The sequence below is a fragment of the Aestuariirhabdus haliotis genome, assembly GCF_023509475.1.
GTDB lineage: Bacteria > Pseudomonadota > Gammaproteobacteria > Pseudomonadales > Aestuariirhabdaceae > Aestuariirhabdus > Aestuariirhabdus haliotis.
The window spans coordinates 57253-151921 of sequence record NZ_JAKSDZ010000005.1 but is presented as its reverse complement, the minus strand read 5'-3'; the positions used below and the strand labels follow the sequence as shown (position 1 = coordinate 151921).

The 94669-nt window shown below is 53.3% G+C and carries 90 protein-coding genes and 2 tRNA genes (1 of these 92 cut by a window edge); 57 read left to right on the top strand and 35 right to left on the bottom strand.

Going from position 1 to position 94669, the window contains the following annotated elements; translation table 11 throughout:
- Nucleotides 1-93 precede the first annotated feature (93 nt).
- From MIB40_RS06430 to MIB40_RS06400, 7 genes are all read right to left on the bottom strand, one after another.
- On the bottom strand, nucleotides 94-1239 hold the full coding sequence (locus MIB40_RS06430; protein ID WP_249692135.1) for an iron-containing alcohol dehydrogenase: 1146 nt from the start codon (nucleotides 1237-1239) through the stop codon (nucleotides 94-96).
- Nucleotides 1239-2633 carry an aldehyde dehydrogenase family protein gene (locus MIB40_RS06425; protein ID WP_249692134.1) on the bottom strand — a complete coding sequence of 465 codons (1395 nt, stop codon included), beginning with the start codon at nucleotides 2631-2633 and terminating at the stop codon, nucleotides 1239-1241. Before MIB40_RS06425 ends, MIB40_RS06430 begins: the two co-directional genes overlap by 1 nt.
- A 16-nt stretch (nucleotides 2634-2649) precedes the next feature.
- Entirely contained in the window at nucleotides 2650-4020 is a 1371-nt protein-coding gene (locus MIB40_RS06420; protein ID WP_249692133.1) for a glutamine synthetase family protein, read from the bottom strand.
- Between the two features lie 129 nt (nucleotides 4021-4149).
- Entirely contained in the window at nucleotides 4150-5241 is a 1092-nt protein-coding gene (locus MIB40_RS06415; RefSeq protein WP_249692132.1) for a TRAP transporter substrate-binding protein, read from the bottom strand.
- Between the two features lie 158 nt (nucleotides 5242-5399).
- Nucleotides 5400-6722 (bottom strand): TRAP transporter large permease, encoded by a 1323-nt coding sequence (locus tag MIB40_RS06410; RefSeq protein WP_249692130.1) that lies wholly within the window; start codon nucleotides 6720-6722, stop codon nucleotides 5400-5402.
- Nucleotides 6719-7228: a TRAP transporter small permease subunit gene (locus tag MIB40_RS06405; protein ID WP_249692128.1), complete on the bottom strand. Its 510-nt coding sequence runs from the start codon at nucleotides 7226-7228 to the stop codon at nucleotides 6719-6721. Before MIB40_RS06405 ends, MIB40_RS06410 begins: the two co-directional genes overlap by 4 nt.
- Before the next feature lie 8 nt (nucleotides 7229-7236).
- Entirely contained in the window at nucleotides 7237-8028 is a 792-nt protein-coding gene (locus tag MIB40_RS06400; RefSeq protein WP_249692125.1) for an N-formylglutamate amidohydrolase, read from the bottom strand.
- A gap of 187 nt (nucleotides 8029-8215) precedes the next feature.
- Between MIB40_RS06400 and MIB40_RS06395 the strand changes: the two genes are divergently transcribed.
- Nucleotides 8216-9100: a MurR/RpiR family transcriptional regulator gene (locus tag MIB40_RS06395; RefSeq protein WP_249692123.1), complete on the top strand. Its 885-nt coding sequence runs from the start codon at nucleotides 8216-8218 to the stop codon at nucleotides 9098-9100.
- 54 nt (nucleotides 9101-9154) lie between these two features.
- Here MIB40_RS06395 and MIB40_RS06390 read toward each other — a convergent pair whose 3' ends face one another.
- Nucleotides 9155-10366, bottom strand: coding sequence for a patatin-like phospholipase family protein (locus MIB40_RS06390; RefSeq protein WP_249692120.1), 1212 nt, complete (start codon nucleotides 10364-10366; stop codon nucleotides 9155-9157).
- Between the two features lie 323 nt (nucleotides 10367-10689).
- Between MIB40_RS06390 and MIB40_RS06385 the strand changes: the two genes are divergently transcribed.
- Nucleotides 10690-13167: an acyl-CoA dehydrogenase gene (locus tag MIB40_RS06385; RefSeq protein WP_249692118.1), complete on the top strand. Its 2478-nt coding sequence runs from the start codon at nucleotides 10690-10692 to the stop codon at nucleotides 13165-13167.
- A gap of 137 nt (nucleotides 13168-13304) precedes the next feature.
- Here MIB40_RS06385 and MIB40_RS06380 read toward each other — a convergent pair whose 3' ends face one another.
- Nucleotides 13305-13787 carry an outer membrane protein assembly factor BamE gene (locus MIB40_RS06380; RefSeq protein WP_249692116.1) on the bottom strand — a complete coding sequence of 161 codons (483 nt, stop codon included), beginning with the start codon at nucleotides 13785-13787 and terminating at the stop codon, nucleotides 13305-13307.
- A gap of 131 nt (nucleotides 13788-13918) precedes the next feature.
- On the opposite strand from MIB40_RS06380, the gene fur reads away from it, so the two are divergent.
- Entirely contained in the window at nucleotides 13919-14320 is a 402-nt protein-coding gene (fur, locus tag MIB40_RS06375) for a ferric iron uptake transcriptional regulator (RefSeq protein ID WP_249692114.1), read from the top strand.
- Between the two features lie 21 nt (nucleotides 14321-14341).
- Here fur and recN read toward each other — a convergent pair whose 3' ends face one another.
- Nucleotides 14342-16012, bottom strand: coding sequence for a DNA repair protein RecN (recN, locus tag MIB40_RS06370; protein ID WP_249692105.1), 1671 nt, complete (start codon nucleotides 16010-16012; stop codon nucleotides 14342-14344).
- 201 nt (nucleotides 16013-16213) lie between these two features.
- Here recN and grpE point away from each other — a divergent pair, with 201 nt between their 5' ends.
- From grpE to greA, 7 genes are all read left to right on the top strand, one after another.
- Entirely contained in the window at nucleotides 16214-16822 is a 609-nt protein-coding gene (gene grpE / locus MIB40_RS06365) for a nucleotide exchange factor GrpE (RefSeq protein WP_249692103.1), read from the top strand.
- A 160-nt stretch (nucleotides 16823-16982) separates the two neighbouring features.
- Nucleotides 16983-18902, top strand: coding sequence for a molecular chaperone DnaK (dnaK, locus tag MIB40_RS06360; protein ID WP_249692100.1), 1920 nt, complete (start codon nucleotides 16983-16985; stop codon nucleotides 18900-18902).
- Between the two features lie 126 nt (nucleotides 18903-19028).
- Nucleotides 19029-20171: a molecular chaperone DnaJ gene (gene dnaJ, locus MIB40_RS06355; protein ID WP_249692098.1), complete on the top strand. Its 1143-nt coding sequence runs from the start codon at nucleotides 19029-19031 to the stop codon at nucleotides 20169-20171.
- A 16-nt stretch (nucleotides 20172-20187) separates the two neighbouring features.
- Nucleotides 20188-20991 (top strand): 4-hydroxy-tetrahydrodipicolinate reductase, encoded by an 804-nt coding sequence (dapB, locus tag MIB40_RS06350; RefSeq protein WP_249692097.1) that lies wholly within the window; start codon nucleotides 20188-20190, stop codon nucleotides 20989-20991.
- Between the two features lie 195 nt (nucleotides 20992-21186).
- Nucleotides 21187-22317 carry a glutamine-hydrolyzing carbamoyl-phosphate synthase small subunit gene (carA, locus tag MIB40_RS06345; protein WP_249692095.1) on the top strand — a complete coding sequence of 377 codons (1131 nt, stop codon included), beginning with the start codon at nucleotides 21187-21189 and terminating at the stop codon, nucleotides 22315-22317.
- A 68-nt stretch (nucleotides 22318-22385) separates the two neighbouring features.
- Nucleotides 22386-25610, top strand: coding sequence for a carbamoyl-phosphate synthase large subunit (gene carB, locus MIB40_RS06340; RefSeq protein ID WP_249692092.1), 3225 nt, complete (start codon nucleotides 22386-22388; stop codon nucleotides 25608-25610).
- Nucleotides 25603-26088: a transcription elongation factor GreA gene (greA, locus tag MIB40_RS06335; RefSeq protein ID WP_249692090.1), complete on the top strand. Its 486-nt coding sequence runs from the start codon at nucleotides 25603-25605 to the stop codon at nucleotides 26086-26088. The genes carB and greA overlap by 8 nt, the downstream gene beginning before the upstream one ends.
- A 66-nt stretch (nucleotides 26089-26154) precedes the next feature.
- Here the strand turns inward: greA and MIB40_RS06330 are convergent, their stop codons facing one another.
- Nucleotides 26155-26463 carry a YhbY family RNA-binding protein gene (locus MIB40_RS06330; protein ID WP_249692088.1) on the bottom strand — a complete coding sequence of 103 codons (309 nt, stop codon included), beginning with the start codon at nucleotides 26461-26463 and terminating at the stop codon, nucleotides 26155-26157.
- 144 nt (nucleotides 26464-26607) lie between these two features.
- Here MIB40_RS06330 and rlmE point away from each other — a divergent pair, with 144 nt between their 5' ends.
- The 15 genes from rlmE (at nucleotide 26608) to pnp (ending at nucleotide 41894) form a co-directional block, all read left to right on the top strand.
- Complete coding sequence (gene rlmE / locus MIB40_RS06325; RefSeq protein ID WP_249692086.1) at nucleotides 26608-27231, top strand: 23S rRNA (uridine(2552)-2'-O)-methyltransferase RlmE; 624 nt, start codon at nucleotides 26608-26610, stop codon at nucleotides 27229-27231.
- Between the two features lie 169 nt (nucleotides 27232-27400).
- Nucleotides 27401-29323, top strand: coding sequence for an ATP-dependent zinc metalloprotease FtsH (ftsH, locus tag MIB40_RS06320; RefSeq protein WP_249692084.1), 1923 nt, complete (start codon nucleotides 27401-27403; stop codon nucleotides 29321-29323).
- Between the two features lie 63 nt (nucleotides 29324-29386).
- Nucleotides 29387-30217 carry a dihydropteroate synthase gene (folP, locus tag MIB40_RS06315; protein WP_249692082.1) on the top strand — a complete coding sequence of 277 codons (831 nt, stop codon included), beginning with the start codon at nucleotides 29387-29389 and terminating at the stop codon, nucleotides 30215-30217.
- Nucleotides 30218-30230: 13 nt separating this feature from the next.
- On the top strand, nucleotides 30231-31571 hold the full coding sequence (glmM, locus tag MIB40_RS06310; RefSeq protein ID WP_249692080.1) for a phosphoglucosamine mutase: 1341 nt from the start codon (nucleotides 30231-30233) through the stop codon (nucleotides 31569-31571).
- Nucleotides 31572-31650: 79 nt separating this feature from the next.
- Nucleotides 31651-32397, top strand: coding sequence for a triose-phosphate isomerase (gene tpiA / locus MIB40_RS06305; protein WP_249692078.1), 747 nt, complete (start codon nucleotides 31651-31653; stop codon nucleotides 32395-32397).
- Nucleotides 32398-32401: 4 nt separating this feature from the next.
- Entirely contained in the window at nucleotides 32402-32773 is a 372-nt protein-coding gene (secG, locus tag MIB40_RS06300) for a preprotein translocase subunit SecG (protein ID WP_249692076.1), read from the top strand.
- 15 nt (nucleotides 32774-32788) lie between these two features.
- Nucleotides 32789-32875, top strand: a tRNA-Leu gene (locus MIB40_RS06295).
- Nucleotides 32876-32997: 122 nt separating this feature from the next.
- Nucleotides 32998-33074: transfer RNA gene (locus MIB40_RS06290), tRNA-Met, on the top strand.
- Between the two features lie 149 nt (nucleotides 33075-33223).
- Nucleotides 33224-33679: a ribosome maturation factor RimP gene (gene rimP / locus MIB40_RS06285; RefSeq protein WP_249692074.1), complete on the top strand. Its 456-nt coding sequence runs from the start codon at nucleotides 33224-33226 to the stop codon at nucleotides 33677-33679.
- A gap of 59 nt (nucleotides 33680-33738) precedes the next feature.
- A complete protein-coding gene (gene nusA / locus MIB40_RS06280; protein WP_249692072.1) occupies nucleotides 33739-35241 on the top strand; it encodes a transcription termination factor NusA in 1503 nt (500 codons plus the stop codon).
- 24 nt (nucleotides 35242-35265) lie between these two features.
- Nucleotides 35266-37773, top strand: a complete 2508-nt coding sequence (gene infB, locus MIB40_RS06275; protein WP_249692070.1) for a translation initiation factor IF-2 — start codon at nucleotides 35266-35268, stop codon at nucleotides 37771-37773.
- A gap of 6 nt (nucleotides 37774-37779) precedes the next feature.
- Entirely contained in the window at nucleotides 37780-38175 is a 396-nt protein-coding gene (gene rbfA / locus MIB40_RS06270; RefSeq protein ID WP_249692068.1) for a 30S ribosome-binding factor RbfA, read from the top strand.
- 6 nt (nucleotides 38176-38181) lie between these two features.
- Nucleotides 38182-39108, top strand: coding sequence for a tRNA pseudouridine(55) synthase TruB (gene truB / locus MIB40_RS06265; protein WP_249692066.1), 927 nt, complete (start codon nucleotides 38182-38184; stop codon nucleotides 39106-39108).
- Nucleotides 39109-39249: 141 nt separating this feature from the next.
- On the top strand, nucleotides 39250-39519 hold the full coding sequence (rpsO, locus tag MIB40_RS06260; protein ID WP_249692146.1) for a 30S ribosomal protein S15: 270 nt from the start codon (nucleotides 39250-39252) through the stop codon (nucleotides 39517-39519).
- A 266-nt stretch (nucleotides 39520-39785) separates the two neighbouring features.
- Nucleotides 39786-41894 carry a polyribonucleotide nucleotidyltransferase gene (pnp, locus tag MIB40_RS06255; protein ID WP_249692064.1) on the top strand — a complete coding sequence of 703 codons (2109 nt, stop codon included), beginning with the start codon at nucleotides 39786-39788 and terminating at the stop codon, nucleotides 41892-41894.
- A 118-nt stretch (nucleotides 41895-42012) separates the two neighbouring features.
- Here pnp and MIB40_RS06250 read toward each other — a convergent pair whose 3' ends face one another.
- Nucleotides 42013-43194, bottom strand: a complete 1182-nt coding sequence (locus MIB40_RS06250) for an acetyl-CoA C-acetyltransferase (protein ID WP_249692062.1) — start codon at nucleotides 43192-43194, stop codon at nucleotides 42013-42015.
- A gap of 137 nt (nucleotides 43195-43331) precedes the next feature.
- Between MIB40_RS06250 and miaA the strand changes: the two genes are divergently transcribed.
- Nucleotides 43332-44246 (top strand): tRNA (adenosine(37)-N6)-dimethylallyltransferase MiaA, encoded by a 915-nt coding sequence (gene miaA, locus MIB40_RS06245; protein ID WP_249692060.1) that lies wholly within the window; start codon nucleotides 43332-43334, stop codon nucleotides 44244-44246.
- Nucleotides 44247-44290: 44 nt separating this feature from the next.
- On the opposite strand, the gene rpoD is transcribed toward miaA, so the two are convergent.
- From rpoD to rpsU, 4 genes are all read right to left on the bottom strand, one after another.
- Nucleotides 44291-46090 (bottom strand): RNA polymerase sigma factor RpoD, encoded by a 1800-nt coding sequence (gene rpoD, locus MIB40_RS06240; protein WP_249692058.1) that lies wholly within the window; start codon nucleotides 46088-46090, stop codon nucleotides 44291-44293.
- A gap of 184 nt (nucleotides 46091-46274) precedes the next feature.
- Nucleotides 46275-48125: a DNA primase gene (gene dnaG, locus MIB40_RS06235; RefSeq protein ID WP_249692056.1), complete on the bottom strand. Its 1851-nt coding sequence runs from the start codon at nucleotides 48123-48125 to the stop codon at nucleotides 46275-46277.
- A 63-nt stretch (nucleotides 48126-48188) separates the two neighbouring features.
- Nucleotides 48189-48638: a GatB/YqeY domain-containing protein gene (locus tag MIB40_RS06230; RefSeq protein ID WP_249692054.1), complete on the bottom strand. Its 450-nt coding sequence runs from the start codon at nucleotides 48636-48638 to the stop codon at nucleotides 48189-48191.
- Between the two features lie 28 nt (nucleotides 48639-48666).
- On the bottom strand, nucleotides 48667-48882 hold the full coding sequence (gene rpsU / locus MIB40_RS06225; protein WP_249692052.1) for a 30S ribosomal protein S21: 216 nt from the start codon (nucleotides 48880-48882) through the stop codon (nucleotides 48667-48669).
- Between the two features lie 227 nt (nucleotides 48883-49109).
- On the opposite strand from rpsU, the gene tsaD reads away from it, so the two are divergent.
- Genes tsaD through MIB40_RS06210 form a run of 3 tightly spaced genes read left to right on the top strand, consistent with a single transcriptional unit; the run spans nucleotide 49110 to nucleotide 51059 of the window.
- Entirely contained in the window at nucleotides 49110-50168 is a 1059-nt protein-coding gene (gene tsaD, locus MIB40_RS06220; RefSeq protein ID WP_249692050.1) for a tRNA (adenosine(37)-N6)-threonylcarbamoyltransferase complex transferase subunit TsaD, read from the top strand.
- An 11-nt stretch (nucleotides 50169-50179) separates the two neighbouring features.
- The gene (gene folB, locus MIB40_RS06215) at nucleotides 50180-50539 is read left to right on the top strand and encodes a dihydroneopterin aldolase (RefSeq protein WP_249692048.1); all 360 of its coding nucleotides are present in this window, start codon (nucleotides 50180-50182) and stop codon (nucleotides 50537-50539) included.
- The gene (locus MIB40_RS06210; RefSeq protein ID WP_249692046.1) at nucleotides 50526-51059 is read left to right on the top strand and encodes a 2-amino-4-hydroxy-6-hydroxymethyldihydropteridine diphosphokinase; all 534 of its coding nucleotides are present in this window, start codon (nucleotides 50526-50528) and stop codon (nucleotides 51057-51059) included. Before folB ends, MIB40_RS06210 begins: the two co-directional genes overlap by 14 nt.
- Here the strand turns inward: MIB40_RS06210 and MIB40_RS06205 are convergent.
- Nucleotides 50988-51707 carry an SDR family oxidoreductase gene (locus MIB40_RS06205; RefSeq protein ID WP_249692043.1) on the bottom strand — a complete coding sequence of 240 codons (720 nt, stop codon included), beginning with the start codon at nucleotides 51705-51707 and terminating at the stop codon, nucleotides 50988-50990. The genes MIB40_RS06210 and MIB40_RS06205 overlap by 72 nt on opposite strands.
- On the bottom strand, nucleotides 51700-52857 hold the full coding sequence (locus MIB40_RS06200; protein ID WP_249692041.1) for a polynucleotide adenylyltransferase: 1158 nt from the start codon (nucleotides 52855-52857) through the stop codon (nucleotides 51700-51702). Before MIB40_RS06200 ends, MIB40_RS06205 begins: the two co-directional genes overlap by 8 nt.
- A gap of 463 nt (nucleotides 52858-53320) precedes the next feature.
- Between MIB40_RS06200 and MIB40_RS06195 the strand changes: the two genes are divergently transcribed.
- On the top strand, nucleotides 53321-54238 hold the full coding sequence (locus tag MIB40_RS06195; RefSeq protein ID WP_249692039.1) for a DMT family transporter: 918 nt from the start codon (nucleotides 53321-53323) through the stop codon (nucleotides 54236-54238).
- Here the strand turns inward: MIB40_RS06195 and MIB40_RS06190 are convergent.
- The 5 genes from MIB40_RS06190 to MIB40_RS06170 are packed head-to-tail and all read right to left on the bottom strand — an operon-like array spanning nucleotide 54200 to nucleotide 60923.
- On the bottom strand, nucleotides 54200-55024 hold the full coding sequence (locus MIB40_RS06190; protein ID WP_249692037.1) for a symmetrical bis(5'-nucleosyl)-tetraphosphatase: 825 nt from the start codon (nucleotides 55022-55024) through the stop codon (nucleotides 54200-54202). The genes MIB40_RS06195 and MIB40_RS06190 overlap by 39 nt on opposite strands.
- Before the next feature lie 6 nt (nucleotides 55025-55030).
- The gene (gene rsmA / locus MIB40_RS06185) at nucleotides 55031-55843 is read right to left on the bottom strand and encodes a 16S rRNA (adenine(1518)-N(6)/adenine(1519)-N(6))-dimethyltransferase RsmA (protein ID WP_249692034.1); all 813 of its coding nucleotides are present in this window, start codon (nucleotides 55841-55843) and stop codon (nucleotides 55031-55033) included.
- Between the two features lie 8 nt (nucleotides 55844-55851).
- On the bottom strand, nucleotides 55852-56862 hold the full coding sequence (gene pdxA / locus MIB40_RS06180; protein WP_249692031.1) for a 4-hydroxythreonine-4-phosphate dehydrogenase PdxA: 1011 nt from the start codon (nucleotides 56860-56862) through the stop codon (nucleotides 55852-55854).
- A gap of 15 nt (nucleotides 56863-56877) precedes the next feature.
- Nucleotides 56878-58152, bottom strand: coding sequence for a peptidylprolyl isomerase (locus MIB40_RS06175; protein ID WP_249692029.1), 1275 nt, complete (start codon nucleotides 58150-58152; stop codon nucleotides 56878-56880).
- 5 nt (nucleotides 58153-58157) lie between these two features.
- Entirely contained in the window at nucleotides 58158-60923 is a 2766-nt protein-coding gene (locus MIB40_RS06170) for an LPS-assembly protein LptD (RefSeq protein ID WP_249692027.1), read from the bottom strand.
- Between the two features lie 279 nt (nucleotides 60924-61202).
- Here MIB40_RS06170 and murU point away from each other — a divergent pair, with 279 nt between their 5' ends.
- The gene (gene murU, locus MIB40_RS06165; protein WP_249692025.1) at nucleotides 61203-61883 is read left to right on the top strand and encodes an N-acetylmuramate alpha-1-phosphate uridylyltransferase MurU; all 681 of its coding nucleotides are present in this window, start codon (nucleotides 61203-61205) and stop codon (nucleotides 61881-61883) included.
- Nucleotides 61884-61885: 2 nt separating this feature from the next.
- Nucleotides 61886-62713, top strand: a complete 828-nt coding sequence (gene djlA, locus MIB40_RS06160) for a co-chaperone DjlA (protein ID WP_249692023.1) — start codon at nucleotides 61886-61888, stop codon at nucleotides 62711-62713.
- A gap of 26 nt (nucleotides 62714-62739) precedes the next feature.
- On the opposite strand, the gene MIB40_RS06155 is transcribed toward djlA, so the two are convergent.
- On the bottom strand, nucleotides 62740-63615 hold the full coding sequence (locus MIB40_RS06155; protein ID WP_249692021.1) for a DUF3530 family protein: 876 nt from the start codon (nucleotides 63613-63615) through the stop codon (nucleotides 62740-62742).
- A gap of 107 nt (nucleotides 63616-63722) precedes the next feature.
- Between MIB40_RS06155 and rpe the strand changes: the two genes are divergently transcribed.
- The 10 genes from rpe to MIB40_RS06105 all read left to right on the top strand — a co-directional run bounded on the left by rpe (nucleotide 63723) and on the right by MIB40_RS06105 (nucleotide 72605).
- The gene (gene rpe, locus MIB40_RS06150) at nucleotides 63723-64406 is read left to right on the top strand and encodes a ribulose-phosphate 3-epimerase (protein ID WP_249692019.1); all 684 of its coding nucleotides are present in this window, start codon (nucleotides 63723-63725) and stop codon (nucleotides 64404-64406) included.
- A 126-nt stretch (nucleotides 64407-64532) separates the two neighbouring features.
- A complete protein-coding gene (locus MIB40_RS06145) occupies nucleotides 64533-65990 on the top strand; it encodes an NAD-dependent succinate-semialdehyde dehydrogenase (protein ID WP_249692017.1) in 1458 nt (485 codons plus the stop codon).
- A 44-nt stretch (nucleotides 65991-66034) separates the two neighbouring features.
- Nucleotides 66035-66703: a phosphoglycolate phosphatase gene (locus MIB40_RS06140; RefSeq protein ID WP_249692015.1), complete on the top strand. Its 669-nt coding sequence runs from the start codon at nucleotides 66035-66037 to the stop codon at nucleotides 66701-66703.
- Between the two features lie 204 nt (nucleotides 66704-66907).
- Nucleotides 66908-68386 (top strand): anthranilate synthase component I, encoded by a 1479-nt coding sequence (trpE, locus tag MIB40_RS06135; RefSeq protein ID WP_249692013.1) that lies wholly within the window; start codon nucleotides 66908-66910, stop codon nucleotides 68384-68386.
- Nucleotides 68387-68407: 21 nt separating this feature from the next.
- On the top strand, nucleotides 68408-68992 hold the full coding sequence (locus MIB40_RS06130; RefSeq protein WP_249692012.1) for an anthranilate synthase component II: 585 nt from the start codon (nucleotides 68408-68410) through the stop codon (nucleotides 68990-68992).
- 71 nt (nucleotides 68993-69063) lie between these two features.
- On the top strand, nucleotides 69064-70107 hold the full coding sequence (gene trpD, locus MIB40_RS06125) for an anthranilate phosphoribosyltransferase (RefSeq protein WP_249692010.1): 1044 nt from the start codon (nucleotides 69064-69066) through the stop codon (nucleotides 70105-70107).
- An 8-nt stretch (nucleotides 70108-70115) separates the two neighbouring features.
- Nucleotides 70116-70919, top strand: coding sequence for an indole-3-glycerol phosphate synthase TrpC (gene trpC, locus MIB40_RS06120; RefSeq protein WP_249692008.1), 804 nt, complete (start codon nucleotides 70116-70118; stop codon nucleotides 70917-70919).
- Nucleotides 70920-71255: 336 nt separating this feature from the next.
- Nucleotides 71256-71621 carry a DUF6172 family protein gene (locus tag MIB40_RS06115; RefSeq protein WP_249692007.1) on the top strand — a complete coding sequence of 122 codons (366 nt, stop codon included), beginning with the start codon at nucleotides 71256-71258 and terminating at the stop codon, nucleotides 71619-71621.
- A 50-nt stretch (nucleotides 71622-71671) separates the two neighbouring features.
- A complete protein-coding gene (locus MIB40_RS06110) occupies nucleotides 71672-72163 on the top strand; it encodes a GNAT family N-acetyltransferase (protein WP_249692005.1) in 492 nt (163 codons plus the stop codon).
- A gap of 52 nt (nucleotides 72164-72215) precedes the next feature.
- A complete protein-coding gene (locus tag MIB40_RS06105) occupies nucleotides 72216-72605 on the top strand; it encodes a hypothetical protein (RefSeq protein ID WP_249692003.1) in 390 nt (129 codons plus the stop codon).
- A 172-nt stretch (nucleotides 72606-72777) separates the two neighbouring features.
- Here the strand turns inward: MIB40_RS06105 and MIB40_RS06100 are convergent, their stop codons facing one another.
- Entirely contained in the window at nucleotides 72778-73821 is a 1044-nt protein-coding gene (locus MIB40_RS06100) for an NADP-dependent oxidoreductase (protein WP_249692000.1), read from the bottom strand.
- Nucleotides 73822-74074: 253 nt separating this feature from the next.
- On the opposite strand from MIB40_RS06100, the gene MIB40_RS06095 reads away from it, so the two are divergent.
- Complete coding sequence (locus MIB40_RS06095; RefSeq protein WP_249691999.1) at nucleotides 74075-74377, top strand: cupin domain-containing protein; 303 nt, start codon at nucleotides 74075-74077, stop codon at nucleotides 74375-74377.
- 246 nt (nucleotides 74378-74623) lie between these two features.
- Here MIB40_RS06095 and MIB40_RS06090 read toward each other — a convergent pair whose 3' ends face one another.
- Nucleotides 74624-76525 carry a methyl-accepting chemotaxis protein gene (locus MIB40_RS06090; RefSeq protein ID WP_249691997.1) on the bottom strand — a complete coding sequence of 634 codons (1902 nt, stop codon included), beginning with the start codon at nucleotides 76523-76525 and terminating at the stop codon, nucleotides 74624-74626.
- A 601-nt stretch (nucleotides 76526-77126) separates the two neighbouring features.
- Here MIB40_RS06090 and MIB40_RS06085 point away from each other — a divergent pair.
- Nucleotides 77127-77552: a GFA family protein gene (locus tag MIB40_RS06085; RefSeq protein ID WP_249691995.1), complete on the top strand. Its 426-nt coding sequence runs from the start codon at nucleotides 77127-77129 to the stop codon at nucleotides 77550-77552.
- 169 nt (nucleotides 77553-77721) lie between these two features.
- Here the strand turns inward: MIB40_RS06085 and MIB40_RS06080 are convergent, their stop codons facing one another.
- Both MIB40_RS06080 and MIB40_RS06075 read right to left on the bottom strand, forming a co-directional pair.
- Entirely contained in the window at nucleotides 77722-78909 is a 1188-nt protein-coding gene (locus MIB40_RS06080) for an NnrS family protein (RefSeq protein ID WP_249691994.1), read from the bottom strand.
- 90 nt (nucleotides 78910-78999) lie between these two features.
- Nucleotides 79000-79683 (bottom strand): Crp/Fnr family transcriptional regulator, encoded by a 684-nt coding sequence (locus MIB40_RS06075; protein WP_249691991.1) that lies wholly within the window; start codon nucleotides 79681-79683, stop codon nucleotides 79000-79002.
- Nucleotides 79684-79922: 239 nt separating this feature from the next.
- Here MIB40_RS06075 and moaA point away from each other — a divergent pair, with 239 nt between their 5' ends.
- A complete protein-coding gene (gene moaA / locus MIB40_RS06070) occupies nucleotides 79923-80918 on the top strand; it encodes a GTP 3',8-cyclase MoaA (protein WP_249691989.1) in 996 nt (331 codons plus the stop codon).
- A gap of 41 nt (nucleotides 80919-80959) precedes the next feature.
- Here moaA and MIB40_RS06065 read toward each other — a convergent pair whose 3' ends face one another.
- Nucleotides 80960-81175, bottom strand: coding sequence for a DUF6316 family protein (locus tag MIB40_RS06065; RefSeq protein ID WP_249691987.1), 216 nt, complete (start codon nucleotides 81173-81175; stop codon nucleotides 80960-80962).
- A gap of 131 nt (nucleotides 81176-81306) precedes the next feature.
- Nucleotides 81307-81816 carry a ubiquinone anaerobic biosynthesis accessory factor UbiT gene (gene ubiT, locus MIB40_RS06060; protein ID WP_249691985.1) on the bottom strand — a complete coding sequence of 170 codons (510 nt, stop codon included), beginning with the start codon at nucleotides 81814-81816 and terminating at the stop codon, nucleotides 81307-81309.
- Between the two features lie 145 nt (nucleotides 81817-81961).
- Here ubiT and MIB40_RS06055 point away from each other — a divergent pair, with 145 nt between their 5' ends.
- The 4 genes from MIB40_RS06055 (at nucleotide 81962) to MIB40_RS06040 (ending at nucleotide 85410) form a co-directional block, all read left to right on the top strand.
- Nucleotides 81962-82954, top strand: coding sequence for a TIGR01212 family radical SAM protein (locus MIB40_RS06055; protein WP_249691984.1), 993 nt, complete (start codon nucleotides 81962-81964; stop codon nucleotides 82952-82954).
- Entirely contained in the window at nucleotides 82954-83949 is a 996-nt protein-coding gene (gene ubiU, locus MIB40_RS06050; protein ID WP_249692143.1) for a ubiquinone anaerobic biosynthesis protein UbiU, read from the top strand. The genes MIB40_RS06055 and ubiU overlap by 1 nt, the downstream gene beginning before the upstream one ends.
- Nucleotides 83950-83989: 40 nt before the next feature.
- Entirely contained in the window at nucleotides 83990-84871 is an 882-nt protein-coding gene (locus tag MIB40_RS06045) for a U32 family peptidase (protein WP_249691982.1), read from the top strand.
- 179 nt (nucleotides 84872-85050) lie between these two features.
- Entirely contained in the window at nucleotides 85051-85410 is a 360-nt protein-coding gene (locus MIB40_RS06040) for a hypothetical protein (RefSeq protein ID WP_249691980.1), read from the top strand.
- A gap of 51 nt (nucleotides 85411-85461) precedes the next feature.
- On the opposite strand, the gene MIB40_RS06035 is transcribed toward MIB40_RS06040, so the two are convergent.
- Nucleotides 85462-86031 carry a YceI family protein gene (locus MIB40_RS06035; RefSeq protein ID WP_249691978.1) on the bottom strand — a complete coding sequence of 190 codons (570 nt, stop codon included), beginning with the start codon at nucleotides 86029-86031 and terminating at the stop codon, nucleotides 85462-85464.
- Between the two features lie 10 nt (nucleotides 86032-86041).
- On the bottom strand, nucleotides 86042-86605 hold the full coding sequence (locus MIB40_RS06030; protein ID WP_249691975.1) for a cytochrome b: 564 nt from the start codon (nucleotides 86603-86605) through the stop codon (nucleotides 86042-86044).
- A 176-nt stretch (nucleotides 86606-86781) separates the two neighbouring features.
- Between MIB40_RS06030 and MIB40_RS06025 the strand changes: the two genes are divergently transcribed.
- Both MIB40_RS06025 and MIB40_RS06020 read left to right on the top strand, forming a co-directional pair.
- The gene (locus MIB40_RS06025; protein WP_249691966.1) at nucleotides 86782-87369 is read left to right on the top strand and encodes a uracil-DNA glycosylase family protein; all 588 of its coding nucleotides are present in this window, start codon (nucleotides 86782-86784) and stop codon (nucleotides 87367-87369) included.
- On the top strand, nucleotides 87354-87935 hold the full coding sequence (locus MIB40_RS06020; RefSeq protein WP_249691963.1) for a hypothetical protein: 582 nt from the start codon (nucleotides 87354-87356) through the stop codon (nucleotides 87933-87935). The genes MIB40_RS06025 and MIB40_RS06020 overlap by 16 nt, the downstream gene beginning before the upstream one ends.
- Here the strand turns inward: MIB40_RS06020 and MIB40_RS06015 are convergent.
- From MIB40_RS06015 to MIB40_RS06005, 3 genes are all read right to left on the bottom strand, one after another.
- On the bottom strand, nucleotides 87923-88687 hold the full coding sequence (locus tag MIB40_RS06015) for a lipopolysaccharide kinase InaA family protein (RefSeq protein ID WP_249691960.1): 765 nt from the start codon (nucleotides 88685-88687) through the stop codon (nucleotides 87923-87925). The two genes, MIB40_RS06020 and MIB40_RS06015, sit on opposite strands and share 13 nt — an antisense overlap.
- Nucleotides 88688-88788: 101 nt before the next feature.
- On the bottom strand, nucleotides 88789-89418 hold the full coding sequence (locus MIB40_RS06010; protein WP_406566437.1) for a pseudouridine synthase: 630 nt from the start codon (nucleotides 89416-89418) through the stop codon (nucleotides 88789-88791).
- 62 nt (nucleotides 89419-89480) lie between these two features.
- The gene (locus tag MIB40_RS06005; RefSeq protein ID WP_249691957.1) at nucleotides 89481-90293 is read right to left on the bottom strand and encodes an inositol monophosphatase family protein; all 813 of its coding nucleotides are present in this window, start codon (nucleotides 90291-90293) and stop codon (nucleotides 89481-89483) included.
- Between the two features lie 178 nt (nucleotides 90294-90471).
- Between MIB40_RS06005 and trmJ the strand changes: the two genes are divergently transcribed.
- The 6 genes from trmJ to iscA form a co-directional block, all read left to right on the top strand.
- Nucleotides 90472-91224 (top strand): tRNA (cytosine(32)/uridine(32)-2'-O)-methyltransferase TrmJ, encoded by a 753-nt coding sequence (gene trmJ, locus MIB40_RS06000; protein ID WP_249691956.1) that lies wholly within the window; start codon nucleotides 90472-90474, stop codon nucleotides 91222-91224.
- A 3-nt stretch (nucleotides 91225-91227) separates the two neighbouring features.
- On the top strand, nucleotides 91228-92028 hold the full coding sequence (cysE, locus tag MIB40_RS05995) for a serine O-acetyltransferase (protein WP_249691954.1): 801 nt from the start codon (nucleotides 91228-91230) through the stop codon (nucleotides 92026-92028).
- 154 nt (nucleotides 92029-92182) lie between these two features.
- Nucleotides 92183-92665 (top strand): Fe-S cluster assembly transcriptional regulator IscR, encoded by a 483-nt coding sequence (gene iscR / locus MIB40_RS05990; protein WP_249691952.1) that lies wholly within the window; start codon nucleotides 92183-92185, stop codon nucleotides 92663-92665.
- 39 nt (nucleotides 92666-92704) lie between these two features.
- Nucleotides 92705-93919, top strand: coding sequence for an IscS subfamily cysteine desulfurase (locus MIB40_RS05985; RefSeq protein WP_249691950.1), 1215 nt, complete (start codon nucleotides 92705-92707; stop codon nucleotides 93917-93919).
- A 71-nt stretch (nucleotides 93920-93990) separates the two neighbouring features.
- Nucleotides 93991-94377, top strand: a complete 387-nt coding sequence (iscU, locus tag MIB40_RS05980) for a Fe-S cluster assembly scaffold IscU (protein WP_249691948.1) — start codon at nucleotides 93991-93993, stop codon at nucleotides 94375-94377.
- Between the two features lie 32 nt (nucleotides 94378-94409).
- Nucleotides 94410-94669 carry the 5' portion of an iron-sulfur cluster assembly protein IscA gene (iscA, locus tag MIB40_RS05975; RefSeq protein WP_249691946.1) on the top strand. Its footprint extends 64 nt past the window's final position, so 260 of the gene's 324 nt are visible here — the first part of the coding sequence; it begins with the start codon at nucleotides 94410-94412; the stop codon falls past the right edge of the window.

The following is a 94669-nucleotide window of genomic DNA, read 5'->3' as shown; positions in this document are numbered from 1 at the left end:
CTTGTCCAGGTCTCGACATGAACGGCGAGCTTCGCCTTGATAAAAACCATTTTTAGGATCCGCAGAGATCTATCTGAATTAATCAGAGGTGCCCTAGATGATCTCCTCATAGAGTGCACGGGTAGCGTTGATATCCAGTGCTATGGGGTTACCGCCAGCACTTGGATCATCGACCGCCATCTGCGCTAACAGATCGATCTTTTCCCGATCGACGCCCAGCTCGGACAGCTTTTGGGGTACGTTGAGTTGCGCCGAAAAATCATCTATCCAACGGGTAAAACCGTCGAACCCACCCTCAATGCCCAGATACGCCGCCAGAGGTTCGATGCGAGACTCAATCGCTGAGCGATTAAAGCGCACCACGGCGGGTAACACGATCGCATTGGTCATTCCGTGGGCTGTGTTGTAAACCGCACCCACCGGATGCGATAGCGCGTGAACGGCGCCCAGGCCTTTCTGGAAGGCGGTAGCACCCATGGAGGCAGCACTCATCATATGGCTGCGGGCTTCGATGTCGGTACCGTCGGCAAAGGCACGAGGCAGGTATTCTTTCACCAGGCGCATGCCCTCGATGGCAATGCCTTGGGACATGGGGTGATAGAAAGGTGAACAGTAGGCTTCGAAGTTATGAATAAAGGCGTCGAGTCCTGTACCGGCGGTGATCACCGGTGGCATACCCACCGTCAGTTCCGGATCGCAGATAACGACAGAGGGCAGGATCTTGGGATGAAAGATAATCTTTTTAACATGAGTCTCCGAGTTGGTCAGCACCGAAGCGCGACCCACCTCTGAACCGGTTCCTGCGGTGGTGGGGACGGCAATAATCGGGGCGATGGCGTCAGCGTCGGCTCGGGTCCACCAGTCGTCAATATCTTCAAAATCCCACACGGGCCGAGTTTGCCCGGCCATAAACGCCAGCATTTTGGCCAGATCGATACCCGAACCGCCACCGAAGGCGATGACACCATCGTGGTTACCCCGGCGATAGACTTCCAGCCCTGCTTCCAGCGCCACGTCGTCCGGATTGGGCTGCACTTCGCAGAACATGGCCCGACCCAGCCCGGCCTGTTCCATCAAGTCGAGGGTCGAGGTGGTAATGGGCAGCGTCGCGAGTCCACTGTCGGTCACCAGTAATGGACGTTGCATGCCCAGTTGCTGGCAGGCATCGGCCAGCTCCTTAATGCGTCCGGCACCAAAGCGTATGGCGGTGGGGTAGCTCCAGTTGGCGGTTAGAGACATCAGGTCGTCCTCTTGAAGTGATAGGATTTCGGGCGAGTCAGGTTGTGGAAACCGATCGCTGACAATGCGCCACCGCGGCCGGTATTTTTGCAGCCGGTCCAGCACAGGGCCGGATCGAGATAGTCGGCACGATTCATAAAGACGGTCCCGGTTTCCAGCTGGGCAGCGATATCGGCAGCGCGACTGGAATCCTGGGTCCAGAGCGAGGCGGTTAAACCGAATTCGCAATCGTTCATCAAAGCGATTGCTTCTTCGTCGCTGTTGACCTTCATAATGCCAACCACGGGGCCAAAGCTTTCATCGCGCATAACGCGCATGCTGTGGTTCACGTCGGTCAATACCTGGGGGGCCAGATAGGCACCCCCATCATCTTCCGGGAATAGTGCAGGATCGATCATGGCGGTAGCGCCATCGGCAAGGGCCTCGTTGATCTGGGCACGCACCTCGGCGGCAAAGCGCTTGTTGGCCATCGGGCCCAGAGTGGTCTCCTCACTGAGCGGGTTGCCCAGCTTGTAACCGGACACCAGCTTTACGGCCTGTTCAACAAAGGCATCGTACTGGCTGGCGTGAACATAGATGCGTTCGATACCGCAGCAGCATTGGCCCGAGTTAAACATGGCGCCATCGATCAGGGTGTTTACGGCGGCCTCGACATCGGCATCTTCCATGACATAGCCGGGATCTTTACCTCCCAGCTCCAGACCCAGGCCGGTGAAGGTGCCCGCCGCAGCGCGTTCGATCGCCTGCCCACCACCGACCGAACCGGTGAAATTGACAAAGTCGAACTGGCGCTGGGCTATCAGTTGCTCCATGGTGCCGTGATCGGCAAACAGATTGATAAACAGGTCAGCGGGCAGCCCGGCGGCGACAAATGCCTCTACCATGCGCTCCCCTACCACCAGGGTTTGGGTGGAATGTTTGAGTACCACAGCATTGCCGGCAATCAGGGCGGGAGCTACCGTGTTGATCGCCGTCATATATGGATAATTCCAGGGCGCGATGACCAGTACCACACCATGGGGTTCGCGCAGGATTCGGCGTTCGAACAGGTCAGAGGCTTCTACGGTGATGGGTGCCAGGGCTTCGGTGGCAATATCGGCCATATAGCTGGCTCGCTCGTTAACGCCGCCAAACTCGCCACCATAACGAACCGGCCGCCCCATCATGCGTGCCAGTTCGGGCACGATGTCATCGTTCATAGTGCCGAGCTTTTCTACCCCGGCCCTGACTAGCGCAATTCGCTCACTCAGCGAACGTGATGACCATTCATGTTGAGCGTCTCGTGCGGCGGAAATTTTTTGCTGGGCATCGGTAAGCGAACTGATTTCGCGTTCGGCATGCACCGAACCATCAATGGGACTGATGCATTTCAACGTATTGGTGGATTGACTCATGGCTAATATCTCTTGGTCAGGATCGTTCAAAGCCGCGCTGGACTTCCCAGTCGGTCACTCGGCGGTCGTATTCGGATTGTTCCCAGCGTGCGGCGTGCACATAGTGCTCGATCACCTCTTCGCCAAAGGCATCACGCAGCATCCTGGATTCGTCGAGCGCCTGAGTGGCTTCGCGCAAGGTGGTTGGGATCTCTTCAACGTTGCTGTCGCTCTCGTAGGCGTCACCCACAAATTCGGGTTCCAGTTCAAGCTTGTTGTTGATGCCATCGATACCCGCAGCGATCTGGGCGGCGATTGCCAGATAGGGGTTCAGGTCGGCACCGCCCACTCGGCATTCGACCCGGACGGATTTACTGCCTTCGCCACAGACGCGATAGCCGGCCGTGCGGTTGTCCATGCTCCAGATGGTTTTGGTCGGGGCAAATGTGCCTTTGACGAAACGCTTGTAGGAGTTAATGTTGGGCGCCAGAAAATAGGTTACGTCACGGGCATGTTTCAATAAACCGGCCATGTAATTTTTCATCAATTCCGACATGCCGTGTTTGGCGTCGGGATCATAAAACAGCGGTTCGCCATCGAGTGACCAGAGTGACTGGTGAATATGAGAAGAGTTGCCCGCGGACTGGTCGTTCCATTTGGCCATAAAGCTGACCGCTTGCCCCTGTTGCCAGGCGATCTCTTTGCAAGCGTTTTTAATGATGCTGTGGTTGTCGGCCATGGTCACGGCTTCGGCGTAGAGGACGTTGATCTCTTCTTGCCCGGCGTCCGCTTCACCCTTGGAATTTTCGACGGTGATATTGGCACCTTGCAAGCCATTGCGAATGGCGCGCATGACATTCTCTTCCTTGGTAGTCTGGAAGATGTGATAGTCCTCGTTGTACTCGCTGACCAGGTTCAGGTTTTTATAACCCTTGCGGCTGGCTTCTTCAAAACTGTCTTTGAACAGGAAGAACTCCAGCTCGGTGCCCATAAAGCCCTTCATGCCCATTTTTTCCAGCCGGGCGATCTGCTTTTTCAATATGGCGCGGGGCGAGTGAGCTATCTCTTTATGGGTCAGGTGGTCGACCAGATCGCAGAGTACCAGTGCGGTGCCTTCCAGCCAGGGAATTCTCCGTAATGTGTTCATGTCGGGAACCATGGTGTAATCCCCATAGCCCGTTTGCCAGCTGGTGGATTTATAACCGGGGACGGTTTCCATTTCGATATCGGTGGCTTGCAGGTAATTACAGCTGTGAGTTTCCTGCCACGCCTGGTCGACAAAGAACTCGCCTTGAAAACGTTTACCCATAAGGCGGCCTTGCATATCGATCTGGCATACCAGAACAGTATCAATTTCACCGCTGGATACGGCTTCTCTCAGTTCATCCAGTGTTAATTTTCCAGCCATAGCGGACAGTCTCGTAAGTTGTTGGTGTTATGGTTGCCCTGCCGGGCGTTTATTATAAATGTGCTTGGCCTTCCCCGAGTTACTGCGTCGGGGCAGGCCAATAGTCGGCATTACTAGCAGTTAAGCTGACTATGAATAGCGGTAGGGTTTACCCGCTTTTGACATTACCTCGGAGTACTCCTTGAGTATCTTCACCACGCGCGCGTTGCGGTCGCTCTTGGCGGCAATCTCATCCCAGAATTTGTGCGCTTCCGCTTCTACGGTAGCCCACTCTTCATCCGGAATGGTGGTGAGTTTCATCTTGGTGCCCTGGGTACGCAGTTTGGCTTCGCCGCCCCAGTACCAGTACTGACGGTAGTAGTGCGAGCTGTCCATGGTCAGTTTAAACAGGGTTTGCAGATGCTCGGGCAGGGCATCCCAGCGTTCGGAGTTGGCGAAATAGGAACCCGCCCAGGCACCCGAGATATTGTTGGTCAGGAAGTAGTTGGTCACGTCGGCCCAACCTACGGTGTAATCCTCGGTTATACCTGACCAGGCAATACCATCAAGCTCACCGGTTTGCACCGCGACTTCGATATCTTCCCAGGGCAGAGTCACAGGAACCACACCGAAACGGGACAGGAATTTACCGGCGGTCGGGAAGGTGAAGACGCGTTTGCCTTTCAGGTCGGCAAGGCTATTGATGGGATCGACGGTGGCGAAATGGCAGGGATCCCAGGCACCGGCGCCGAGCCAGGTGACACCTTCGACTTCGTTGTAGGCTTCTTCCCAGATCTCTTTCAGTCCGTACTGATTAAACAGCACCGGAACGTCGAGGCTGTAACGGGTGCCAAAGGGGAAGTAACCGCCAAATACGGACACGTCAACAGGCGCCGCGATGGAGTCATCGTCACTTTGTACCGCATCGATGGTACCGCGTTGCATGGCGCGGAACAGTTCACCGGTGGGTACCAGCTGGTCGGCGTAGTACAGCTCGATCTCCATCTCACCATTGGCGACCTTATTAAAGGCATCAATCGATGGCTTGATGACGTGCTCGGCCAGAGCGGGTCCGGCGTAGGTCTGCAGACGCCATTTGATTTTCTTATTGCTGGCGGCATGGACTGCAGGTGCCCCCAGCACTGATGTTCCGACTACAGCGGCGGAGGCCGCACCGGCTTTCTTGAGAAAATCGCGGCGAGTATTGGTCTCGCTTATATCCTTATCTTTCTTATCGGTCATTGCTTTTCTCCTACTCATGGATCGTTGGTACAGGGATCATCAGATACAAATGGCTACTGTTGGTTAATACGACCACCTCCGTTGCGGTTCTGTTATTGCCAGCGGGTTATCTGGCTCGTTGATAAAGGGTTGTGCTGGCGTCAAAACGATAGCCATCCTTATTTGCCGTAATAGGTTTCTGGTAGCCACAGGGCGATCTGTGGGAATACCGTGATCAACACCAGAGCAAAGGTCATGATGATGACGAAAGGAATAATGGAACGATAAATATCCCCCAGCGACACCTCGGGTGGTGCCATGGCTCGCATCAGGAACAGGTTGTAGCCGAAGGGCGGCGTCATATAGGCAATCTGACAGGTGATGGTATAAAGAATGCCGTACCACACGAGGTCGAATCCCAGGGCGCCGACCAGCGGAATAAACAGCGGGGCCACAATTACCAGCATGGCGGTGTCATCCAGGAACATGCCCATGACAATATAGGACAGCTGCATCATGATCAGGATCTGCCAGGGCCCCAGACCGAGCTGATCGACGAAAAAGCCTTCGATGGTGCGCACGGCACCGAGTCCATCAAACACCGCACCAAAGCAGAGAGCGGCCAGGATGATCCACATAAACATGCAGCTGATGACCAGAGTTTTCTTCAGGGTTTCATCCAGCACCTTGCGAGTCAGGCGTTTCTTTATCAGTGCGGCCAGAGTGGCGGCCAGAGCACCGTAGGCCGCACTTTCTACCAGACTGGCGTAGCCAGACAGAAAGGCACCGGTCATGGAGAAGAAAATGAGCAGCGGTAAAATACCGGCCCGCAACAAAGAGAACTTTTCTGACCAGGGAACCTTACGCTCTTCCTGGGTCAGGGCCGGGCCCATTTCTGGTTGCAGGCGACAGCGCACCACAATATAGATGACAAACAGAGCCGCCATTAACAGGCCGGGCATGACCCCGGCCATCCAGAGTTTACTGACCGGCTGACGTGCGATCATACTGTAGAGCACCATCACCACGCTGGGGGGCACGAGTATGCCGAGTGAGCTACCCGCCTGGATCACCCCGGTGACCATAATCTTATCGTAGCCTCGTCGCAGCAGCTCGGGCATGGCAATGCTGGCGCCGATTGCCATGCCTGCGACACTGAGCCCGTTCATCGCCGAGACCACTACCATCAAACCAATGGTGCCGATGGCGAGGCCACCGTTAAGCGGACCCATCCAGACATGAAACATCTTGTAGAGATCTTCGGCGATGCCCGATTCTGACAGCATGTAACCCATATAAATAAATAACGGCAAGGTCAGCAGCGGGTACCATTTCATCAGTTTCATGGCTGCGCTGAAGCCCATCTCCGAGCCGCCATTACCCCACATCAGGAAGGCCGAGATCACGGCGACGAAACCGATCGCAGCAAACACCCGTTGACCGGTCATCAGCATGACCATCATCGAGGCGAACATCAGCAGCGCTATCATTTCGTAACTCATGCGATCGACTCTCCCTTGAGCTTGGCAATATCCTTGAACAGGCAGGAGATCGCTTGCAGTAACATCAGGAAGATGCCGATCACCATCAGAATTTTTATCGGGGCCATCGCGGGTGCCCAGGCGGAATAACTTTCTTCAGAATATTTCAAGGCGTACTGGGTGCTGAAAATCCCGCCGTACAGCAAGAAGCCCAGATAGGTAATCAGGAAGAGAATGGTGATGGAGTCGATCAGGGTTTTGGTCTTGTCGGTCCATTGGCTATAAAACAGATCCATGCGTACATGGCCATCCTCCTGCATGGAATAAGCGCCGCCGATCAGGTAGTAGGCCACCATCACAAACTGGGCCATCTCCAGGGTCCAGAGTGAGGGTATAAGAAAGGTTTTCATAAAGGAGGAATACAGCAGTATCCCCATCATGACGAAGATAAGATACATCGCACAGCGACCGATCACCCGGTTCACCTTGTCGACGTAATGAACGTACAGCCTGATCGCTTTCGGCATTCCCTGACTCACTCTGGACTGGATGTAGAGGGCGTGTTGTCGGGCGCCCTGGATGATGGGTGAAGCTGTTGGCGGACACGCTGCAGTTGCTCGATCAGGATGTCGGCGATCTGTTGTTGTCCCTGGCTATCGACCAGCAGGTCGTTACGAATCTCGATCATGACGTTGGCCAGGCCATTGGCGAGACCATGCTCTTTCAATGTGTGGGTGACACCATCGACAGGGCCGTAGGGTTCATTGCGACGAAAACGCAGTCCATTATGGGGAGCCTCGGGGTCCAGCATCAGGTCGGCAATTCGAGTATCACTGTCGTGCAGAATGCCGATCTCCACTTCACGCCCCACGCCTTTGTAAACCGGTACGAAAGAGTGAATGGTTACCAATAAGGGGCGGTGGTTGTCTGCGGTTGTGGCGCTTGCCAGTTTGGCTACAGCTTGTTGAAAAGGCCGATAGACCTGGTCGATTCTGGACTGTCGAGCCTTGGCGCTGAGGTTCAGGTTGCCGGGGATTGTATCTCGCTCACTCAGGCTGCAGATGGCGTCGGGAGATTCCGGAGGGCGGTTGCAGTCGTAGACGAGGCGGGAAATGCAGGCGCTGACCAGAGGTGAGTCAAGTGCCGAAGACAGGCGCTTGGCCACGTCCAGAGCGCCCGGGTCCCAGGCGATATGGCTGGCAATCTGTTTATCGTTTAGCCCCAGCCCATCGAGTTCGGCGGGAACCTGATTGCTGGCATGCTCGCACACTAGCAGAAAGCCGCCGGTGCCGTGCTCGTTGATGGTATCGACTGCTTTATGAACCAACAGCGACATATCCTTTTGCGCGTTGTGTTTCACTTTATTGTCTCAATATGTGAGGATTTAACAAGTATTTCAGAAATAAAATGAACAGGCAAATTTATTTCTGAAACAAATGCTACAAACTGGTGCGCACTGGATGTATGCTGGTGCCATGGTATGGTGCATGCCGCCGGACAAAGGGGAATCTATAGTGAGCAAGGCGTCTTTTACTGTTGCAGAACGGATCAGAAATCAGTTTGAAAATTTGACTCGCACTGAGCGACAGCTGGCTAATGCGATGTTGGAGAATTACCCGGTGTCCTGTCTGGGCAGTATTACGGCGGTGGCTGCTACCGCTGAGGTGTCGACCCCCACGGTGGTGCGGATGGTGAAAAAGCTGGGCTTTGGGGGGTTTCCGGATTTTCAGCTGTCGTTGCACACCGAGCTCGAAGAAACCATTAGTAATCCGATCACCAAATTTAACCGTTGGAGTGATAGCGCACCCGACGAACATATCCTGAACCGCTTTGCCGACGTCACCATGAATAACCTGCATCAATCGTTGAAGCAGGTCGATCCTGCCACCTTTGACGCGGTAACCGGCCTGTTATCGGATACCGATCATGCATTGCATGTGGTCGGCGGTCGGATCACCCATTCCCTGGCAGATTATTTCTTTACCCATATGCAGGTGATGCGCAAGCGAGTTACCCGGGTCACGTCGAACTCCGGAAACTGGCCACATTATCTACTGAATATGGAGCAGGGGGATCTTCTGATTGCCTTTGATATCAGGCGCTATGAGCACAATATCAATCACTTCGCCAAGATGGCCCAGGCTCGAGGCGTAAGGGTGGTGTTGTTTACCGATCAGTGGGGCTCGCCGGCGGCGCAATACGCCGAGCATGTGTTCAATCTGCGCATCGAGGCGCCCTCTGCCTGGGATTCCTCGGTGGTTATTCTGTTTTTTGTCGAAGCCCTTATCGCCTCGGTGCAAAGCAAAATCTGGGATGAAAGCAAGGAACGTATGGGGGAGCTGGAAGGGTTGTTTGATGAAACCCGGCTGTTCAAGAAATTCAATCAGGGCTCTTCTTGAGCTGTTTGCTGAGACTGGATTCAGCGGTGCCCAAACAAGCGTACCAAAGGTCTGTCAGGCCTTTTGTACGCTTGCGGGTTGGTTGAGGTCCTGGTCAAAAAAAGCTTCGATTGATTCCCGTTCCCACATTGCATCCTTGTAGCCCATGTCGATCAGGGCGCCGCAAAAATCTGGCGTGAACAACAGATAGCTGGCAGCAGTCGCGCCACCGCCTTTCTTGGTTGCCCCTACGGTGCGTAGAGCCCAACGAAGGCTGCTGGAGAGCGAACGGATTTTACGGCCCGCGATAATGTCGATCTCCTCGGAGGGGGATATGATCAGGCTGTCCACACCTCGCAAGGGCAGCCCCTCGGCGCGCCTGACCTCTTCCGGGATGTATTCGAGCAGCTTGTTGATACGTTCCAGGTGCTCAATGTCGCTTTCCATAGCATCGATAAAGGCGCTATTCAGCATCTGTCCCATAATTTGAGCCATGGAGGGTGTGTGCCGAACCGCTTTGCGCTTGCCCCAGTGTACGGGGTTGCGGTTGCCGCTGACACCAATGACCAGTACATGATCGGCCCCCAAATGCAGGGCTGGGCTGATCGGGGCCATCTGACGCAGGGCGCCGTCACCGAAGTATTCCCGGTTAATTCTTACCGCTGGAAAAATGGTGGGTATGGCGGAAGACGCTAACAGGTGTTGGTGGGTGAGCTCGCAGGGCGAGCCGACGCGCTGAAAGCGTTGCCAGGGCTGTAATTCTGGGTGGCCTTGGAAAAAGCTGACAGATTGGCCGGTACTGTAACCCATCGCGGTGACGCACAGCGCTTCCAGTGCACCGCTGCCAATCGCGTCATCCAGCTGGTCAAAGTCGATCACCTTTTTGAGCAACTCTTCCAGTGGCTGATTATCTAATAATGAGAGTGGCTTGCGTTCTGTGGCACCCTGATTAAAAAGCGACATGCCGAGTCGAAACAGGCTACCCAGTAGCGCGCCTGGGGTGGTTCGATACACCTGTTCCGGAGTCAGGTTGCGCCACAGGTTCTCGAGGTTGCCCACCGACTCCCTGAGGGTTCCGGGGTGGCTGGCCAGTGCCGCCGCGTTAATGGCTCCGGCCGAGGTGCCGCAGACTATGGCGAAGGGATTATGGGCGCTGGCGGGTAATATTTCGGTGATCGCCTTGAGTACGCCTACTTGATAAGCGGCTCGTGCGCCACCTCCGGAAAGTACCAGGGCGCGCTTGTCCTTGATGGGAGCAGGCGTTACCTGTTTCTTGTTAAACCTCATTGCCTGGGTAGGTTCCCTTTGCTGCGAATAGGGGGATTCTACCTGTTTTATCGGCAGAATGGGCAGGGAGCTCTGTGCAGGTTGATACAATTGAGCGTTGGTGCTCTTTATCTGGGGCGAAGGGCCGCCAATGTCAGTTGAAGCTGAACTTTTCAGGGTGCTATTTGGTCTGCATTATAAGTGCCGATGGCTCTACGGTTGAGATGTTGCAGGTCATGGCTAGTGAGGAGGCAAGCCCCTATACTGGTGTCAGTTGGTTCGCCTGAATCGGCAATACGGGCCGAGGGCTAGCGTCTATTTCAAAAAGGAAACAGAGAAGACTTATGAATCATTTATTGCTGATAATCCTTGTTGTCGCCGTCTTGATGCAGCTGCTCAAGCGGGAATCTGGAGCCCTGGTGATATCCCTTGGGTTGGTTGCGTTGGCAGTTGTTGGTCGCATGATGGGTTCACCCTTGCTGGCGTTTATTCTCTTTGTGTCGGCCGTTGCCGTTGTTCTCTGTGGTCTGCCGGCGATTCGTCAGCAATGGTTGAGTCCTCGTTTGCTGGCAATGTTCAAATCGGTTTCTCCCAAGGTTTCAGAAACCGAACAGGTTGCCCTGGAGGCCGGCACTGTTGGCTGGGATGGAGAGTTGTTCTCTGGCAAACCAGACTGGGATAATTTGCTCTCTAATCCCGATAACGGCTTGAGTGCCGAAGAGCGGGATTTTCTAAAGAAGCAATGCAGCGTTGCCGCGGGTATGTGTGATGGTTGGGAGGTTGCAGTCGAACGAGCGGATCTGCCTGGGAACCTGTGGAAATACCTGAAGAAAGAAAAGTTCTTCGGCATGATTATTCCCAAAGAGTATGGTGGCCTGGGCTTTTCCGCGAAAGCCCAGTCGGCTGTCCTGCAAAAGTTGTCATCCAACGAAACGCTGATGGTGGCCGTGGGTGTTCCTAACTCCTTGGGCCCGGGTGAGTTGTTGCTGAAATACGGAACTCAGGAGCAGAAGGACCATTATCTGCCTCGATTGGCCGACGGGCGTGACATTCCCTGTTTTGGTTTGACGGCGCCCCGTGCGGGTTCCGATGCGACCTCGATTCCGGATGTCGGCATAGTCTGCAAAGGTGAAGTCGATGGTAAGGAAGTGCTGGGCGTTAAGCTCACGTTTGAGAAGCGCTGGATCACCCTGGCGCCTATTGCCACCGTGGTTGGTTTGGCCTTTCGCATGTTTGATCCCGACGGATTACTGGGGGACAAAGAGGATATCGGTATAACCTGCGCCCTGGTGCCACGGGAGACCGAAGGTCTGGAGATTGGTCGTCGTCACTTTCCGATTGGTAGCCCCTTTATGAATGGACCTTTGCGGGGCAAGGATATGTTTATTCCCCTGGACTGGTTAATTGGTGGTCCGGAAATGGCCGGGCAAGGCTGGCGTATGCTGGTTGAATGTTTGTCGGTGGGTCGTTGTATCACCTTGCCTTCCGGCGCCAGTGGCAGTGGTCGCTACGTTACCGGGCTCACAGGCGGTTTCGCCCGAATCCGCCGCCAGTTCAATATGCCCATTGCCGATATGGAAGGGGTGCAGGCGCCGTTGGCGCGAATCGCTGCCATGGCTTACATTGCCCGAGCAACCGTTCGACATACTGCGAATATGATCGATGCGGGTGAAAAACCGGCGGTGCCTTCGGCGATTCTCAAGAGCCAGTTGACCGAGTTCCAGCGTCAAATGCTGATTGATGCCATGGATATTCATGGCGGCAAGACCGTTACGCTGGGGCCTCGTAATTACCTCGGGTTAGGGTACGCCGCGACCGCCGTGTCGATCACGGTCGAGGGCGCTAATATTATGACTCGAAGCCTGATGATCTTTGGCCAGGGGGCGATTCGTTGTCATCCCTATGTTTTGCCGGAACTGGAAGCTGCCGAGAAGAACGATCTGCAAGCTTTTGATAAAGCGATCTTTGGTCATATTGGTATGGTGGCGGGAAATGCTGCCCGTGCATTGAGTGCAGGTCTCAAACTGCCTATGGACGAAACGCCTTTACCTGGAGAAGCTCAGGTCTATGGCTGGGCGGTCAACCGTTACAGTGCGGCCTTTTCCCTGTTGGCCGATGTGGCAATGGCCAGCCTGGGGGCATCGCTTAAACAGCGTGAGCTGCTTTCGGCTCGACTCGGTGACATGCTGTCCAATTTGTACATGACAACCATGGTGCTCAAGCACTGGCATGAAACCCGGGCTGTACACAATGAAGAAGCCCTGTTCCAGTACAGTTGTGAATGGCTACTGTATCGGACCGAGCAAGCGATGATCGAATTGCTCGATAATCTGCCCAATCGCTGGGCGGCTCGTGCGGTTCGTGTACTGGTCATGCCCTTTGGTCGCAGCCGAAAGATGCCGGCAGATTCTCTGGTCAATACCATCGCTCGCTCGGTATCAACGGACTCCTCGCTGCGCTCTTTTATGCTTGAAGATACCTGGTTGGAGCAGGCGGAGGGGCAGGAAAATAATCCGTTGGCGCGTTATAACGCTTTGCTGGAAGGTAACAATAAAGCCACGGATATCTACCGCCTGGTTGAAAAAGCATATGCCAAGGGTGAGTTGCCCAATACGGCGCTGCATCCGGAGCAACGTTTCGACGCCGCAGCCCAGGCTGGCTTGATCAGTAAAGAGGACCTTGAATTTATGCAGCAGTACGAGGCAGAAGTGCTGGAGATGTTAACCGTAGATGACTTTGCGTTTAATGAGTTGGCACGAAACAAGAGCAAAGTAATCTGGCACAACGGTAAGCCCGATAAGCAGCCTGCCCCCATTCACTGATCCTTTCTGATAGAGCAAACCCCGAACAATCATCATTGTTCGGGGTTTGTTATTTTGGGGGATGGTTAAGGCCCGAGAGCAGATGATCTGATGCAGGGGCGAATGTCGATTCAACCAGCTGAAATCCGGTAGTAGCTCTACTGAGGGGCTCCAATGCCGGGCCGGCCCAGCTCGCGGGGCTGCTGGCTAGCAGCGTTGGGATCGACGCCCTCGGCTTTTTGCTCTTCCTGAATGTCTTGCAGGAGCTGTTCAGTACGTTCTTGCTGAACCGATTCGGTTCGGCTAACACCGGAATTGGGGCGGAAGTCACCGGACAGTTGGTAAAGTTCGCCGTCCCTGAAGATGATACTCAGGGTTTCCTTGGCGGGTTTGGCGCCACCTCGTTGAATGCTATAAAGGTAGTTCCAGTGGTTGGGGTCGAAGGTGCTGACCATCAAGGGGGTGCCCATAACAAAGCGAACCTGTCGTTCGGTCATGCCTGGGCGGAGTTGGTCGACCATCTCCTGAGTGATAACGTTGCCCTGGTGGACATCGATCTTGTGTACCCCTGGAAAACCGGAGCATCCTGCAGCGGTGGCTAGCGTGAGAACTAGCAAGCCTTTCTTGGTAAGGTTATACATCGTGGTAGCTGTTGTTCTTCGTGATGGTGAGGCATCCTGAGTGCAGATGCTTTCACATGATTGTCTGATAATGTGATAATACCCGATATTATTCGATCTGCTAAGAGTCAATCGACGGTAAAGGAGAGGTTGTGGAAGAGCAAGACATTAAAAATGCTGGCCTGAAGGTCACTGTGCCAAGGGTTAAGATTCTGCAGCTGCTCGAATCGGCACCAAACAGTCATATGAGTGCTGAGGATGTTTATAAGGCACTGATGGCTGGGGGCGAGGATGTTGGCCTGGCGACAGTGTATCGAGTGCTTACCCAGTTTGAAGAGAAGGGTTTATTGGTCCGTCATAATTTTAATGATGGCCGCTCCGTTTTCGAAATCGCTAAAGATGAACACCACGATCATATGGTGTGTATGGATACCGGCGAAATTGTCGAGTTTTATAGTGATGATATCGAACGTTTACAGGCGGAAATTGCCGAGAAGCACGGTTATGACCTGGTCGATCACAAGCTGGTGTTGTACGTAAAGAAACGATCTTGAGTCTTTGATCATGCCCTTACATCAGGCACCGGCCCGTTCCAGCATTTCCCTTGCGTGGGCTAGTGTCTGATCCGTCATCTCCATTCCCCCTAGCATACGCGCGACCTCTTCGATTCGGCTATTGCCTTCGAGTGACTCGATTCGAGTATGGGTGTGATTGCGTTTGCTCTGTTTTTGCACCTGAAGGTGGTGATGCCCCTGGGAGGCGACCTGGGGTTGGTGGGTTACACAGATAACCTGACCGCCGGCTTCACCCAGCTGTCTCAGTCGTAGCCCTACCACTTCGGCAATTCCGCCGCCAATACCGACATCCACCTCATCAAAAACCAGAGTGGGAATCGTGCTGGTTTGGGCATTGATGACCTGAATGGCCAGGCTGATGCGCGACAATTCACCGCCGGAAGCCACCTGGCGAAGCGGGCGGGCGGGTTGCCCGGGGTTGGCGCTTACCAGAAATTCTATTGCTTCCAGGCCATTGGCGTTGCCCTCTGTCAGAGGTTTCAGGTCAACGCTGAACTGCCCTTGGGGCATGCCGAGCTGACGAATCTGCTCGCTTACCGCTTTCGCCAGTCGAGGTGCGGCGCGTTCCCGCTCTCGATGCAGCTTCTTCGCTTGTGTCTGGTAATGCCGCTGTTGTGACTGGACCTCTTTTTCCAGTTGCTCTAGCTGTTCATCAGTGCATTGCAGTTGCCCCAATTCGTCGTTGAGCCGCTCGCTCAACCCGGGTAGGTCATTAGGGCTGATTCGGTGTTTGCGAGCAATGCTGTTAAAACTGTTCAAGCGTTCTTCCAGTTCGAACAAGCGCTCCGGGTCGGCTTCAAAATGGTCCAGGTAATGATTGAGGGTGCCGCTGGCTTCTTCAATTTGTATGCGGGCACTGGTCAGCAGATCGATACTCTCCTGCAGTTGCGCGTGGTTGTTGGCCAGTTCTTGCAGCAGGTGCAGGCTGTTATTGAGCTGTTGCAATGCGTTACCACTATCGGATTCAGCGCAGAGTTGCACTACCTGCTGGCAGCTTTGTACGCATTGGCCGGCATTGGCTTGTTGCCGGTATTCGCTTTCCAGCTCTTCGTATTCGCCTTCCTGAGGGTCCAGTGCATTGAGTTCACTGAGCTGATAGCTCAGTAATTGTGCTCGAGCGTTTTCCTCCTCGCTGGCACTGCTCAGGCGTTCTAGCTGTTGTTGCTGGCGCTGCCATTGTTGCCAGATCTGTCGAGTCTGGCTGGCCAGTTCCTGACAGTCGGCCCAGTTGTCGAGCAGGGATTGGTGGGTTTCTTTTTTTAGCAGTGACTGGTGTTCGTGTTGATTGTGGATATCGATCAGCATTTCGCCCAGCTCGCGCAAGTCGGATAGAGGCGAGGCGCTGCCGTTGATATAGCCGCGAGAGCGGCCTTCGCGCGTGATGACCCGGCGTAGAATACACTCCTGTTCCTGAACCAGGTCCCGCTCATCCAGCCATTTGCGAGCTTGCGGGCAATGGCTCAGGTCGAAGCTGGCCATGATTTCCGCCCGTTCATCCTGCTGGCCCACGCTGGCTGAGTCGGATCGGTCACCCAATGCTAATCCCAGTGCGTCTAGCATAATGGACTTGCCAGCACCGGTTTCACCGCTGACCACCGTCATGCCGGATTTCAAGTCCAGTTCCAGGTGGTCGACAATGGCGAAATTGCGAATGGATAGGTGGGTCAGCATGGGTAGCCTCCGAGATATAGGCGATTATGCTGTTCATATATACAGTATTTTGTCGGGGTGGTGCAACGGTTTTTCGTGGGCTGTTGTTAATTAAGCGATATAGCCCTTGAAACCTTGTGGAGTAACCCCATATAAGTGCACTGACTGAGAGTTGCGGAGGGCGTTATCTTCCGCGTAGACCGAGTAGCGAGAGAAGGCCGGATGAGCGAGCAAAAATCAAATCCTGAACAAAATGAAGAGATGCAGCCTGAGCAATCGGCGGCAGAAGAGATCGTGGCAGAAGAGGGGGCCTCTGTTGAGTCTTCCGATCAGCAGATAAATAGCCTTAAGGCTGAGCTTGAAGCGGCGCAGGAAGAAGTTGCCAAAGTTTCTGAGCAGGCATTGCGTGCTCAGGCTGATGCGCAGAACGTAAAACGACGAGCCGAGCAGGATGTAGAAAAAGCCCACAAGTTCGCCCTGGAAAAGTTCTCCGCTGATCTGTTGCCGGTTATCGATAGCCTTGAGCGAGCTGTGGACAGCGCCAACGCTGAAGATGAAGCGCAAAAAGCCATGGTTGAGGGTATGCAGATGACCCTCAAGATGTTTCAGGATGCGCTGGGCAAATACAATCTGGTTGCACTAGACCCTGTTGGCGAGCCTTTCGATCCCCAGTTCCATGAAGCGATGAGCATGCAGGAAAATGCCGATGTAGAGCCCGGCACCGTGATTGCGGCTTTTCAGAAGGGTTACACCCTCAATGGACGTTTGGTGCGTCCGGCCATGGTTGTGGTGTCCAAGGCATCGCAGTCAAAAGTTGACGAACAGGCTTGAAAATCTGGGGCGCGCACACATATAGAAAGACAGTAGCCGATTGAATGAAAGCAAGGCCGATCTGTTGATCAGCGACGCCCACAATCGCAGTAGCCCCTTAAAACCGAATTTTAGATAACGAAATGACGCCCCCAGCGGGGCGGGATTGGAGAGAAAAAAGATGGGAAAGATTATTGGAATTGACCTGGGTACCACCAACTCCTGTGTGGCAATCCTGGATGGCGATAAAGCCAAAGTATTGGAAAACGCTGAGGGCGATCGTACTACGCCTTCTATCATCGCGTTCACCGACGACGGTGAAACCCTGGTGGGTCAGCCTGCCAAACGTCAGGCGGTGACCAATCCTGATAACACGCTGTTCGCCATCAAGCGTCTTATCGGTCGTCGTTTTGAAGATGCTGAAGTACAGAAAGATATCTCCATGGTGCCTTACAAGATCATCAAGGCCGAAAACGGAGATGCCTGGGTTGAAGCCAAGGGTGACAAGAAAGCGCCACCGCAGGTTTCTGCCGAAGTCCTCAAGAAGATGAAGAAAACCGCCGAAGACTACCTTGGCGAAGCGGTTACTGAAGCCGTTATTACGGTGCCGGCTTACTTTAACGATTCCCAGCGTCAGGCGACCAAAGACGCCGGTAAGATCGCGGGTCTGGAAGTAAAACGTATCATCAACGAGCCAACGGCTGCGGCGCTGGCCTACGGCATGGACAAGAAGGCCGGGGACAAGACCGTTGCGGTTTATGACCTGGGTGGCGGTACTTTCGACATCTCCATCATCGAAATTGCCGATGTTGACGGTGAGCACCAGTTTGAAGTGTTGGCCACCAACGGTGACACCTTCCTGGGTGGTGAAGATTTCGATATGCGTGTTATCGACTATCTGGCCGAAGCTTTCAAGAAAGAGAGTGGTATCGACCTGAAAGGTGATCCGCTGGCCATGCAGCGTCTGAAAGAAGCTGGCGAGAAAGCCAAGATCGAATTGTCTTCCGCGCAGCAAACCGACGTTAACCTGCCCTACGTGACTGCCGATGCGACTGGCCCCAAGCACCTTAACGTCAAGCTGACCCGCGCCAAGCTGGAATCTTTGGTAGAGGACCTGGTGGAGAATTCGATCGCCCCATGCCGTACTGCGCTAAAAGATGCAGACCTCGATATCTCCGATATTGATGAGGTGATCCTGGTTGGTGGTCAGACCCGTATGCCGCTGGTGCAGTCCAAGGTAAAAGAGTTCTTTGGTCGCGATCCGCGTAAAGACGTTAACCCTGATGAGTCGGTTGCCATGGGTGCCGCTATCCAGGCTGGCGTACTGTCCGGTGACAAGACTGACGTGCTGTTGCTGGATGTTAGCCCCTTGACTCTGGGTATCGAGACCATGGGTGGTGTTATGACGCCGCTGATCGAAAAGAACACCACAATTCCTACCAAGAAATCTCAGGTGTTCTCGACCGCCGATGATAATCAGCCTGCGGTAACCATTCATGTTTGCCAGGGTGAGCGTAAGCAAGCCACGCAGAACAAATCTTTGGGTCGCTTCGATCTGAGTGATATTCCTCCGGCGCCTCGCGGCATGCCGCAAATCGAGGTCAGCTTCGACATCGACGCCAACGGTATCCTTAATGTCTCTGCCAAAGATAAAGGCACTGGCAAAGAGCAGTCTATCGTGATCAAGGCATCCAGCGGTTTGTCCGATGACGAGATTGATAAGATGGTAGCGGACGCCGAAGCTAACGCTGAGGAAGATCGCAAGTTTGAAGAGATGGTTGGTGTGCGTAATACGGCTGATGGTCTCATTCACGCAACCCGCAAAACCATTGAGGAAGCCGGCGACAAGGCAACTGAAGAGGAAAAGACAGCGATCGAAGCCGCGATCAAAGACCTCGAAGAAGCCCTCAAGGGTGATGACAAGGCGGACATTGAAGCCAAGACTACCGCTCTGACTGAGGCTTCCTCATCTTTGGCTCAGAAGCTTTATGCCGAGCAGGCAGCCGAAGCCGGTGAAGGCGAAGCCCAGCCTGAAGCGGAAGCTGCTGCCGATGATGCGGTTGACGCTGAGTTTGAAGAAGTAAAAGACGACAAGAAATAAGTTCGTCTTGCCCGCCTTGCGGGTTTGTGTTAATGCAGCGCGGGAGGCACTCTCCCGCGTTGTTGTATGAAGAGATTGTGAATTATCAACGGTTGCCATACGGGCAATGTTGTCAGGAAAACGGATATGTCGAAACGAGATTACTATGAGGTGCTTGGGGTCTCCCGCGAAGTGTCGGAGAAAGACCTGAAGAAAGCCTATCGCAGCAAGGCGATGAAGTATCACCCGGATCGAAATCCCGATGATCATAGCGCGGAAGAGAAGTTCAAGGAGGTCAATGAGGCCTACGAAGTGCTCTCGGATGAAGCCAAGCGTGAAGCCTATGACCGTTACGGTCATGCCGGGGTTGATCCCAGTCAGGGTGGTGGCGGTTTCGGTGGTGGCGCCGGAGCGGGCAACTTTAGTGATATCTTTGGCGATGTATTTGGTGACATCTTTGGTGGTGGCGGTGGAGGTCAGCGCAGCTCGGTGCAGCGTGGGTCGGATCTGCGTTACCCGCTGGAGTTATCGCTGGAAGAGGCGGTAAAAGGCGTTACCCAGAAAATTCGTATTCCGACTCAGGTGGAATGTACGACCTGTACCGGTACTGGCGCTGCTAAGGGTTCCAAGGCGGAAACCTGTACCACCTGTGGTGGTGTTGGTCAGGTGCGTATGCAGCAGGGCTTTTTCTCTGTACAGCAAACCTGCCCGAACTGTCACGGCAGTGGCAAGCAGATCAAGGATCCGTGTCGTAGTTGTCATGGTGAGGGTCGTGTGCAGGAATACAAAACCCTCTCCGTTAAGGTTCCGCCTGGTGTGGATACCGGAGATCGCATTCGTCTGGCTGGTGAAGGTGAGGCGGGTGTTAATGGTGGGCCTTCCGGTGACCTTTATGTGCAGGTGTCGGTCAAGGAGCACTCGATTTTCCATCGTGATGGTAAGCATCTGTATTGCGAGGTGCCGATTACTTTTGTCGACGCAGCGCTGGGTGGCGAGTTGGAAGTGCCGACCCTCGATGGTCGCGTCAAATTAAAGGTGCCAGCTGAAACTCAGACCGGTAAGCTCTTCCGCCTGCGTGGCAAGGGTGTGACTCCGGTACGAGGTGGCAGTCAGGGCGACCTGATGTGCCGAGTGATTGTCGAGACACCGGTGAGCATGACCAAGGAACAGAAAGAACTGCTGGAAGCTTTGCAGCGCTCCTTCGAGGAAGAGGGCACGGGTAAGCAGTCTCCCCGTAAAACCTCCTGGTTTGAGGGTGTGAAAAGCTTTTTTGAAGAGATGAAGTCCTGATTGGGAATTGATGACGATGGTACGTGTAGCAATAGTCGGTGCAGCAGGTCGTATGGGTCGTGTCCTGATTGAGGCACTGCAAGCCAGTAAAGAGGCGAAGCTGAAAGCCGCCATTGATCGGCCTGACAGTAGCTTGATTGGCTCCGATGTTGGTGAACTGGCGGGTATTGGCAAGATCGGGGTTGAGCTTAGCGGTTCTCTGGCGGATAAACTTGATGCCTTTGATGTCGTGATTGATTTCACGCGCCCGGATTTTACCCTGGCGAACGTCGAACTCTGTCGCCAGCATGGTAAGGCGATTGTGATTGGTACGACGGGGCTCAGTGGCGAGCAGAAGCATCAGCTGAAGCGTGCAGCGGAGGACATTCCGATACTGTTTGCGCCGAATATGAGTGTCGGCGTTAACCTGTGTCTGCAGCTGTTGGCGATGGCGGCCAAATCTCTGGGTGATGATTACGATGTTGAGATTATAGAGGCGCATCACCGTCATAAGGTGGATGCTCCTTCCGGTACGGCCTTGCGTATGGGGGAGGTTGTAGCCGAAGCGCTCGATCGTGATCTGGCAGAATGTGCGGTTTACGGTCGAGAAGGCGTGACCGGCGAGCGGGATCCTAAAACCATCGGTTTCGAAACCATTCGTGCGGGAGATGTGGTCGGCGATCATACCGTATTATTTGCCACCGAAGGTGAGCGGATCGAGATCACTCACAAAGCCTCCAGTCGTATGACCTTTGCCAAAGGTGCCCTGCGCGGGGCTGTCTGGCTGCAGCATAAAGGTACGGGTTTGTACGATATGCAGGATGTGCTGGCGTTGGATTGAAGCGAGTAGTAATTGTTCATGGACAGGCGGAGCATAATTCCGTAAAATCCCGCCAATTTTGTGTCCGAAAATGGGCGAGCGCTTTGCGACAAGTAAACATATAAAAACGAGATGTGGCATTTGGTGCTCATCTCGTTTTTTTTTGAAAGTTTGGTTTTTGACTAGCGGTATCTTGGATTACAGGGGGAGGAATCTTTGACCCAATCAGCCATTTTGGTTCTCGAAGACGGGAGCGTGTTTAAAGGGGTTTCTATCGGCGCCGCCGGAGAAACTAGCGGAGAAGTTGTTTTTAATACGGCGATGACGGGTTATCAGGAGATTCTTACCGATCCCTCCTATGCGCGTCAGATGGTCACCTTGACCTATCCGCATATTGGCAACACGGGCACGACGCCGGAAGATGAGGAGTCGACTCAAGTTTGGGCGGCAGGCCTTATCATCCGTGATTTGCCTTTGTTGGCCAGCAACTGGAGAAATCAGCAATCGCTGGATGACTACCTGAAAGAGCGTAATGTGGTAGCGATCGCAGATATCGATACTCGTCGTCTGACCCGTATTCTGCGGGAAAAAGGCGCTCAGAACGGTTGTATTGTGGCCGGTGACAGCGTCGATGAAGCGCGTGCGCTGGAGCTGGCCAAGGCATTTCCCGGGTTGAAGGGGATGGATCTGGCCAAAGAGGTCACTACTGACCAGCAGTACCAATGGACCAACGGTGTCTGGGAACTGGAAACCGACTCTCACCCCGAGGTTAGCGAATTGCCCTACCATGTGGTGGCTTACGATTTCGGTGTCAAGCGCAATATCCTGCGCATGTTAGCAGCCCGTGGTTGTCGTTTGACCGTCGTGCCGGCTCAGACTCCTGCAGCTGAGGTGTTGGCCATGAACCCCGATGGTATCTTCCTCTCCAACGGCCCCGGTGACCCTGAGCCTTGTGATTACGCCATAGCGGCGATCAAAGAAATTCTGGAGACCGATATACCGGTGTTTGGTATCTGTCTGGGTCATCAGTTGATGGCTTTGGCCAGCGGCGCGAGTACCGAGAAGATGAAATTTGGCCACCACGGGGCCAACCATCCGGTTCAGGATCTGGCGTCGAAGGTGGTTATGATCACCAGCCAGAACCATGGCTTTGCGGTCAGTGAAAGCTCCTTGCCCGATTGTCTGAAGGCGACCCATAAATCCCTGTTCGACGGTTCCTTGCAGGGTATTGCCCGTACTGACAAACCGGCCTTCAGCTTTCAGGGGCACCCGGAAGCGAGTCCCGGCCCCCATGACGTAGCGCCACTGTTTGACCGCTTTATCGAACTGATTCGAGAGCGTCGTTAAACCGCATCCTACTTTTGCCCGAGGGCCGCTCAGGCGGCCATGAGACCAGCAGCCAGAAGATTTACATCATGCCAAAGCGTACAGACATACAAAGTATCCTGATCCTCGGTGCAGGCCCGATTGTTATCGGCCAAGCCTGCGAGTTCGATTACTCCGGCGCACAGGCCTGTAAGGCACTGCGTGAAGAGGGTTACCGGGTTATCCTGGTCAACTCTAATCCGGCCACCATTATGACCGACCCGGCCATGGCCGATGCCACCTATATCGAGCCCATTCGTTGGCAGACCGTTGAGCGCATTATCGAGAAAGAGCGTCCCGACGTCCTGCTACCCACCATGGGTGGGCAGACGGCGCTCAACTGTGCCCTCGATCTTGAGCACCATGGGGTGCTGGAAAAGTACGGCGTAGAGATGGTCGGAGCCAATGCCGATACCATCGATAAGGCGGAAGATCGCTCTCGCTTCGATGTCGCGATGAAAGCTATCGGGCTCGAGACGCCCAAGGCTGGCATCGCCCATAATATGGACGAAGCCCATGCCGTGCAGGCCGAGGTTGGTTTTCCCTGCATTATTCGCCCCTCCTTTACCATGGGTGGCACCGGTGGTGGTATCGCCTATAACCGGGAAGAGTTTGTTGAGATCTGTGAGCGCGGACTGGATCTGTCTCCGACCAATGAGTTGTTGATCGATGAATCCCTGATCGGTTGGAAAGAGTATGAGATGGAGGTGGTGCGCGATCGTAACGATAATTGCATCATTGTCTGCTCCATCGAGAACTTCGATGCAATGGGAGTGCACACCGGTGATTCCATTACCGTTGCCCCGGCCCAGACCCTGACCGACAAGGAATACCAGATCATGCGTAACGCCTCTTTGGCGGTATTGCGTGAGATCGGCGTCGAGACCGGGGGCTCCAACGTCCAGTTCGGTCTTAATCCTAAAGATGGCCGTATGGTGGTGATCGAGATGAACCCTCGAGTGTCGCGTTCGTCAGCGTTGGCGTCCAAGGCGACCGGTTTCCCGATTGCCAAAATTGCCGCCAAATTGGCGATTGGATATACCCTGGATGAACTCAGTAACGACATCACTGGTGGTGTGACCCCGGCTTCTTTTGAGCCGGCGATCGATTATGTGGTCACCAAGGTGCCGCGCTTTGCCTTCGAAAAGTTTCCCAAGGCGAACGATCGACTGACTACTCAGATGAAATCCGTCGGTGAGGTGATGGCGATCGGTCGTAATTTCCAGGAATCCCTGCAGAAAGCCCTGCGCGGTCTGGAAGTTGGAGTTCATGGTCTCGATCCGTTCGTTGATCTGAAGGAAGACAACGCCCAGGCCAAGCTGGTGCGTGAACTGAGTACTCCGGGTGCTGATCGCATCTGGTACATCGCCGATGCCTTCCGTGCCGGCATGACAATGGAAGAGGTTTTTGCTCAGACTCATGTTGACCCCTGGTTCCTGGTACAGCTGGAAGACCTGATTGCGGATGAGAAAAAAGCCTCCTCGATGGGGCTCCACGATTGTGACCAGGAGCTAACCTATCGCCTCAAGCGGAAAGGTTTCTCCGATGCTCGTCTGGCTGAGTTGCTGGGTGTGACCGAGAAGAGTTTCCGTGAGCATCGTCAGAAATTGGGTGTGCATCCGGTGTATAAGCGGGTTGATACCTGTGCTGCGGAGTTTGCCTCTGCTACGGCTTATATGTACTCCTCCTACGATGAAGAGTGCGAATCGGCGCCGTCGTCTCGTGACAAAATTATGGTGCTCGGTGGCGGCCCGAACCGTATTGGTCAGGGTATTGAATTCGATTATTGCTGTGTTCACGCGGCGTTGGCGATGCGAGAAGATGGTTATGAAACCATCATGGTGAACTGCAACCCGGAAACGGTCTCGACCGATTATGACACCTCTGACCGCCTCTACTTCGAGCCGGTGACACTGGAAGATGTGCTGGCAATCGTTGATATTGAGAAGCCCAAGGGAGTGATTGTTCAGTATGGCGGCCAGACACCGCTGAAGCTGGCGCGGGACCTGGAGGCTGCGGGTGTGCCAATCATCGGTACCAGTCCGGAGGCGATCGACCGCGCCGAAGATCGTGAGCGGTTCCAGCAGATGATTCAGCGTTTACAATTACTCCAGCCAGAAAACTCAACGGTCCGCAGTACCGAAGAAGCGATTGCCCGCGCAGCCGATATTGGCTACCCGCTGGTGGTGCGTCCTTCATATGTGCTGGGCGGTCGGGCGATGGAGATTGTTGGTAATGTCGATGAGCTCAAGCGCTATATGAGTGAAGCGGTACAGGTGTCGAATGACAGTCCGGTATTGCTCGATTATTTCCTCAATCGCGCGGTAGAAGTCGATGTTGATGCGGTGTGCGATGGTGAGCAGGTGGTGATTGGCGCCATCATGCAGCACATCGAGCAAGCCGGCATTCACTCCGGTGATTCGGCTTGTTCTCTGCCACCCTACAGCATCAGTGATGAGCATCAGGAGCGCATTCGTGATCAGGTGACGCGCATGGCGCTGGAGCTTGAGGTGGTGGGCTTGATGAACGTGCAGTTGGCGATTCAGGACGACCAGATCTACGTGATTGAGGTGAACCCTCGTGCGTCACGTACCGTGCCTTTTGTGTCCAAGTGCATCGGCGATTCGCTGGCCAAGATTGCTGCTCGTGTGATGGCGGGTAAGAGCCTGGCTGAGCTGGGCTTCACTGAAGAGGTGGTGCCTGAGTACTTTAGTGTTAAGGAAGCGGTATTCCCCTTTAACAAGTTCCCTGGTGTTGACCCGATTCTTGGTCCCGAAATGAAGTCCACCGGCGAAGTGATGGGTGTAGGCAAGAGCTTTGCCGAAGCGTTTGCGAAGGCTCACATGGCGGCTGGAGAGCATTTGCCGGAAAGCGGTAAGGTGGTCATCAGCGTCCGTGATGAAGACAAATACCGCGTGGTCGGTGTGGCGCGTAAGCTGGTTGAACAAGGCTTTGAACTTTATGCCACCGGCGGGACCTGTGCGGCTATTGCTGAGGCGGGAATCCCTGTTGAGCGCGTTAATAAGGTGATCGAGGCTCGTCCGGATCTGGTCGATATGATCAAAAATGACGAGACGGCGTTGGTAATCAATACCACCGAGGGTCGCCAGGCGATTGTAGATTCCTATACAATTCGTCGTTCATCGCTCCAGCATAAGGTTCCTTATACGACCACGATCGCTGGAGCCGAAGCGATTGCCGAGGCAATTGAATTTGGGCCCGAGCGTCAGGTTCGGCGCCTTCAGGATCTACATAAGGGTGTTCTGGATGACTAAGATTCCAATGACCGTGGAGGGCGAAAAAGCCCTCCGCGAGGAACTCAATCAGCTTAAAACGGTTGATCGCCCGCGCATCATTGCGGCGATTGCCGAGGCGCGAGAGCACGGTGATCTCAAGGAAAACGCGGAATACCATGCTGCTCGCGAGCAGCAGGGCTTTGCCGAGGGACGTATCAGTGAAATTGAAGGCAAGCTGTCCAATGCCCAGGTAATTGACATTACGGCAATTGCTCATACGGGTAAGGTGATCTTTGGTGTTACGGTAACCATTGTTAATATCGATACCGACGAGGAGGTCACCTATCGCATTGTGGGCGATGACGAAGCCGATATTAAAGCCGGTAAATTGTCAGTGAACTCACCGATTGCTCGAGCCCTGATTGGTAAGGAAGAGGGTGAAGAGGTGGTGGTGAAAACTCCGGGTGGTGATGTCGAGTATGAGATTGATCAGGTTCAGCATCTTGGAGGTGCCTAGCAGGCAGCTTCGGTAGCCCATTAAAAAGCCGGCAATAGCCGGCTTTTTTGCTACTGCAAACGCACGTTAAAGAGTGCGTGTCAGGTTTGACAGGTGGGCCTTGGGTTTGTCAGCGTGCTTGAGAATGAGCGCGATATTGCCAATGGTTTGCACCAGCTCGGCGCCACAGCGGTCACAAAGTTGCGGAATCAGCTGGTTCTTGGCGTCACGGTCACCTACGGAGAACTTTACTTTGATCAGTTCGTGATCCTCCAGTGCCCTTAGAGTTTCTTCGATCACGCCGTCATACAAGCCTTTGCCGGCAACGGTCACAACGGGATTGAGTTTGTGTCCGATCGCTCGGTAGTGCTTTTTTTGTTGCGCTGTCAGGGGCATCGTTTGTTTATCTCCGCATAAGCCTTAAAATAGGTTCAATTATGGCGCCGCCTGGCTTGAGTTGCGGCGCAATCGCCCATTTTACACCACTCCCCGTGACGGGCACAGCTTTGGCTGTATCGGAGCGGTTTCCAAGAGGTATTCATGGCAAGGTCGAAGAGTAGCGGTCGCTGGTTAAAAGAACATTTTGACGATCAGTATGTCAAACAGTCCCAGAAGGATGGCTATCGCTCCCGTGCCAGCTATAAACTGCTGGAAATTCAGGAGAAAGATCGCATTTTGCGCCCGGGGATGTCTCTGGTTGACCTGGGGGCTGCGCCCGGCGGTTGGTGCCAGGTGGCCGCTAAAATTGTGGGCGAGAAGGGGCGTATTGTGGCCTCAGACATTCTCGACATGGACCCTATCGCCGATGTGGCGTTTGTTAAAGGGGATTTCACCGAGGAAACTGTACTGGAGCAAATACTGCAAGAAATTGGCTCGGAGCAAGTTGACCTTGTAATTTCGGATATGGCCCCCAATATGAGTGGTATGACGGCAGTTGATCAGCCCAAGGCAATGTATCTGGCCGAATTGGCCCTGGATATGGCGCGCCAGGTACTCAAGCCGGGGGGAGCCTTTCTGACCAAGGTCTTCCAGGGTGAGGGGTTTGATGAATATTTCCGGGATATGCGGGGTAGCTTTGATCGCTTGCAGAGCCGGAAACCCCAGTCATCCAGGCCCCGTTCGCGAGAGATTTATCTGCTGGCGAGAGGGTTTAAAGGCCAGTAATGGGTGGTGGGTCGTTAAAATAACGTGCTGGACGGCTAAACTTGGTAGACTGTCCAGTAAGGCTACGATGTAATAGTAGCGAACTGGTGGGGCAAGTAGCTCCGCCCTCAGGAACGGTTAGGTGTGGTGCCTGCCGGGTTAAGCATACGAGGATAACCTGTTGAACGATATGGCTAAAAACTTGGTCTTGTGGCTGATTATTGCGTTGGTATTGCTGACCGTATTCAAAAATTTCGGCACCATGCAACCCACCTCTTCGGAGTTGAGTTATTCAGAATTTATTACCCAGGTCGAGAATGACCGGGTCAGTCGTGTCACGATCGACGGTTACCGTCTTACGGGTGACCTGAAAAATAACGAGCGCTTCTCGACCAACTTGCCGCCTACCGTACGCGATGACAAGTTGATGGATGAGCTTCTGCGCAATAACGTGAATGTGGTGGCCAAGCCAATCGAGAAGCAGAGCATATGGACCCAGCTGCTGGTAGCCAGTTTCCCCATTCTGGTGATTATTGCTGTTTTCATGTTTTTTATGCGCCAGATGCAGGGCGGCGGCGGTGGTCGTGGCGGTCCGATGAGCTTTGGTAAAAGCAAGGCGCGCCTGCTTAGTGAAGATCAAATCAAGACAACCTTTGCTGATGTGGCGGGGGTAGAAGAAGCCAAGGAAGACGTGAAGGAATTGGTCGAATTTCTCCGTGATCCCGGCAAATTCCAGCGCCTCGGAGGCCGAATCCCTCGCGGTGTATTGATGGTTGGTCAACCCGGTACCGGTAAGACCTTGCTGGCGAAAGCCATTGCTGGTGAAGCCAAGGTGCCGTTCTTTACCATTTCCGGCTCTGACTTTGTCGAGATGTTTGTTGGTGTTGGTGCCTCCCGGGTTCGGGACATGTTTGAGCAAGCCAAGAAGCAATCCCCTTGTATTATCTTTATCGACGAAATCGATGCGGTTGGCCGTCATCGTGGCGCCGGCCTGGGTGGCGGACATGATGAGCGTGAGCAGACCCTCAACCAGCTCTTGGTCGAGATGGATGGTTTTGAGGGTAACGAGGGTGTGATTGTCATTGCCGCAACCAACCGTCCTGATGTGCTCGATCCTGCCTTGTTGCGCCCCGGTCGTTTTGACCGCCAGGTCGTGGTGGGTCTGCCTGATATCCGTGGTCGTGAACAGATACTCAAAGTGCATATGCGTAAAGTACCGGTTCATGATGGCGTCAAGCCGGCATTGATAGCCCGTGGAACGCCCGGATTTTCCGGTGCTGACCTGGCTAACCTGGTTAACGAAGCGGCCCTGTTTGCGGCACGTTCCAGTAAACGAATGGTCACTATGCAGGAATTCGAGCTGGCCAAAGATAAGATCATGATGGGCGCCGAGCGCAAATCGATGGTAATGAGTGAAAAGGAGAAGCTCAATACCGCCTACCACGAAGCGGGTCACGCGATTGTCGGCCGTCTGGTTCCCGATCATGACCCGGTTTACAAGGTTAGTATCATTCCTCGTGGTCGTGCTTTGGGGGTGACCATGTTCCTGCCCGAAGAGGATCGTTACAGTCAGAGCAAGCAAGGGCTTGAAAGCCAGGTCTGTAGCCTGTTTGGTGGCCGAATAGCAGAAGAGATGACTCTGGGCAAAGGGGGGGTTACCACGGGTGCTTCCAATGATATCCAGCGAGCATCGCAGATTGCCCGTAGCATGGTGACTCGTTGGGGCTTGTCTGAAAAGTTGGGTCCTTTGCTGTACGAGGAGGAGGAAGGTGAAGTATTCCTCGGTAAGCAGCAAGGCAACCGATTGCACGTATCCGCTGAAACCGCCAAGGTAATCGATGATGAGGTTCGTCACGTTATCGACAGTTGTTACGAGCGCGCCGAGCAGATTCTGACGGATAACCGTGACAAGCTGGATGCGATGGCAGATGCTCTGATGCAGTATGAGACCCTCGATAGCGATCAGCTTGATGATATTATGGCTGGTCGTAAACCGCGTCCTCCTCAGGACTGGGGTGATGATGAAGACGGCGGCTCGGCAACGGCAGAATCTTCAGAAGAGCCCAAGAAATCGCCAGATGAGCCCATTGGAGGGCCTGCCGGGGAGCACTAGAATAATCAAGGTTTTGACCTTTAAACCGACGGCTAAGGCCGTCGGTTTGCTTTGAGGAGTACTATGGTCGTTGATTTTGGTAGCCAGCGGCGTTCTCTTGATCGGCCCCTGATTATGGGCGTTTTGAATGTGACGCCCGATTCTTTCTCGGACGGTGGTCGTTTTGTTGAGCCGGCCCGGGCGCTAGAACACGCCAGGCAGATGTTCCTTTCCGGTGCCACTTTTATTGATGTTGGGGGAGAGTCGACTCGCCCAGGGGCAGCCCCTGTGTCTGTGGAGCAGGAGCTGGAAAGGGTCGTGCCAGTGGTCGAGGCGATTCGGGCCGAACTTGATGTGGTGGTTTCCGTGGATACCAGTACGGCCGAGGTGATGCAGGCGGCGATTGCTGCTGGCGCTGGTTTGATCAATGATGTCAGGGCGTTACAGCGTCCGGGTGCGCTACAGATGGCAGCCTCTCTTGGTGTGCCTGTTTGCCTGATGCATATGCAAGGCGAACCGGGAACCATGCAGCATGATCCCTGCTACGATAATGTTATCGATGATGTCATGGTTTTTTTGCGTGATCGTATGAGGTTGTGTGAAGCGGCCGGTATCAGTCGTTCCAATTTGTTGATTGATCCGGGGTTCGGTTTTGGAAAAACGTTGCAGCATAATCTGCAGCTTCTGAAGGGGTTGAGTCGCTTCGCGGAAATGGATGTGCCGCTACTGGTCGGTATGTCGAGGAAAAGTATGATAGGTGCGGTGCTTGATCGCCCTGATGCAGATGACCGGCTGTACGGCTCGATTGCCGTTGCAGTACTGGCAGCCCAAGCGGGGGCGCACATCATACGGGTGCACGATGTGAAAGAAACTCGGGATGCGTTGGCCATGGTGGATGCGGTGAGCAACAGTTAATGGGTGGACTTTTATGACTAAAAAGTATTTTGGTACCGATGGTATTCGTGGGGTTGTCGGGAAAAGCCCGATTACGCCGGAATTTATTCTGAAGTTGGGTTGGGCCGCAGGCAAGGTATTTGCCCGAGAGGGGCGCAGCAAAATCATGATCGGTAAAGATACCCGCATATCCGGCTATATGTTTGAGTCAGCACTTGAGGCAGGATTGTCGGCAGCCGGGGTGGATGTTTGCCTGTTGGGGCCGATGCCGACGCCAGGTATTGCGTACCTGACGCGAACCTTTAATGCTCAGGCAGGCATTGTGATCAGCGCCTCCCATAACCCTTATACCGATAACGGCTTTAAGTTTTTCTCGGCAAACGGCACCAAACTGGGTGACGAAATCGAGCATGCGATTGAAGAGATGATTGAGCAGCCGATGACTGTGGTGCCTCCGGATCAATTGGGCAAAGTTACCCGCATTGATGATGCTGCAGGCCGATATATTGAATACTGTAAGGGTACCGTGACCAGTCACCTCGATTTGCGCGGTATGAAGATGGTTGTTGACGGAGCACATGGGGCCACTTATCACATTGGGCCGGCCGTATTCAGAGAGTTGGGAGCCGAAGTCTATGAGATCGGGGTTCAGCCCAATGGCTTGAATATCAATCGCGAAGTGGGTTCTACCTCGCTGGCTGCACTGCAGAACGAAGTGCTGGAGCGTCAGGCGGATCTGGGTATTGCTTTTGATGGTGATGGTGATCGCGTGATGATGGTTGATGATCGTGGAGAGGTGGTTGATGGCGATCAGTTACTGTTTATTATTGCTCGCAACCGACATCAGTACGGCAAGCTGGGTGGTGGTGTGGTCGGTACCCAGATGACCAATCTGGGCATGGAACTGGCGTTGAAGCAGTTGGGGATAGCTTTTGATCGTGCCTGTGTTGGTGATCGCTATGTTAATGAAATGTTGAATGAAAAAGGTTGGCTGCTGGGGGGCGAATCTTCGGGGCACATTATCTGTAGGCATGTCACTACCACCGGTGATGGTATTGTTTCAGCGTTGCAAGTGGTGCGTGCTATGAAGGCTGGAGGTGAATCCCTCTATCGGCTCAAGTCGGCTATGACGATGTTTCCCCAGACCATGATTAATGTTCGCTTGCCGGCCAAGCAGGATATTTCTGCCCAGGCTGAAGTGGTTAAAGCAGTTGCTCAGGTAGAGGCAGAATTGGCCGATACCGGGCGTGTGTTGCTCCGTCCTTCGGGTACTGAACCGGTTGTCCGGGTTATGGTAGAAGGGGAAAATACTCAACAAGTACAGCGTCTTGCGCAGCACTTGGCGGGTGTCGTTGAGTCTGTCGTCGGATCCTGAATTAAATTATCTGGGGGCGGTTGTATCTTAGGATTCTCTACGCTAAGATTGCCGGCCTTCCAACCCTGCTGAGGTTTTTATGCGTCAATCTCTGGTTGTTGGTAACTGGAAGATGAATGGCAGTCTGGCTGCCAATCGAAGTTTACTGGCTGAAATATCGACTGCTGAATTAGGTAATGGTGAAGTGGCTGTCTGCCCTCCATCAATCTACTTGCAGGCTGTTACTGAACAGTTAAAAGATTGTTCGATTGGTTGGGGTGTTCAGAATATCTGCGAAGCAGATTCTGGTGCCTATACTGGCGAGATTTCTGCTGCGATGGCCGCAGAGTATCACTGCCGTTTTGCAATCGTGGGTCATTCTGAGCGTCGTACGTTGTACGGGGAGACGGATGTGCAGGTTGCTGAAAAAGCATTGCAGGCTAATAAGCTGGGTGTGGTTCCTATCGTTTGTGTAGGTGAGACCCTTGATGAGCGAAATGCTGAGCAAACGCTCGAAGTGATTGGTCGCCAACTAAGGGCGATACTCGATCATAAGCGCTTTGCAGAACTGGATACTTGGGTGGTGGCTTACGAACCGGTATGGGCAATTGGTACTGGTCTTACAGCTTCTCCATCTCAGGCCCAGGCGGTGCATGAATTCATTCGTGAGCAGTTGGCGAAGGTGAGTCAGTCGCTTGCGGATAAAGTAAGAATACTTTACGGTGGCAGCGTTAAAGCCGCGAACGCGGTAGAGTTGTTTGCCGAGGCCGACATTGATGGTGGTCTGGTAGGTGGAGCTTCCCTTGATGGAAGTGAATTTATAGCGATATGTCGCGCAGCAGGGTAGTTTGATGGAGACAGTGATACTGATCGTACATGTTCTGGTGGCTTTGGCTGTCATTGGTCTGGTGCTTTTGCAGCAGGGTAAGGGCGCTGATGCGGGTGCTTCCTTTGGTGGTGGTGCATCCCAGACTGTTTTCGGTAGCCAGGGTACAGGCAGCTTTTTGGGTCGTGTGACCGCTGTGTTGGCAACATTGTTTTTTGCGACCAGTTTAGGTTTGGCTGTTTATGCCAAAAATCGCGCAGAAACAATTAGTGTTAATGATGGGATTCCTTCGATTCCGGTGGAGCAGGTCGAAGCGCCTGTGCTGCCAGCGACAGATGCCCCCATCGGTGATGAGTCTTCTGCTGCGGGTGATGCACCCAGCTTGCCAGAAGATTGATCTTAAGCTTGATTTGCCGAAGTGGTGGAATTGGTAGACACGCTATCTTGAGGGGGTAGTGAGCGATAGCTCGTGCGGGTTCAAGTCCCGCCTTCGGCACCAATTTATAACGCTTTCACAGCTGATTTTTACGGCTGGGCAGCAAGATTTAGAAGAGGGTCAGCCACAGCCAGGCCGGTTGACCTGATAGGGATTGAAGACTATAATCCCGATCCGCGAATAGGTGCGGGGTGGAGCAGCCTGGTAGCTCGTCGGGCTCATAACCCGAAGGTCGTCAGTTCGAATCTGGCCCCCGCTACCAACTTTTAAAAGCCCCTATTCAGGGGCTTTTTATTAGCTGGAAAGAGATCGCCGACGGAGCGTTTTTCTGATCGGTAAAATGGGATGGGCTTTATGCCCATTTTTTGTTGCTGCTGTTTATGTCGTGATTACGCGCAGGAGGTTGCAGCTTTGGCAAGCAAGCTGGAAATCCTTGAGGAGCTGGTAAAGCCAGTATCCGAGGGGCTTGGTCTGGAGTTTTGGGGTATTGAGTATATGTCCCAAGGGCGCCATACACTGTTGCGGATTTATATTGACTCGACCGAGGGAGTGACGCTTGAGCATTGCGAAGCTGTCAGTCGTCAGGTCAGCGCGGTGTTGGATGTTGAGGACCCTATTGCGGGTGAATACACCCTGGAGGTTTCCTCTCCCGGTATGGACCGCCCTTTATTCACAGTAGAACAGTACAAAGCATATATCGGGCAGGCGGTAAGTCTTCGCTTACGCGTGCCCTACGATGGACGCCGGAAATTTCAGGGCGTTATTAATGGTGTAGAAGCGGATGATGTGGTGCTCCTGGTGGAGGATCATGAATATTTGCTACCGATCGATAGTATCGAGAAGGCAAATATCGTTCCCCGGTTTTAATCTGTTGGCGTGGTTCGGTTCAGTAAGGTTATCTGAACCAGGCGTTAGGTGAGGCAAGCATGAGTAAAGAAATTTTGCTGGTAATTGAGTCGGTCTCCAATGAAAAAGGAGTTCCGCAAGACGTAATCTTTGAAGCAATGGAAATTGCTTTGGCTACGGCAACAAAGAAGCGCTACATCAACGAGACCGATGTTGATATCCGTGTCTCCATCGATCGTGAATCTGGCGACTACGAATCATTTCGTCGCTGGGATGTGGTTGCCGATGAAGATTTTTCTATCCCGGGCGCAGAGTTAACGTTGGACGAAGCCAAAGAGAAGGATGAGAGTCTGGAAATTGGTAGTTCCTGGGAAGAGCAGGTTGAGTCGGTCGACTTTGGCCGCATTGCTGCCCAGACCGCAAAGCAGGTTATCGTACAAAAGGTTCGCGAAGCAGAGCGCGCTCAGGTTGTTGATGCTTATCGTGAGCGGTTGGGTGAACTGGTCAGTGGAACGGTTAAAAAAGTCAGCCGCGACAGTATCATCATCGACCTGGGTAACAATGCTGAAGCCTTGATGCCTCGCGAGCATATTATTCCTCGTGAAACTTTTCGGGTTGGCACCCGGGTGCGGGCCTTGCTGTTGGAGATTCGCGCCGAGCAGCGTGGTCCACAGTTGATCCTTAGCCGTACCGATCCGCAGGTTCTGATTGAACTGTTCAAAATTGAAGTGCCAGAAATTGCCGAAGAAGTGATTGAGATTCGTGCGGCGGCTCGTGATCCAGGCTCTCGTGCCAAGATTGCTGTTAAAACCAACGACGGTCGCATTGATCCGGTCGGTGCCTGTGTTGGAATGCGAGGTTCTCGCGTGCAGGCCGTTTCTGGTGAGTTGGGCAATGAGCGAGTAGACATCATCCTGTGGGATGACAATCCGGCTCAGTTGGTCATTAATGCGATGTCGCCTGCTGAGGTTGCTTCGATCGTCGTGGACGAAGAGTCTCGCACCATGGATGTCGCGGTAGCCGAAGACAATCTGGCGCAAGCAATAGGTCGTAGTGGGCAAAATGTTCGCCTGGCGAGTGAGTTGACCGGTTGGTCCCTCAATGTCATGACGGAAGAGGATGCCCAGTCCAAGCAGAGCCAGGAAGCTGATAGTATCGCCCATACCTTTATGGCGCAGCTGGATGTGGATGAAGATATTGCGATGGTGTTGATGGAAGAGGGCTTTACTTCCATTGAGGAGGTGGCCTATGTGCCGCTGGAAGAGATGCTCGAAATTGGAGGCTTCGACGAAGAGATCGTTGAAGAGCTTCGTAAGCGAGCAAAAGATCGTCTGTTAACGTTGGCAATTGCCAATGAAGAAAAGCTGGAATCCAGTCATCCGGCAGAAGATCTGCTTAATATGGATGGTATGGAGAAGCATCTGGCCTTCCTGTTGGCTGCAGAGGGTATCTGCACCATGGAAGACCTTGCGGAGCAGGCTGTTGATGATCTGCTGAGCATTGAAGGAATTGATGAAGAGCGTGCCGGGCAGTTGATAATGACAGCGCGTGCCCCCTGGTTCGAAGACGGTACTCAGGGCTAAGAGCCGAATAGAGGAGAACAGCGAATGTCAGAAGTGACGGTAGAGCAGCTCGCGCAAGTAGTCGGTACTCCCGTAGACCGCATGTTGGAGCAAATGAAAGATGCAGGACTGCCTCAAACCTCCGGTAGTGATTCTATTACCGATGGTGAAAAGCAAACTTTGCTCGCATTTTTAAAACGCAGTCATGGTGAAGCGGAGGGTGATGCTGAACCAAGCAAGATTACTTTGAAGCGTAAAACCACCAGTCAGCTAAAAGTTGGCGGCGGAGTGAAAGGTAAAACGGTAAACGTCGAGGTGCGTAAGAAGCGCACTTACGTTAAGCGTAATATCGCACCAGAGGTGGAAGTCGAGAAGTCGCGCCGTGAAGAGGCGCAACAAAAGGCTGAAGAAGAAGATCGTAAGTTGCAAGAGGCTCGTCAGCGCCTTGAGGCTGAACGAAAAGACGAAGAAACTCGCAAGAAACAAGAAGCTGAGCGCAAAGAAGCTGAGCGAGCAGATGCCGAACGTCAAGCCGCAGATCAGCAGCGTAAGTCTGAAGAAGACAAGCGTCGTGCTGATCTTGAAAAGGCGCGCCGTGAAGCGGAAGAGCGTCGTCGTAAAGATAATGAGCGCGGACCCGGTCGAGGTAAGCGCGGTGCTGGCGGGCGTGGCACCTTGCACCGTAGTGAAAAGGCTCGTAAAGGCAGTGCCAAGGCGCGTGCTGGTAAGGCGAATCAGCGTCGTGGTAACCAGCAAGCCGAGCACGCTTTTGAGAAACCGACTGCACCAGTGGTTCGTGAAGTGGCTTTGCCAGAAACCATTACAGTTGCTGAGCTAGCCCAGCGAATGTCGGTTAAGGCTGCTGAGGTTATCAAGGCCATGTTCACCATGGGTTCCATGGTAACTATTAATCAGGTGATCGATCAGGAAACTGCCAGCATTGTGGTTGAAGAGATGGGTCACAAGGTTAAGCTGGTTAAAGCTGATGCGATTGAGGATAGCCTCGAGCAGGATCATCAGGCGCACGATGAGGGTGAGAGTCAGTCACGTGCTCCGGTGGTTACGGTTATGGGTCACGTTGACCACGGTAAAACCTCTTTGCTCGACTACATTCGTAAGGCCAAGGTACAAGCTGGCGAGGCCGGCGGTATTACCCAGCATATCGGTGCCTATCATGTGGAAACCGGTCACGGCATGATCACCTTCCTTGATACTCCCGGACACGCGGCCTTTACGGCGATGCGTGCTCGAGGAGCCAAGGCGACAGATATCGTTATTCTGGTTGTTGCTGCTGATGATGGCATGATGCCGCAGACGGAAGAGGCCATTCAGCATTCCAAGGCAGCGGGTGTGCCGCTGGTGGTTGCAGTTAACAAAATGGATAAGGAGCAAGCGGACCCAGATCGCGTTAAAAACGAGATGGCGGCCAAGGATGTTATCCCCGAGGATTGGGGTGGTGATACTCAGTTTGTTCCTGTCTCGGCTCATACCGGCCAAGGTATTGATGAGCTACTTGATGCTATTCTGCTGCAGTCAGAAATGCTTGAGCTGAATGCGGTGCCTGAAGCACCTGGCAAGGGTATCGTGGTCGAATCACGTCTGGATAAGGGGCGTGGTCCGGTTGCTACCATTCTGGTACAAAACGGCACGCTGAATCTGGGTGATAACGTACTGGTTGGTCAGCAGTATGGCCGAGTTCGCGCAATGCTCGACGAAAATGCCAAGCCGATTAAAGCTGCTGGTCCTTCTATCCCGGTTGAGATTCTGGGGCTTGATGGCACACCGGATGCTGGTGATGAGATGCTGGTCGTACGCGATGAGCGTAAAGCTCGTGAAATCGCCTTGTTCCGCCAAGGCAAGTTCCGCGAAGTTAAGCTGGCTCGACAGCAGGCTTCCAAGCTGGAGAACCTGTTCGACAACATGGGTGGCGAACGCAAGACGCTGAATGTTGTTCTGAAAACCGATGTGCGCGGATCTCTTGAGGCGTTGATTGGTGCCTTGAATGACCTGGGCAACGAAGAGGTTCAGGTGAAAGTTGTCTCCAGTGGTGTCGGAGGAATCACCGAAACCGACGCAAACCTGGCGCTGGCCTCTAACGCAGTGATCTTTGGCTTTAATGTTCGGGCTGACGCCAGTGCGCGACGTATCGTCGAAAGCGAAGAGCTGGATATGCGTTACTACAGCGTCATCTACGACATCATTGACGACGTGAACAAGGCACTTACGGGTCTTCTCGGCTCAGAGCTGCGAGAAGAGATTGTGGGTATCGCCGAAGTCCGCGACGTATTCCGCTCACCCAAGTTGGGTGCGATTGCCGGTTGTATGGTGATCGAGGGTACAGTGTTCCGTAACGAGCGTATTCGTGTATTGCGTGACAACGTCGTCGTATTTGAAGGTGAGCTTGAGTCGCTGCGTCGCTACAAGGACGATGTCAATGAAGTACGTAACGGTGTTGAATGTGGTATCGGTGTGAAGAGCTATAACGACGTTAAGGCCGGTGACCTGATTGAGGTCTTCAAGGGTGTCGAAGTAGCACGAACTCTGGATAGCTGATTAATAATGCCAAAAGACTACAGTCGTACCCAGCGTGTTGCGGACCAGCTTCAGAAAGAGTTGGCCCGTACCATTCAGCAAGAGATCAAGGATCCACGCCTTGGTATGGTCACGGTAAGCGGCGTTGATGTCAGCCGTGACCTCGCCTATGCACGAGTCCATGTGACCTTTATGGGGGAAGAGAGCAAAGACGCCATTGAAGAGCAGCTTGAGGTGCTCAACAAGGCGGCGGGCTTTCTTCGCTCTCGGTTGGCGCGAGCGGTGAAGTTGCGAATTACGCCCCAACTGAGTTTTTATTACGATGAGAGCCTCTCTCGAGGTCGTCATCTCTCCTCCTTGATTGACAGGGCCATGACGGAAGACAGTCAGCACCCGAAAGACGATACCGATTCTGCGGAGTAGTTAAAGGTGGGGCGACGAAATAAGGGCCGTAATATCAGCGGCATTGTTCTGGTGGATAAGCATCAGGGTGAAACTTCCAACGCCGTTCTGCAACGAGTCAAGCGCCTGTACGGGGCCGCGAAGGCGGGCCATACGGGCAGTCTCGATCCTTTGGCGACGGGTGTCCTGCCCATTTGTCTGGGTGAGGCTACCAAATTTTCTCAGTATCTGCTCGATTCCGATAAGGGCTATATTGCTACGGCCTGTTTTGGTGCCCGCAGCGATACCGGTGATGCGGAAGGCGAGTTGACTCCTGTGTCTGCTCCTGATTTTACCGAGGCTCAGCTGGAGCAAGTCATGCAGCAGTTTCGCGGCCCTCAGCAGCAAGTGCCCCCGATGTATTCGGCGCTCAAAGTTGATGGCAAGCCGCTTTACAAACTGGCCCGAGAGGGTATCGAAATTGAGCGTAAAGCGCGCTCAGTCGTCATCTACGAACTGGCAGCAAGCTCCTCTATCCCTGACTGTGAGGCACAATTCAGGGTGCTCTGCAGTAAAGGCACCTATATCCGTTCACTGATTCAGGATATGGGGGATGAATTGGGTTGCGGGGCTTACGTAAAGGCTTTGCGACGCTTTCGCGCGGGCCCTTTTGAAGAGGCTCAGATCTATACTCTTGAAGCCCTTGAAGATGTTCGGGAAGAGGGGGGGCATGATGCTCTGGATGCGCTGCTGATTCCTCCTGATACGGCTGTGATGAATTGGCCCGAGGTGGTGGTTGGGGATGCCAGTGCCTATTACATTAGCCAGGGCCAGCCGGTATTGGTGCCCAAATCTCCAGTCGATGGATGGGTGCGGATCTATCAGCAGCCCGAAGAGGGCGAGCGCATCTTTTTGGGTATTGGCGAAGTGGATAATGATGGCCGTATAGCCCCGCGCCGATTAATTGTACGCTAGGCCAATATCTTTGCTATAATCGCGCAGCCGCTGATCCTGTGTGGGTTTGCGAGCATCAGGGTAACTGTAAATATGCACGGTTATTCCTGAATTTTTCGCAGCTAAGGCTGCTCAATGCATATTTCTATGGAGTTTTATACCATGGCATTAAGTGCTGAAAAGAAAGCAGAAGTCGTTAAACAGTATCAACAAGCCGAAGGTGATACCGGTTCTCCCGAAGTACAGGTCGCTCTGCTGACCGCCAACATCGAGAGCCTGCAGGGTCACTTTAAAGGCCACCACAAGGATCACCACTCACGTCGTGGTCTGATCCGCATGGTAAACCAGCGTCGTAAGCTGCTGGACTACCTGAAGGGTAAGAATGTTGATCGTTACAAGGCCCTGATTAGCAGCCTAGGTCTGCGTCGCTAAGCCTCGATGATCTTTCGGCAGAATACCCACCCTTTGGTGGGTATTCCGTTTTTCAAGCACCGCTATTGATTCTTGTGGAATCTTTAGCGGTGTTTTGTTTGTACTGGAATCCTCGACAGTTGGGCCACCGAAAAGAATCAAATTGTGGTCGACATGGGGTGTACAGGCAGGCCGCTCAGCGGCAAAAGTAAAAGTAATGAATGATGGGCCTATGCCCTAGTAAATAAGATACATTGACACACAGTCCGAGAAAGAAGGAAAACACCGTGAACCCGGTAACTAAAACATTTCAATTCGGTGATCAAACCGTAACCCTGGAAACAGGTCGTATCGCGCGCCAGGCAACAGGCGCTGTAATGGTAACTATGGGCGGCTTGTCCGTACTGACTACCGTGGTAGGCTCCAAAACAGCCGACCCAAGCCGTGGATGGTTTCCCCTGTCCGTTCACTATCAGGAAAAAACCTATGCTGCCGGTAAGATACCTGGCAGCTTTTTCAAGCGTGAAGGTCGCCCTTCCGAGCGTGAGACACTCACTTCCCGAGTGATCGATCGCCCTATCCGTCCTCTTTTCCCTAAAGGCTTCATGAACGAAGTGCAGGTTACCTGTACCGTGATGTCTACTGATAAGGTGCAAGACCCTGATATCGCAGCCATGATTGGTACCTCTGCCGCACTGGCTATCTCTGGTATTCCTTTTGATGGCCCGATTGGTGTAGCCCGTGTTGGCTTTACCGAAGATGACGGCTATATGCTCAACCCAAGCTTTGCCCAGCTGGAGGATTCTCTGCTGGACATGGTGGTTGCGGGTACTAACGATGCTGTCCTGATGGTTGAATCTGAAGCGGATGAGCTGACCGAAGATGAGATGCTTGGCGCGGTTCTGTTCGCACACCAGCAATATCAGGCGGTTATCACTGCCGTGAATGAGCTGGCAGCCGAAGCGGGTAAGCCTCGCTGGGAATGGCAAGCTGAAGCTCAAAACGAGCAACTGCTCGATGCTGTTAATCTGGCCGCCGGTGAAAAAATCCGTGCCGCTTACAAGATTATCAACAAGCTTGAGCGTTACGAAGAGCTGGGCAAGGTGCGTGACGCAGCTGTCGAGCAGTTGGCGGGTGAAGCCGAAGGCCAATTCTCAGGCGATGACGTCAAGCAGGCGTTTGCGTCTCTGGAAAAGACAACCGTTCGCCAGAATGTTGTTAACGGTGAGCCACGTATCGATGGTCGTGATACCAAGACGGTTCGTGCTATCAATGTAGAGACTGGTGTTCTGCCCAAGACTCATGGTTCTTCGCTCTTCACCCGAGGTGAGACTCAGGCCATTGTTACCGCCACTCTGGGTACGGCTCGTGATGCCATGCGTCTCGATATGCTCGAAGGTGATCAGCGTGACCCCTTCATGTTGCACTACAACTTCCCTCCTTATTCTGTAGGGGAATGCGGTCGTGTTGGCAGTCCGGGTCGTCGTGAAATTGGTCATGGCCGTTTGGCTCGTCGTGGTGTTCAGGCCATGCTGCCCACCGAAGAAGAGTTCCCGTACACCATCCGTGTGGTTTCTGAAATTACTGAATCCAACGGTTCAAGCTCAATGGCTTCTGTCTGTGGTGCCAGTCTGGCCTTGATGGATGCGGGTGTACCTCTGAAGGCGCCGGTTGCTGGTATTGCGATGGGCCTGGTGAAAGAGGGTGAAAAGTTCGCCGTTCTGACCGATATTCTGGGTGATGAGGATCACCTGGGTGATATGGACTTTAAGGTAGCTGGTACCGATGAAGGTATCACGGCCTTGCAGATGGATATCAAGATTCAGGGTATCACCGAAGAGATTATGGAAATCGCATTGGCTCAGGCTAACGAAGCGCGTATGCATATCCTGGGTGAAATGAATAAGGTCTTGGCCGAATCTCGTCCTGAGTTGTCCGACAATGCCCCTGCTATGACCGCTTTGAAGATCGATTCCGATAAGATTCGCGATGTTATTGGTAAGGGGGGGGCGACCATCCGTTCTATCTGTGAAACCACCGGCGCATCCGTTGATATCGAAGACGACGGTACCGTCAAGATCTACGCCGACGACAAGGCTGCCAGTCAGGCTGCCGTCGATATGGTTATGAGCATCACTGCTGAAGCCGAAGTGGGTAAGATCTACACCGGTAAGGTTGAGCGTATTGTAGACTTTGGTGCCTTCGTCAATATTCTGCCTGGCAAAGATGGTCTGGTTCATATCTCCCAGATTGCAGAAGAGCGAGTTGAGAAAGTCACCGACTACCTGAAAGAGGGTGAAGAGGTGAAAGTTGTGGTGCTGGACGTGGATAATCGCGGTCGCATCAAGCTGAGCATCAAGGAAGTTGCTGCTGCCGAGGCTGATCAGGAAGATTAATTTCTGATCGCTTTGTCACAATAAAAAAGAGCGCCTAGGCGCTCTTTTTTATTGTCTGCTTTTCGACCAGTTTCGTTCGCATGAATCAAAAAGCAATTTTGCAGGATGCGGGTGAGGGTTATTCGCGTTCGATTGCCAACGCTACACCCTGGCCTCCGCCGATACAAAGTGTGGCAAGGCCTTTCTTGGCGTCGCGGCGAATCATCTCATGCACCAGAGTCACAAGAATTCGGCAGCCGGAGGCGCCAATCGGATGTCCCAATGCGATGGCGCCACCATTAACGTTAACCTTCTCGGTGTCCCATCCCAGATCGTGATTAACTGCCATTGCCTGTGCGGCGAAGGCTTCGTTAGCCTCGATCAGATCCAGTTGTTCGATATTCCAGCCCGCTTTCTCGAGGCAGCGGCGGGTTGCGGGAATCGGGCCGGTACCCATGATTTCCGGATCAACACCGGCATTGGCATAGGCTCTGATGGTGGCGAGTGGGGTGAGACCGAGCGCCTGTGCTTTTTGACGGCTGCAGAGTAATACGGCCGCAGCGCCATCATTCAGGGTAGAAGCATTGCCCGCGGTTACGGTGCCATCTTTCTTAAAGGCCGGGCGCAATTTAGCCAAAGATTCTGCGCTGGTGTTTGGGCGAGGCTGCTCGTCTGTGAGTACAGTAACGGGATCGCCTTTACGCTGTGGAATGCTGACAGGGGTAATCTCATCGGAAAAGCGCTGCTCGGCGATGGCCTGAACTGCTTTTTGCTGTGACTTGGCGGCAAAATCGTCTTGTTGCTCGCGTGAGAAGCCGTATTTTTGAACGATATTCTCAGCGGTGATACCCATATGGTAATCATTGAAGGCATCCCACAGGCCATCGCTGATCATAGTATCCACCATCGACCAGTTGCCCATACGCTGGCCATTTCGACTGTTTGGTAAGACGTGGGGGGCCTGGCTCATGTTTTCCTGTCCACCGGCGATGATCATCTCCGCATCGCCCAGGCGGATGGCCTGGCTGGCAAGATGAAGTGCCTTAAGGCCGGAGCCGCAAACCTTGTTGATCGTCAGGGCGGGCACTGAAGCCGGTACGCCGGCTTTGATCAGTGATTGTCGTGCCGTGTTTTGGCCGCAGCCGGCAGTCAGAACCTGACCCAGGATGATTTCGTCCAGCTGAGCGGCATCGATACCGCTTTTATCAATCAGGGATTTAACAACGGCAGCACCCAGCTCGGTGGCATCCACAGAGGAGAGAGCGCCACCAAAGGCACCAATGGCGGTACGGGTAGCGGCAACTATAACAACGTCTTGCATGTTTATACGGTCTCTTAATCTACTAACTGTGGGGGGCAGCATAGGAGGAATGCCGAATAGAGGCAAGTCTGACGGTAATGGGTTTTTGGCTGAGGTTGTATGGGATAATAGCGATGGATTCCCTTTAAGGTGTGGTGATGGTGGAGCAAAAAGTTGATCTGCTGGTTGTGTTGGGGCCTACGGCTTCGGGTAAGACCCGCCTGGGTATTGAGTTGGCGCGTGAGTTTGGTGGGGAGATACTGTCTGCCGATTCGCGTCAGGTATATCGGGGTATGGATATTGGCAGTGGTAAGGATCTGCAGGAATACGTTGGGGTACCCTACCACTTGATCGATATTGTCGACGCTGGAGAGGAGTACAATGTTTACCGGTTTCAGCAAGATTTTTTCGATGCTTTTGAGGCTGTACGCTCAAAAGGGGCATGGCCGGTTATGGTTGGCGGCAGTGGTTTGTATTTGGAGGCGGTGATCAAGGGTTATCGGTTGATTCATGTGCCTGAGAATCAGGCCCTGCGTAGCGAGTTGGCCGGTAAAGGGCAGGAGGAACTTGTCGCCCGCCTTGCGGCCCTGAAACCATTGCACAACACCACTGACAGCCTGGATCGAAAGCGCTTGGTCAGGGCGATTGAGGTGGCTGAAGGTGAAGGTCAATTGGCCGAACAGCTACCAGCTCTGCCAAAGGTGTCTCCCTTGCTACTGGGTATTCGCTGGCCAAGAAAGGTCCTGCGACAACGAATTACCCGGCGTTTAAAGGAGCGCTTCGAGGAGGGCATGATTGAAGAGGTTGAGGGGTTGCATGCTGAAGGTGTCCCCTGGTTTCGGTTGCAATACTATGGTTTGGAATACCGTTATATTGCCGACTTTCTTCAGGGTAATATCAACAGCAGAAACGATCTGTTCCAGAAGCTAAACGCGGCCATTCATCAGTACGCTAAACGCCAGGACACCTGGTTTCGTCGCATGGAGCGTCAGGGTCATGCTATACACTGGGTTGAGGGAGAGGGTGATCCTGTGTCTGAAGCTCGGGCGATCGTGCAGCGTTTAACAGCATAAAAAAGGCACCCGAAGGTGCCTTTTTTATGCTGCGTTTGAGTTGCTTACTCGTCGAGGAAGCTGCGCAGATGGTCAGAACGGGTCGGATGGCGAAGTTTGCGCAAAGCCTTGGCTTCGATCTGACGAATACGCTCACGGGTTACATCAAACTGTTTACCTACCTCTTCAAGAGTGTGATCGGTATTCATATTGATGCCGAATCGCATGCGTAGCACTTTGGCCTCGCGTGCAGTCAGTCCGGACAATACATCTTTGGTGGCTTCTCGCAGGCCTTCACCGGTTGCCGAATCGACTGGCGAATGTATGGTGGTGTCTTCAATAAAGTCGCCCAGATGTGAATCTTCATCATCACCGATGGGCGTCTCCATGGAGATGGGCTCCTTGGCAATCTTCAGCACCTTGCGGATTTTATCCTCAGGCATTTCCATGCGCTCACCCAGTTCTTCCGGAGTAGGTTCGCGACCCATTTCCTGTAGCATCTGACGTGAGATTCGATTCAGCTTGTTAATGGTCTCGATCATATGCACCGGAATACGAATGGTGCGAGCCTGGTCCGCAATGGAGCGGGTGATGGCCTGACGAATCCACCAGGTGGCGTAGGTCGAGAACTTATAGCCTCGACGGTATTCGAACTTGTCGACCGCTTTCATCAAGCCGATGTTGCCTTCCTGGATCAGATCCAGGAATTGCAGACCGCGGTTGGTGTATTTCTTGGCGATAGAGATAACCAGGCGCAGGTTGGCTTCGACCATCTCTTTCTTGGCACGACGAGCGCGAGCTTCACCAATCGACATGCGGCGATTGATCTCTTTAATCTCGGGGATGCTCAGGGAGATTAATTCTTCGATGCCGCGCAGGCGGCGTTGGCTTCGCAGAATGTCCTGACGATTGTTTTCGATGCCCTGGGCATGGCTGCTGAATTTTTTCACCAGCTCATCGATCCAGTCAAGGTTGGTTTCGTTGCCAGGGAATTCGGCCAAAAAGTTTTTGCGTGGCAAACGAGCAGAACGCACACACAGCTGCATGATGTTGCGTTCGTTGCGGCGAATGGTATCCAGTGCGCTGCGCACATTGAAAACCAGATCGTCGAAAAAGCGGGGAGTAAGCTTGATCGGCATAAAGCGCTCAGCAAGTTGCTGTAGGGCTTTTTCGCCCTGTTTGCTGTCGCGACCGTGCTTGCTGGTTGCTGCGTCGGCTTTCTTCAGCAGACTACGAAGTTCGTCGAAACGCTGGCGGGTTTCTTCCGGGTCTGGACCGTTGTCGGTCTCTTCATCGTCATCATCATCGCTGTCATCACTGCTGGCAGGTGCCGCAGGAGGAGGGATAACATCGTCGGCGTCCAGGTATCCGCTGATCAGGTCGCTGATCCGCCCCTCTTCTTCGATGATGCGATCGTATTCGCCAATGATGGCGGAAACGGAGCCAGGGAAATAGGCCAGGGCGGCCATCACTTCCCGAGTACCTTCCTCGATGCGCTTGGCGATGACGATTTCGCCTTCGCGGGTGAGCAGTTCCACGGTACCCATTTCACGCATATACATACGCACCGGGTCAGTGGTGCGACCGCTCTCTTGCTCAACTGCAGCCAGTGCAGCGGCTGCTTCTTCGGCAGCGACTTCATCGGTTTCAGATTCGCTTAGCAGTAGCTCATCGGCATCGGGGGCCGTCTCATAGACCTTGATCCCCATGTCATTGATCATGCGGATGATATCTTCTACCTGATCGGGATCAGAGATATCCTCGGGGAGGTGGTCGTTAACTTCTGCGTAAGTAAGGTAGCCTTGTTCTCGGCCCCGTGAGATCAGCTCTTTCAAACGAGACTGCTGTTGTGCACTTGCGGACATATCAACCCTATTAACAACGAAAAGCGGGGTTACCTGATAAAACGGTAAGCGAGCAATTATAGCGTAGATCTGGCATTTTGTGCCAGCTCTGTGCCGGGCAAACTTGAGAATTGATTAACTATATGGGGAGTGAGTGGTCGCTTTGCAACCATTGGTGAATGATTTTTTTCTGACAGCTGTCAGGCTAGTTCAAACTTTCCCGCTTTGCCTTGAACAGCGCCTTCAGTGTGTGCTTTTCGTCACTGGTTAAAGCGCCCTGATTATCGCTCACCAGTTTGGTCATACGTTGATGGTTTTCCGCCTGCTGTGTTTGCTGGCAAATGCTGTTCAGGATATCGCTATAGAGTTGCGTTGGCTCATCCGTTGGCAGTTCTGGATTTCGTTTGGCGGGTGCCAGTATGGGTTCCAGTTCTTCGGTTCCATAAATAGAGCCTAGCAGGGCCCCAAGAGTCGGGGTTGTATGGGCTTTTAATGTCTCGATCACTTTTAGTAGTGCTTGATTGTCGCTGTCGGGGCTCGATTGCAGGCGGCTGATGTCGGGAGTTTTATGGACGATTTCGGGGTAGCGCAGCAATAGAAACAGGGCTTGTTGTACAGGCTTTAAGTTGCCAAGGGAGATGTCATGCCGCTGTCTGGGTTGATTGTTAAATGGGGTGCGAGAAAAAGACCTGGGTGGCTGGGTGTTTTGTTGTACCGGGCCGGTTTGCTCTTGAGAGGGTGCCTTAGGGGTATCCTCGATACGTTCCCGCAGTTCCTGTGCTTCGAGTCCGGTCAGGTTGGCCAGCCTTCGTAACATTAAGCTGCGAAAGGCCCCATCGGGTAGTTGTTGCAGGAGCGGCGTCGCCAGGTGAGTCAGGCGAGCGCAGCCATCCATGCTTTCCATGTCCAGATCTTTGCTCAGTTGATCAAACAGGAAGCGGTCGAGAGGTAGGGCGTCGTTTTGTATTCGTTCGCGCATACCGCTGGCTCCCTCTTGCTGAACCAGGCTGTCTGGATCTTCCCCGTCGGGTAGAAACAGGAAGCGACATTGTCGGCCGTCGTTCATGGCTGGCAGGGTGGATTCCAGGGCGCGCCAGGCGGCTTTACGGCCGGCAGCATCGCCATCGAAGCAGAACACAATATCGGGAACAACTTTGAATAAGCGGTTGATATGGTCGGTGCTGGTTGCGGTGCCAAGGGTGGCGACGGCGTTATTGATGCCATGTTGCGCCAGGGCCACTACGTCCATATAACCCTCAACAACGATCAGTTGCTGCAGTTGGCGGTTGGCCTGTCGAGCTTCATAAAGACCGTAAAGCTCCTGTCCCTTATGGAAAACCGGTGTCTCGGGTGAGTTCAGGTATTTGGGCTTGTCGTCACCCAGTACGCGCCCTCCGAAACCGATGGTACGTCCGCGGGTATCGCGAATGGGGAAAATAATACGATCCCGAAAACGATCGTACCGGGTTTTCTTTTCTTCGTTCTCGACCAGCAGCCCGACCTCAAGCAGTTCAGCTTCTCCATGTTCAGGGCTTTGCAAGGCTTGTTGCAGGTTGTCCCAGCCGGGAGGTGCGTAGCCGATTCCAAACTGGCGGGCAATGGCCCCGGAGAGTTGGCGTTGCTTCAGGTAGTTGACCGCTCGTGGTCGCTGATCGTGTTCGCGCAGTTGCTGTTGGAAATAATCGTTGGCATTTTCCAGTAACTCGTACAGTGTATTGAGTCGCTGCTTTTGTTCAATGTTTTGGTGGCTGCTGGCTTCGTGGGGTACTTCAAGGCCTAGCTTGTTGGCCAGATCTTCCACGGCTTCCGGAAATTCGAGGCGATCGAATTCCATGATAAAACCGATCGCGTTACCGGCAGCGCCGCAGCCAAAGCAATAATAGAATTGCTTGTCTGCGTTGACGCTAAATGATGGCGATTTTTCCTGGTGGAAAGGGCACAGGGCAGAATGATTTTTACCGGACTTACGCAGTTTGACTCGTGAACCCACCACATCAACGATGTCGGTTCGAGCAAGAAGGTCGTCGATAAAAGGTTGTGGAATCAGGCCGGCCATTGGCAGTGTGCTACCCGTAAAAAACAGGAGGCCAGTGTATCACAGTGATGCGGGTGTCAGGGGTTAGGCCAGGGTGGCCTTGATCATTTTGCTGACAACGCCCATGTCAGCGCGGCCCTGTACTTTGGCTTTCAGGGTGCCCATGACTTTGCCCATGTCTTTCATGGATTCGGCACCGGACTCTTTAATGGTGTCGTTGATCAAAGACTGCAGTTCGTCGGTGGTCAGTTGAGAGGGCAGGAACTCTTGCAGAACCGAAACCTCGTAGGATTCCTGTTCTGCAAGATCGTCTCGCCCGGCATCCTGGTATTGAGCGTGCGCATCGCGGCGCTGCTTGACCATTTTGTCGAGAATAGCAATAGAGCGAGCCTCATCGACTTCAATGCGCTCATCCACTTCGATGCGCTTGAACTCAGACAGAGCCATGCGAATGACGCCCAGGCGAGCCTTGTCTTTGGCTCGCATGGCGCTTTTCATAGCCTCGGTCAGGCTTTGCTTGGTGCTATTACTCATCGGAATCGAGACAGGAACAAATAGTCGACTAGTACAAGCGTACGTGACGTTTCTGCTCGCGAGAAACCTTCTTGGCGTGACGCTTTACAGCAGCAGCTGCAGCGCGCTTACGCACAGTAGTGGGCTTCTCGTAGTGCTCACGGCGACGAACTTCAGCCAGAACCCCGGCCTTCTCGCAGGAGCGCTTAAACCGACGCAGGGCAATGTCAAAAGGCTCGTTTTCTTTAACTTTTACCGCAGGCATTAGCTAATCACCTTCCTATTAAATGTGGTTTCAATTAAGTGAAATTGGTGACAATTGCACCAATCCCCATATCAGGGCAGCGCATGTTACTGTCTTTGATCCTTAAATGCAAAGCACTGCCAGTAAAAATAGTATAACGGACTTTGCTGGCTACGGATGCAATCAGCTCGCCTTGCCAGTATGATTCGCCGCAGAGAGCGGATTATGGCAGATATAGTGAGGGCTTAATGAAGGTTCTGGGGATAGAGACGTCCTGCGATGAGACAGGTATCGCCCTTTATGACAGCGATCAGGGGTTGCTAGCCGATGCCCTGTTCAGTCAAACCGAGATGCATGCTGAATATGGCGGCGTGGTTCCAGAGCTGGCTTCCAGAGATCATGTCCAGCGCGTGCTACCACTGGTCCAGCGGGTGTTGGATGAGGCCCAAATAGCATCTGGCTCGATTGATGCTATCGCCTACACCGCAGGCCCTGGATTGATTGGCGCCCTGATGGTCGGCAGCTGTACGGCACAGGCCATGGCTTATACCTGGGGGGTGCCGGCGCTGGGGGTGCATCATATGGAGGGACATCTACTGGCCCCCATGCTGGAAGACAATCCGCCAGCGTTCCCTTTTGTCGCGCTTTTGGTCTCCGGGGGGCATACCCAGCTGGTTGAGGTGACCGGTATCGGTGAATATCGTTTACTGGGTGAATCGCTGGATGACGCCGCCGGGGAAGCCTTCGATAAAGCGGCCAAAATGATGGGGCTGGATTACCCGGGCGGCCCACGAATTGCTGCACTGGCTCAGCACGGAGCCGCCGGCCGTTTTCGTTTTCCGCGGCCAATGACCGATCGCCCGGGACTCGATTTCAGTTTCAGTGGCCTGAAAACCTTTACCCTTAACACCGTCGCCCAACATAGTGAGGGCGGGATTTGCGATGAGCAAACCCGGGCCGATATTGCGCGAGCATTTGAAGAAGCGGTGGTCGACACGCTGGTGATCAAATGCCGTCGTGCGCTCAAGCAGACGGGATTTAAGCGCTTGGTGATCGCCGGTGGTGTCAGCGCAAACCGTAAATTGCGCGAAGGCCTGGGGGCTATGGCCACCAAGCAGGAAGGGGAACTGTTTTACGCACGCCCTGAATTTTGTACGGATAATGGTGCCATGATTGCCTTTGCCGGTTGTCAAAGGTTGCTGGCCGGAGAGCGAGAGGCATTGGGCAATAAGCCACGCCCGCGTTGGCCAATGGATCAGTTGCAACCCTTAGGTGCTCAGAATATCGACGCGGAGAAAACAAATTAGGCATGGGTAGCTTGGATAAAGTATCGATCGACAATTTATCGGTAGAGGTGATCATCGGGGTGTATGACTGGGAGCAGCAACAAACCCAGCCGTTGATACTGGACCTGTGGCTGCTTACGGATTTCTCCGCCGCCTTCGCCTCCGATGATCTCGACGACGCCTTGAATTATGCCGATATAGCCGAGCACGTCACCGACCTTTGTCAGCAAAGCCGCTTTCAATTAATCGAGGCATTGGCCGACAGCATTTTGCAGATGTTATTGAATCGCTATCCGGCTAGTCGGGTGGGCGTTCGAATACGCAAACCCAAGGCGATTGCTCCGGCCATGGCGGTTATCGAGTGCGAGCGAGGGCGTGATGAGCTCAGCTAAGCGGTCTGCTTATCTGATTGGGGTAGGTAGCAATTTGTCTCCTCGGTATCACTGCGAGCAGATCATTCGGGCGGTATTGCATCGATTTGGCAGTTGCAGTCTCAGCAGCTTGATTCATACCGAGCCTGATGGTGTGGAGACCCCTAACCATTTCATTAATTTTATGCTCTATCTTGAAACGGAATTATCGGTGACAGAGCTTAAGCAATGGACCAATGGCCTCGAGGAACAGCTGGGTCGGGATCGTTCCCATCCTGATCGTAAGAATATCGATCGACCTGCGGACCTGGATACCCTGGTAGAGATGCCGGAGGGTGAATTATGGTCCGCTGGCGACATCCGGGAAAACTATTATCGGGCGATAGCGGCCGAGCTGGCAGGTTGGTTGTCGGGGCAGACACCTCGATCTCCAGGGTTGCCGACCTGCGTGCTCAACTTTGAGGGGGGGTTAGAGGTTGGCGATGGAGCGACCACCATCTACCTTGATCGTGCCACCGGTCATATAAGGGTTGTCCAGTAAGCACTGTACCGCAAGGTATATGGCTTCTTCGCCTCCTTCGGTTTTCAGCAGGGTTTGTTCAATAATGCTGTTTTGCACGGCTTCGCTGTGCCACGCCTTAAAGCGAATGGGGCCTGGGGCGATAGCATTGACCTTTACCTTTGGCGCTAATTGCTTGGCAAAGGAAAGATTGAGGTTGGCCAGGCCGGCTTTACTGGCACAGTAGATATCGAATACCGGATTCGGGTTATCGGCAAAAATATCAGTGATATGGACGATGTCACTGTGTTCTGCTGTGCAGTTGTTGAGCGCCTTGCTTAATGCCTGATTAAGTCGGTAGGGGGCCAGCATATGGATATGGTAAAAGCGGCCAAAAAGATCGGTCGCTGCGGTGGCATCAGTCGGTGTGGTTTCAAAGGCGGATGCATTATGAATCAGGGCGCGGACGGATGTGCACCGGTCGACCAGGGCTTCGGCAAGCTGTTCTATGCCTTCACGCGTCGACAGGTCACCTTGCAGGCAGGGAATCTGCCGCTGACGTAACTGCTCCAGCTCTTCGCGCTCGGTATGGTAATGAGCCAGCACCTTATAACCTTGTTGGTGTAGACGCAGCGCGCAATGCAATCCCACCCGGGTGCCAGCACCGGTGATAATAAGTGCTTCATCCATGGTGACTGTCTCCTGCTGCTGTTTGGTTTATCCAGAGTCGGGTGTGTTCGATGCGCAATGCTCTTAGGGCTTTACCGAGTGCGGGACCTTGAATGCCCTGCGACATAAGGTTTTGCGCGTTGATGCTACGAGCTTGCTGCACCAGCGTCATGACCTCCCGGGGCAATGCTGGCTGTTGTTGCAGGTCCGAGACAGTGGCGATGCATTCGAGTAATGATTGCAGGCGTTCTGGTCGGCGCAGGGCATCTAACCGTTCCAGCAAGGGCCAGAGGGTTTCGGCTCGCCAATCTTCCTGCTGCAGCACCGGGAGGTGCTGATTTAACAGTCGAGCAAGCTCAGAGTATGGTTGAGGCAAGCGTAAGCGTTTGCATAGCTTTTGCAGTACTTCAATACTTGCCTTATCTCCCTTGAGTGTTTGCAGGGATACACAGGCAAAGCGCTCTACCACTGATAACCCATTTTGTAGGGCCAGTCGTAATGCTCGCAGGGGAAATTGCTCCAGGGATTGGATAGCGTTTGCCATTTCGGGCAGCACAATGGGCAGGGCGTCGCAGTCAATCAGGGTAGTAAAGTAATGGTCGGCGTCCGGTTCAGCTAGTGCTGAGCAGGTTTCCTGCCATACCCGTTCGGGTACCAGATGGTTGAGTTCCCCCGATTGGCCGATTGTTCGCATCAGTTCGAGGGTTTCTTCGGCCACGTAAAAGCCCATATGGTAGTAGCGAGCGGCAAAGCGGGCGACACGGAGAACCCGTAGCGGGTCTTCGCAGAACGCCTCTGAAACATGACGCAGACAGCGATTTTCCAGATCCATGGCCCCGTTGTAAGGATCGATTAACTGGCCCGATTCATCCCGCGCCATGGCATTGATGGTCAGGTCTCGACGCTTGAGATCCTCCTCCAGAGTGACATCCGGGGTGGCGTGAAACTCAAACCCACCGTAGCCATGGCCGCTTTTGCGTTCGGTGCGAGCCAGAGCATACTCCTCCTGAGTATCGGGGTGGAGGAAGACCGGGAAATCGCGACCCACGGGTTTAAAACCCATACGCTTCATATGCTCAGCTTCACCGCCGACCACAACCCAGTCTCGATCCTTAACGGCTCTGCCGAGCATGGCATCCCGTACAGCGCCTCCAACCAGGTAAGTTTTCATCGTGATGGTCTTTCTCCTGAGGTTGGGGCAAAGGCGGGTGGAAGGATCTGTAAATCGATGAAGCTCGAGTGTAAGGAAGCGAGAGGATATGTCCACCCCGTGGTGATAGTTTGCTCGAGAAAGCCAACCCTGGGTCTTGGGGCAATTGTTTTCTCGTGGTGTGTGCAGAAAAAGGTGGTGCGAAAAAAACAGGAGCGGCATTGACCCCGTTGAAGATGCACTGCACACTGAAGCAATGAAAACTCAGCACCAATTCAAACGCGCACTACAAGAGCAGCTCCTGGCGATTTATGTCTGGGGTCGCTGGCGGCGTGCGGCGCGAAACTGCTGAGTAAACAGCGTTTTTCCAAAAGGCCGCAGCGATTCTCCTGCGGCCTTTTTTGTTGCCGTAGAAGTTATTGCTGCCACGGATAGGGTAGTGAGGAGAGAGCATCATGCTCGATAAGTTCAGGGAGAGAGTTTAATGAAGGTGTTGTTGGCATACATCGGGGTGGTTTTGATCTGGTCCACCACTCCATTAGGTATCAAGTGGAGTGTGGAATCGGTCTACTTTGTCGATGCTGTGTTTGCGCGTATGGGAGTAGCAGCCATTCTTTCCTGGTTGTTATTAAAAATTCTGGGTGGACGCATGGTCTGGCGCGGTCAGGCGCTGCGCAGCTATTTTGCCGCGAGCCTGGGTATCTGGGGCTGTATGTTATTGGTGTATTGGTCCGCCCAGACCTTGCCGTCGGGAGTAATGTCGGTTCTGTTCGGGCTGTCACCCCTGATAACCGGAGTGATTGCTACTTTGGTTTTGCGTGAACAAGCCTTTACCAGAATACGGTTACTCAGCTTGCTGCTCGCGCTGAGTGGGCTCATGGTGGTGTTTTCCGGGGACATGGTGCTGGACGGTGGACAGCTACCGGCCTTGTTGGTCAACTTGACGGCGGTTGCTCTGTTTTGTGTCAGTGCGGTTTGGGTCAAGCGGCTCGATGCGGCAGTTGACCCCCAGCAACAAGCCACAGGCAGTTTGATATTGTCGATACCGGTGTTTGTGGTGTTCTGGGCGCTGATGAGCCCTGCTGAAGTGGAAATCCCGGGGGCTCGTTCGGTATTAGCGATTCTCTATCTGGCGTTTTTTGGTTCAGTGATCGGCTTTGTGTTGTATTTCTACATATTGCGAAATTTGACTGCTAGCCAAGTGTCGTTGATTCCGATGATGACGCCCTGTTTTGCCTTGATGTTGGGACATTTGCTGAACGATGAAGCCTTGACCCTGACGACTGTGGTGGGGGCATTGATGATTGTGTCGGCTCTGGCTCTCTATTTTGGCGAAGCCATGTTGCCGAGGCTGGGGGTGCGGCTAACGAAATTCCGGCAATGGACAGTTGAGCGACGTTAACTCACCGGTTTCCAGGGTCAGGGCGGTCAATTGTCCGCCCCAGACGCAACCGGTATCCAGGGCAAATACATTGGGATGATCGGCTTTGCCTTCCAGCGCGGCCCAATGACCAAAAATGATGCGTTGATCGGCACATTTACGCTTTTCGTGCTGATACCAGGGAGCAAAGCCCTGAGGCGGGTTGTTAGCACCGCTTTTCTGATCGAGATCCAGGGTGTTGTCCTGCCGGCAGAAACGCATGCGGGTCAGATAGTTGATGATCACCCGCAAGCGTCGTGAGCCCTTAAGGTTTTTGTGCCAGCAGGCGGGTTCATCACCGTACATATTTTTCAGCAGCTTCCGGTAGTTGTCGCTGCGCAATACGGACTCAACTTCTGCGGCGCGATTTAAGGATGCCTTCAGCGACCAACCCGGCGGAATACCGGCATGTACCATGGTAAAACCCAGATCAGGGCAATGATGCACCAGCGGCAATTGTCTCAGCCATTGCAGTAGTTCGTCGCGATCGGGAGCGTCCAGAATTGGAGTTAAGGTGTCCTGGTTGCGATTGCGCATGATGCCTTCGGCAACGGCCAGCAGGTGCAGATCATGGTTGCCCAGTACGCAGACGCAGCGATCACCGAGACTGCGAAGATAGCGTAGGGTTTCGAGGGATTGTGGCCCTCTGTTGACCAGATCTCCGGCTACCCAGAGACGGTCATGTTTCGGATTGAACTCAATCAGCGCCAGCAAATCCTGTAACTGCTCGAAGCAGCCCTGGATGTCACCAATTGCATATGTGGGCATGACCTCTCAGGGCTCCGTGGGGTTATTGCTGATGTGATCACTGATGGCCACGAATTCTGCCAGGGTTATACGCTCCGGTCGGGACGCAGCATCGATACCCAGAGACTCAATACTGTCTGCAGTGATCAGGCTTTTGAGGGCATTTCTAAGAGTTTTTCGGCGCTGGGTAAAGGCAGTTCTCACGACCGTTTCCAGCTGTTTTACATCCTGTGCCATATGGGGTCTTTCCTTGTAAGGGCGCAAGCGAACAATGGCTGATTCCACCTTGGGGGCCGGATTGAAGGCTCCGGAACCCACGGGGAACAGCGAGTCCACCTGACAATAATACTGAACCATGATACCTAAGCGGCCATAATGCTTATCACCAGGGCCTGCTGCGAGGCGATCTACCACCTCTTTTTGCAGCATAAAGTGCATATCCTCGATGAGATCCTGATAGCTCAACAGGTGAAACATCAGAGGCGTGGAAATGTTGTAGGGCAGGTTACCGATTACTCGCAGTTTCTCACCCTGTTGTTGCAGTTGGCTGAAGTCAAAGCGCAGCGCATCACCCTGGTGAAGGTGAAAGTTGTCTTTCAGTGAGAAATTGGCCAGCAATAGGGGTACCAGATCCTGATCCAACTCTACCACGTCAAGGCGAGCACCGGAGTCGACCAGGTCACGGGTTAAGGCGCCTTGACCTGGGCCGATTTCAACCAGGTGGTCGCTGGATTTGGGCGCAATGGCGCGTATGATTCGGTTGATTACTCCAGCGTCGTGGAGGAAATTCTGGCCGAAACGTTTGCGAGCGCGATGCTCAAACGGCGATTTTTGCGACATGCAATCTCTCAGTCGGATGGGCGGCTTTGTGCGGCACTCATCTGTTGGGCGTAACGAAAGGCGGTTAACAGGCTACCCAGGTCGGCCTTGCCGGTTCCGGCAAGATCCAGGGCGGTACCATGATCCACAGACGTGCGGATTATAGGTAAACCGAGAGTAATATTCACCGCTTTCCCGAACCCTTTGTGTTTGAGTACGGGAAGTCCCTGGTCGTGGAACATCGCCAGGGCTGCATCGGCGTCATCCAGATGGTGTTCGGTGAACAGTGAATCGGCTGGTAAGGGACCGATCAACTGCATTGATTCTTCGCGCAATTGATCCAGTACGGGTTCGATGACTTCGATCTCTTCTCGCCCAAGATGGCCACCTTCACCTGCGTGAGGGTTAAGTCCGCACACCAGTATGCGAGGCTCGGCCAGGCCGAACTTGTGAATCAGATCCTGGTGCAATATGCGGATCACCCGGCGCAATCGATCCGGGGTGATCTGGTCAGCGACCTCTCGAAGGGGCAGGTGAGTGGTCACCAATGCGACTCGAAGCCCTTCGGTTGCCAACATCATTACCACCATGGGCGTCTGGGTTTGTTCGGCGAGGTACTCGGTGTGCCCGCTAAATGCTATGCCGGCATCGTTAATAACGCCCTTATGCACGGGGGCGGTGACCATGGCGGAGAAATGACCCTTGAGGCAGCCTTGTATTGCAATATCCAGGGTGTTGAGGACATAGCGTGCGTTAGCGGTGTCCAGCTGGCCGGATACGCTTTGGGAGGCGAGCGGGGTGGAGATCAGGTTTATCTCTCCAGGCTGATGGGGGGGCAGACCCTGCCCGGAAGTCAGGTCCTTCTCGCCTATTTCGTGAAGGGCTAACGGAAGTTGAAGTTGCTCGGCTCTTTGCCGTAGCAATTGAGGGTCACCGATAACGGTAAATGGGGTATCCAGGGCCTGTTGCGCCAGTTGTACGCAGAGTTCCGGGCCGATACCCGCAGGCTCACCACTGGTGATGACAATAGGGGCAGGCATCGGCAAGGCTTCCGTTTAGATTTTGAGCTCGACGTAGGTGTCGTCGCGAATCTCCCGCAACCACAGCTCAACCTCTTCGTTGAATTTACGGTTGTGCAGGATATTACGAATACGGTTTTCCTTAACAGCCAGGCTCATATCCTGGTTACGCTCGCCCAGTACTTCAAGAATGTGCCAGCCATACTGGGTTTTGAAGGGTTGGCTCACTTCCCCGTGGGGCATTGATTTCATGACTTGTTGGAATTCCGACACCAGGTCGTTGGGGTTCACCCATTCCAGACGCCCGCCTTCGAGTGCAGAACCGGTATCGTCAGAGTGAGCCCGAGCCAGTTCTTCAAAGGATTCGCCATCGGCAATGCGATCATAAAGCTGAACCAGGAGTATTCTGGCGTCCTCGTCGCGGCGGATCTCGTTAGGTTTGATCAGAATGTGGCGGACATCGTACTGGCGCTGCATCATCTTGTTATCACCCCGTTTATCGGCCAAGCGTACAATATGGTAGCCACTGGCGCTGCGGATAGGGCGAGCAATCTCACCGACGTTCAATGAGGTGATCTGGGACGCGAAGAGGCTGGGCATCTGATCGGCTTTTCGCCAGCCGAGATCGCCACCATCGAGGGCCGACTGGCCCCGAGAATAGGTAATTGCCATCTTTTCAAACTCGGCCCCGGCCAGCAGCTCCTGATAAAGCTTGCCTGCGGTCTGCTTGGCCTGTGCAATCTGCTCGGGAGAGGCCGCATCGGGTAAGGGGATCAGAATATGAGACAAGCGATAATCCGCGGATAATTCATATTGACCCTCTTCCGAAAGCTCAAAGTTGCGTACTTCCTGGTCGGAGATACGAATGCGATCATTCACCCGCGCCTGGCGAATGCGGTTGATGGTCAGGTCCCGACGCACTTGCTCACGAGCCTCAGCATAGGAGGCGCCATCCGCTTCAATGGCCGCCTTGAATTCAACCAGATTCATATTATTGCGCTTGGCAATACTCTGCATGGTGTTGTTCAGGGTTTGGTCGTCGATGCGAATACCGGAACGTTCACCGATCTGGAGTTGAATGCTCTCCATAATCAGGCGTTCCATCACCTGACTCTGCAGGATCTCCCGTGGTGGCATAACACCATTGCGGCTACGAATCTGGTTTTCAACGCTCGAGATACGTTGCTCAAGTTCAGAGTACATCACCACATCATCGTTCACGATCGCAGCGATGCGGTCTAACGGTTCGATCTGGGCATGAGCGGTTAAGCTCGAAAGGGTCAGGGTTGCGCCTAAGGCAATTGTTCGCATCAATTTCATTTCACACCACTACTCTTGTCGTATTCTTCATAGCCTTTAATGCCTTCCAGGAAGCGGGTGTTGGTTCCAAAGCCTCCCAGTCCCTTGAGCACGAATTGTAATACAAAGGCATTCTCGGTGTTGGCATTCTCAATGTCGTCAGTGCTGCCGCTCAGTGACTGGCGGAACAGGAAGCGTACTTTGTAACAGCAACTGTCGTATTCGGTTCCTGCCATCACTTCAAGGCTTTCGTTGTTGGTCAGGTCATGGTTCCAGCGCCCCAAAAAGCTCCAGTTACCGTAAATGGGCCAAATAGCCGAGATATCCGACTGGGAGATGCTGCCATCATCGAACTGTCCCGCAATGGCGTTACCGTCATCGTCCTTAACGGTTCTATCCGGGCGTTTTTCGTAGCGGTAAGCAACATCCAGCATGCGTGCCGGGTCGGGATTGTAGCGGTAAGCGAAGAGATAGTCCTGGTTCCAGCTCTGGTCGGTGTTGTAGACCCACTCCTGGCGAATACTGCTGGCACGGCTGAAGTTCCAGACGAGTTCAGACGCGATAGGTGAGCTGGACGCTTCGGCTTCATCCAGAGTCCATTCGCGGCCCTGGCTGAGGTTACTGTCGGCACCGTCTTCGCTCTGGTCTTTCCCGTAATACGGATCGACCAGTACTTCACGATCTTCAAAGTAGTAGGTTTGACCAATCGCAAAGCGCAGGGTTTCAAAGCCGCTATCGTTCAGTAAGCGGGTGGTGATGCCCAGCGACACCTGGTTGGCATCCGCCAGTCGGTCACGGCCGCTGAAGCGATCTTCACGCCATAGGGAGTCGTAGCTGAAATTGTATTCGCCGGTATCGAACAGCGGATTCTGTTCCTGATCGTCCTGTTCAGGGACGTACAGGTAGAACAGGCGTGGCTCCAGAGTGTGGGTAAAGCTGCTACCGAAATAGCTGCTGGCACGATCAAAATAGAGTCCACTGTCGAGGCTGAACATCGGTGTGCTGGTGGACGGTGATGTGTCGTATTTGCGCCCGCCAGGATTGGTGTTCGGATCATCGAAGGCTGCTCGATCCAGGTTGGATAATTTATAGTGCAGAGTCTTGGCTTTGACCGTGGGTTCTATGTACGCAAAAGGCCATTGCCAGCGATAGCTGCTGCCGGTTTCGAGGTAGACTCGAGTGCCGTTGGCGTTGGTGATCTCATCGGTACCTTCTTCATAGATGCTACGCTCGACATCGTAGCGCTGATCAAATGAGTTCCTGTTAGCTTCAGGCACTTTACCAATATATTTCCAGTCGTCGTCACGAGTGAAGTAGGTGGCGTCGGCCAGCCAACTGAAGCTGAGTTGTTGGTTAGCATTCCAGCCGCCCTGGAATTCTATCTGAGGCAGTTTCTCGTAAGGATCATCCTTGTCCTGGCGCATGTTCTTGAACGCTTGGGCATTGGCGAGCAGTGACCAATAGAGGTCATCATCACCACCACGATAGCGGGTTTCAAACTGTTGGTTGAGATTGTCGGTTGATTCGACTTCCAGCGATGTGCCGAAGTCCTGTAAATAATCTTTATCGCTGGCGTTGGCAAAATCCAGGGTCGCGTCCCAACGGGAAGTGATCTGGTGCTCATGCTCCAGATTGACCAGCCAGCGATTTTCATCGTAATTACGGTTTTCGTCTTTGAGGTTATCACTTGGCAGGAAGGATCCGCCGATCTCTCCCTCGCTACTCTCGGTGAGGTAGCGGAATTCCGACTCGAGCGATACCCCTCGCTTGGTCTGCAAGCGGGGGGTGATGGTGGCATCGTAATTGGGTGCCAGGTTCAGGTAATAGGGCGCGATGATGTCGGTGCCGCTTTCGCTGCTGTAACCCAGTTCAGGGTAGAGGAAGCCTGACTGGCGTCGATCATCGATCGGGAAGTGGATATAAGGCGTGTAAAACACCGGAACATCTTTGACTCGCAGCACCGCGTGGGTGGCGCTACCGAAGCCGGTCTCATCGCTGATGCTGACTTCGCTACCGGTCAGTACCCAACTGTTATCGTTGGGTGCACAGGTAGTGTAGCTGGCATCGGTCATTTCGATAATGCCATCTTCGCGGCGCACAAACTGCTGTGCCTGTCCGCGGCTGTGCGCATCGTGCATGGCGAAGTTAACGCCTTCGGCATCCATGCGACCACTTTGGGTTTGTAGTCGGGTTTTATCGCTGACAACGAGCAGGTTGGGCTCACGCATGATGACATTGCCTTCGAACTCACCCATTTCGGTTTGTTCGAATAGGCGGGCCTTATCACTGCGCACTTCGCGATAGCCCTGACGAACGATCACATTGCCTGTGAAGGTCGCTTTTTCACCTGCCTTGTAGTCGGATGTGTCGGATTCTGCATGGATGGGGGCTTGGTTAATGTCGCCTTTAAAATCCTTACCGACACGTTCCGGCTCTATATATCGACCACCGCAGCTGGCGGGCAAGCCTTCGCGTTGCTCTTCGTTCAGCTGGGCGACGGGCACCCAATCAAGATTTAACCGTAACTGAGGAGATTGAGCGCTGGCTGTTTGGGCTGCTGATGAGGTGGCCGGTGAGGCTGTAGCGCCAATCGGCGTATTTGGCACGGCTTGGCCGGGGGAAGCTCCCAGGGGTTCACACACCCAGTTTTTTGAACTGTCAGGAAAACAGCGCCAGCGGCCATCACTGCCCGAGGCGTCGGCGGTGGTGCCTGTCGAAATCAATAAGCCGGCGCCAACGATTAAAGGAAAGCGCAGTTTAAAGGGGATGTTAGATACTGCCATAATGGGAACTGTCCGGGCGTCCTGTCGGAAAAGTGTGGGAACGGTTATGGTTCTTCGCTTGCTGTCCCGATGCCGGACAGGCAAGGGGTGATGATAAAGCATTCCTCGGGTGATGGGCTAGTCCGAAACAGCAGTCAATCGGATTGATCTGTAATGTTGTTGTCTTGCCATGAAAGAGTCTCGCCTATCTATTGAGCTTGAGCGCCTCATTGAATTAAGGTGTTGTGCTTTGCGGCGAAGACGTCGGACGGCTTAGTTAACACAGGTAAAACCATCATAATGAGAGCGATGATTCTCGCTGCGGGTTTGGGTAAGCGTATGCGTCCGTTAACCCTCGCTACCCCTAAACCCCTGATCCCAGTCTTGGGTAAACCCCTTATTGAATATCACCTTGAGCGTTTGGCCGCCGAAGGTTGTACCCGGGTGGTAATCAATCATGCCTGGTTGGGGGAGCAGCTCGAAACGCATTTGGGCTCGGGTGCTCGATGGGGATTACAGATTACCTATTCTCCAGAGGATGAGCCTTTGGAAACCGGTGGCGGGGTGTTCAATGCCTTGCCGTTGCTGGGATCGGACCCCTTTCTGTTAATCAATGGCGATGTCTGGACAGATTTTCCGCTCGGTCGTTTGTGCGGTGATATTGACCAGCTTGCGCATCTGGTGCTTGTGGATAACCCGGAACATCACCCCGAGGGCGATTTTGCCTTGCAGGGTTCCACTGTAGAGCCCTGCGGAGATCAATGCCTTACTTTTAGCGGTGTCAGCATTATTCACCCTGAACTGTTTGCCGGCGCCAGTCCGGGTAAATTTGCGCTGGCACCGTTGCTGCGTCAGGCTATGGGACAGGGTAAGGTAAGCGGCGAGTATTATTCGGGCCATTGGAGCGATGTTGGCACTATAGAACGCTTGCAGCAATTGGAGGCGCATTTACGTATGGGTACAAGGGTTGGGGAGAAGTAACCATGTGGGTTGGAACCATCATTGGTGCAGCGTTGGGTTTTTTCTGGGGAGGGCCTTTTGGTGCTATTTTGCTGGGGTTGATCGGACACTGGATTGACAGAAGCAATCAGTGGCGTGTGATGCGAGGCGGGCGAGCCGGTGGTGATTTTGCTCGGGTTGGCAGTGTCTCGGCGCAAACAGCTTTCTTTAACGCCACCTTCAAGGTGATGGGTAAGCTGGCCAAAGCTGATGGGCGGGTGTCAGAAAGTGAGATTCAGCTTGCCACAGCTCTGATGGACCATATGCGACTAACCGATGAACAGCGTCAGGAGGCCATTCGCCTGTTCAATGAAGGCAAGCGAGATGGTGCCGATATCTCCGCCGAGCTGGCAGCGCTAAGGGCCAGTGGTGGTGGCAGTAGCCTGATCCAGATGTTTATCGAGCTGCAATTGCAAGCCGCTTATGCCGATGGGGCGATGAGTGATGCAGAACTGACCGTCCTGATGGCCGCGTGCGATGCCCTGGGGTTGACCCGCTTTGGTTTCGAGTTGATTCATCAGCGTTTTCAGGCCCAGCGAGCCTTTCATTCCCGTTCCCAGCGACAAGCAGGTGCCGAGCGACCGAACCAGGAGCAAGAGGTACGAAATGCCTACGCAGTATTGGGGGTGCAAAGCAGTGTCAGCGATAGCGAGCTCAAACGGGCCTATCGCAAGCTTATGAACCAGCATCATCCCGATAAACTGGTGGCTAAGGGGCTGCCTAAAGAGATGATGGAAGTGGCTAAAGAGAAAGCGCAGGAGATTCAGGCGGCCTACGAAGTCCTTAAAAGCCACCGTAAGGGAAATCGGTAAGGTGACGGGGCCTATCTTGCCAGCCTTTAACGTCCTCCTCCGGGGTACCGCTGTAACCAGCTGCTAACGCGCTTGATCAGTTGTTGGTTGCTGGCATCAATACTGTTTTGAGGTCCGCTCAAGTTGATTCTGTGAAACTGTGAGTTGCCTGCGCGTTGAGCCGCGGCGTAACGCTCCGCTGAATCATCCAGATAGGCCTGGCCGTAATAGAGATCCAGCGTGAGCTGAGGGGTTTGTTCCAGCAGCTTAACGAGCTTGTCATCCTCATCGTTATTGACCTGGACAAGAACCAGTGCGGCAAAGGGGGCTTTCTGCTCGGCCAGAAAGCCTAGCACAGGCTCTGCCGTTGAGCCGGTCAACAATAGCACCTGGGGCTGGATGCCGAGGTTCGTCAGGTATTCGCTGGCGGCCAGCACCCTGGCCCCAAGTTGTTGTTTAAACCGTTGTTGAGCCTCCAGCCATTTCACGGATTGCTCTTCTCTGGCGCTTTCCTGTTCTGCCTGGGAACCTTCGCTGGGTGGCGGCACTGGCGGTGCGGGGCGCATCGGTGCGGCCAGACTCAGACTGTGCCAGCCGTGCTCGGGTAGCTGCTTGCGCAGTGGTGCAATCAGTACCGGCCAATCGGCATGTTGACCGGATTCTGCGACAAGAATGACCGCGCCCAGATCTTTGCTGCTGCGGCGTTGCAGGTAAAGGCCGATTGCCTGTTCATCGGCCAGAGGCAACTCGACCAGATCCGTTCCCCCATAGCGTTCGGTGAGTTCGTAGTTGAAGCGCACCCCAGTACCTGGCGGTTCCGCTCTTTCATTTGCTGGTTCTGGATCCGCCGGAGTTTCGGCGGTTAGTCCTGATACCGGCAATAAAACCATCAGAGCGCATAACAAGGACCTGATATAGGGCATGGAGAATCCGTTTGGCAAGGTGTTGCAGAGGTGTTTGCAGCTAGAGTGCACTGGCATTTAAGGTACAATAGGCGTTTTTCCTTATCAGCTCAACGAGACCTCAGCCGATGAAAGATTTTCTGATCGCTCCCAGTATTCTATCCGCCGATTTTGCTCGACTTGGGGAAGAGGTGGACAATGTACTCGCTGCCGGTGCCGATGTGGTCCATTTCGATGTCATGGATAATCATTATGTGCCTAATTTGACCATTGGCCCGATGGTTTGTGCAGCGTTGCGCAAGCATGGCGTCAGTGCGCCCATCGATGTGCACCTGATGGTCAAACCGGTCGATAGCATGATTGCCAGTTTTATTGATGCCGGTGCCAGCTATATCACTTTCCACCCCGAAGCGTCCGAGCATATCGACCGCTCCTTGCAAATGATTCGCGATGGAGGTTGTAAGGCGGGTTTGGTATTGAATCCGGCTACTCGCCTCGACTGCCTGGAACATGTGATGGACAAGCTTGATATGGTCTTGCTGATGTCCGTGAATCCAGGTTTTGGCGGGCAGAAATTTATACCTCACACCCTGAACAAATTGCGTCAGGCCCGGCAGCTGATCGATGCCAGCGGCCTTGATATTCGCCTGGAAGTCGATGGCGGAGTCTCGGCCGCCAATATTCGTGAAATTGCCGAAGCGGGTGCGGACACCTTTGTCGCAGGCTCAGCCATTTTTGGCACCGATGATTACGCCCAAACCATTGGTAAGATGCGTGATGCCCTGGCGTCGGTTAAAACATCCTCTGACTGAAGCTAGGACCTGGGCGCCGCCGGGTGTTGATCTTTGAAGCTCTCGCTACAAAAAGCTTGGAGTCTCGCCTATTTGTTTTATATATTGAACAAAATGTAAATAATAATTAAATGTCGGGAGGGGTGAATGCTTGCGTTAAACGATACTGACCTGTTGAGGACACAAGCCTATATCAATGGTGAATGGGTGTCTGCTGGCAACAACACCGAGTTTACAGTGCTCAATCCCGCGAACGGCGAAACCCTGGCCTCTGTGGCCGATCTTGGTGCGCTTGAGACGCGGCAGGCGATAGAGGCGGCGTATCAGGCGGGTATCGAATGGCGGCAGACGACGGCCAAGTATCGAGCCGGTCTGCTCAAGCGCTGGTTTGAGCTGATTATGCAGCACCAGGAAGATCTGGCCCGTATTATGACCGCGGAGCAGGGTAAACCACTGCTTGAGTCCCGCGGCGAAGTTGCCTATGGCGCCTCTTTCGTGGAATGGTTTGCCGAGGAAGCGAAGCGGGTATATGGCGAGACCATACCCACTCCCAGCAATGACAAGCGCATACTTACTATTCGCCAGCCCATAGGGGTTGTCGCGGCGATTACGCCCTGGAATTTCCCCAATGCGATGATTACCCGCAAGGTCGCCCCGGCGCTGGCGGCGGGCTGCACGGCGGTGGTCAAGCCGGGTGAGGACACACCGTTGTCTGCCTTGGCATTGGCGGAGCTGGCCGAGCGTGCCGGTATTCCGAAAGGGGTGTTCAATGTGGTCACCAGTAATGATGCCCCTGCGGTCGGCACCGAATTGTCGACCCATCCACGGGTGCGTAAGCTCTCGTTTACCGGTTCTACCCGGGTTGGCAAGTTGTTGATGAGCCAATGCGCCGGGACGGTGAAAAAGGTGGCCCTGGAACTTGGTGGTAATGCGCCCTTTATTGTCTTTGACGATGCCGATCTGGAGGCTGCGGTGGCCGGAGCCATGGCATCCAAATTCCGCAATGCTGGCCAGACCTGTGTCTGTGCCAATCGCTTTTTAGTCCAGCGTGGAATTTATGATCAATTTTCCCGCCGTTTGACCGAAGCCGTTACCCAGCTGCAAACCGGGAACGGTTTTGAAGCGGGCGTCACTACAGGACCATTGATTAACTCGCAGGCGCTTAACAAGGTTGATCAACTGGTACAGGGCGCTCGGCAACAAGGGGCCAAGGTGGTTTGTGGCGGTAAGCCCGATGCGCTGGGTGGCAACTATTACCAGCCCACGGTGTTAACCGATGTCAGCCAGCAGATGGATATTTCCAGCGAAGAGATTTTTGGCCCGGTGGCCACGTTGATCCCCTTTGATACCGAAGAGGAAGCCATTGCGGTCGCCAATGACACCCCTTATGGCCTGGCGGCTTACTTCTATTCTCGGGATATTGGTCGCGTATGGCGAGTCTCCGAAGGCCTTGAATATGGCATTGTGGGTGCCAACGAAGGCATCATATCCAGCGAAGTGGCGCCTTTTGGTGGCGTTAAGGAGTCGGGCATTGGTCGTGAGGGCTCCCGCTATGGCATCGATGACTTTGTTGAAATCAAATACCTCTGTATGGGTGGCATCTAGATTCTATTAGGGCCTGATAGGCTTTTGGGAGTAGAGAGACAGTTATGCGCTCTTTGTTTGATGGTCATTTACCCGCCGCTGTAATTTACGATCTGGATGGCACGCTGGTGGACAGCGTGCCCGATCTGCATCGGGCCGTGCAAGCCTTCCAGCAGCAATTAGGGTTGCCCTTATCGACTGAGACGCAGGTGCGAGATTGGGTAGGTAATGGCGCGGCCAAGCTGGTCGAAAGAGCCTTAAAGGCCACCGCCGGTGATGCAGCTGAAGCCATATTCGATGATGCCATGGGCCGATTCCTGAAGAGTTATCAGGCCACCAATGGCGAGCGAGCCCGTTTGTACCCGGGGGTGTTCGAATGTTTGCAGACTCTGGCGGAGCAGGGCGTTGCCCAGGCACTGGTGACCAATAAACCGATCGCCTTTACCCTGCCGCTGCTGGAGACGCTGGGTATTGCTGAATTCTTTGATCCAGTCTTGGGTGGCGATAGTTTGCCAGACAAAAAGCCGCACCCGGCACCGCTGCTGGCGGTTGCTGAACAGTTGCGGCTAGCACCGGAACAGTGCCTGATGGTGGGAGACTCAGTGAATGATTTGCTGGCTGCCCGGGCAGCGGGAATGCCGATAGCCTGTGTCAGCTATGGTTACAACCATGGTGAACCCATTGCCGCGAGCGGTCCTGACTTGCTGGTTGATTCACTGGCCAAGCTGCTATAGGGTAGCCATCATAGAGCGATCAGCCTAGGATGCCGTGTTGGCGGGCTGTCCAGAGTAATCGGTGGAGCAGGAAGTGAGTTATACCAAATTACAAGCTGGCGTCACCCGACGCTGGATACGGGGATTGAGCTGGCGATGGCATGCCAGTAGCTGCTAGTTCGTACGATTAAGGCCCCCTAATCCCGGTATAACAAGGATTCCGAGATGACTCCCGAACAGTTTTCCCAGCTGGCACATGCCGGCTACAACCGTATCCCCGTGATGCGCGAAGTACTTGCTGACCTCGATACCCCACTCAGTGCTTACCTGAAATTGGCCGACGGCCCATACTCCTATCTGCTCGAATCGGTACAGGGCGGCGAGAAGTGGGGGCGTTATTCCATGATCGGCCTGCCTTGTCACACGGTACTCAAAGCCTGTGGTAGCGAAGTGACCATCGAGACCGATGGCAAGGTGCTGGAGCGTCATCAGTGCGAAGATCCGCTGGACTTTGTCGAACAGTTTCAACAACGTTACAAGGTCGCCGAACCGGCTCAGCACCCTCGTTTCAATGGTGGTCTGGTCGGCTATTTTGGCTACGATTCGGTACGCTATATCGAACCACGTCTCGCTCCAGGCGAACCTCAAGATGATATAGGTAATCCGGACATTCTGTTGATGGTTTCCGACGAGGTGGTGGTATTCGATAACCTCAGTGGCAAGATCATTCTAATCTGTCATGTTGACCCGGTCATGGATAATGCCTATGACCATGCCCATCAACGCCTCGACCAACTGGTAGAGAAATTACGCAGTGCTCCGGTTGCTGATCTTCGGGTTAGCGATGGCGCCCAGTTGGCCGAAGACGATTTCCAGTCGGCGTTTGGCCAGCAGGCCTTCGAGGGTGCGGTCGACCGCATCAAGGATTACATTTTGGCGGGTGATGCCATGCAGGTGGTGGTGTCCCAGCGTATGAGCGTGCCCTTCGAGGCCCCGCCGCTGAATCTGTACCGAGCCCTTCGCTGCCTGAATCCTTCCCCCTATATGTATTTCCTGAATCTGGGAGATTTTCATATTGTTGGTTCTTCACCGGAAATTCTGGCCCATCTGGAAGATGGCCAGGTCACCGTGCGGCCGATTGCCGGCACCCGTAAACGCGGGTTGACCGAAGAGCAGGACCGAGCACTGGAAGAGGACCTTCTGGCGGACCCCAAAGAGATCGCCGAGCACCTGATGTTAATCGATCTGGGGCGCAATGATGCGGGCCGCGTGTCAGAAGTTGGCAGTGTCGAGCTGACCGATAAAATGGTGATTGAGCGTTACTCCCATGTGATGCACATTGTCTCCAATGTGCAGGGCAAACTGAAACCGGGACTAGGACCCATTGACGTACTGCGCGCTACCTTGCCGGCCGGTACGCTGAGCGGTGCCCCCAAGATTCGCGCGATGGAAATCATCGACGAGCTGGAGCCGGTCAAGCGCGGTGTGTACGGCGGCGCGGTCGGCTATATCTCCTGGAACGGCAATATGGATACTGCCATAGCGATTCGCACGGCAGTGATCAAAGACAACCGTCTCTATATTCAGGCGGGCGCCGGGGTAGTGGCCGATTCGGTGCCACGGTTGGAGTGGGAAGAAACCATGAACAAGGGGCGTGCGATTTTCCGCGCCGTGGCCATGGTACAGAACTCACTGGAACACTGATCGCCGAAGGAGCACACAACTATGTTACTGATGATCGATAATTATGACTCCTTCACCTTCAATGTGGTGCAGTATCTGGGGGAGTTAGGCGCCGAGGTGCAAGTGCACCGTAACGATGAAATCACCCTGGATCAGATCGAGGCGTTGGCCCCTGAGCGCATAGTGGTCTCGCCGGGTCCCTGTACGCCGAACGAAGCGGGTATCTCGATGGAGGTCATTCGTCACTTTGCTGGCCGTGTGCCGTTACTGGGTATTTGCCTGGGGCACCAGAGTATCGGTCAGGTGTTTGGTGGCCGTATTGTCCGGGCTCGACAGGTGATGCACGGCAAGGTATCTCCGGTTCACCATCGCAATGCCGGTGTGTTTGAGGGACTGCGCAACCCGCTGACGGCTACCCGCTACCATTCGCTGGTGATTGATCGGGAAAGCTTGCCCGACTGTCTGGAAATCACCGCCTGGACCGAACTCGAGGATGGATCAGTCGATGAGATTATGGGAGTTCGCCACCGCGAGTTGGCGATCGAAGGCGTGCAGTTTCACCCCGAATCCATACTGACAGAACAGGGTCATGATTTATTGGCCAATTTTCTGCGCCAGACAATCTAGGCACCCTATAGAGTAACGGGGTTCCCTGGTGGGCCTCGAGTCACAACTAAGGATTGATAAAGGACCGATAGATGGATATCAAACAAGCGATCAGTAATATTGCCGAGCATCTTGACCTTAGTCTGGAAGAGATGGAATCGGTGATGACCCAGGTTATGACAGGCCAATGTACCGATGCCCAGATCGCGGCTTTCCTGATTGCCCTGCGCATGAAATCGGAATCGATCGATGAGATTACCGGCGCCGCCAAGGTGATGCGTGAACTGGCGACACCGGTCCTGGTCAATGCCGAGCCGTTGGTGGACATTGTCGGTACCGGCGGTGATGGTGCCAATCTCTTCAATATCTCTACCGCGGCCTCTTTTGTGGTCGCGGCGGCGGGCGGCCATGTGGCCAAGCACGGTAACAGGGCAGTATCCAGCAGCTCCGGCAGTGCTGATGTGCTGGAAGCCGCAGACATCAATCTGGGTATGACGCCCGATCAAGTAGCTCGGGCCGTAGAGCAGATCGGGGTAGGATTTATGTTCGCCCCCGCCCACCATGGCGCCATGAAGCACGCGATCGGCCCGCGCCGTGAACTGGGACTTCGCACGATATTCAATATTCTCGGTCCTATGACCAACCCGGCCGGAGTCAAGCGCCAGCTGATCGGGGTGTTCACTAAGAAGTTATGCCGCCCCATGGCCGAAGTATTAAAGCAGCTCGGCAGCGAACACATTCTGGTGGTGCACGCCGAGGATGGTCTCGATGAAATCAGTCTGGCAACCGAGACTCATATTGCCGAGCTTAAAGACGGTAAGATCACCGAGTACTCTGTAACTCCAGAGGCTCTGGGTATTGAGAGCCGAAGCCTGATCGGCCTGGAAGTATCGACGGCGCAAGAGAGTCTGGCCCTGATTCGTCAGGCGCTGGACAAAGAGCCTGATACTAACGCTAGTAAGGCTGCCGATATTATTGCCTTGAATGCCGGCGCCGCGATCTACGTTGCGGGTCTGTCCAGCACCCTCAGTGATGGGGTGGCGATGGCGCAGGATGCTATCGCCAGCGGTTTAGCACGAGCAAAAATTGACGAGCTGGCCAGTTTCAGCCGCTACGCAACTGACAACGAGGAGTAACCCCGGCGATGAGTACGCCTACCATTCTGCGCAAAATTCTGGATCGTAAGGCCGAGGAAGTAGCCGAACGCCGTGCCCGCTGCGCTCTGGAAGCGTTGCAGGAAAAAGCCTTGCAGGCTGATCCTGCCAGAGGTTTTGTCAACGCGTTGGCGCGGCGGGTAGAGCAAGGCAATGCGGCGGTGATCGCCGAAATAAAAAAAGCCTCCCCCAGTAAGGGCGTGATCCGCGCTGACTTTCAACCCGCCGAAATTGCCGCCAGTTATGAGCGAGGCGGTGCCGCCTGTTTGTCGGTGTTGACCGATATCGATTTTTTCCAGGGCGCCGATGCCTATTTGCAGCAAGCTCGTGCTGCCTGTTCGCTTCCTGTTATTCGTAAGGATTTTATGATTGATCCTTACCAGGTGGTTGAGGCTCGAGCGCTGGGAGCCGATTGTATTTTGCTGATTGCCGCCGCGCTGGATGACAAACTGATGGCGCGACTGAATGAGGTTGCCATCGAGCAGGGGCTCGATGTGCTGATCGAAGTGCATAATGAAGCCGAACTCAAACGGGCATTGCCTCTGGGTAATCGCCTGATCGGCATCAATAACCGAGACCTGCACAGTTTTGATGTCAGCCTCGACAACAGTTACCGGTTGCTCGATCAAATTGGTGATGATCGTATTGTGATTACCGAAAGCGGTATTCATACCAGAGACGACGTTCAGGCCATGATCGATCATCGTGTGTACGGTTTTCTGGTGGGCGAAGCATTTATGCGCGCCGAGGAGCCGGGCGATAAGCTGGCCGAGTTGTTTGCTGGAACGCTGTAGTACCGGGGTAGAGTCTGCTTAGACAGTTTCCTGATAAGCCCCACCTGTTCGCTGCTTGTTTAGCCAGCGAACGCTTCTGGTGGCATGTCGGAAAACTCTTTCCTGGCCCTTGATAACAAGGGCTCTGGCGCCTGCAGCCAGGTTTCGAGTCAACCAGTCTCAAGGGGGTGGGCCTTGTTTGGCGAAAAGGCCGGCTCATGGCCATCGCTACGGGGAACAAACTCGCGTAGAATCGCCCGCCAACTAGCGCATCTATCGAGGAAGTAACCGGTCAGCCATTTTCTCTCGACAGGCTTTGCGCCGACGACCATGACCGAGCAACTATTGAAAGTAACTATGAAAAAGACATTCGCACTGACTCACCCAAAAATCAAAACACCCCGGTTGGTTGATTCGATCAAGCATGAGGCAAAAAAATACCTCAAGCGTGAACGCAACAAGGCACTTCCCCAAGGGGTTGATTACTGGGATTTTGATTGCAAATACGGCCCTGTCGAAGTTGATGCAGAAGAGATCCATGTGTCTGAAATTAACAAGTACATCGACAAGGCAGAGCAGCAACAACTGCCATCGTTCTATTTGGAAATTCTGGCCAAGCCCGGTTATCGCACTAAAAAAGAAACACTCTGGGCCGAGACTCAATCAGCTGAAGCTGACTCTGATGTCGATGATGAAGGTCGGGATGAAGAGGCTCAACCATAAAACCAACAGAATTCAATATTGATATGGCCGTTGAAACCCGGCGCCTGACAATGAGGCCAATTACCGAGCGTGATTGGCCTCTTTTTTTGGGCTTGCATACCGACCCTAAGGTTATAGCGCTCTGTTTTGATGAGCCGCCGATGAAAGAAATAAAAAACAAGTTTGCCGCTCGATTGCAGTCGTGGCATCCCGGTTCGGAGTCCTGGCTATGCTGGGTGATATCCGATCGGGCAAGCGGTAACGATATAGGGGTTACCGGTTTGGTCATGAATCGCGGTATAGCCGAGGTTGGCTATTTGCTATTGCCCCAATTTCATGGTCAGGGTTATGCGACCGAGTCACTTGCCGCTCTGTTGGACTGGGCCTTTAACGAGCATGATATTGCTCAGTACAGGGCAGCCGTTACCCAGGGTAATGCGGGTTCGGAATCTGTTTTACGAAAGTGTGACTTCGAGCTGCTGGCGATCGAGCCTGATGCCTATACCATTGGTGGAAAATGGTATGATGATTATGTTTACGTGCTCGATAAAAAGCTCATATAAATACTGATGCAGTATCAACGTCGGTCAATCGATTTAACAGGGAATGGGTGTCATGAAAAAAGCAGTCAGGAATAACAATCTGTATTACCTCGGAGTGTTGCTGGTGGTCTCTGGTAGTCTTTTCTTGTTGGGCTTGGGTGCTACGGCTTTTATGATTCTTCAAAACCCGGAAGAGGTTAACCTGGCCCGCGTGATTATGGCCTCTTTCGAGTCCACGGCACCACTGCTTAATGGCCGCGTTGGTAATCAGGAGTTTGTTCTGGAAGCAGCCTCATCTGTGAAATATGTGTTCTTCAGTTTTGTCGGCCTGTTTCTGGTCAGTATGATGATCAGTATTGCCAACGGCATGGTGGCGAGTGGAATACGGGTGGCGAAATATGCAGCAGGAGACCAGCAGGAAACGGAAGGCGATAATGGTCCTGTTCGAGGGTTTGAAGGCTAGCCATATTACCCAGCCCCAGTGCTTTTTACCCTAGTTTTATGGCTTAACACGCTGGCTTTTGTGCAAAATGGTCTTTTGCTTGCAGAAAAGAGTTGAGTGATTGATTCGCCCTGTATTGTGGCCAAATAGTCGAGATACAGAGCGAACAACTGTCGCAAACATATGAGGGCTTTTAGTTGAGCTCGTCTTCACCTACTCGAACGATCAGCTTGCCGAAATTATTACCCTGCAATAAACCCATAAACGCTTCAGGAGCGTTCTCCAGCCCCTGAGCGATATCTTCGCGATACTTCAGTTTCCCATCTTTGAGCCAGGATGTCATTGCCTGACTGAACTCTTCATATCGGTGGGCGTAATCATCGAACACGATAAAACCCTGCATCTTGATGCGTTTAACCAGCAAGCTACCCATAAGCAATGGCATGCGATCAGGGCCCTGCGGAAGTTCGGTAGCGTTGTATTGAGAAATCAAACCGCATAATGGTATTCGAGCGCAACTGTTGAGAAGTGGTAATACGCTATCAAATACTTGGCCGCCGACGTTTTCAAAATACACATCGATACCCTCGGGGCAGGCGTTCGCTAGCTGCACGAACAGGTCATCGGTCTTGTGATCGATACAACGGTCAAATCCGAGTTCGTCTTCTGCGTATTGGCATTTCTCACTGCCACCGGCGATGCCCACGACGTTGCATCCTTTTAACTTGGCGATCTGACCTACCAGACTTCCGACCGCACCGGTAGCGGCAGCCACTACCACGGTTTCTCCTGGCTGGGGGTTACCGATATCCAGTAACCCCATGTAGGCGGTTAGTCCGGGCATGCCCATCACACCCAGTGCGTAGGAAGGGGGCATGATGCTCGGGTCAAGTTTTACCAATCCTGTGCCATCGGATATCGAGTAATCCTGCCATCCGCCATAGGCTAATACCCAATCGCCTTGATTGAATCCGGAGCAATTTGAGTTAACTACGCGGCAAACAGTTCCGCCGACCATTACTTCGCCAAGTGCTACTGGATCGGCGTAGGATTTGGCATCGTTCATCCGCCCTCTCATATAGGGATCAAGCGATAAAAAGACCGTACGTAGTAACAACTCTCCCTCTTTTGGGCTCGGGATAGGGAGGCTTTCCATTTTGAAATTTTGTGATGTTGGAGCTCCTTGAGGGCGTTCGGCAAGAACGATTTGACGGTTCATCTGATTGTTCTGCAGCATGCAGTGTCTCCCCATTGTCGTAGGATATTGCCGTGTTGTCGGCAAGAATTATGGTAGAGGAAGTATAGGGTCATTGATTGAATTGTGACAATGTAGAATAAGTTGCGTTTATTGTCAGATGAATTGATACAAACCAGGCTTGTTTTATTCGCGTTGATGGGGGAACGAGGCTTTATACATACTCTTCACGCGAGGCTTTCAGACTATAAAGGGGACATCATGAAAAACACCATCGTGACTAAAGAAGAGATCGATGCCTGTAAAGGCGTTCATAAAACCCATTTTTTTTAATGAGAATGCGCAGCGGATCAATAAATCATTAAGTGATATGGCGGGGCCTGGCTATGATACAACGGAGCCTCACGTTCATTATTTCGAAGAGGAATGTGTGTACCTGCTCGAAGGTGAAGCCGAAGCGCGTTTGGGGGAGCAGCGAGTGTCAGTAAAGACCGGTGACTTTATCGGTTATCCAGCAGGCGGTGAGGTTCACGGACTACGTAATACTGGTAAAGGGGGGCTGAAATGTATCCTGGTTGGTCAGCGTCATGGACCATGATGTTTCAGATTATCCTGACAGGAATATGCGCCTGTTTAGAAATAAGGGCCTGCCATGGAATTTGGTGAACGTTGAACGTATCAGTGATCCTGAGGCGTGAATAGAAAACGCAATACGATATGTAACCTGGAAAAAACTTTGTTAAACCCTAAGGGATGACGGGTATCGACAACAGCGCAGGAAGCAAAAAAACAACGCACAGGCCCTCATTAAGATTACCCAATCAGGGCCTGCGTATCCTTATCGTTAGATTTTAAATTTTCCTACAATGCTTGCCAGCTGGGCATTGGTCTCCCCCAGAGCCTTGCAGTTTGCGAGCTCCTTCTCTCCGTTTTCGGAGAGTACTTCGGCCATATCCGTTATAGAGGACATGTTCCGGCTGATATCTTCAGAAACTGCACTTTGCTCTTCAGCGGCGGTAGCGATTTCGATCGCAATATCATTAATGTTAATGACGGATTCCGCCATGCTGTCGAGATCCTTATTGACCCGCTCGGTGCTTTCGGCGGTGTGACTGCAACTCTCTTTAATGGCGTCCATATTGGTGACCAGGCGATTAGCGCCAGAGGTCAGGGTCGTCAGCATGTTTTCGATTTCCGAGGTGCTCTCCTGTGTGCGAGCGGCGAGAGCCCGTACTTCATCGGCAACCACGGCGAATCCCCTGCCTTGTTCGCCAGCCCGGGCCGCCTCAATCGCAGCGTTTAGTGCTAACAGGTTGGTTTGATCAGCAATATCTCCAATCACTTTCAGTAAGTTGGCAATATTAAGGATGTTGTTGTTCATATTGGCGATATCGTTGGACATGGATTCGACTTCGCTTACCAGTGATGACACGGTTTGTACCGCGTTCGAAACCACCACCTTGGACGCCTCGGCCTGATCCTTGGCATTTTGCGTATGGGTCGAAGCTTCGGACGCATGTCGAGCCACGTTTTCGGCGGTGGCGCTCATTTCGTGAACGGCAGTGACCACCTGGTTGGTTTCGTTAAAGTGTGATTGCAAGACTTCACTGTTTTGTTCCGATTGGGTCGTGAGTTGGTTGACTCGGGTTGAAGTGTCCTGGGTTGATTGGGCTACTTCCTGCATCATTGATTGCAGGCTGCCAATAAAGGTATTGATACCCGATGAGATCTGCCCAAGATCGTCCTTGCTTTTAACATCGAGTCGGCGTGTAAGGTCACCCGTACCGGCGGACAGATCGAGTACCGTGCTTTTCAGGGCCACAATGGGTTGGTATAGCCTGTTCAGCACGGCTAACACAATGGCTACCGCGATGATGATAACGATCAGCGAAGTGATCACCGCTTGGGTCAATTGCTCTTCGATTTCGGCATAAATAACAGATTCTTCGACACCCACATAGAGAAACCATCGATTATTGTCTGGTAACTGAATGTCGGAGAAGTAAGCACGTTTTTTAACACCGGCCCATTCATAATCAGAGGCACCATCACCTTGTTCGGTCATTTTTCTTTCGAGATCTGGCAAGTCGAAATAAATACCGATCTCATCCGTCGGGTCTGTGGAGGCTAATTGGGTGAACTCTTCACTCAGGATAAGCAGTACGGCACCTGGGAAATTTACCTTTGAGATAGTATCGTGAAGAATGTCTAAGGAAATGTCGCCGGCGACGGCGCCCTGGTCACCGATGGGGCTCGCCACACTGACCATCAGTCCACCGGTAGTGTCGTCGGTATAGATATCGGTCAAAATCGTGGTTCTTTTGGCTAAAGCGGCTTTGTACCAATCACGGGTTCTGGGGTCGTAATCATTAACGTCGAACACACCGTTATCGCCGCCCGAGTCGCCAAACGCCCGACCATCGCTATAGCCGGCTGTAAAGCTGGCAAACCCGGCTGACTGGGTTACCATCTTGGCGATATCAACATAATCACTGTTTGCATGATCACCAGAAAAGTAATTGCGACTGGACTCCAATGCCGATACCCAGGCCTGCATTGCAAGCTCTACCTCATGGGATGCATTGTCCACAATGAGTCGTGATTTGCTCTCAATGGACTCAATTTGTGTTTTTTTAAATTCGTTATAAGACAACCAATTAGCTATCAGTAAGGCGAAAGACACTAAAAGAGTGATGGTCAATACGAGGCGTTGTTTGAAGCCTACGTTCTGTAATGAAAAAGACATTCCAAGCTCCTTTTATACGTACGTATGTTCCGTATACGTATTTGACTTAAGATCATAACAATTACAATAACTGTCCAGTATTGTCGCAGCTCTAATACTGTCAGTGCGGCTAGCGAACTGATTTTCGAACCATCGGGCGTGTTGCCATCATAATGCCAATAGCTAATAGAACGTTGGCTTGATATCGCTGTGATTGTTCAGTGTAGATAGTTCAGTCTAGCTTTAAACTGTTTTTATGCACGAAAAACTGATGGTTGATTATGGTTTTATGGGAGAGTCGAGAGTTGTTCTGCTGATGCGTCAATTCCACTTTTTTGTTGATAAGTGAGATAACCATTGTTTTTCAATCTGTTAGAAAGTTATTGATTGATCTTACAAGAAATGCCAACCCTGTTGATTTCTAATTGATTTAATTCGCTCTTTAATTATGAGCTTTATTCATAAGAGAGCAGGGCGGGATTTAGTGCGTTTTGGAGCGTTTCCTGTTTGCCGATAAACTGATAGCTTATTCTGGGTGGGCTGAACAGGTTTTGTTCTGTGGTCAGTCATAGAGCCCATAAATGATTTTTTCAAAGTGGAAAAATGTGAAAAGGAGAAGGCTATGCCGAGGAAAAACAATACAGGCCATTGCCTGTGCGGAGCGGTGCGCTTTTCAGTGACAGACATGGATGACCGGGTGGGAGCCTGTCATTGTGATATGTGCAGGCGCTGGGGAGGAGGACCTTTTATGGAGGTTGATTGTGGCTCCAATATTCAGTTTGAGGGGGAAGAAAATATCTCACGCTTTGACTCTTCACAGTGGGCTGAACGAGGGTTTTGCCGGCAATGCGGTAGCCATCTTTTTTATCGTCTGAAAGAGAATAACCAACATATGGTTCCGGTGGGCCTGTTGGAAAATGATGAAGGATTGGTGTTTCAACAGCAGGTATTTATCGATGAGAAGCCTTCCTATTACAGCTTTTCAAACACAACAGAGGATATGACCGGCGCAGAGCTGTTTGCGAAGTTTGCGCCTCCGCAAGGTTGAGGACAATGGAGGCGACGTTGTGGCGCTTACCAGTATCCGTAACAGGAGGTGTCAATCACCCTTGATGAAAGATGTAAGCGGGTGAGCGAAAGACCGCCTCGCTGATTTTCCAGGGCGATCGAATGGAAGCTATTAGCACCGCCAGCGAGAAGGTCGATGGCGGTGCAGGTTAACCGGGTCGGCCGTCCAGTCGGGGTTTAATCAGTATCGGGGTATAGACAACACTAAACAGCCCGAAAGCAATGACCCATAAAAGCGCCGATAGGCTGATCAGCTGAGGGTTGCCGGGTAACAGTATCGGGCCGATAACCCGGGCGAGCGTGCACAACTGCATAGCAACGAAGGCTGTAGTGATGGACGCGTGAACCGCCAGCGGGCGACCACTGTGGCCCAGGGATACGCGAGCCATCATACCCAGCGTGATGCTGCCGATGCAGCCAGTGGTAAAAGCGTGTAATGCCACAAAGGGTGAGACCAGGCCCATTGATGCCAAGGGAATCATTAACAGGCCAATCACCAGCCAGAGATAAGCGCAATGTAGAATCCAGAGCAGTGGGTGGCGCCAGATCAGGGGGTGATACCAACCATACAAACGAACGCCGTGAGCAATAGCCGCCAGTAATGCCAATAGCGGTGTCAGGGGCGAGTAAGGCACTATCAACTGAGCCGCAGCCAGGGCAATAACCAGCCCAATTGCCAGACGATCAACCCATTCTCGTTTCTGTAACTGGATCTCTATCGGCCGTACACCGGCTTCGGTAAAGAAAGGAATCACCCGACCACCGATGATGCTGATCAGCAGTAAAATCAGGTGGCTGGCCAGATAGGCGCCGTTATGGCCATTATTGCCCAGTCCCAGCTGTTGCAGGTGGACCATCACGTTGGCAGCACACATCACAGCGAGGATGACTAAAAACATCCAGTTTTTTCGTTTGCCCTTCATCAGAGGAGGGATCAAGGCGAGTGTCAGGCATGGCAAAAAGGCGATATCAACCAGTGCGATCAGCTCGTGAGGGACCGTAGGCATCAGAGGCAGGATTCGGCCGGCAAGCCAGAGCAACGCCAGCGCAGCCAGTAACGGGCCTCGAATGGTATCGACACCGGTCCAGTTACGGACAGCGGTTAACAGAAAACCGGCAATGACGGCACTGGTATACCCGAACAGCATTTCGTGGCTGTGCCAACCGATCAGACCGTAATAGGTGTTGAGGCTTAACCAGTTGGCATAAACGGCGCCCCAGATTCCGACCAGCAATACCCCCAGCCAGCCTGCCAGCAGGAAAAAGGGTCTGAAGCCCAGTTCAAAAAGGGCGAAACCCTTAGGTGGGCTGGAGGGTTGTATGCTGTGCAGGGTCATAACCAAGCTCTTGAGTCGGGTATTTCAATAAACTATAGGGCATTGCTATAGAGTGGCCCTTGATAGTGATCAAGTTGCCGAAATGATCGCTTATTCGTAATGCAGCAAGCGTTCGAGGTCGAGGATGGTGATCAGCTTACCGTTGCTGCTAATGATCTTTTCATCGGTCAGGTGATGGAGAATACGGGAAAAGGTCTCCGGCTGTATGGACAAGCGTGATGCCACCAGGCGTTTGGGGATCTCCAGCTCTATAACGGGTTCACGGTTAAGATTGTCGGTGATGCCATTTATCAAAAAGCGCACCACCCGGTGGGTGGCGTTTTTCAGACTCAGGGTTTCAATTTCGTTAACCAGTGAGTGCAGGCGTTGGCTCAGGCGGGCGGCCAGGGCCAACGCGTACTGAGGATGACGTGTGATGCACTCAATATACTGAGGGCAGGGAATCGCCAGTACAGTGGAGTTTTTTAGGGCCTGGGCATTAACCGGATAGTTGGATTGGCCCGCGAACATGATGGCTTCGGCGAACGTTTCGTGACTATTGCTCACCTCAAGGATCTTCTCGTTGCCATCTCGAGTGGTACGAAACAGCTTGATGGCACCTTCGATGACAAAGTAAAAGGCTGGTGCTGGATCTCCCTGATGGAAGAGCCAATCGCCCCGACCCAGGGTTTTGAGGTGGCAAGTAGTGAGCAGCTGTTGTAACTCATTGTCGTCAAAGCCGGCAAACAGATGATGGCTTTTCAGCAGGCGATAATAAGGCGTAAGGCTATCCATTGATTAAGGTCCGGGCAATTACATAACCGCCTATGGTCACATAGAAACAAGATGCCTGACAATGGTTGTCGTTTACCGTCGTAGAGTTGATGGGTATCAAAGGACTGGGCTACGGTTATCCGATATGCTTGGGACGTATCGGGCGTTCTCGTGCTATCGTTAACAGTCTGGTGCCGTGACTTATTAATAGCGACAAAAACAAAGCCAATACCCCGTAAACCTGACCGCCGGGAAGTACAATGAGTGCGAACAGTCTGATAGATCCATTTGGCCGCCAGGTCACTTACGTCCGCATGTCAGTGACCGACCGCTGTGATTTTCGTTGTGTCTATTGCATGAGCGAGGAGATGACCTTCTTGCCCCGTGAGCAAGTACTTACCCTCGAAGAGATGGCCTTGATTGGTAAAGCCTTCAGTGAATTAGGTGTCAATAAAATCAGGTTGACCGGTGGTGAGCCGCTGGTGCGCAAAAATGTACTGCACCTGGTCAGAGATTTAGGCGCCTTGCCAGGTATCACTAATCTGGCTATGACAACCAACGGTTCCCAGCTGCCCAAATTGGGGGCGGAGCTGCAAAAGGCGGGCTTGAAAAGCGTTAATATCAGTCTGGATACGCTGGATTCTGAGCAGTTCACCCAGCTCACTCGTACCGGCAAGCTGTCTAATGTACTGGCTGGTATCGAAGCGGCACGGGACGCCGGATTCCCCAATATTAAACTTAACGCAGTCATCATGAAGGGGCGTAATGATGATCAGGTGGTGCCACTGGTGAATTTCGCTCGTGAGCGTGGCCTGGATATCACCTTTATCGAAGAGATGCCGCTCGGGAATATCGATGAGCACCATCGGGGTGAAACGCTCTGCACCAGTGAAGAGGTGCGTGACCTGGTTTGTCAGCAACATGAGTTGGTAGCCAGCACCGAAAACAGCGGCGGCCCTTCCCGATATTACCACTTCGCGGATCACCCGAGCCGGGTCGGCTTTATCTCCCCCCATAGCCACAACTTCTGCGGCGATTGCAATCGGGTTCGAGTGACGTCTGAAGGGCGTTTATTGCTCTGTCTGGGGAATGAGCACTCGGTCGATTTACGCGCAGTGGTGAGGCGCTATCCGGGGGATATTGAGCGTTTAAAAGCAACCCTGCATGAGGCGATGACCCGCAAACCCGAGCGGCATTACTTCAGTGCCGAGGGCGAGGTTGATATCGTTCGCTTTATGAATATGACAGGTGGATAAGGCTGGCCTCGATGCTTAATCGTTCGCTCAGTGAGCAGACGTTACGGCTGGCTGTTGTCCGGTTGGTTTGCTTCGCGCATAAAGTCATCGTTCCTGTGACGAATATAAATGCACAGATCCCTTTCAGCCTGCAACTGAGAATCGTAAGGGCCTTCCTGTGAGCCTTCCCGGGTCATAAAAAACCAGTCGCCGTTCATGCACAGGAATCTGTCGCTTCGGAACCAGGTCCGCCCTGTTTCGCCAGATCGACCTTCCATAAGAGAGCCTGCCCCCTTTCAGTCACTGTTTCAGATCAGTGTAGTTCCGGGTTTGAAAGGCTGTATGTCTGTATTGAGTGTTTTTTGTTCGCTACTTTTTCTCTATTAGATCACTTGGCTATCTAGGCTTATTAGCGTTGCAGCCGACGCAGGATCTCGGCGGTACCATCCAGGGCTTTACGAAGGTAAGGGGGCAGGGCGTCGAGGTCGATATTATCCATCACGTTTTTCATCTCAAGGCCGATTTCGGTATCGCCTTCAATAACCAGGCGGCGTTGAAAGAAGAGGGTATCCGGATCTTCCTTGCGGCTGGCTAATAATATGAATTCGTACAAATTACCGCTGATGCTGGCATCGGCTTCGGCGTGGGGAATTAGCTGCAAGTGCCCCTGATCCAGCGTGAGATACCAGCTCAGTTGCGCATCGCTAATACTGATGCGCATGCAATGATCTGCTAAGAAATCAAAATCTCCATCGTCCAGAGCTTCCCGGAAAACTTCCTGCAATACTTTGATGATCAAGGTCTTTTGCAGACCAAAGGGCACCAGCGCCGTGCTGCGGGCAGCAAGCACAGGTAGCTGGCGTGCCAGCTCGATGGGCGCCGGAGGGCGCGGTAATCTGTCTAACTGGCTGAGGATCATTGGTCTTTCCATAACAGGGTTAAAGGTATCTCGCAGTGTAGGGAATCGCCTTAGCCGCGCCTTGATGCAAATCAATTGGCGCAAAGCTTCTGTTTGTTAGGCTTGGTGGCTTCTTATGGCCCAACCCTAAAAAGGTTTTCTTCCTATGCAGTTGCCCGATTATGTGAATACCTTTGGGGCAGCTATGCAGCAGAAATATGGTCACAGGGTTCATAAGTTGACGATTAATGCCGACTTTACCTGCCCAAACCGTGACGGAACCAAGGGTATTGGTGGCTGCACTTTTTGCAATAACGCGAGCTTTAGCCCTAACAATTCCCGTTCCCCGTCAGTTACCGAACAGATTGATGCCGGCAAACGAGTGATTCTCAAGCGTACTGGCGCACGTCATTACCTCGCCTATTTTCAAGCTTATACCAACACCTACGCCTCGGTTGAGCACCTCCGCCAACTCTATTGCGAAGCTGTAGGGCACCCTGATGTGATGGGCTTGTCGGTAGGGACCCGGCCCGATTGTGTACCCGATTCGGTGCTGGATTTACTCTGTGAGTACCGTGATCAGGGGTTGGAGGTGTGGCTGGAGTTGGGCTTGCAATCGGCCAATGATCAAAGCCTGGCCAGCGTGAATCGTGGCCATGGTTGGAAGGAATATGAAGAGGCGACTCGTCGGGCTCGAAGCAGAGGGTTGAATGTGTGCACCCATTTGATTGTCGGTATGCCCGGAGAGCAACCCCGCGATAGCCTGCAGTCTTTAAACAGAGTACTGGCTGTGGGCACGGACGGGTTGAAGCTGCACCCCTTGCATGTGGTCAAGGGCACCCAATTGGCGAGGCAGTGGTCACGTGGCGAATACCAGCCGCTGGAGTTTAATCAATATGTGGATACGGCGGTGGCCATGGTGCAGCAAACGCCAGACGAGGTGATCTATCACCGGTTAACCGGAACGGCCTCCAGTGAGTTGTTGCTGGCGCCGGATTGGTGCCAGCAAAAGTGGGCCGTGCTCAACGCTATTCATGATCGATTAGGCGCAGTGGAACCTCGCAAACGATCGATGGCGGTGGCTCCCCAATCTTTTTCACCGTTTGTTTCTACTGCCAGGCCGTATGTAGGTCTGGCAGCCATGCCAGGGAGTTCATGATGGAGCTAGTCTGTCCTGCGGGTAGCTACCCCGCGTTAAAAGCCGCCGTCGATAACGGCGCCGATGCGGTCTACATCGGATTTAAGGATGATACCAACGCGCGTCATTTTGCCGGTTTGAATTTCAACGATAAAAAAGCCATGCGGGCGCTGGATTACGCCCGTGAGCGTAATGTGAAGCTGTTTGTGGCGATTAACACCTATCCCCAACCCGAAGGTTGGCAGCGCTGGCAACGGGCTGTGGATATGGCGGCGGACCTGCAAGCCGATGCGGTTATTGCGGCCGATATGGGAGTGCTGGAATATGCTTGCCAGCAGCATCCGGAGCTGGCTTTGCACCTCTCGGTTCAGGGTTCGGCAACCAATTATGAGGCGCTGCGCTTTTATAGACAGCAATTCAATATACGACGGGCGGTCTTGCCGCGGGTGCTGTCCCTGGCACAGGTCAAACATGTGGCTGAGCACAGTCCGGTTGAATTGGAGGTGTTTGCGTTTGGCAGCCTTTGCATTATGGCAGAGGGGCGTTGCCATCTGTCCTCCTATATCACCGATGAATCACCCAACACCTGTGGTGCCTGTTCTCCCGCGAAAGCAGTGCGCTGGGAGCAAAAGGGTGAGGTGCTGGAATCGCGCTTGAATGGCGTTTTGATCGATCGCTATCAAGAGGGCGAAAACGCGGGTTATCCGACTCTGTGCAAGGGGCGTTTCCAGGTAGAAGAGAACACCTATAACGCCCTGGAGGAGCCGACCAGCCTGAATACGCTGGAGTTGATCCCGCAGCTGGTGGCTAACGGTATCAAGGCGGTCAAAATCGAGGGACGTCAGCGCAGCCCGGCTTATGTCGAGCAGGTGGTGAGTGTCTGGCGCCAGGCTTTGGATGCCTATGCCCAGAACCCTGAGGGATTCGTCGCCAAAGAGCAGTGGATGAATGTCCTGGCCAATGTGTCCGAGGGTTCACAAACCACATTGGGTGCCTATTCGCGCCCTTGGCAATAGCCGTTTAACTCCTGAAGATTTCACGTTGAGAGCGTATTGTATGCAGCTATCTATCGGATCTGTCCTCTATTTCTGGCCCCGCGATACCCTGTACGATTTTTACCAGCGTATGGCTGAATCGCCGGTCGATGTCATTTATCTTGGTGAAACCGTGTGTTCCAAGCGGCGAGAGCTCAAAACCGATGACTGGATTGAGTTGGCAAGGCAGTTGTCCAGCCAGGGTAAGCAGGTTGTTCTGTCAACCATGGCTCTGCTGGAGGCGGAGTCCGAGATGAAAACCCTGCGCAAGATCTGCGATAACGATGGTTTGCTGGTGGAAGCCAACGATATGTCGGCCGTGCAGTTGCTGTCAGAGCGCGGTTTGCCTTTCGTGGCCGGTTCCTCGATCAATATCTACAACGCCGCAACCCTCAAGGTGCTTCACCGTCAGGGTTTGAAACGCTGGGTAATGCCGGTGGAGTTATCGGCGCAGACGCTTGAACTGATTTTGCAAGATGCCGGGCGTATGGGGTTCGCGGACGCCATTGAAACCGAAGTCTTTGCCTATGGTCATCTGCCGTTGGCGTTTTCGGCGCGCTGTTTTACCGCCCGAAGCCGCAACCTGCCCAAAGACGATTGCCGATATGTCTGTCTGGAGTACCCGGATGGTTTGGCCATGCACAGTCAGGAGGAGCAGTCGGTCTTTACTATCAACGGCATTCAGACCATGTCGGGGGATCTCTACAATTTGTTAGGAGAGGTCGATCGCATGCGCCAGATTGGTGTGGATCTGGTCCGGGTTAGTCCGCGTAGTGGTGATATGACCCTCTTACTGGATCAGTACCGTGATGCGATCGAAGGAAAATCGACTTCCATTGCGGCACTGACAGAAGGCGAATGCAATGGTTACTGGTATGGGCAGCCGGGAATGTTGACTGCCTGATGTTCTGCTTTTGCCGGGTAAAGATCGGTACGTGCTGTTTTTTGGATCCTGATAGGCGTACCACGTGATCGGCGTCTATCATTAAAACATGGGCGATTGATCGCGCCGTGTCAGTACTGGGGGGAAACACTGTCGCTCGGTAGCAATCGGCACCTGTGTTGGGTGAACAGGGATGGATCATGGATAGGGAACAGTATTTACGTTACTGCCGGCAACCGAAAGTGTTTAGCGAGAGTGCGTTGCGGCTTACTTTTTCGGTGCTGCGAAAACCTCGTCCGCGCCTGGCGCTGAGTATTCAGAATATTTTGAATGGGATATCGATCTGCCAACCAGAGGGCAAGGAGGGTGAGTCTTTATCGCAGCACTTTCATGTGGCCCTGTCGCCGGCGGAGGTTGATACCATTCTGGGTTGCCTCGCCCAAGCCGGGGGATGGGGAAGTGGCTCTTGCCCCGGCCAGCAGGTTATGTTGAAGGCCTTGCTGGACGATTGGCGCCGTCTCGCTAACTGTATTGAGCCGGGCAAATCGGTGATGAACTAAGACCAGTGCAGAGGGGTTGCGCTGGTCTTAGGGTTCTTGCGGGCTTGGTGATTACTGGCGAATGCCTTCGATGGACAGCGTCATCTCGACTTCTGTGGATGCTGGGCCCAGGTTGAAATCGATACCAAAATCTTTCAGAGCCAGCTTGGTGGTTCCCAGAAATCCGTGACGATATCCACCCCAGGGGTCATTGCCACCGCCGATGCTTTCAGCGTCAATGGTGATTGAGCGTGTTACGCCTCTGAGGGTGAGGTCGCCCGTGATGATGGCATTACCTTTACCATCCGATTTAACCGAGGTGCTGACGAAGGTGGCTTTGGGGAAGCTGCTAACGTCCAGGAAGTCATCGCTACGCAGATGCTTATCCCGTTCGGCATGGTTGGTATTCACGCTGGTGGTATTGATGGTGACCTCTACTTTACTGTTGTCGGGGCTGGCCTCGTCATAACTGAAGCTGCCGGTAAAGTCATCGAAGCGACCGTATAGCCAGCTGTAACCCAGGTGTTGGATACGAAATTGCACAAACGCGTGTTGCCCTTTGATATCAAGCGCATAATCGGCGGCCCAAAGCGGGGTGCCCATTAGCAGGGCGGTAAAAAATAATCCAAGTTTGCGTATCATCGAGAGATCCTCAGGGGTTAGGCCGGGAACGGATGCCCAGCATTCGGTTAAGGGTGTTGTCGCCATCGACAAAATGGTGTTTTAAGGCCGCCAGGGCGTGCAAGGCAGATAGGGAGACCAGGGTCCAGGCAGCGTAGAAATGGACTTCACCGACTATTTCTTCCATACCAGAGACCTCTCCGAACATCGCGGGCACTTCAAACCAGTCAAAAACGGCAATGGGTCGGCCCTTGGCGGTCGAGATCAGATAACCACTGATCGAAATGATAATCAATAGCAGATACATTATGCGGTGTGTCCACTCTGCTGCTAATGCCTCCCAGCTTTTGAGGCCAGGTTCCGGGTGAGGAATGGTATTAATCTGACGCCAGGACAGGCGAAAGAGAATGAGCATAAACAGTAGTAAACCGATACTTCTGTGCAGGTCGGGACCTTTTTGATACCAGGCATCGTAATACCCCAGGTCAGTCATCCATAAGCCCAGCCCAAACAGGCCAAATACAGCAAAGGCGCTGAGCCAGTGCATCACAATGCTTGGCCAACCATAGGTTGTTGAGCTGTTTCCAAGGTTCAAGGGTATCTTTCCAGGGGGCGTAGAGTGAACAAATAGCATAATAGATGCCGTAAGAACCCAGTAACAAAAAAAACTGGTGAACTCGATCAAATTATTTGAATGTTAAAGGGTGTTAGGGGAGGCTAGTAATTGAGTGGGTACCGAAGCGTGGGCCGATGGTTAGCAAAATGAGTGACATGACGTTAACAGATTTATTGTCAGAAATTCGTGAATGTACCCAGTGCGCGTCAGAGTTGTCCCATGCGCCACGTCCGGTCGTGGTGGTCAGCCCCGAAGCTCGGCTGTTGATTATTGGGCAAGCACCGGGGGCAAGAGTTCACGCAACGGGTATCCCCTGGAATGATCCCAGTGGAGATCGTCTGCGAGACTGGTTGGGGTTGGAGTCCTCCGAGTTCTATAACGCCGAGCGCGTGGCAATTGTGCCTATGGGATTTTGTTACCCCGGAAAAGGAGTCAGTGGTGATTTGCCTCCGAGGTCTGAATGCGCGCCTTTGTGGCACAAGGCTTTAATGCGCTCTATGCCTCAGATCAGGTTACGGCTACTAGTAGGCCAGTACGCTCAACGCTATTATCTGGGAAAGCAAGCGGGCGGAGTCACCGATTGTGTCCGTCGGTCTTTGGCACATGAGATGGTCGCCCCCGACGTTTTCTGTTTGCCACACCCTTCTCCACGTAATAATCGCTGGTTTAAGCGACACCCCTGGTTTGAACAAGAGGTGCTGCCCAGGCTTCGACAGGAGGTTGCTCGATGTTTCGATGCTTAAAAATGTGTTTGGTCACGTGCCTGATTCCTCTGTTACTGGTCGGTTGCAGTCACGGAGCGACACCCCTCGAGCTGAGTGAGCAGCAGCTAAACGAGCGCATACGTGAGCAGTATCGAGAGCCTCGCCTGCTCAATTTACAGCTGGCCTGGGGGGCTTCTGCTCAGCTTTATGTGATCGGCGTTGAGCTGGATCTTCTGGGTGAGGGCGCTGTGTTTTATCGCGTGGAGGGGGATTTTGACGTTGAGTTTGGTGGCGCGCCTATGATGAATCCGGTGCCTTTTAGCCTTGAGGCCCGTGGCACTCTGGGGTTGGTGACTGAGGAACGAGCCCTGTATCCGATGCAATTGGGTGTCGAGCAGTTCACGATTGAAACCGACGTTGCTGATGTTCATTTGCCATTGCAGGAGATTTTGGGGCAGCGAGTCGCGCAGGCGCTTGAGGATTTGGCGATCTATGAGTTCACGGAACTTCAGCTGCCGAAGCCGGAGCAAGTCGTCATGCTGGCGATCGATGCCGATAAGTTACAATTGCTAAGGGGCGACCCCTCCGCTATTCAACCCGAATAATCCAGGCGTTCGATCAGCGCTTGCAGATGTCGATAGGTCTTGTCTCCGGCGCGCATGCAATGGCTTTGCGCAATATAGGATTCCAGTAACCGATGCAGGTTGTCCTTGCCCATAAAGGCGGCCCTGCGGATAAAGGTGACGAAGTCTTTCTTGGGGCGGCGGCTGGCAATCGGGATGTAGCGCATCTTTTCCAGATCGATGAGTCTGGGTTTAAAGGCACCCTGTTCATCCTGGGCGACAAAAATATGGTTGGGATAAAAACAATAGTGGGTTAAGCCGGTTTGGTGCATCTGGCTGGCCAGGGATGCAATGGCGTCTACCAGTCCCGTCTGGTTTTCTACCTTGGGAAATAACTCGTTTACCGTCTGATAATGATCCAGGGCGACGGAAATCAAGATCGACTGACTATCACCATTTACCCGTCGTTCACCGAAGTAGACCGGATCGATCGTGGGGATACCAAGGCGTTGTAGCTTGATGATATTGCGATATTCGCGAGCGAAGGTGGGCTCACCCTTGATCGGGTGTCTCAGGCAAGGTGTGTTGTGGTTCTGCTGGCGCTTGATAAACAGGTTCAGAGATTCGCCGTTCTCCTGCAGTAGGCTATGTTGTGAAACGCCGCTCCAGCCACTCCTGCGTTTATTAGGCTCTTCGAACCAGGGTAGCTCGATCTCCCACAGAGCATCGAAACTATCCAGATTATGTCGCTTGAAAGTGTTCAGCAGAGAATCGGTGGAGAATATTTCGGTCATTACTGGTTATCCGGTTGTAAGGCGCTGGGTGAATCATACAGGCTTGCAGAAATAAACCGAGCCCTGATGTTGGAATTCTCATGAGTCACATTGCACATTGTTCAGGTCTTTTCAGGCAGGAGTGCTTGAGGGTCGACGCTACGACTTTGTCCGGGTGATAAGCCATCAAGGGTGAAGGGGCCAATGCGATAGCGAACAAGTCGCAATGTCGGGTAGCCGACGGCTGCGGTCATGCGTCGTACCTGGCGGTTGCGCCCCTCTTTGATGCTCAGCTCGATCCAGCAAGTGGGGATCGATTGCCGCTCCCGAATCGGGGGAGTGCGCTGCCAGATTGAGGGCGGTTCGATCTTTTTTGCTCGAGCCGGAAGAGTAAGGCCATCCTTGAGCTCGACCCCCTGTTGGAGTTGCGCCAGGGCCTTCGGGGTTGGTTCGCCTTCGACCTGGACCCAATAGGTCTTTTCGAGTTTGAAACGTGGGTCGGCAATACGTTGCTGCAATTTGCCATCATTGGTTAGCAGTAACAGACCCTCACTATCACGATCGAGTCGGCCTGCCGGGTAGATGCCTGGTTGCTGAATATAATCGCCCAGCGTGGCGCGGCCTTCGTTATCGCGAAACTGGGTCAGAACCATATAAGGCTTGTTGAATAGCAGCAGCTGGGTCGCGCGAGCAGGAGCTCGCTTGCGCTGAGGCTTTTTGCCCGAGGGGCGGCGAGAAGAGGATCTGTCCACTGGATTACAACCTGAAGGTGCCGGCGTCTGTTTGGTGAAGCAGACGCCGGTTTGACAATGCTTTACTTCAGTTCGGCAGGTACGAAAGGCGCGATGGCTTGCAGTATCGCTTTAAAGCACTTGGGGTTGCCGCAAACGATGTTGCCACTTTCCAGATGCTTGTGTCCGCCACCAAAGTCGCTAGCCAGGCCGCCGGCTTCCTGCACCAACAGGCTCCCTGCAGAGATATCCCATTGATTTAGACCAAACTCCCAAAAGGCTTCATAACGGCCCGCAGCGACATAGGCCAGGTCCAGTGATGCGGCGCCTGCTCGGCGAACACCGGAGGTCTGTGAGGCGATGCTTTTGAACATGGACAGATAACTATCCATATGGTCCATCTGTGAGGGTTTGAAGGGAAAGCCGGTCGCGATCAAAGCGTCATCAAGGTGCTTGTGCTTGCTGACGCGCATCCGCTTGCCGTTAAGCTGGGCACCGTGGCCCCGGCTGGCACAAAACTCCTCGCGACGAACCGGGTCGAGCACTACAGCATGCTCGATGCGACCCTTGTACTGGCAGGCGATAGACACGGCATAATGGGGCACACCATGGATAAAGTTGGTGGTGCCGTCGAGGGGGTCGATGACCCAAAGGTAGTCGGCGCCCGGTCCGCTGCCTTCCTGAAGACCCGATTCTTCACCCAGAAAACCATGATCAGGATAGGCTTTTTTGAGAATGGCGATCGCTGCCCGTTCGGCGTTGCGGTCAACTTCGGTTACGTAATCGTGGGTGCCTTTTTCGGCGACCTGGATGGTATCCAGGTCTTCGGAGGCGCGTACAATGATTTCGCCAGCTTTGCGCGCAGCGCGCAGGGCGATGGTCAGCATCGGTTGCATGTCGGTCTATTCGTCTGTTGGTGGTAAAGAACAAAATCGGCCCGCTGTGGGCCGTATCGCGCAAGTATATCAGAGAGGTTGGCTGAATGACGACAAATCTTGGATGGCTAAGTACAGTGTGGGCTGACAACTCTGTTAGAATGCGCTCAATTACCAGTTGAGATGTAACGGAATCAAAGTGTCAGACAATATTTTGGTGGTGTTGGTAAATACCTCGCATCCGGGCAATGTTGGCAGTGCTGCCAGAGCAATGAAAACCATGGGGTTATCACGACTGTGCCTCGTTTCTCCGGACCAGTTTCCCCATGAATATGCCACCAGTCGTGCCGCCGGCGCCGATGATGTTCTCGAGCAGGCTCGCGTGGTATCGACATTGGATGAGGCTATTGCCGACTGTTCCCTGGTCGTTGGTACCAGTGCGCGGGGGCGTAAGATACCCTGGCCCATTATGAATCCGAGAGAATGCGCTGAACGTCTCTGGCCGGAATCTCAGCGTCAGCAGGTGGCTCTGGTGTTTGGTCGTGAAGAACGTGGTCTGACCAATGATGAGCTGGCCCGTTGTCACTATCATGTTCATATACCCTCCGACCCGGAATACAGCTCACTCAATCTGGGTGCTGCGGTACAGGTGTTGAGCTATGAATTGCGCATGGCTCAGTTGGCGAGCGAAGGGGCTTTAGCGGTAGAGCAGGAGTGGGACGCGGAGTACGCTACGGCTTCCGAGCTTGAAGGTTATTTTGGTCATTTGCAGCAAGTGTTAGAGCAGGTTGGTTTTCTTGATCCGCAAAACCCGGGTCAGGTAATGACTCGTCTGAGAAGACTTTACAGTCGCCAGCGACTGGATAAGGTAGAGGTGAATATTTTGCGGGGTGTGCTCAGTGACACCCAGCGCAGCCTCAAAAGCCATTCGACATCATCAACGGAAGAATAAACGATGTTTGCACAAATACGGGAAGATGTAGCCAGTGTGTTTCACCGAGACCCTGCAGCACGCAATACCTTTGAGGTGCTGACCTGCTATCCGGGGTTGCACGCCCTGCTGTTTCATCGTTTCAGTCATGGTCTCTGGAATTTTGGTTTAAAGTGGCTGGCTCGCTTTGTATCGACTTTTGCGCGCTGGTTTACCGGGATTGAGATCCATCCCGGCGCGCGAATCGGGAGGCGATTTTTTATCGACCATGGCCTGGGTGTTGTAATCGGTGAAACCACCGAAATTGGCGACGATGTGACGCTTTATCAGGGGGTTACTCTGGGAGGCACCAGCTGGAACAAGGGCAAGCGTCATCCAACACTTGGGGATGGTGTGGTGGTTGGCGCTGGCGCCAAGGTGCTTGGGCCTTTTACCGTCGAAGCGGGAGCCAAGGTAGGGTCCAATGCGGTAGTGACCAAGCCGGTACCTGCTGGAGCAACGGTAGTGGGTATTCCGGGTCGGATCATTCCTCCCAGAGATCAGCGCGAAAAAGAAGATCCGCGTCATGAGCAGCGCAAGGCGATGGCTGAGAAAATTGGTTTTGACGCCTACGGTCTTACCGAGGATATGCCGGATCCCGTAGCTCGCGCCATGGGTGGAATTCTCGATCACCTGCATGCGGTTGACGCCCGTATTGGGGTTATGTGCGAAGGCCTTAAAGGTTTGGGGGTTAAAAATTGCGATAATGCTCTGCCGGAGCTTCGAGATGAGGATTTCGAAGCGGTAAAAGATAATCATCAGGAGCGCCCACAAGAGGCAGAGTAATTGGGTAGATTCCTTGCTATGATTGGCGCCCTCAAAAGGTAGTGTTAATACCTTAGTAAATTACTGGGTTAAATACTTGACTAGAAAGCTAGGGTATTGCAAAATCCCCGCAAGAAATGGTTATTCGAACACCTGAACTGGCGGGGATACTCAAATGCGTTTGACGACCAAAGGTCGCTATGCGGTTACGGCGATGCTGGACTTGGCCTTGCATGCCGATAATGGGCCGGTTGCGTTAGCCGATATATCCCAGCGGCAGGGTATTTCCCTCTCTTATCTGGAACAGCTGTTTGCCAAGTTGCGCAAGCACGAACTCGTGAGCAGTGTGCGGGGCCCGGGTGGCGGATATCGACTAAGTCGCGAAGGGGATACCATTGATGTTGCTCAGGTCATAGATGCAGTCAATGAATCCGTCAGCGCTACGCGTTGCAATGGCGAAGGTGGCTGTCAGCAGGGCGATGTATGCCTTACCCATCATTTGTGGTGTGACCTCAGTACCCAAATACACAATTTTTTATGCGGAATTTCACTCGCCGACCTGGTTCAGCGCAGTGAAGTACGGACTATTGCCGCGCGCCAGGAAGGCGCCGACGACAGACTTATTCATGCACGGATTGAAGCCTCATCGCTTATCTAGCGCTGAGCAGAACAGACACAGTATTGGAGATGTACGCCAATGAAATTGCCGATTTACTTTGATTATTCTGCGACCACCCCAGTTGATCCTCGGGTTGCCCGGAAAATGGTTGATTGCCTGACCCCTGATGGAAACTTTGGTAATCCTGCCTCTCGATCTCATTTGTTTGGCTGGAAAGCGGAAGAGGCGGTCGAAACGGCGCGTCGGCAGGTTGCTGATCTTATTAAAGCGGATCCCCGTGAGATTGTCTGGACCTCCGGTGCTACTGAATCCGATAACCTGGCTATTAAAGGTGTTGCCCATTTCTATCAAAAGAAGGGTAAACACATTATTACCTCCAAAATCGAGCATAAGGCGGTATTGGATACCTGTCGCCAGCTCGAGCGTGAAGGTTTTGATATCACGTACCTTGAGCCGGATGCTAGCGGCATTATTCAGCCTCAGGCCGTTTCAGATGCCTTGCGTGACGACACGATTCTTGTCTCCCTGATGCATGTGAATAACGAGATTGGAGTGATCAACGACATCGCAGCTATTGGTGATATTACCCGTGCTCGCAAGGTGTTGTTTCACGTCGATGCGGCGCAAAGTGCCGGTAAGATTCCTCTCGATATGGAAGAAATGAAGGTCGATCTCGCCTCTTTCTCTGCGCACAAGATCTATGGTCCTAAGGGTATTGGCGCTTTGTTCGTGCGACGTAAGCCTCGTGTTCGCATAGAAGCACAGCAGCACGGTGGCGGCCATGAGCGCGGAATGCGTTCAGGTACCTTACCGACCCACCAGATTGTGGGTATGGGAGAAGCGTTCCGTATTGCCGGGGAGGATATGGCGAAAGATGCTCAGCATGTAAAAGAGCTTCGTGACCGTTTCTGGAATCAGATTTCGGATATGGAAGAGGTTTACCTGAACGGCGATGGCGACCAACGCTATCAGGGCAACCTCAATGTCAGCTTCAACTTTGTTGAGGGTGAGTCCCTGATAATGTCGCTGAAAGATCTGGCCGTGTCTTCCGGTTCGGCCTGTACTTCAGCCAGCCTTGAGCCTTCTTATGTGTTGCGAGCGCTGGGCTTGAATGATGAATTGGCTCACAGTTCCCTGCGCTTTAGCTTTGGCCGCTTTACGACCGAGGAAGAGGTGGATTTTGCCGCCGATAAGGTAAGGGATGCTGTTACCAAACTGCGTGAACTTTCCCCTCTGTGGGACATGTATAAAGATGGCGTAGATCTGAATACCGTTGAGTGGGCTGCACATTAAGTGTTGCTCTTGTCGTGCCTGGCTTGGGTCGGGCGCGTAGCCTGACAAAATAGATAATTGAGGAGTTAACCATGGCTTACAGTGACAAGGTGCTGGACCATTACGAAAACCCCCGTAACGTTGGCAAGTTGGATGCTGAAGACCCGGATGTGGGCACTGGTATGGTGGGTGCGCCTGCCTGCGGAGACGTGATGCGTCTCCAAATTAAGGTTGACCCGCAAGGTATCATCGAAGATGCTCGCTTTAAAACCTACGGTTGCGGCTCTGCAATCGCTTCCAGCTCACTGGTTACCGAGTGGATGAAGGGCAAAACTGTGGATGAGGCTGAGCAAATCAAGAACACGGCTATCGCCGAAGAGCTGGCGTTGCCTCCGGTCAAGATTCATTGCTCCGTGTTGGCGGAGGATGCTATCAAGGCCGCGGTAAAAGATTATCGTGAAAAGAAAGACGTTTCCTGACAGTAGATTCGGGTAATAGAAAGGGCAAGACTATGGCAGTAACAATGACCGAAGCCGCCGCCGATCACGTGTCCCGGTTTCTTGATAATCGTGGCAAGGGTTTCGGGGTTCGGGTCGGTGTCAAAACCACTGGTTGTTCCGGTATGGGCTACATCCTGGAATTTGTTGATGATGCCCTGACCGAGGATACTGTGTTCGAGTGTCATGGTGTAAACGTTGTGGTAGATCCGAAGAGTCTTGTCTATATCGATGGCACTGAGCTTGACTTCGTCAAGGAGGGCCTCAACGAAGG

Excerpts from the sequence above, each read along its gene's own strand:
- rlmE (WP_249692086.1), top strand. The coding sequence starts at position 26,608 with ATGGCAAGGTCGAAGAGTAGCGGTCGCTGGTTAAAAGAACATTTTGAC.
- MIB40_RS06420 (WP_249692133.1), bottom strand. The coding sequence starts at position 4,020 with ATGGCTGGAAAATTAACACTGGATGAACTGAGAGAAGCCGTATCCAGC.
- MIB40_RS06080 (WP_249691994.1), bottom strand. The coding sequence starts at position 78,909 with ATGACCCTGCACAGCATACAACCCTCCAGCCCACCTAAGGGTTTCGCC.
- MIB40_RS06230 (WP_249692054.1), bottom strand. The coding sequence starts at position 48,638 with ATGAGTAATAGCACCAAGCAAAGCCTGACCGAGGCTATGAAAAGCGCC.
- MIB40_RS06055 (WP_249691984.1), top strand. The coding sequence starts at position 81,962 with ATGCAGTTGCCCGATTATGTGAATACCTTTGGGGCAGCTATGCAGCAG.
- iscR (WP_249691952.1), top strand. The coding sequence starts at position 92,183 with ATGCGTTTGACGACCAAAGGTCGCTATGCGGTTACGGCGATGCTGGAC.
- folP (WP_249692082.1), top strand. The coding sequence starts at position 29,387 with ATGGTCGTTGATTTTGGTAGCCAGCGGCGTTCTCTTGATCGGCCCCTG.
- rpsO (WP_249692146.1), top strand. The coding sequence starts at position 39,250 with ATGGCATTAAGTGCTGAAAAGAAAGCAGAAGTCGTTAAACAGTATCAA.
- MIB40_RS06130 (WP_249692012.1), top strand. The coding sequence starts at position 68,408 with ATGTTACTGATGATCGATAATTATGACTCCTTCACCTTCAATGTGGTG.
- MIB40_RS06390 (WP_249692120.1), bottom strand. The coding sequence starts at position 10,366 with ATGAGGTTTAACAAGAAACAGGTAACGCCTGCTCCCATCAAGGACAAG.
- rbfA (WP_249692068.1), top strand. The coding sequence starts at position 37,780 with ATGCCAAAAGACTACAGTCGTACCCAGCGTGTTGCGGACCAGCTTCAG.
- MIB40_RS06040 (WP_249691980.1), top strand. The coding sequence starts at position 85,051 with ATGGATAGGGAACAGTATTTACGTTACTGCCGGCAACCGAAAGTGTTT.
- rpoD (WP_249692058.1), bottom strand. The coding sequence starts at position 46,090 with ATGTCCGCAAGTGCACAACAGCAGTCTCGTTTGAAAGAGCTGATCTCA.
- rsmA (WP_249692034.1), bottom strand. The coding sequence starts at position 55,843 with ATGTCGCAAAAATCGCCGTTTGAGCATCGCGCTCGCAAACGTTTCGGC.
- MIB40_RS06105 (WP_249692003.1), top strand. The coding sequence starts at position 72,216 with ATGAAAAAAGCAGTCAGGAATAACAATCTGTATTACCTCGGAGTGTTG.
- MIB40_RS05985 (WP_249691950.1), top strand. The coding sequence starts at position 92,705 with ATGAAATTGCCGATTTACTTTGATTATTCTGCGACCACCCCAGTTGAT.
- MIB40_RS06330 (WP_249692088.1), bottom strand. The coding sequence starts at position 26,463 with ATGCCCCTGACAGCGCAACAAAAAAAGCACTACCGAGCGATCGGACAC.
- miaA (WP_249692060.1), top strand. The coding sequence starts at position 43,332 with ATGGTGGAGCAAAAAGTTGATCTGCTGGTTGTGTTGGGGCCTACGGCT.
- rpsU (WP_249692052.1), bottom strand. The coding sequence starts at position 48,882 with ATGCCTGCGGTAAAAGTTAAAGAAAACGAGCCTTTTGACATTGCCCTG.
- MIB40_RS06410 (WP_249692130.1), bottom strand. The coding sequence starts at position 6,722 with ATGAGTTACGAAATGATAGCGCTGCTGATGTTCGCCTCGATGATGGTC.
- ubiT (WP_249691985.1), bottom strand. The coding sequence starts at position 81,816 with ATGATCCTCAGCCAGTTAGACAGATTACCGCGCCCTCCGGCGCCCATC.
- MIB40_RS06205 (WP_249692043.1), bottom strand. The coding sequence starts at position 51,707 with ATGGATGAAGCACTTATTATCACCGGTGCTGGCACCCGGGTGGGATTG.
- grpE (WP_249692103.1), top strand. The coding sequence starts at position 16,214 with ATGAGCGAGCAAAAATCAAATCCTGAACAAAATGAAGAGATGCAGCCT.
- MIB40_RS06095 (WP_249691999.1), top strand. The coding sequence starts at position 74,075 with ATGCCTGTAAAGGCGTTCATAAAACCCATTTTTTTTAATGAGAATGCG.
- MIB40_RS06110 (WP_249692005.1), top strand. The coding sequence starts at position 71,672 with ATGAGGCCAATTACCGAGCGTGATTGGCCTCTTTTTTTGGGCTTGCAT.
- cysE (WP_249691954.1), top strand. The coding sequence starts at position 91,228 with ATGTTTGCACAAATACGGGAAGATGTAGCCAGTGTGTTTCACCGAGAC.
- rpe (WP_249692019.1), top strand. The coding sequence starts at position 63,723 with ATGAAAGATTTTCTGATCGCTCCCAGTATTCTATCCGCCGATTTTGCT.
- MIB40_RS06005 (WP_249691957.1), bottom strand. The coding sequence starts at position 90,293 with ATGCAACCGATGCTGACCATCGCCCTGCGCGCTGCGCGCAAAGCTGGC.
- dapB (WP_249692097.1), top strand. The coding sequence starts at position 20,188 with ATGGTACGTGTAGCAATAGTCGGTGCAGCAGGTCGTATGGGTCGTGTC.
- tsaD (WP_249692050.1), top strand. The coding sequence starts at position 49,110 with ATGAAGGTTCTGGGGATAGAGACGTCCTGCGATGAGACAGGTATCGCC.
- MIB40_RS06015 (WP_249691960.1), bottom strand. The coding sequence starts at position 88,687 with ATGACCGAAATATTCTCCACCGATTCTCTGCTGAACACTTTCAAGCGA.
- infB (WP_249692070.1), top strand. The coding sequence starts at position 35,266 with ATGTCAGAAGTGACGGTAGAGCAGCTCGCGCAAGTAGTCGGTACTCCC.
- MIB40_RS06250 (WP_249692062.1), bottom strand. The coding sequence starts at position 43,194 with ATGCAAGACGTTGTTATAGTTGCCGCTACCCGTACCGCCATTGGTGCC.
- MIB40_RS06175 (WP_249692029.1), bottom strand. The coding sequence starts at position 58,152 with ATGCGAACAATTGCCTTAGGCGCAACCCTGACCCTTTCGAGCTTAACC.
- MIB40_RS06415 (WP_249692132.1), bottom strand. The coding sequence starts at position 5,241 with ATGACCGATAAGAAAGATAAGGATATAAGCGAGACCAATACTCGCCGC.
- dnaG (WP_249692056.1), bottom strand. The coding sequence starts at position 48,125 with ATGGCCGGCCTGATTCCACAACCTTTTATCGACGACCTTCTTGCTCGA.
- MIB40_RS06200 (WP_249692041.1), bottom strand. The coding sequence starts at position 52,857 with ATGAAAACTTACCTGGTTGGAGGCGCTGTACGGGATGCCATGCTCGGC.
- nusA (WP_249692072.1), top strand. The coding sequence starts at position 33,739 with ATGAGTAAAGAAATTTTGCTGGTAATTGAGTCGGTCTCCAATGAAAAA.
- pdxA (WP_249692031.1), bottom strand. The coding sequence starts at position 56,862 with ATGCCTGCCCCTATTGTCATCACCAGTGGTGAGCCTGCGGGTATCGGC.
- MIB40_RS06190 (WP_249692037.1), bottom strand. The coding sequence starts at position 55,024 with ATGCCCACATATGCAATTGGTGACATCCAGGGCTGCTTCGAGCAGTTA.
- MIB40_RS06065 (WP_249691987.1), bottom strand. The coding sequence starts at position 81,175 with ATGGAAGGTCGATCTGGCGAAACAGGGCGGACCTGGTTCCGAAGCGAC.
- greA (WP_249692090.1), top strand. The coding sequence starts at position 25,603 with ATGACTAAGATTCCAATGACCGTGGAGGGCGAAAAAGCCCTCCGCGAG.
- recN (WP_249692105.1), bottom strand. The coding sequence starts at position 16,012 with ATGCTGACCCACCTATCCATTCGCAATTTCGCCATTGTCGACCACCTG.
- murU (WP_249692025.1), top strand. The coding sequence starts at position 61,203 with ATGAGAGCGATGATTCTCGCTGCGGGTTTGGGTAAGCGTATGCGTCCG.
- MIB40_RS06115 (WP_249692007.1), top strand. The coding sequence starts at position 71,256 with ATGAAAAAGACATTCGCACTGACTCACCCAAAAATCAAAACACCCCGG.
- MIB40_RS06380 (WP_249692116.1), bottom strand. The coding sequence starts at position 13,787 with ATGTATAACCTTACCAAGAAAGGCTTGCTAGTTCTCACGCTAGCCACC.
- MIB40_RS06425 (WP_249692134.1), bottom strand. The coding sequence starts at position 2,633 with ATGAGTCAATCCACCAATACGTTGAAATGCATCAGTCCCATTGATGGT.
- MIB40_RS06035 (WP_249691978.1), bottom strand. The coding sequence starts at position 86,031 with ATGATACGCAAACTTGGATTATTTTTTACCGCCCTGCTAATGGGCACC.
- MIB40_RS06405 (WP_249692128.1), bottom strand. The coding sequence starts at position 7,228 with ATGCCGAAAGCGATCAGGCTGTACGTTCATTACGTCGACAAGGTGAAC.
- tpiA (WP_249692078.1), top strand. The coding sequence starts at position 31,651 with ATGCGTCAATCTCTGGTTGTTGGTAACTGGAAGATGAATGGCAGTCTG.
- ftsH (WP_249692084.1), top strand. The coding sequence starts at position 27,401 with ATGGCTAAAAACTTGGTCTTGTGGCTGATTATTGCGTTGGTATTGCTG.
- MIB40_RS06085 (WP_249691995.1), top strand. The coding sequence starts at position 77,127 with ATGCCGAGGAAAAACAATACAGGCCATTGCCTGTGCGGAGCGGTGCGC.
- MIB40_RS06100 (WP_249692000.1), bottom strand. The coding sequence starts at position 73,821 with ATGCTGCAGAACAATCAGATGAACCGTCAAATCGTTCTTGCCGAACGC.
- MIB40_RS06140 (WP_249692015.1), top strand. The coding sequence starts at position 66,035 with ATGCGCTCTTTGTTTGATGGTCATTTACCCGCCGCTGTAATTTACGAT.
- MIB40_RS06195 (WP_249692039.1), top strand. The coding sequence starts at position 53,321 with ATGAAGGTGTTGTTGGCATACATCGGGGTGGTTTTGATCTGGTCCACC.
- MIB40_RS06385 (WP_249692118.1), top strand. The coding sequence starts at position 10,690 with ATGAATCATTTATTGCTGATAATCCTTGTTGTCGCCGTCTTGATGCAG.
- MIB40_RS06145 (WP_249692017.1), top strand. The coding sequence starts at position 64,533 with ATGCTTGCGTTAAACGATACTGACCTGTTGAGGACACAAGCCTATATC.
- trpE (WP_249692013.1), top strand. The coding sequence starts at position 66,908 with ATGACTCCCGAACAGTTTTCCCAGCTGGCACATGCCGGCTACAACCGT.
- moaA (WP_249691989.1), top strand. The coding sequence starts at position 79,923 with ATGAGTGCGAACAGTCTGATAGATCCATTTGGCCGCCAGGTCACTTAC.
- MIB40_RS06025 (WP_249691966.1), top strand. The coding sequence starts at position 86,782 with ATGACGTTAACAGATTTATTGTCAGAAATTCGTGAATGTACCCAGTGC.
- djlA (WP_249692023.1), top strand. The coding sequence starts at position 61,886 with ATGTGGGTTGGAACCATCATTGGTGCAGCGTTGGGTTTTTTCTGGGGA.
- MIB40_RS06090 (WP_249691997.1), bottom strand. The coding sequence starts at position 76,525 with ATGTCTTTTTCATTACAGAACGTAGGCTTCAAACAACGCCTCGTATTG.
- iscU (WP_249691948.1), top strand. The coding sequence starts at position 93,991 with ATGGCTTACAGTGACAAGGTGCTGGACCATTACGAAAACCCCCGTAAC.
- MIB40_RS06155 (WP_249692021.1), bottom strand. The coding sequence starts at position 63,615 with ATGCCCTATATCAGGTCCTTGTTATGCGCTCTGATGGTTTTATTGCCG.
- dnaJ (WP_249692098.1), top strand. The coding sequence starts at position 19,029 with ATGTCGAAACGAGATTACTATGAGGTGCTTGGGGTCTCCCGCGAAGTG.
- ubiU (WP_249692143.1), top strand. The coding sequence starts at position 82,954 with ATGGAGCTAGTCTGTCCTGCGGGTAGCTACCCCGCGTTAAAAGCCGCC.
- MIB40_RS06020 (WP_249691963.1), top strand. The coding sequence starts at position 87,354 with ATGTTTCGATGCTTAAAAATGTGTTTGGTCACGTGCCTGATTCCTCTG.
- trpD (WP_249692010.1), top strand. The coding sequence starts at position 69,064 with ATGGATATCAAACAAGCGATCAGTAATATTGCCGAGCATCTTGACCTT.
- MIB40_RS06075 (WP_249691991.1), bottom strand. The coding sequence starts at position 79,683 with ATGGATAGCCTTACGCCTTATTATCGCCTGCTGAAAAGCCATCATCTG.
- secG (WP_249692076.1), top strand. The coding sequence starts at position 32,402 with ATGGAGACAGTGATACTGATCGTACATGTTCTGGTGGCTTTGGCTGTC.
- MIB40_RS06045 (WP_249691982.1), top strand. The coding sequence starts at position 83,990 with ATGCAGCTATCTATCGGATCTGTCCTCTATTTCTGGCCCCGCGATACC.
- trpC (WP_249692008.1), top strand. The coding sequence starts at position 70,116 with ATGAGTACGCCTACCATTCTGCGCAAAATTCTGGATCGTAAGGCCGAG.
- glmM (WP_249692080.1), top strand. The coding sequence starts at position 30,231 with ATGACTAAAAAGTATTTTGGTACCGATGGTATTCGTGGGGTTGTCGGG.
- MIB40_RS06210 (WP_249692046.1), top strand. The coding sequence starts at position 50,526 with ATGAGCTCAGCTAAGCGGTCTGCTTATCTGATTGGGGTAGGTAGCAAT.
- dnaK (WP_249692100.1), top strand. The coding sequence starts at position 16,983 with ATGGGAAAGATTATTGGAATTGACCTGGGTACCACCAACTCCTGTGTG.
- MIB40_RS06430 (WP_249692135.1), bottom strand. The coding sequence starts at position 1,239 with ATGTCTCTAACCGCCAACTGGAGCTACCCCACCGCCATACGCTTTGGT.
- MIB40_RS06170 (WP_249692027.1), bottom strand. The coding sequence starts at position 60,923 with ATGGCAGTATCTAACATCCCCTTTAAACTGCGCTTTCCTTTAATCGTT.
- carB (WP_249692092.1), top strand. The coding sequence starts at position 22,386 with ATGCCAAAGCGTACAGACATACAAAGTATCCTGATCCTCGGTGCAGGC.